This is a genomic window from Tildeniella sp., from assembly GCF_059505325.1.
In genome coordinates this window covers 1-112,584 of the sequence record NZ_JCACKI010000073.1, presented here as the reverse complement: position 1 = coordinate 112,584, position 112,584 = coordinate 1, and the positions used below count along the sequence as shown (strand labels likewise).

The following is a 112,584-nucleotide window of genomic DNA, read 5'->3' as shown; positions in this document are numbered from 1 at the left end:
AGTGCCAGCATTAAAGAGGTTTGCCATACAGTAAGGGGAGTGAAACTTAAACCTTGCAGATTGTCAGATGCTTTAAAGTAACGCATTCCGACGTAAGAACTGTAGTTTTCCTTCAGGTTGTCAGCTAAGCGCGAATAAGAGTAGTCTCTCGCGTTTCTTGACTCTTGCTTCTTTTATAGCTAGAGCTTAATGCAAGCACTTGCCAAAGACGGTGTAATGGAATTCTCTTTACCGAGACTTCAGGAATTACACGGTTATCGTGAGTCGTTTGATAAAGATAGGAATCACGCAAACCTTGGAGGTTTTAACCAGCAATTGAGCATTGCCGCCTATATTGTCGCTTAGACCTCCAAGGTTTCGGTCAAACCTGTAAGCCCGAAAGATTGCTTGGGGCGATATAAGCGATTTCACTGCTTGTAGGTGAAACTGCCGTAGGTTCACATTAAAATACGACCCAGAGACAATTTCTGCGTCTGCTCACAGCCTTTTTCCATGCCCTCAAAGCGTCTGCTAGGATTCCAAGCGGTAAACGCGTCCTTGTTGGTCGGTTCGACAGATCCAGCGTTGGCTGCCGCTAGACAAAACCACTCGCCATCCTTTGATCAGCGCTTGAGTACATATTTCACTCGATCGAGCTAAGCCGAAGCAGCCATCCGTCCAAGTCTTTGGAACTGCTTCTACAACCTTTAGTTTTGCCGCCGGAATGCGAGTTTGTTTGCTTAGCGCTTGGCGCAGACGGTTAACAACGCTGGGAGGCACTTGAACGGTGGCAGCAGCATTGCTGCTTGCGATCACGCTCTGATTGCTGCTCAATATAACTCTGGGTGGCAGGCTTCGAGCCGCAGCGCTGAGCGGCAGTAACACCGTTGCGCCAAGGATCATACTTACCATCGCGATCGCCAAAAAGCGATTGAACCGCGTTTGTCTCTGTACCAACCTCGATCGCGGAGCAGCCCACTGTGGGTGTCGGTGTTTCATAAGACGATTAACACTGAGCGTTTGAGTTGAATGTGACAAACGTGAGAGACAAATCTAGAGAGCCTGTCCTACAAACGGAATTTGCCGCCACAGTTGGTTGAAGCTTGTGGGGTGAACGACGCGCCATATCGCTAAAACGGCGATCGCGACGATTGCCAGCGTCAGCAAATTATAAAAGATCTGCTCTGGTCGAATCGATCGCCGTGCCGGATAGTGTCCCTTGTTTTGAGCAGCCTGACTTGGCTTTGGTCGTGCTGGAGTTGCGATCGACGTTCTGTTCACGACTGGTGTAACGGCTCCTACCATTAAGCGCATGGCATGAAGTTGGTTGGCGACAACGGGCGGTTTGCGTGCTGAGCGGCTCCATTGCACCAGCACTGTCAGCGGCAACCCACACAGGTTAGGTGTATTGAGCAGCCGCAAGCGTTGAACCAAACCCTGATCATTTGCTGCTACCACCACCAGTCCTTCTGGGCGATTACGTGCCAAGCCATATGCCGCTTGAGCGGTTGCCAGTGAGAGTCTGGTTTTCTTGCTCAATGCATGCCCTTCAGTTGGTTTAAGTGCCGCGTGCTGAGCGATCGAAGTCGTGGCTTTCCACCCGCTCTCTGGAAAAAAGCGGACGAACTCTCGTGCTGTGCGCTCTTGAGCAGGTGCGATCGCATGGCTACACAATAGCTGTATTTCTTCCAGCACAGCCTTTGGAATAAAGCATTCTCCAAGCCGTGAAAATTCTTGCCAGTGCCGTATGCTACTAGCCATTACAGCGCTGAGGTCAAGCAGTATGAGAAAGGGAGGTAAAGCAGCCATAGCAGCGTTCAGGGAGCTAAATCGAGCGTTTGAGAAAATCTTGCAAAGCAGACGTGATTGAAGTATGAAGCTGCGTAACGTTCGTTTCTGAAAGATTGAGAAATGATCCGAGCGGTGTGAAGAAGCTTTACCGTATAGGTTTAGATTGCCCTGAGAGGTGAATTATGAGCAACATTTCTAGATATCGTTTAGTCTGCACCCTTTCGTTTGGTGACATTTATGGGCAGATTATTGTTTGGCTGATTGTAATTTTTCTCAGTTTGGCATCGGCTTTAGCCTTGATGGGAGCCAGTAAGCCAATCTACGCACTTGCTGTTGTTGGCTTAATTCTAGTACTAACTCTACCGTTCTTACTCTTTGCCTTCGTAACAACAATGTTAAATCACATTGAGCTGACCTCTGTTGACCCAGCTACGAGTAGTCGAAATGTTACCCCTACGTCAACGAATGCTTCTAGCCAGCGTCCGGTGCAGGCGGCAGGGTAAGGAAGTGAGGGGAGAGGTGTGAGGAGAGAGGTGTAGAAGGCAGTAGTCAAAATTGACTCAAAACTCAAAACTTCATCCCCTGCTCTCCCTGTCGCCCCCGCTCCTCTTGCCTTCTCCCCCCTCACTCCTCGCCTTTCTAAAGAAGTTCCTTGTCTTTTGGCACGGGACTTTTTATTTTGGCAGGATAGATGGAGCTAGTTCTTCGGGCGATCGCATATGTTTGAGCATGACGTGATTATTGTCGGTGGTGGTTTGGCGGGCGCGCGGGCGGCTCTGGAAATTATTCGCACTGATCCCACGCTAAATGTGGCAGTGGTGGCAAAGACGCATCCGATTCGATCGCACTCGGTCGCGGCTCAGGGTGGTATTGCTGCGTCGCTCAAAAATGTAGATTCTGCCGACAGTTGGGAGGCACACGCGTTCGATACGGTTAAAGGTGCCGATTACCTCGCCGATCAGGATGCTGTTGAACTGTTGACGCGAGAAGCGCCTGATGTGGTCATCGATCTGGAACACATGGGCGTGCTGTTTTCGCGCTTGCCAGATGGACGGATGGCTCAACGTGCCTTTGGTGGACACACCCACAACCGCACCTGTTACGCTGCCGACAAAACGGGGCATGCGATTCTACATGAACTGGTTTGCAATCTGCTGAGTCGCGGTGTCACCATTTATGACGAATGGTATGTGCTGCGGCTGATTTTGGAAGAGGGGCAGGCGAAGGGTGTGGTGATGTATCACATTGAGGATGGTCAGTTGGCGATCGTCCGTGCCAAAGCGGTCATGTTTGCCACAGGCGGCTATGGGCGAGTCTACAACACTACGTCCAACGACTATGCCTCGACGGGTGACGGACTTTCGATGACAGCGCTAGTGGGTTTACCACTGGAAGATATAGAGTTTGTGCAGTTCCACCCTACGGGGCTATATCCTGTCGGTGTGCTGATCTCTGAGGCAGTGCGGGGAGAAGGAGCGTATCTGATCAATAGCGACGGGCGGCGGTTCATGGAGGACTACGCGCCTAGCCGGATGGAATTAGCTCCTCGTGATATTACCTCCAGGGCGATCACGCGGGAAGTTCGCGCTGGACGCGGTGTGTATCCCGATGGCAGGGCAGGTGGACCGTGCGTGTATCTGGATTTGCGCCACATGGGACGAGAAAAGATCATGAGCCGTGTGCCCTTTTGCTGGGAAGAAGCGCATCGACTGGTGAATGTGGATGCCGTGACACAGCCAATGCCCATTCGACCGACGGTGCATTACTCGATGGGCGGTATTCCAGTAAACACGGATGGTCAGGTGCGTAGCAGTGCAGACGATTTGGTGGAGGGATTCTTTGCAGCGGGTGAAGCGGCGTGTGTGTCGGTGCACGGAGCAAATCGGTTAGGTAGTAATTCCCTGCTGGAATGCGTGGTGTATGGCAAACGGACGGGTGCCGCGATCGCCCACTACATCCAGAACCGTAAACTCCCTGATGTTGATGAAGCCCGCTATCTCAATGAAGCGCAAAGCCAAATTCAGGCGTTACTTGATCAGCCAGGACAGTATCGCATTGCAGAACTGCGTCAGGCGTATCAGGATTGCATGACCGAACATTGTGGTGTGTTTCGCACGGATGCAGTGATGCGTGAAGGTCTGACGCAGCTAAAAGCACTCCAGCAGCGCTATAGCGAGGTGCGGTTAGATGATAAAGGCAAGCTGTGGAATACGGAGATCACTGAAGCGCTGGAGCTACGCAATCTCATGATCGTGGGCGAGATGATCCTCACTGCTGCGTTGAACCGTCAGGAAAGCCGAGGATCTCATTCGCGGGAAGACTACCCCGATCGCGATGATACAAACTTCCTCAAGCACACGCTGACGTACTATTCTCCCGCTGGCATTGACATCAGCTATAAGCCTGTCGTCATCACACTGTTTCAACCGCAGGAGCGGAAATATTAGTGCTGGCTCAGTTAACGCACTACCCTTACGCTTCTGGGCGGCGTGTGGTGATGGGCAAACGGGGTGCCGTCGCTACCAGTCAACCACTGGCAGCACTGGCAGGGATGGAAATACTCTGGCAGGGCGGAAATGCGGTGGATGCGGCTGTAGCAACGGCGATCGCCCTTACCGTCCTCGAACCAACCTCCAACGGCATTGGTTCTGATGCCTTTGCCTTAGTCTGGGATGGCAAACTGCACGGTCTAAATGCCTCTGGTCGCAGTCCTACAGCCCTGACCACCGATCATTTTGCGGGGATGTATCGCGTCCCTGAGCAGGATTGGCTGAGTGTGACAGTGCCAGGAGCGGTTTCGGCGTGGCGATCGCTCTGGGAACGTTGGGGACGACTGCCGTTTGAGCAGTTGTTTGCACCTGCGATTCGCTATGCCGAAGAGGGCTATCCTGTCTCACCCGAAACCGCGCTGGCGTGGAGACAGGCAGAAAAAACCTACTTGCCGCTTCAGGGGGCGGAATTTCAGGCGTTTAAGCAGGTTTTCTTTCCTGGCGATCGTGCTCCTGCCGCGGGCGAAATCTGGCGCAGTCCCGCTCATGCTGAAACGCTACGGGCGATCGCGCAGAGCGGAGGCGACAGTTTTTACAACGGAGCTTTGGCAGAAAAAATCACTGCCTTTGCGGCTGCCACTGGAGGGTTACTGACTCAAGCGGATTTTGCTGCCCATCAAGCGGATTGGGTCGAGCCGATCGCCACAAACTACCGAGACGTTACCGTGTGGGAAATGCCTCCCAACGGTCAGGGCATTGCGGCACTCATGGCGCTGAATTTGCTAGAAGGCTTTGACCTCAGCCGCTATCCGCGTGAATCGCCAGAGGTCTATCACTGGCAGATCGAGGCAATGAAGCTGGCGTTTGCCGACGCGCATCGCCATGTTGCCGATGCCGATTCGATGACCTTGAAGCACCCAGAACTGTTGAGTAAGGAGTATGCGCGCGATCGTCGCCCACTCATCAGCGACACCGCGATTCCTCTCGCTGAACCAGGACTACCCAAAGGTGGCACAGTTTACCTCGCAACTTCTGACGGTGAGTTGATGGTGTCATTCATCCAGTCGAACTATATGGGCTTTGGCAGCGGCATTCTCGTTCCGGGGACGGGTATTGCACTGCATAATCGGGCAGTCGGCTTCACCCTAGAACCGGGACACCCAAATCAAATCGCGCCTAGCAAGCGACCGTTTCATACCATCATTCCTGGCTTTCTCACCCGTAAGGGGCAACCGCTGGGACCCTTTGGCGTGATGGGTGCTCACATGCAGCCCCAGGGTCACCTTCAGGTCGTGGTGAATCTAGTGGACTATGGTATGAACCCACAAACTGCACTGGATGCACCCCGCTGGCAGTTTGTACGCGATAATCTGGTGCTGCTGGAGCTGACAGTTTCGCCTGCGATCGCCACAGCCCTCGCCGATCGTGGTCATATCATCCAACCCGGCGGCTTTTTCGGTAGGGGACAACTGATTTTGAGTGCAAATGGCGTTTTGGTTGCCGCCTCAGAACCCAGAGCCGATGGGCTGGCACTGGCATGGTAGTTCCTCCAGTTGGGTGAGCCAGCTAGAGGAGGCACGATCGCCGACTGCAAACTACGCTACGAGTGGAAGAAAAACGTGCGATCGTTGCCGCTAGAGGTGTGAGATGCTAAACAAACTACTCCGAGCCGCTACTATCACTGCCTTGCTAGGCGTTCTCATGCACGAAAGTTCTGCTATCAGACCCTCTTACCTGCTGTCAAACCAGCAGCCGTTACCGCCAGCAACGCTGAAGTTGAAGTTGCTGTAACTGATGCCGTAACTAATAACAATGTTGATTTTGCACATCACGCCGCGATCGCACTGGCAAAAAGCCCAACAAACGGGCATCTATCGCGCTGACTCGCTTGAAACCGAAGGGTTTATGCACTGTTCTACCCCTACGCAAGTGGTGGCTACAGCGAATGCGTTTTTTCGTGGTCAAGCAGGTCTGGTGCTGCTGTGTATTGAGAGCGATCGTGTTCAGTCAGAAATTCGCTACGAGGCAGCGCATGGAGAGCAGTTTCCTCATGTTTACGGTGCGCTTAATCTGGATGCGGTGACGCAGACGATCGACTTTGAGCCGAATGCCGACGGCAGCTTTACCTTACCGCCAGCACTTCAAACCTAAGAATCCGAGCTTCTTCAAGAAACCCGCCTTCTTGTTCTATCTAAATGGGGGCAGAGGGACTTGAACCCTCACGACCTTGCAGTCAACGGATTTTCATTCTCCTACAGCTTTCGCTGCTGCCAACAAGCTATGCCTGCTGGTTTTGAGAATTGGACTCTCCCTTTACCCTCGACTACACGTTAGGGTAGCTCCCGTCGAGTCTCTGCACCTTCCGAGGGAAGAAGTGTTGAGTAGCGCTCCGCGCCGCTGCGCTAGAGAGTTTTGAGGTTTGAGTTAATGTTTAACCCAAGCGGCAAAACCGATCGACTCACACCATCACCTCGGCTTGGCTCAGGATTGCCCTGTTGAAGAAAAGGGTGTGGGGTGTGGGGTGTCGGGTATTGGCGTTAGACAGTTCCGATTGAACTCAAATCTTGAGCCTTTATCCTTTAGCCTACTGCTTCGCAGAAGCAAGCTACATCCTTTAGCCTTTAGCCTTCATCCTTCATACCTCAATTTAGGTTTCCCTGAGTTTGAGAGCCGTCACTTGATCGATTTCTCCATCAAGGCTCAGTTGTCTAAGTCCGTTGCGTCTACCATTCCGCCATGCCCCCATAGTTGGATCATCAATCCATTTGTTTATTGCACCATCAATTGAGGTATTTGTGCAACTTCCTGATAATTTTCTGCACGTTGGTTGCTGGCGATCGTACCCGTGCAACCAATCCTTGCCCACAAAACACGGCGCGGAGGACAGGCAAGCGGTAGAATATTGGCAATTCCATCCTTTGCCATTTCTATGGATATTACGGTTGCCCTTCTCTATCTAGCTCTCGCTGGTGCCTTTCTGCTGGTTGTCCCGGCTGCCCTCTACTTTTACTTAAACAAGCGCTGGTATGTCGCCAGTTCCTTTGAACGGGCATTTATGTACTTCCTGGTGTTCATGTTTTTTCCAGGCTTGCTCTTGCTGGCACCGTTTCTCAACTTCCGTCCGCAGCGCCGTCAAGTGGCTGGTTAAGTGGGAGGTGGTTGTAACTCGTCCCGTTTCTTACCCCTCCTTTTGGGGTTGCCTTGCGTTCTTAGCCATACACATAGATGCGACGGATTGATGCTATCGGGATTAGCTTTGGAGTCTTTGCGGCTGGCGGACTCGGCTATCTGCTTTTGCAAGGCACAGGTTTAGACAGCACCACAGCAGGCATCTGGACACAGGTGGCACTGGTGGGCGGCTTAATCGGTTGGGTCGCTACCTATGCTTTTCGCGCTGTCACGCAGACGATGACCTACAATCAGCAGCTCAAAGATTACGAAGAAGCGGTGCTGCAAAAACGCTTTGAGGAATTGTCACCGGAAGAGCTGGCAACATTGCAGGCAGAGATTGAGGCGGAGAAGGGGAAAGAGGGAGTAGGGAATGGGGAGTAGGGAGTCGGGAATGGTTCCTTCCTAAACTTCTGGAGAGTTCTCTGCATTTTGAATGCTAACCCTTCTGGCTTCTGAACTCCTGGCTGCTTGTCTTCTAACCACTAAAAACTAATCACTAAAAACTTCTAGAATGACTTCGATCGCCCAACGCTTTGAAACTCTGCGTGACCATGCCCGCTGTGCGCTGATTCCCTTTATTACGGCAGGTGACCCAGATTTAGAAACCACAGCGGAGGCGCTGCGGGTGCTCGATCGCAATGGTGCCGATTTCATTGAACTGGGGGTGCCCTATTCTGACCCGCTGGCGGATGGTCCGGTAATTCAGGCGGCGGCAACACGGGCATTACAGCGAGGCACACGGTTGGATGATGTGCTGGAGGTGGTGCGATCGGTCAGTCCAACTATCCAAGCGCCCCTGATTTTGTTCACGTACTACAACCCGATTTTGAGTCGCGGCGTTGAAACCTATTTGCAGCAGATTGAGGTGGCTGGAGTGCGTGGGCTAGTAGTACCCGATTTGCCGCTGGAAGAGGCGGAAACGTTGCTGAAGCCAGCAGTAGAGTATGGCATTGAGGTAACGCTGTTGATTGCGCCGACCAGTCCAAAGGAGCGCATTTTGGCGATCGCCGAGCGGTCTCAGGGGTTTATTTACCTGGTCAGCACAACAGGCGTAACGGGCGTAAGAACGCAGGTGCAATCACGGGTAAAGGACTTGCTACTGGAGTTACGCACGGTAACAGACAAGCCGATTGGGGTTGGCTTTGGCATTTCGCAGCCGGAGCACGCGCGTCAGGTGATGGAGTGGGGAGCAGATGCGGCGATCGTCGGTAGTGCGTTTGTCAAGCGCTTAGCTGATGGTACGCCCGCTCAAGGACTTCAGGCGATCGAGACCTTTTGCCAGAGCTTGAAAGCCGCGATCGCGCCTATCTAAGAGTTTTACAGAAATAACAGCATGGTCTGTAGCCGTCAGCGAAAAGCTGATAGTTGATAGCTGATAGCTGATAGCTGATAGCTGATCCAAAAGTGTGGAGTTATTTTTTAGCAAGCTCTAAGGGGCTAATGCAAGACGTTGCGGTGCGGCACCCATGCTGGACAAGGTATATGTCCGTCCGGGCATGGCTCGTTAGTCCCCTGTAGCTGTCTCCTGCGGCAGTTAATAAGCATGTAGCGTTTCCAAAGCATGAATCAGATTTCAATACGACTTTGGTACGAAAAGCGGCGTTTAACGGCGATCGCTAAGATTTTGCAGGAAATATTAAGTTTTTTAAACTTTTTGCGGGATTTATGTTTTTCTAAAGGATTATGGCGGGGTTCGGTACTATCACTTACGTGGTATGTGTTGCTGTTGGTAACGTGTTGGTCTAAATTGCCTGTCTCAGTATCGCTAAAAGCGTTGCCAGTAGTGAATTTTAGGCTTTTTTGTTGCTTTTGGGCAATCCTGCTGTAGATTTATTCAAAGGTTTGCATCTGCTGTTGGTTGACTTTCAGTACCGCATAAATACTGACTTGGGTTTTGGATGAGTGTGAGGAGTGAGTTTTTTGAAGAAACTGCCAGGACGGGGCTTTCTCCACGTCTTAGCAGCCGGGGTTTTGCTTGGAGGAGTCTTCTCTTCTGCTTTGCCCGTCGTTGCTGATGACGTTGTGATCACGAATACTGCTTCAGCGAGGTTCAAAGACAGACCAGGAGGTCCCGATCGGGCTGCTAACTCTAATCCGACGACTTTTACCGCGACAGCAAATCGATCGAGCTTAGAAATTGTCAAAACAGCCGATCGAGCGGCGGCTGAACCGGGTGATACGGTTGTGTATCGTCTGCAAATCAAGAATACGGGCGCAGCAACAGTCGCCCCGCTGCAAGTCACCGATACCTTGCCTTTGGGCTTGCAGTTTGTTAATACGTCGGTGCGCGGCTCATTGGCGACAGGTAGTAGTGCTACCCAGGTTGCCATTGCCACTCCAACGGTGAGCGGACGCACAGTCACGTTTGCGTATCCCAGCCTCGCGCCGCAGCAAACGCTGACGCTAGTCTATGCCGCCTTGCTTACGCCCGATGCGATACGGGGTACAGGCAGGAACCTGGCTGTAGCACTGGGGCAAACGGCAACTATTCCAGTCCAAAGCAATACTGCCAGTTACAGGCTACAAATTCGTCCTGGTATTCTGGCTGACTGCGGCACGGTCATTGGGCGGGTGTTTGTAGACAAAAATTTTGATGGCGAACAGCAGCCTGGAGAGGCAGGGGTTCCTAATGCGGTCATTTTTATGGATGATGGCAACCGCATTACCACCGATGTCAACGGGTTGTTCTCGCTGTCCTACGTCATTTCGGGTACTCGTACTGGCACGCTGGATTTGACCAGCCTGCCCGGTTATACGATCGCTCCAAACTTATACCGCATTGAGGCAAACAGCCCCTCGCGCTTAGTCCGTTTGGCTCCGGGTAGCACCGTGCGGATGAATTTTGCCGTGACACCTAGCTTTAACGAACGGGGGCAACGGTAATGCGACATGTATCGATTAGTCTGGCATTGATGTCTTCCCTGTTGGGTGCGTTTGCCGCGATCGTGCCAGCTCACACCCGCGAGCTACCCTCTTTACCTGTATCGTTGCCCGTCAAGCAGGTGACAGACGTAAAAGCGAAGTCACCTGAAGCGGGTCAGCCAGCCTCTGCCGAAACATCCAAGCAGAGTCAGGTAATTGCCCAAACGCCCTCGCCTGTTGCACCCGCACCGACTCCAGTTGCGCCTGATGTCCGCATTCTGGCACCACAGGCAGCTACTACAGGTGAGCGATCGACCAGCTTGATTGTGCAGTATCCAGCGGCGACGAAAGTGCAGGTTACGGTAAACAAAAAACCGCTTGATCCTGCTGTTCAAACTCAGATTCAACCGTCTGCAACCGAGAATACGGTCACTCAGGTTTGGTACGACATTCCACTGCAATCGGGTGAGAATACGCTGACCGTGCAGCCAGAGAGCGGTACACCAGTGACTGTGACTGTGACGGTGAAGGAAACGGCTGCCCGTTTGGAGTTTTTGCCCACTACCGACCCGCGTGTTCCGGCTGATGGACGATCGTCCGTCACGATGGAAGGGCAGGTCATCGATGAGCAAGGACAGGCGATTGCGGAGGATGCGATCGTTACACTGACCGCCAGCGCAGGCAAGTTTGTGGGGGCTGACCAGGATGCCGAGCGTCCCGGTTTTCAAGTATTAGCCAGGGGCGGCAAATTTACTGCGCGGCTTCAGTCCAACCTGGCACCGCAAAAGGTTCGCATTCGTGCTGCTGTCGATTTGCGCGAGGCAAAGCCAGCCCAACCGAGTGACCCAAACCGACCGTTGCCGCCCATTCAAAAAGCGAACGATGGGCGATCGCGCTCTGAGCCTGTCCTCAGTCCTGCGCCCTTAGCACCGTTGGCAGGCATTTCGCCCCAACTTTCAGAGCTAGAAGCATATACGCAGGTCGAGTTCATTACCAATTTGCGCCCATTCATTGTGTCCGGGTCAGTCAACCTACGACTAGGGGCACCTGGAACTGATTATTACGGCAGTTTCCGAGATTTTCTCAGCCTCGATCGCATCAATGACGGCTCACCCCGCTTTGACTTTGGCGCTGCTGCCTTTGCCACAGGGCGCATTGGCGAATGGCTGTTTACAGGCGCGTTCAACAGCCAGCGTCCGCTGAACCAAACGTGCGACAACACCACCAACTTATTTCGGAATACGCAGGCATGCGATCAGGTCTATCCCGTCTACGGCGACAGCTCCACGACCGATTATCTGACCCCCTCCATTGACAGCGTTTATCTAAAGCTGGAGCGCACGTCTAAGGTGCCCGGTGCTGGCTCAGACTTCTTCATGTGGGGCGATTACAGCACACCAGAACTGGCAACCGCGTCGCAATATTACACGGCAACCAACCGCCAACTGCACGGCTTCAAGGCAAATTACAATCTGGGCAACTTCCAGGTAACGGGCTTCTACGCCAACAATCTGGAAGGCTTTCAGCGCGACACGATCGCCCCCAACGGCACCAGCGGCTACTACTTCCTGTCGCGGCGCTTGGTGAAGGCGGGCAGCGAACTGGTCTACCTGGAAACAGAGGAAATCGGTCGCCCCGGTACGCTGGTCGATCGCAAGCAGCTTTTCCAGGGGCAGGACTACGAATTTAATTATGACAGCGGGTCACTACTGTTCCGCCGCCCTGTACAGACGACTGAATTTGACCTGTTTGGGCGCACGCTGGTCCGTCGCATCGTTGTCACCTATCAGTATGAAGGCACTAGCAAAGACACTAGCCTTTATGCCGGACGAGTGCAGTACAACTTTGCCCGCACACCAGGGTTGGAAAGCTGGGCAGCCGCGAGCTACCTGAATGAAGGACAAGGTGGCAGAACGTTTGCCTTGTTTGGTCTGGATGCGCTGATTCCCTTGGGCAGAGATGCCAAGCTGCTTGCAGAATACGCCCGATCAACCAACGATTCCATTTTTCGTGGCACCATCCGAGGCAGTGCCTACCGCATCGAACTCAACGGCAAACTGACACCGGGCGTTCTGGCGCGGGCATACTACCGATCGGTAGACGAGAACTTCTCCAACGATGCCACGTTCAGTTTCGCACCAGGACAGACCAACTACGGTGCTGAAGTGTCCGCAAAGGTGACACCGTCTACCAGCCTGTTGTTCCAGGTCGATCGAGAAATCAACTTTGGCATTGCCTCAGCAGTGCGCGGTATTACCTCCGTTGCCTCAGCGGGTTTGACCGACCTGTTCAACCCAACGCGCGACCCCATTCCGGGAACGCGAGTGGACAACAGTCTCACCACCATTCGGTTGGGCGTGTTGCAAAAGCTGGGTACGGCAGAAATCGGGTTTGATTTTGTGAATCGCACCCGCGAGGATCGCATCGATCCAGGTTTGCTGGATCAGGGCAGCAGTCAGTTGATTTCCCGCTTGAACGTGCCGCTGGCAAGAACACTCGTGTTCCGCGCCCAGAACGAGACCAATATCGCCACGCCCGATCCGCTTTACCCCAATCGCACTACGCTGGCACTCGATTGGGCAGTTATGCAGGGCGTAACGCTGCGGCTGGCACAGCAGTTTCGAGATGAAACCAGCATCTATCGCACGAACTCCATTACCAGCCTGGACACGATCGTCGATCAGCGTCTGACAGAAAATACGTCCTTCACCGGACGCTACTCCATCCTGACTGGGGGGAATGGGCTGACGAATCAAGGCGCGATCGGTCTCAACCACCGGATCAAAATCGCGCCTGGTCTACGCGCGAACATCGGCTACGAGCGCATCTTCGGCGATATTTTTGCCTACACCGCCGCAGGGCAGCAGTTTGCACAGCCCGTTGCCGTAGGGCAAAGCGCTGCCTCGCTGGGCATCACGGGCGGCGACAGCTACAGCGTGGGGCTAGAGTACGTCGACAACCCCAACTTCAAAGCGACCGGACGCTACGAGTACCGTACCTCCAAGGCTGGCAACAACACTGTCATCTCAGCCGGAGCCGCTGGTAAGCTGTCACCTGCATTTACAGTACTGGCGCGCTACGACCAGGGCAACTTTGCTAACCAACTGTTGACGGGTTCTGGGTTGGGCGACACGATTAACTTCAAAGCAGGTCTGGCATACCGCGACCCTAACAGCGATAAGTTCAACGCCCTCCTGCGCTACGAATATCGTCAGAATCCTTCCTACATTCCCGATACGCTTCTGTTCAACAGCGGCACGGGTTCCACAGTGAACCTGTTCGCAGTGGAGGCAATCTATGCGCCTAATTACCGCTGGGAGTTTTACGGTAAGTTTGCCCTGCGAAATACCAAGTCCTACCTGGCAAGAGATTTGTTGGGCACTAATTCTATTACTTTGGCACAGGCTCGCACCAGCTATCGGCTGGGCTATCGCTGGGACATAGCGGGCGAAGTGCGCTGGATTGGTCAACCCGACAGCGGCTATCAGGAGGTTGGTTTTGTAGCCGAGGTCGGCTACTATGTCACGCCCAATTTACGCGTGGCAGCAGGCTATAGCTTTGGCGATGCTCAGGACCGAGACTTTGGCGATCGCGATCGGGGCGGTTTCTTCGTCGGTCTCAGCCTGAAGCTTGACCAACTCTCTGATGTCTTTGGCTTCAAACGCAACATTGCACCGCCACAGCAGCAGGAGTCGGTCATTAAACCTGTGGCAGACGCTTCTGTGACTCCACAAGTAACGCCTGATGGAGGACAAGGGAAATGAGCAAACAGCATCAGGATGGTATGAAGCAGAAGGCAGAGGGCAGAAGGCAGGAAGCAGAAGGCAGAGGGCAGAGGGCAGAGGGCAGAAGGCAGTATCAAATGTCGCTTTTGCTGGGGCTTCTGAGCGTTTTTGTCAGTGATATAGGGTTGACGCAAACGCCGGATGTGTCCGCTGCGTCGTCTTTGCGGGTGACGGTGAATAGTAATCAGGATGGAGCGATCCAGGCGGATGAGGTGCTGACGCTGCGGGAGGCGATCGCGATCGTCAACGGCACGTTACCACTGGACAAACTATCGCCTACCGAGCGATCGCAGGTGGAACCACAAGCGTTTGACGCATCAACTCAGATTGCGTTTAGCTTGCCGGAAGGACAAACCACGATTCGTCTGGTAGACGTGCTGCCTGCGTTACAGCGTCCTGGCTTGCTGATCGACGGTACTACGCAACCGGGCTATCAGGCGAACCAATCTGCCATTAATGAATTGCCGATGCCTGTGCCAGTAGTGGCGATCGCGCCTGCCGAGGGCAAAGAAGTGTTTCGTGGGTTCACCGTTGCGGCTAATGCCATCACCATTCGTGGGCTGAGTCTCTATGGCTTCACCTCCACTCACCGCGAAACTGCCAGCACACCTCCTGCGGATATTTTCATCACTCATCAACTGCCACCCCCCGATATCAGCAAACGTCCTACACCTGCCAACTTTGCGCCGTACTACAAAAACGACGTGCCAGTGCAGAATGTAGTGATTGAGAATAATTGGTTGGGGATAGCACCGTCGGATCAGCAGTCAGCAGTTAGCGGTCAGCAGTCAGCTTCAACTCAAAACTCATCTAGATCTCAAGATTCTCCCCGCTCTGCGTTTGGGGTGTCTGTGTTCGATGCCACTGGCACCGTCATTCGTCGCAACTGGATTGCTGATCACGATGGGAGTGCCATCATTACCTCAGTGAAAGCAGAGAATTTACAGGTCAGCGAGAACGTGATTACGGGCAACGGTGTGGCAGGGATGCCAGATGCTATTCGGCTGGAAGGTGCTGTCAACCAGTCGCAAATTACAGGTAATCTCATCTGCGGCAACGATGGCAGCGGTGTCTACCTGTTTAAGCCCAATGGTGCTGTGCAGATTAAAGACAACCAGATTATCTACAACGGCAGGCGGCTCCGACGAGCAGCGGTTTATCTGATGGGCAGTAACCATCAAGTAACGGGCAATCAAATTGGTTATCAAGCAGGACCGGGTGTCGTGGTGGCAGCCTATCCCACCAGCCAACAGAACCAGATTGAGGCGAACCGCTTCTCTAATCTGGAGGGATTGAGCATTGATCTGGTCACGCGGCAAGGAACAGGCGCGTTTGGGTATGCCGATCCGGTCGTGGAAGCAGGGACGGATGTGTATGACTATCAGCGGGGTGATGGTGTCAATCCGCAGCGTGACACGCCGAACCGTCGTAAGGAAACGGGTAACGATGCCATTAACGCACCTCGGTTTGCCAGCAAAGAGTTTTTTGCCCTCAAGTCTGAAACCGACAAACCATCGGTACAGATCTTGGGGAAAGCTGATCCAGGTTCCAAGATTGCGATTTATCAGGTCACGGGCAAGGATGATGGTTTCGGTCCGTTGAGTGAACCGATCGCCACTACAGAAACTGACGCAAAGGGCAACTTCAGTACGACGATCGCAGCCTCTCCGGGTGAGTCGATCAGCGCGATCGCCACTGACCCGCGCTACGGTACCTCCGAACCCGCTCGTATAGCAGTCGTTCGATCACTCGATCCATCTGCCCCCCCAGCCTCCTCTGCTTCCCCCGCTCCCCAGCCTCCCACTGCCCCGCCTCGTTGCACCACTCCGGTTGCTCAACAGCCACCAGCAACAGAACCGCCACCCAAAATCGTGCGTCTGACGGTGCCTAGAAACATCCACTTCGCGCTCGACAAATTCAACATCAGTCCAGCGACCGCTAGAGTGCTCGATCGCATCGCGCAGGTGCTCGTCGAGAATCCTTATATTCTCGTGACGCTTGAAGGACACACCGATCCTCGTGCCAGCGATGCGTACAACCTGAAACTGGGCGAAAATCGGGCGATCGCGGCGCGCAACTATCTACTACGACGAGGCATTACGCCAGAACGTATGACTATTCGATCGTTGGGTGAGCGCAAGCCCCTTTCTCCGGGTAGGACACGACTCGATTATGCGCGCGATCGACGCGTCGAACTAATCTATCGCGATGCCAGAGACATCGAAGTGATCATTCAGGAACAAGATTTGCAGATTGAACCATGAAGCCGATCGCCTCATGCTAACCCCCCTTTGAGTATTTTCCCTGTGTGAGGATTGATGAACCGTCCCCTTAAAAAAATTCTTACCCTCTCGTCTTTGAGCCTGCTCCTCGGCTCCCAGACGTTGCTACCACCCCTGCCTGCACAGGCACAAATTTTTGACGGCTTTACTGGGTGTCCTGCTGGTACACGAGAAGGCGCAATTAACCTTGTCACCAACGGCAGCTTTGCTACCTCTCCTGGAGTCGTGAATGCGCCGTTGCCAAATGGCAACCCTGCCGGGTTTTTAAGTGATTTGCCTTACAGGGCTGATGGTGCTTACCCAGATGATAATCCGGCTCCGCCAACTCCACTGGGCGGTCTTGCTATTCAGACCGGTTCAATTAACTTTCTAAATGGCATCGTGCTAGGGCAACCGTTCCCTGGAGATGCTGCCAATGGAGTTGCTCCTTCAAACACTTACCTCTATTCCAACCCGAACGCCAGCGCTAATACGCCACTGGTGGCAGGTTCAGCATTCCCCAATCCAATCATTTGGCGGCAGATCCTGCCTGGGTTACGTCCCAATGCGAGCTATAACTTTACGGCTTACTTCTTCAATCTCCTGAATCCCGCTGACCCCAACAACGCGAACGCGATCGATCCCATCATTCAGTTTCTTGCTGGACCTCCGGGTGGTGCCAATACTGCGTTTGTTCCAACGCTTCAGGGAACGACTGTAGGGCGAACGCAGACATGGACTCGGGTGCAGGGTTTGTTTCGCACCACAAATCAAACGTCCCTGGAATTACGGATTGTTGACCAGGCAAATTCAGTCAATGGAGATGATTTTGGACTGACAGCAGTAGGCTTCAGGGAATGCATTCCCATTTTGGGCGTTGCCAAGCAGGCGGGTACACCAGTGCAAAATGCTGATGGCACTTACACCATTCCTTACACCCTGCGTGTGCGTAACTTTGCCCCTGCAAATAGCACTCAATTTGACCTCTTAAACCTGCAGCTAACTGACAATCTGGCGCAGGCGTTTGCCTCTGCCACGCTCAATTCGGTTAGTGGCATTCAAAGCCCAACGTTGACTGTCAACGCGGGCTTCAACGGCGGCACAAACCAAAATCTGTTGCAGGGAACCGATACCTTGCCCTCTGGAACCACTGCCACCATTACGTTTAACGTCAATATTACGCCGGGAACGGGAGCCAATGGCTTCGGACCTTTCAACAACACAACGACTGCTACCGCAACGAGTCAGGGAGGATCGCCCGTCAGCGATCAATCGAACGATGGTGCGAATGCTGACTCTGACAACGATGGCAATCCTGCCAATAATAATGTACCGACGACTGTTTCTCTAAGCCCCTCAGGTGGCGGTGGTTCTGGAGCATTCCGTTTGGTCAAGCGCATTACCAACGTCATTCGTAATGGGACGCAGCTAAGTGGGGTCAATTTTGGTGCCTTTGTGGATGGCGCGGGCGATGATGATAATGCGCCTGGATTTACTCAACTTCAGCCCGGAAACGCACCGATCGGTCAAATCAACCTTGATCCCACGACGGTCAAACTTCAGAGTGGCGATGATGTGGAGTATTCGGTCTACTACCTCTCGGATGGCACGGGAACCGCGATCGATGTCAGCATCTGTGATCCCATCCCATCAGGCACTTCGCTTACAGCAAATACGACGCAGATCCGGCGTAATAATGGCGCGATCGCCACTAGCGGTACCGTGTTTGCTCCACTTGCGCCTCTGCCAGCAGGAAACACCTGCCCTGATGCCACCAATCAAAATGGTACGGTGATCTTTGATCTGGGTGATGTTCCAAACACTGCAGGCAGTAACTTTGGGTTAGTACGCTTCCGAGTCAGAGTCAATTAATAGTTTTTGGTTTTTGGCTGTTAGTAGTTAGTGTTTGATAATTAATCACTCCCTACCTAGACCAGTGCCTCAAAGTGAGCGTCTAAAAACTAATAACCAAAAACTAACAACGTCTGAGCGTGTACCGTTACTTGCTGTTTCACAAACCCTATGATGTGCTGTGTCAATTTACTGATGACGGCTCCAATGGGGTACGACGCACACTCAAAGATTACATTCCAATTTCAGGCGTTTATCCCGTTGGGCGGCTCGATCGCGATAGCGAAGGGCTGCTGCTACTGACGAATCACGGCTCTCTGCAACATCGTCTCAGCGATCCCAAGTTTCAGCATCCGCGCACGTATTGGGTACAGGTCGAACGGACACCTGATGCGGTCGCGCTTAAACAACTACGGCAAGGCGTGATGATTCAGGGCACTCAAACACGTCCCGCGATCGTGACATTATTGACAGAAGCACCGACTCTACCACCGCGTGATCCACCGATCCGCTTTCGCAAAACCGTACCAACTGCTTGGCTAGAACTAACGCTCACCGAGGGGCGCAATCGACAGGTGCGGCGTATGACGGCAGCCGTAAACTTTCCCACACTGCGACTGGTGCGCGTGGCGATCGCCCATCTTCAGCTCACCGGACTTGTTCCTGGGCAATGGCGCGATCTAACGCTCGCAGAACTCCACCCGTTGCAGGATCTTTGTCGGTAGAATAGAAACCTATGGAACGCGAAGTCATCACCCTCCTGTCCCCACGGGAAATCGACAAAATGCGTCAGGCGGGACACCTGGCAGCGAAATTGTTGCACCATCTTTCTGCCCTGGTGCAACCCGGTGTGAGCACCCTCGCACTCAACGACGAAGCCGAACGTTGGACTCAAGCACATGGGGCAAAAAGTGCGCCACTGGGCTACAAAGGCTTTCCAAAGTCCATTTGTACCAGCGTGAATGAAGTTGTTTGTCACGGCATCCCCAACGCTAAGCAAATCTTGAAAGACGGCGACATCATCAATATCGATGTGACAGTGATTTTGGATGGTTATCACGGCGATACCTCCAAAATGTTTTTTGTCGGAGAACCATCGCCGATCGCCCGCAAACTGATTGAAGTCACTGACGAATGCCGTCGTCGGGGCATTGCCGCTGTCAAACCCGGTGCCAAGATTGGCGATATTGGTGCTGCCATTCAGGCATATGCTGAAGGGCAAGGCTTTTCCGTTGTGCAAGATTTTGTGGGGCACGGCATTAGCAAAGTCTTTCATACTGCGCCTCAAATCCCTCACTATGGCAAAGCGGGTACAGGCAAAAAGCTGCGATCGGGCATGGTGTTTACCATCGAACCGATGATTAACGAAGGTACCTGGGAAGTCAAAGTCCTCGCTGACAAATGGACGGCTGTAACGCTCGATCGCAAGCTCTCTGCCCAGTGTGAACACACGATCGCCGTCACTGAAACTGGCGTAGAAATTCTCACACCTTACCCAGGGGAAGACATTTCCTAGGGCGCGTCATCAATTAGCTCCAAAAACTTGCGGTATCAGCATGATCGCGCCCGCCCCAACACACCAGGCTAGGGGCTGGACCCCTTGCTGCAAGTCATGTGTAGTTGTAATTGATGACAGCCCCTAGAACGGATGCTACCTAACCGTCCGACAAGGCGAGATCTCCAACTGCCTTCCTCCTATGCAATTGCCTAAGGAATAAGAATTCAATCACATTGAGTTTTGTAGGATGTGTATAGCCTACTCTTCGAGAAGCAAGCTACGGCATGGCTTCACTAAAGGCGCTAGCCGTAACGCATCAAAGCCCCGAAAGCGATGCGTTACGCTGCGCTGACGGCATCCTACGCAGAATTACGGGTCATTTAATCCACGATCCTAAGGTCTCAGATGACTCACATTTTGGCGAAGGGTCGCGCGATCGCCAACGATTTGTGGCAGATGTCCGTTCAGCGGAATCAGTCCCAGTCCCTTCAGGTCGGCTTCTACCATTAGAAAGACGAGCTGCTCGAAGGTAACGGATGGCTGCCAACCCAGTGTTTCACGGGCTTTGGTGGCATCCCCGATTAAAAGTTCGACTTCGGCAGGGCGCAGGTAGCGATCGTCAAACTCGACATAGTCCTGCCAGTTCAGATTGACATACCCAAAGGCGATGGCGAGAAACTCATGAATTGCGTGAGCTTCACCAGTCGCCACCACGTAATCATCGGGTTTATCCTGTTGCAACATCAGCCACATCGCTTTGACGTAATCTTTGGCATATCCCCAATCGCGCTTGGTATCAAGGTTGCCCAGGTAGAGCTTTTTCTGCTGTCCGGCAATAATGCGAGCGATCGCGCGGGTAATTTTGCGGGTCACAAACGTTTCGCCACGACGGGGTGACTCATGGTTAAACAAGATTCCATTTGCCGCAAATAAACCGTAAGACTCCCGGTAGTTGATTGACTGCCAGTGAGCATATACCTTCGCGCAGGCGTAAGGGCTACGAGGATAAAAGGGCGTTGTTTCCCGCTGCGGAATTTCCTGCACTTTGCCATACATTTCAGACGAACCCGCCTGGTAGAAGCGTACCTGGATGCCTGTGCGGTGCTGATAGTCCCGCATGGCTTCCAGCAGGCGCAGCGTACCCATACCGACTGTATCAACCGTGTATTCTGGCGAGTCGAAGCTAACGCGGACGTGAGATTGAGCACCAAGATTATAAATTTCGGTCGGCTTGACGGCTTCAAGAATGCGTCGCAGCGTGGTGCCGTCCGTCAGATCGCCATAGTGCAGAAACAGTCGTGCTGTTTGGTCATGCGGATCTTCATAGATATGATCGATGCGATCGGTGTTAAACGTAGACGTGCGCCGGATAATACCGTGGACTTCATAGTCTTTTTCTAATAAAAGTTCGCTTAAATAAGAGCCATCTTGACCCGTAATGCCAGTGATGAGTGCCCGTTTGCGTTGCGTCATAGTAAAAGCGCCTGGATGGAACGTGATCAAACAGCGGGGTCTGTAGGTTCAAGCTGCCCTACCAAGTCTCGGCGTTGCTGAATGCAAGTATGATTTCCCACCCTGCGGGAAGCGAGCTACATCCCCAGCCCTTCTCTTCAAGGAGAAGGGAGCTAGAATCCAGTCCCCTCGACCGTCGGGAGAGGGCTAGGGTGAGGGCAGCTTTGACCATTCATACCTCTGTTCAGCAACGCCCAAGTCTCTTCTTAACCTACGGTGCTTTGTCGCTGTCTTCCTCACGTTCTCGCAACTGACGCGCTGCTAACCTTACAATAAGTGAAATAGCAAGCGTCCAGAACAAAGGATCGTGGTCAACGATGGATATTGTGGAGTTTTTCCAACGCAGTAGTGGCAAATGGTTTTCGCAGCGCTCCAGCCACCATTCGGCTGTGCAGCAAGGCAAAGGGGGACAGTCAGAGCTTCAGATTGAGCTGTTACCCAAAACCGATTCAGCGGTGATCAAGCTGTGCGAACAAGCCAACCTTGATCCAACTCTGGCGCTTTGCGGTGCGCGGATTATGTGGGACGGTACGATCGAGGGGGACAACAAAAAGCAGAAAGGAAGCACTGTACTGGTACCGATCGCCGATCCCGATCGCCCTAATGAAGGTCAATTACTACGCGAGATGGGCGCTGGCGAGATGCCTATAGCGGGACGCTACAGCATGGGTAGTGATGAAGCTCTGACGCTCATTGCCGAAGCTGAAACGATGTACTCAGAAGAGCGTCTGTGGTTTGCCAATCCAAACTTACGGTTTCGCACCAGCATCGTAAAGCAGTCTGGTGGTTTTAGCACAGCATCGTTCTGCTCTGAGATTCGGAAGGGCGTGACTAGTCCACCAGCGGCGACTCAAGCCGTTGCTGAAAAAAAGGCATAGAACTGGGACTACGAAAAGCGGTCAGCGGTCAGCGGTCAGCGGTCAGCGGTCAGCGGTCAGCGGTCAGCGGTCAGCAGTCAGCGGTCAGCGGTCAGCAGTCAGCTCATGATTTAAAGCTGATAGCTGATGGCTGATAGCTAATAGCTGATAGCTGCTTTGAAAGTGTGCAGTTATTTTTTAACAAGCTCTTAGCTTTAAGCGGCGATCGCTTGGCTCAAACCAAGCGAGAAACTTGCCCTCTGATTCAGAAACGCTCTGTACTGTCTGCACGCTAACCGCTGAAGCAGCTAGGGAATGAGAATTAAATAACATTGGCTTTTGTAGGATGTGTTAAGCGTTAGCCGTAACGCATTACAAGTCTTGGAGTCGATGCGTTACGCTGCGTTAACGCATCCTACGCAAGTATGCGGTTTTATTCAATCCACGATCCTAGGTGCCTGGAGGAGACGTTTCTTCTTCTGAATCTTTTTCTGGTTGGACAACGGCTTTGAGCTTGCTGTGAAAATCTGATGGTTGCTCAGGGGTAAACTGGTGAATGGGCTGCTTACTGGCGGCTTCTGTAAGCCAAATTGGTTGGTAGCGCGCTGTCAGATGTAGCTGTAGTTTTGGCTTGAGCGTGTGAGCCATCAGCCCAAAGCCTGGAGGCGCTATTTTAGCATCCACTGCTTGATGATCAAGCTGCTGCAAAATTCTGGCGATCGACTCCGTTTGAGCAGTTGGCGCTTCCACCTCGCTAGCAGGTAAAGCTACAGGGGGAGCCTCATCGGTTAACGGCTCGATTTCCGTAAGTTGCTCTGGCTCAGACGGTTCTGCTGTAAGCGCGATCGGCTCCGGCATCGCTTCGTCGATCGCCTCAGGTGTGGCATCAGCGTCAGGCAGTATGGCTGGGTTGGCGTTGCTCTGAACAGACGCTTCGCTGTGCGGCTCGGTCAATGGCTTGGACGGCTCGTCCGATCGCAGCGTGTAGGAGTATTGCATAGAGGACTGCTGCTCTGTTTGAGCGTGTTTTTGGGCATCCGCCAAAGCAGCCAGTTCTTTGCTGTGAAGCGTTCGTAGCGCCAGCATTACGTCTGCTTCTGGTAAAACAGGCTCCTCAAAGCTAGGAAGCTGTAACGCCACCGTGTGGTAAGGAAGCTTAGTCTCTAACGTTGCCGCCTGCGATGCAATGCCGCTTCGAGGAGCAGGGGATAGTGGCAACAGGCTTGCGGGCAAATGGTCACAAACCAAACGCTCAAACTCATGATTGAAGTGATAGAGCGGCTGACTGCGTCGTTGCCACAGTGCTAAAATTTGCTCAACCGAAATCGCTTTGTAACGACCTTGATAGAGCGCTTCAATAATTGCCAGCCGTAGCCAAGCTGCTGGATATTGCTCCTGCCAGGCTAACAGTAATTGTGCGATCGCGTAGCCACCCAAATCAAACCCATAGTGATGCAGCAAACTAACTGCATCAGCAGCGCTGTCGTTCGATCGTTCGGTAGAATGGTTGACCAGCTCAGTCATGTACCCTCACTGTGGCAGCCAGGCGCTTGAGGGGTAAGACAAACGCCACTTATCCCAAGTGTATATTTTGACTCACATAAGCGGTAGCGATCGTGAAAGCCATACATAAATCCAGCTATCAGCTATCAGCTATCAGCTATCAGCTATCAGCTATCAGCTACAGCGATCCGGTTTGATCGGTGAAAGTTGCCATGAATTCGCTATCAGCTTCAGGTTTCAAAGCTGACCGCTGACCGCTGACGGCTGATCGCTGACCGCTGACCGCTGACCGTCAACCGCTATAATCCATCTACTCATCGCGCCGCAAAATCACACCACCTTCTACAGGCGTGATGTCAGAGTTTTCAAACGTATCGGTGCCACCTGTCCAGTTAAAGTCACTGATGCGTAGACCGATCGCACCAATCGAGAGTACGGGATTGTAGCGTAAGACGATCGCGTAGGTGCGACGGCTATATTCCAAAATGTAATCCGTGCTGAACTGATTGCTTGAATCTAAGTTGATTGAGGTCTGGAAGCCAATCCGAAAGGGACCATAGAGTTGTTGGGTGATGCCAAGGCTCAGCACGCGGGTATCAACGGTGCGATCGAAGAGAAAGGGTGATTGTCCACCGCCAATATACTGGGTATAGCTGATGTTAAAGGCAGTGTAGTCAAAGAACTTGCGGGAAAAATGCCCAAACTGCCCACCGAGACCAACGCTGGCAATCAGATTGTTCTGCGTATCGCCACTCGTATAAGCACTGGTCACCCCTCGCAGGGACACTCCCAGACTGACATACGGTACCAGCGGTATTGGACTATAGCGCAACCCTTCCTCTGGTGTTGGCGGCAGCGCTGTTCCTCGCCAGAGCGTGAAGCCTCGCGATAGCTGCACCGTCGCTTCAAATCGACCCAGACTGATCCGGTTGTTGGTGCGGTTGGCGCTCAAGAGGTCGAGGCGATCGGTATCAGCGTTAACGTATTGAAAGCCCGTTTGATACGTTAGTTCGATGCCAGATTTACCCAGCAAGATTCTGGGCGAAAGTAGCACGGCTCCTAAACTGCTTTGTACCGTTTGGAAGCCTAATGAGCCATTGAACAGGCGATCGCGGTAGCTGTATTCCAACGCCAGAGTATGGGTGCCCACCAGTTGTCGTGCCCTCAGGCTGGCTCGCACGTTGTTTTCAAGGTCGCTGAAATCCAGACTCGTAAACGACACCTTACCGCGAACGTCCGTCAGCGGACCTGGAGTAACATTCAACGCCGCTTGGAAGCCAAAATTCTCGGCTTTGAAAGGGTTGCCACCATTCGTAATGGCACGCTGCAAGAAAATTTGGGGTGTGAGCGTAAACCGCACCGTATTGGAAGACAACACATTAAACGTGCGTCCTACAAATAAGCCGCCCCGATCTTCATCGTCGTAGCCAAACTCGAAGAGTGCTGGCGATCGCTGCCGACGATCGAGCGCAAACACTGGCAGGAAAAACGGCAGCGTGAAGCGCTGGTCAAACACGAGGCGAGGACGCTTTGTTCGCACTTCGTCTCGTAGCGGCGAAACGCGAGTGAGAGTGGCTTCCTCAGATTTCAAGACCAGTTCGGGTGGCGAAAACGGGTCATTTGTAATTTGGATGTTTTTGGCAACCCAGCCATCAGGCGTAAAGTCAATCCGATCAGCCTCAAAGCGCAGCCGCCGGACTTGTCCACCCCGGGGCACGCCACCAGGAACTCGGCTAATATCCCTACCAAAGCCCAGCCCAACTCCGAGGCTGCCAGGACTATTGACATTCTGCGTTGGCTGAGCAGCCGTGATGCGATCGCTCACAGGACGGGCGATCGTCACACCTTCATTGCGGGTTCCCACCCCCAGATCGGTACTCGCATCGGCAAGAGAAATTTCGCCCCTGGCATTCAGCAGTGTGCCAACCCCCTGCACAAAGCTATATTCCAACCGCTGCCCGCGCAAGACCTGGGTGCCCCGCGTGAGCGCCACATTACCCTCAGCGACCGCCAGCCGATTGTCCAGATTGACCTGTACGCGATCGGCATCCAGCAACGCACCCTGAAACCGCATCAAAACTTTACCTTCTGCGGTAAAAATCTTGCGCTGCTCATCATATTCCTGACGGTCTGCGGTTAGCTCAATCACTGACCCAACGCCCGGAGTTGTCCCGTTGGTCGGTGCAGTCGGTTGTGGAGGCTGCGTGGGAACGGTCTGGGCTGGTGCTTGAGTCGGTGGTGCTTGAGTCGGTGGTGCTTCTGGTTGAACAGGTGCCTGGTTAGGCGGTGGTAGCGGAACCGGATTGCCTGCGGGTTGATCTAACGTTGGAATCGGCAAAAGCAAGGGTGTTTGGTCAGACGCTTGAGCGTGAATCGACAGACCTGGCTTGCCAGGAGCACCCGCTTCTTCCTGAGCCAGTGTTTCTTGGGCAAACTCGTCGAGCACGATCGCATCGCTCAACCCTGACATGAGAGCCGCCTCGCGCGTCATCGGGGCTGAGTAGGTGGTACCGGAAAACGAATACACCACTGACTGCGACGTGTCTAAAACTGCCGAGGCATCCAGCGATCGATGAACGGTAAAAGCAGGCTTCTTATGAGTCGTTTGAGTCGTTTGAGCGTGAGCCGATGGCATGGCGATCGACGGTATGGGCGTTGGCAACGCAACCGCACCTTCTGACTGCTGCCTGCCGACACGCCGTCGCTCCCATGCCGCTTTGATCGTATCAACCTTGTCGTTGAGCGTTTCTTTTGGCTCGACCGCTTTGGCTAGAGGGTTGAAAACATTTGCTCGTTGGGCATCCTTAGAAGATGGGGCATCCTTCAGCAAATAGCCTGTTGTGGTTGTGCCTAAGAGTGCCGCTTGCGAGACACCTGACTGCTCCATAAAAGCGGCTGCTGACGGCAAGCTCTCGGCTTCAGGCACCGCTGGAGTAGAGGCTACAGACTCAACTAAGCGGGGCTGCTTTTTGGGGCTTTCGGTCTGGATCGATTCCAATTCTGAAGCGACCAGGGGAGCCTGTGGTGAATGACTAGCGTCTCTAGACGGAGTAGCGATCAGAGCTGGAGGAGTGGGTGGCGAAGCCGGATAGGGCATATTGAGGCAGTCTCAAACGAATAAGCAACCCCTGAGGGTTGCTTTACTGGCAAATGGCGGGTAGCCCGCGCCACCCCCACCATCACGTTGCAATGCAGGCTCAGTCTACTCCAAATCGCGCTGCTTCGGGTTACGGGCAGGGTCATTAGACAAAAAGCCAAAGATAAACAGAGCAACAAAGAAACCAACAACAATATAGACGGCAATTTTGAGAGTGACCATACCACTAGCTCCAGAAGAATCAAAAGACACACGATCGATCAGTACGGCTCGATCGCTTTCTTATCATACAGAAATGCCGTTCCGTTTTCGCCTTGGCGATCGCGTCTGTCGTTCGCGTGACAAGATATCATGCCTATGCGGTGATGTAAAGATTCAGTAAACGTCATTACTCGTGGCGATAAGTCTCTAAGATAAACCTCAAACGTTTTTCAGATGCCACTCTTTCGACTAAGCAGCGCTCACTGTTGTCACAACCAATGCAGGTCGAATGCCCCCTGTGTGTCAGCGTCGTGTTCTCCCCTTCAAGCCGCTATCCATCACTAGCTGGAACGGTCTCTTGACCTGCGCCAGCTTTTCGTGCCCCATCCGCTAGCAACGCTTCTGCGCGATCGACTCCCTTGACTCAAGCAGCCGATCGCGCCTACAAGACTATTCACGGCATGAGTTTTAAGAGCAGCAAACGATGCATCGCCAGTTAAGCATTCCAACCGCTTCAAGTGTTGACCAAAAACAGTATCACTTCGGAGCGATTCTCAGCGTCGGCATGGGCAACATGACCCGCTACCTGAGCTTTCGCAAATACGCCGAGCGCGACGCTGCGGTCAACTTTGTCTGGGCACCTGTCAAGCATTTCATTGCCCCCGACGAGCCAAACCCCTTGCGGTACCTACCCGAACCGTTTTATACACGGGCAGTCATTCTCTACCAGTCGGCTCCCGTACTCCGGCAACTGCATCGGTTCGATGCTGTCCTGTTCCACATGTTCGAGGCATATACCGTTGCCTGTTGCCGCAACCTGTTTCGCAAACAGCCCCTCCTCATCTGGAACAATGATGACCCACCCGTTGTCAGCCCCGCAACCCATCCGCTGTATCCCAAAGACCGCAACAAAGCCTTGTGGCGACACCAGTTTCGGCTGAGCCTCGATCGCGTGTGCGCCAAACGGACAGAGGCATTCATTCCCTGGTCTCGGTGGGGCAACGACATTCTAGTCAGTGAGTGTGGCATTCCCCGCGAAACAGTGCAGCCGATTCACCCTGGCTTAGATTTAGAACTCTGGTCAGCCGTTGCGGCACCCAACGTGGACACGGCTGCCAAAGCGAAAATTCTGTTTGTTGGAGGCGATTTTGTTCGCAAAGGTGGCGATCTGCTGCTGCAAGTTTTCAGCCAGCAGTTTGCGGACAGCGCTGAACTCCATTTGGTCACAAAAGAGTCTCTCGCAGCGTTGCCAAATGTTTATGTCTACCCCGACCTCGCGCCGAATGATCGTCGGCTTGCCCAGCTTTATGCACAAGCCGACCTCTTCGTTTTGCCCACAACAGCCGATCTATCGTCCTGGGCATGTCTAGAAGCAATGGCATCTGGTTGCGCGGTCATCAGCACCAGTGTCGGTGGTGTCGGTGATATTGTGCGTCATAACGAAACGGGATTGGTTATACCTATTGGTGATGCGGCAGCCCTGGCGACAGCGATGCGATCGCTGCTAGAAAATCCAACGCTGCGTCATCAGATGGGTGTGCAGGGACGCAAGGTTGTAGAACGCGAGTTCAACGCTGCGGTCAATGTGCCGCGTGTGCTTGCGGTGATGAAAGCGGCGGTCGATCGCAAGCGTGCAACAAACCTGGATCATCATCCGGCTGCCAAAAAAACTTAGCCGACGCTAAACACCAACATTACGCATTGGTACTACCTGTGGTTGCAGTGGTTCAGCAGGACTGTCATCATACCGTCGTGCGCGCGGCGTAGCAAAGCAACTGAGAAAAATACCAATCTGACGCTGCAACAAACACGCTTTGACAATATCGATCTCTAACTGATTGCGGTAGCGCAGGTAGAACAGTGCCACTCTCAAAGCACCCACAAGGACTAATGCAGGCACCAGCAGCATCAGCAAGGGTTGCTGCCAGGGATGCAGTCTAGACAAGCGTAAAGCATGAGCCGATAACCCGCTTGTCCGAGCAATTTTAAGCAGATACTCAGGCTCTAAGCGTCTTGCAGGTAGGTGGTGCCATACCTTCATCTGACCGTTGTGCCATACTTCCCAGCGACTGTTGATGATGTAGTGCAAGACTTCAACATCTTCGGCACACGTTGCCATAAAGCGCCAGGATTCATCTCTGCCCCATAGGCGGCGGCGTTGAGGCACCGCCTCTTCCCATGCCTGCTTACGAAAAACACAGCCCGGATTGACTGGAGAACGGCGACTCATAAACGTTCTGGGATACTGGAAGTCTGTGTCTCCAGAGTCACTAACGGCTAGCAAAAACTTGATGCGATGAAACTCCTCAGGCGAAGGAATATCTAGCTGTGGGTAAATATTGCCCCCATAAGCACCCGCTTGAGGATGGTCTTGACCAAAACGATAGGCGGCATCTAGCCAGGTTTCTTCGGGCAGATTATCGTCGTCTAAAAAGCCAATGAGCGCCTCACTTGCCGCTTCACGCATGGCTAGTTCACGCGTATAGCCGCCACCTTGACGCGGTTCAGAGAGATACCGAATGTAGCTGTCTTGCCGCCACCGTTGAGTATACTCAGCCACAACAGCCGCTGTTCGATCGGTGCTGTTATTATCAACAATCAGCACTTCCCAACGCAGCCCTTCATGATTCGTTTGGGCAAGTAGCCGATCTAACACCTCTGGCAACCGTTTCTCAGCGTTATATGTGCGGATGGCAACGGTAAAATCAATTGGCATGGCAAGATAACGGTAGGTGACCTACATCATTATGAGTACCCAGAATAAGAGTGTTTCTATCTTGTAGTTTCTTCATTTCTGCACCACTTTACATAAAGCTTTGATAATTTTTGCAGAAAGCGTTTTGACATCGGCTGTGGCAGTTCATCTAGTTAGCTTTCAGCCTTCAGCGGTCAGCTATCAGCTTTGATCACCCTACTGCTGATTTCAATGAGACAACCCACTCTAAAAGCCCAATTGCTATGGTTAGAACGCCCATGAATGTCGATCGCCCCTTCTGGCAAACCTCGCGCTCAGTGCTGCCCATCTTTTTTGCGTCCACGCTGCTGCTGTGCTGGTTTATCACAGCAACGCCAGCCGTTGCGCTGTCGCTACCATCTACACCCGTCGTCGGTGCGCTGTTCTCCTTGGCGGGCGATCGTCCGGCAAACCTTGGCGTTGCAGCAGGTAAGTTTGCGCCCTGTCCAACTACGCCGAATTGTGTCAGTAGCCAGAGCCAAGATGCAGCCCATGCGATCGATCCTCTTCGCTACACTACCGCACCGGACGTGGCGTTTGACACGCTGAAGTCAACCCTCAAGGCACAACCGAGAGTCAACCTGCTGACGACAACCGCTGACTATATCCGTGCTGAATTCACGATTCCGATCGTCGGCTTTGTCGATGACGTTGAGTTTTACCTCGATCGTGAAGCTAACCTGATTCAAGTCCGCTCTGCCTCACGTATGGGCGAGTCTGACCTCGGTGTCAACCGCAAACGCATTGAGACCATTCGGACGAAACTGGGGGAGGAGTGAGGAGTGAGGAAGCAGGGGTAGCGGGGGGAGTAGGGGGAGCAGGGGGAGCAGGGGGAGTGTTGAGTTTTGAGTAGCGTCGCTGCGCTAGTAAAGTTTTGAGTTAGCTAAGCTTCCTGCCTCCGCCGCCTCCCTTACTTCCTCCGCCCCCCTGCCCATACTGACAAACTACGTAGCGCTTCTCCACTCAGTCTCCGGGAAATAACGGAGCTATAGCGAAACGTCTGTGGCTATAGTTGAGCGGTAACTTGCTATTGATCCCCAGCTATGAATGCGGAAGAATTCTTCAATCAGGGGTTAGCCAAGGCTCAGAAAGGCGATCACAAAGGAGCCGTTGCTGATCTGACTGAGGCGATCCAACTTTACCCTCAGTATGCTGGGGCGCTGTTACACCGAGGAAATTCACGCACAGCGTTGCATGATCACAAGGGCGCGATCGCGGACTTCAATGCAGTGCTGCAAATCAATCCCGCCATTGCGGAAGCGTTGATGGGTCGCGGTACAGCGCTGGCTCACGCGGGCGACAAGCAGGGGGCTGTAGCAGACTTTAATCAGGCGTTGCAGCTCAAGCCTAAATCGGCTGCTGTTTATATTCAACGTGGGATGGTGCGGGCTGATCTCAAAGATCCGGCAGGTGCGCTGGAGGATTTTAATCAAGCATTGCAGCTTGCGCCAAATGCGGTGTCTGCTTACATTCAGCGTGGCATTGTGCAGGCAGGGATGAAGCAGTTCTCTAAAGCGTTGGAGGATTTTAATCAGGCGCTACAGCTTGCGCCAAATGCGATCGCCGCCTACGTCCAGCGCGGCATTCTTTACTCAGAAACAGGGGAGAAAGAACGGGCGATCGCAGACTTTGAGCAGGCGCTTCAGCTCAGTCCTAACGCTGCCAGTATTTACGTTCAACGAGGCATGGTGCGGGCAAAGCAAAAAGACCAGATGGGCGCGATCGCGGACTTTAACCATGCCCTGAAGCTCAACCCTAACCTGGTTAATGCTTACGTGCAGCGCGGCTTATTGCGATCGACGCTCGGTGATGCTCAGGGTGCTCTGGATGACTTTAATCGGGGCTTGAAACTCAATCCGCACGCGATCGCACCGTACATTCAACGGGGCATTGCCTGTTCGGCACTGGGCAACCAACCAAAGGCGCTTGAGGATTTCAATCGAGCGCTGGCAGTCGATCCGCATTCGCTTGAAGCACTGCTGCATCGGGGTAAAGTTCATGCTGAATTGGGCGATCGTGAGACCGCCGTTGCCGATTTTACGCAAGCGCTGACGCTGGATGCTCGCGCTGCAACTGCCTACCTTTGCCGCAGTGCCATGCAGCTTGAATTGGACGATCGCCAGAAAGCCTCTGAAGACTTCAATCTTGCAGTGCAGATCCTGCCCAATGCGGCGGATGCCTACATTGAGCGGGGACTGTTTCGTGCCCAAATCGGCAATCAACGCGCTGCCCTGGAAGACTTTAACCGCTGCCTGCGGATGCACTCCGATTCTGCCGCTGGCTATTTGCAACGGGGCATTTTGAAGACAGCGCTGGGAGAAATTGACGGAGCGATCGCAGACTTTGATCAGGCAATTAAGCTTGACCCCAGTTCGGATACGACGTACCTACATCGTGGTTTGGTCAAAGCGCAACTGGCAGACTTTGAAGGCGCGTTAGCTGATTTAAATTACGCGATTCAAAACGATCCCAATCTGGTGAATGCCTACATTAACCGGGGTGCGATCCACCTCAAGCTAGGCAACACGGATGCGGCTGACGCTGACCTGCAAACGCTATTGAAAATTAGCCCCAATCCCGCGACAGCGGCGCTGAGTCGTGCGTTAGTGCTTGCCAAACTGGGTGATGAACAGGGCGCGATCGCGGATCTGAATCAAGCGCTACAGGCGAACCCAGCGACGATCGCGGCGCACCTTAATCGCGGTATTCTGTTAGCTGCCCTCGGCGATCAGCAAAACGCCCTGGCAGATTTCAACCACGAACTCAAACTCAATCCGTCGTCAGCGGAAACCTTCGTGCAGCGTGGCGTTCTGCTGGCAGTACTGGGCGAAACGGCTGCTGCCCTCCAGGATCTGGATCAGGCATTGGCGCTCAATCCCCGACTGCAAACTGCCCGGTTCCATCGGGGTCAGTTGCATACCGATCGGATTCCCCATGCTGCGATCGCCGATCTCAACCAACTGCTTAACAGCAAAGCGGCTTCCATACCTGCTTACGTCCAGCGAGGGCTGGCACTGATGGCATTGGGCAAGCGCAAACCCGCCATTGATGACTTTGGTGAGGCATTGCGCTTCCAGCCTGCGACTCCAGACGATTACCTATATCTGGGCATCGCGCATACTCAACTGGGCGAAAATCGTGCTACCGAAGCAGACTTTAATCAGGCGGTCGAACACAGTCACTATCCCGTGCAAACCTGCCTTCAGCGGGGAATTTGGCAAGCAACACTGGGCAACACGCTAGGCGCACTGACTGATTTTGATTACGTGGTACAGGTGAATCCTACGCTGGCAACGGCTTACCTCCATCGCGGCATGGTGCGAGCGCTGACTGCCGATACCGAAGGCGCGATCGTGGACTTCTCACAAGTTCTGCAACTCTATCCTGCGTCTACCGCTGCTTGTCTCCATCGCAGTGCAGTTCAGAGCATAATGGGTAATTTCACTGCCGCTGATGATGATTGGAACCAGGCACGACAAAACGGCGCAAAACCTGAAAATGCCTATTACGAAAGGGGTTTGGTGCGGTTAAAGCTGGCAGACAACAAAGGAGCTATCGCTGATTTTGATGCCGCGATCGCCGCCGAGCCTGATTTCACTGCCGCCTACATCAAGCGGAGCAAGCTTCGCGCCACATTGGGCGATCAGGATGGTGCCAACGCCGATTCGCAGAGGGTGACCGAACTGACAAGCCATTTCGACACGACAACAGAGACAACAGGACGCACCGAGCGGTAAACTCTGAGGGACATCAGTTTGACCACTGGCAACCCTTCACACAGGCGCTGTACCGTGAAGCCCTTCCTTTTTGTGACCGATTTAGACCATACGCTGGTAGGTGACGATCGCGCCCTGCACGTTCTCAACCAGCAGCTAGAGCAGCATCGCCAGCAGTATGGGACGAAGATTGTGTATTCGACCGGGCGATCGCCCACCAGCTATAGCCAGCTTATTGCCGAAAAGCCTCTCCTGCCGCCTGACATCCTGATCTGCGCGGTCGGCACCGAAATTTATCATGAGGGTAGCGACACACCCGACTCGATCTGGTCGCAAAAACTCTCTGTTGGGTGGCAGCGAGACGTAGTTGCGACCAGTGCGGCACGTTTTGTTGATCTCACGCCGCAGCCCGACTCTGAGCAGCGCCCCTTCAAAGTCAGCTACTTTCTCAGTGAACAGGCAGCCGTCGAGGTTATCCCCGATCTGGAAGCGCTGCTCGAAGAACAGGGACTGGACACACAAGTCATCTTCAGTGGTGGCAAAGATTTAGACATTCTGCCGCGTCAGGCAAATAAAGGGATGGCAATGTCTTTTGTGCGTCAATTCCTGGAGTTTGAACCCATGCGCACCGTTGCCTGCGGTGATTCTGGTAATGACGTGGCGCTGTTTCACGATCGACCCGAACGCGGCATCATCGTCGGCAATGCTCGCCCTGAACTGCTCCAATGGCACCAGGCAAACCCCAACCCCAATCGCTACCTTGCCCTCGCCAATTGCGCTGGAGGCATTTTAGAAGGGCTGCAACACTTTAGGTTTATTTAGTTTTTAGTTGTTAGTTTTTAGTTGCTAGCGTTGGAAAAAGTCGCAGCATTTTTAGTGGTTTTCGCTATTTTTATGAAACTCGAAGAATTTCAGAAGAATTTTCCAATCGGGACTGAAGTGCCTGAAACTTTTGTGCGACTGCTTGAGTTTCAGAACATTCGAGATTTGTATTTCGGTAATTTCAGCCTTATTGACTTCTCTCGTGATGAAGTTTTGCTGCTGTTGTTTGGCGAAAATAATCGAGACGCGGCTTCTCAGTTCATCGTCTTTGGTCACTCTCCTGCGGGTGCTTCGTATGGCTATTGGTTATACGACAAGCACACGATTGATACGGCTCCAATTGCTGTCATTGGCTTCGGAGGGGACGGTAATACAGTCATTGCTAACTCATTGCAAGAGTTTTTGCAAATCATTTCAATTGGAGAAGATCCCCTCTGCTATGTAATTACTGAATGGGGATGGACAGATCGCAATGAGATCGAAGTGAACGAAAACTTAGAAGACTACCGTAAATGGCTATTTAGAGAGTTGACTTTGACTGTACCAACAATTGAGGAAGCTGATGCAATTGTGACCTCAGCAAAAAATGCACATCCCGATTTTGATCAGTGGATACAAGCACTTGTATAAGAATGACTGAAACGAAATCGACCATAGAGATAGCGGCGGATAGCTGAGAGTTTGTAAGGTACCAGAACATTTCTGTTGATTTGGTTGATAGTCAACTACATTAAAAGCTAACAACCAACAACTAAAAACTAAAAACTGCATTACATGCTCGGTTATCTCAAGGGTACTGTTGCCTACATTCAAAAAGCCAACAACCGCGTGACGTTGACGTTAGAGGTGGGTCAGATTGGCTATGACATCCAGATTGTGCCGCGACTGTTGCAGCAGGTGTCTGGCGGGGAGACGGTGCAAATTTTTACCCATCTCCATGTGCGAGACGATCAGGTGGTGCTGTTTGGGTTTGACTCTGCCGCCGAGCGAGATCTGTTTCGGCAACTGGTGAGCGTGAGTGGCATTGGTCCACAATTGGCGCTGGCATTGCTTGATACGATGGGGCTACAAGATCTGGTGCAGGCGATCGTCGTTGGCAATACCCGCGCCCTCTCTCGCACTCCAGGCGTAGGCACCAAAACCGCTGAACGTCTCGCGCTAGAACTCAAAAGCAAGCTGGCAGAATGGCGACAGCAAGCAGGGATGATCACTGCTCCTTCTGCGGGTCCGACACTCTCGATTCAGGAGGATGTTGAGATGACGCTGCTGGCATTAGGCTACACCAACAGCGAGATTGCTCAGGCATTACAAACCGTTGGGCAAAGCAGCACACTCTCGAAAACTGCCGATGCGGAGGAGTGGATTCGCAGCGCGATCGCGTGGTTGAGTCGATAGGGGAAGTGGGAGAGGCTAGGGGCGCATGGGAGGCAGGGGAGGCTAGAGGAGAAACTCAAAATTCAAGCATCCCTTGCTTCCCCCGACTCCCTTGCTTCCCCCGCCTCTCTTGCTTCCTCCGCTCCTCTAGCCCTTCTTCACCTGGGTTGCAATCCGTAGTCATAACGAGTATGATTTAAGGATGAGATTGAGAGAGATGCTATGGTCAAAGTAGAAGCAATTCCCATTAACAAGATTCGTCGCCCGTTGTTTCGGCAAAACGATCAGGCAAAGGTGGCTGCCTTAATGGAGTCGATTCAAGAAATTGGGTTGCAAGAGCCGATCGATGTGCTGGAGGTGGACGGCGAATATTACGGGTTTTCAGGCTGTCACCGTTATGAGGCATGTAGCCGTTTGGGGCAGGACACTATTCTTTGTCGGGTGCGCCGCGCTCCACGTTCGGTTTTACAACGACACTTAGCTTAGGCTTCACTTAAGCGCAGGATGCATCAATGGGGTTAGCCTCTTTGCTAGAACGCAGAGAGGTTCTAGAATCCGTTGAGAGACCGAACCAACGTTTGTTGCACTATGCAGCGCGTTTTCACAATTTTCATTAGCCCAATCTAATCGAGTTTTCATCTCATCCGGAGGATCGTATGGCAGTTCCAATCGCTACAATTCCAATCAACATCGGTATTGACGAAAAATCGAGAGGTGCGATCGCAGAGGGATTATCCCATCTGCTGGCTGACACCTATTCCTTGTATCTCAAAACCCACAACTTTCACTGGAACGTCACTGGACCCATGTTTCAAACGCTGCACCTGATGTTTGAAGGGCAGTACACCGAACTGGCAGCCGCAGTAGATTTGATTGCTGAGCGTATTCGGGCACTTGGCTTTCCGGCACCTGGCACTTATTCCGAGTTTGCGCGGTTGAGTTCAATCTCTGAACCAATGGGCGTGCCCAAAGCAGAAGACATGATTCGTGAACTGGTCGAAGGGCAGGAAGCCGTTGTACGTACCGCGCGATCGATCTTTCCAACCCTTGAACAAGTGAACGACGAACCAACCGCCGACCTTCTGACCCAACGGATGCAAGTGCATGAAAAAACCGCCTGGATGCTAAGAAGCCTGCTAGAAGGTTGAGAGTCTGGGAACGTTAAGAGTTTTGAGTTTTGAGTTTTGAGTGAGGGGTAACAACTTAAAATTCAAGCCTCTCAACTCAAACTCTCTTTCCCTATGTCTCAAGATATTACCCACCGTTTGCGCGAGTTGATGCAGGCGGTGGGTTTTTTAAGTTTCAGGTCGCTCAGTCGGGCGACAGGTGTGTCAGAACAGCAAATCAGGCATTTGCGGCGAGGAGACACTACCAAGCTAAGGGTTAATGCTTTGCTGAAACTGAGTCAAACCTTGAAAGTGTCTGTGATAGAGCTTCTAGCTACAGTAGATGATTTTGAAATGCAGCGGTCAGCGGTCAGCGGTCAGCGGTCAGCGATCGTCCCTCAAACTACAGAACTTGACAAGCAACTAACGGACTTAAAGCAGGAGTACGATCGCCTTCAACAACAGCTATTACAACAGCGACAAACACTTTGGCTGGAGTTTCAGCAGACAAGCGTGCAAACGTTGGAATCCTTGTTGCTACAACTGCCGACCGCAGCCTATGCCGCGCAGCAAAATCCTCAGGCTCCTGCAATTAAGCTTCTGCCATTGTTCCGCCCATTAGATCGGCTGCTAGAGGATTGGGGCATAGAGACGATCGCTTCTGTCGGTGCCGAAATTCCTTACGATCCCCAGCACCACCAACTCATGACGGGGACTGCTCGGACTGGGGATCGCGTCAAAGTACGTTATACAGGCTATCGACAGGGCGATCGCCTGCTCTACCGGGCAAAGGTGAGCGCGATCGTGTCGTGACGAAGCGTGAGATCAAGAATCGTGCAGTTTGGGCGAGAGCGCATTATCGTAGGATGGAATCATCTTTGAGGCGCTGATTTCTGGATGCAACAAGTCTGGATGCAACGAGATTACTGCGATCGGGTTTCCTCACGGCTGTTGGTGCTGTTTGTTCAGTCTCTACGATCCCAGCGACTACCCTGGGCAGCGCTATCGGCAATCTGTCTAGTGATGTCAGCAGAATCAAGTCTCGCTGCTAGCCGCAAGGATATTGACTTGCAAGTGGGCGTGGAGCAGCGCTTTGGTAGCAAACCAACGGACGCGTTAACGTTGCAAGCACCGTCGGGCGATCGCCTCACCTTCCGCTTTGAGACAGAGGGTAAACCGCAAACCGTCACTGGCACCAGCGCGACGTTAGAGATTGTTCAGCAACCGCTACCCGAACCAGCGCTACAAGAACGTGTGGTACTCAGCACCCATCGCAGTTTTGAAAGTGCTGAAGATAGTGCCAATCGCTGGCTTGCTCAGGGCATTCCGGTAGAGCTTGCCCAACCACAACGCTGGCAAGTATGGGCAAAGCGAGACGTTTATTCTACGCCTCTGTTGCGCCGTCTGCTGCTGCAAAGCTTGCAAGAACATGGCATTCAAACAGCTTACATTGATACGCAAATTTTGCCCAAGCAGCCGCGTGCATCGCTGGTGGTCAATGGCTACCGCTACACCCGCGATCGCATCGAAATCTTGTCGGGACAAGGTGCCGTTCGTGTCATCGAAAAGAGTGGCGACAAAACCCGTCAACTTTATGCGGGTAGTTTGCGCGTCCAGCCTAATGCCTATGGCACGTATACCCTTGTCAATCAGGTGCCGCTTGAAGCGTATCTGCGTGGCGTGGTGCCCTATGAGATTGGCACGTGGGCAGTGCAGCCAGTGCTACAGGTACAGGCAATCCTGGCGCGTACCTATGCTCTCCGCAACCTGCGACGGTTTGCGATCGATGGCTACCAGCTTTGCGCCGATACACAATGTCAGGTTTACAACGGTCTCACAGGCGCTGATCCAGCGACCGATCGCGCGATCGCTGCCACGCGTGGCAAAGTGTTGACCTACAACAACGAACTGGTAGATGCCGTCTACTCTTCTTCTACAGGCGGGATCACCGCGCCCTTTAACGATGTCTGGTCGGGTGCCGAGCGTCCCTACCTGCGGGCAATCATCGATTCAGTCGCAAATCCCTGGGATCTAGCGCGTCAGAGTTTAGCCGATGAGAAGAACTTTCGCCGCTTTATCAGCCAAACCAAAGGGTTTAACGAAGCGAGCGAGGAGATGTTTCGGTGGCGGATCGAGAGCCGTATTGAAACGCTCAACCAGGACATACGGCGCTATCTGACGACGATTAAAAGCCCGCTAGCGACCTTTAAAACGATTCAACGCCTGACTGTGACGCAGCGATCGCCAGCAGGGCGAGTGATCAGACTAACCGTCACAACTGACGCTGGCAGCATAGAGCTGGAAAAGGACAATATTCTAGTAGCGCTTTATGCTCCCAACAGTACCCTCTTTTACCTGGAACCACTCTACGGAGCAAACCGAGTATTAAAAGGTTATACCTTTGTTGGCGGTGGTTTGGGTCATGGTGTCGGACTGAGCCAGACAGGTACTTATTACTTGGGCAAGTTAGGCTGGTCGAGCGATCGCATCCTCAGCTTCTATTTTCCTGGCACCCAGCTACAGCCTATTAGCAACGCCATCACCTTCTGGCGCGATGCTAATGGTAAGGAAAGCGGTAGTTAGAAAGGGCGATCAAGAGACCTAAGAAACACATGCTTCCCTGATACGAAAGCGCACCATAAAAGAGGCAAAGAGACAGTTGAGACTCTTTACCTCTTATCCCGATCGGTAGTACAGCTAAGGTGTACTGCTAGTACAGTTCTTCTTCTTGATGCGTGATAATGGTGCAATCAGAGGTGGGATAAGCCACACACGTAAGCACATAGCCAGCTTCAATCTGATCGTCATCCAGGAAGGATTGGTCAGATTGATCAACGGTGCCTTCCTTCAACTTGCCAGCACAAGTTGAGCAAGCTCCTGCTCTACAGGAGTAGGGCAGATCAAGCCCCTGCTCTTCAGCAGCATCGAGAATATACTCGTCTTCGGGAACCTCAATCGTTGTGTTCAGCCCTTCGGCCTCGTTGACTAACGTGACCTTAAAAGTTGCCATGCAGTGGTCCTCTCAATTAATGGAAACAGCACTCTAAGCTCATTGGAAGCTGGCTCTGTAGCTCTGTGTGGATAAAGTCTGCTTCCTGAATCAGCTTTACTCTTGATACTACGGGAAAACAACGGCTTTAGAAACGGCAATGTATCAGTGGGATGAATGGTATTCGTAATAAAAGTATCGGTTTTAATCTAGTTAGCTTATATAACGATCCGTCAGGTTCTACTTTGTACCGATGCAAACAGGCACCAGGAAAGGGCATTCGTCTGATCGAGCCTCAATTAGGCTCACTTGCTCCTACCAATGGGTCGCTCTCGACCTAACTCTTTCTACCGGAGTGCATCCAAGCTGTGCGAAGGATCGTACTGTAGCTAACGGGCTACTGTAATTTGACTCCAGATCGACACCCCGATCGCCAAACGACAGCTAAAAAGGGTGCTTTGGTAATTCAAGCCAGCCACTTAAACCAAAACTTAGAGTGGCTTTGGGGCACGCTAACGTTCATTCATCTTCACCGGAAACTATAATGCGTCAACGTAGTAAGAGTTTTGTCAACCTGATGCTCGGCATCATGACTTGCCTGATCCTGGTGAGTCTTTCAACGCCAGCGATGAGTCAGGGTACAGCGACGTTGTGGTCAGCCTCAACCAAGACGTTTAACCGCGCCGCGATCGCGCCCTCAAGTGAGGCGATCGCCACCCAACTGTCAATGCACCTGCAAGCAGCAGAAACCGTACTTCTGGCACAAGCCGAACCAGCACCAGCACCAACCACCGAGACCGCTCCGATGACTGGCACAACTACTGGCACAACCATTGTCAGATATGTTGCTGTGATGTCAGGGAAAGCGGTCGCGCCTTCTGCATCCACCTATGCCTTTGGTTCAGCAGGAGCAGCTCTGATTGGTAATCGCCTGGTTATTCGTGGTGATTATAGTGGTTTATCCAGCCCGCTCCGTGACTATGCGACTGATCCCGTCAATCCACCCAACCCCAACATTACATCGGGCATCCACGTCCACAGAGGCGAACCCTCAAAAAACGGACCGTTTCAATATGCGTTGACAGTAGAACCAGCGGCAAATCAACTCAGCGGCAGGTTTATGGGCGAATACACACTGACCGAGGAACAACTGCAAGCACTGACTAATGGCACGCTCTATATGGATCTTCACACCAAGCAAAACCGTGCAGGCGAACTGCGCGGTATCTTCAAAGCCTACTAAGCGCTACTTTAACTAGCGGCTGAGACAATCTTGCAAAACGCTCAACCAGTCAGCTTACTCAAAAAGTAAATGGTAGACGACGGGCATAGCAGTCATCTACCGTTTACGTTTAATAGCAGGAGTATTGAGTGCGCTGCTGATGACTGGAACGGCTAACTTTCTTTCGCGTCCGCTACAGGTTGGTTTAGTTGGTACAGGTTATGCGGCGAAGCTTCGATCGCAAGCCCTGCAAGCAGAACCACGAGCGGTATTAGCTGCTGTTGCCGGACATACGTTAGAAGTAGTCCAGGCGTTTAGTCAAACTTACGACGCAAAACCGATCGCCTCCTGGCAAGAACTCGTGCAGCGATCGTCCCTCGATCTCATCATCATCGCGACGGTGAATCGAGATCATGGCGCGATCGTTCGTGCCGCTCTAAAAGCAGGAAAGCACGTCATCGTGGAGTATCCTTTAGCGCTAGACGTTGCAGAAGCAGCAGATCTGATTGCGTTGTCAAACGCTCAAAACAAACTGCTGCACGTCGAACATATTGAGCTTTTAGGTGGTATGCATCAAGCGCTCAAAGCCTCGTTGCCTGCGATCGGCACACCCTTTTACGCCCGCTATGCCACCATCAAACCTGAACGTCCCGCACCCCAACGTTGGACATATCACCCAGAGCTATTCGGGTTTCCGCTGATGGGTGCCTTGTCGCGGCTGCATCGTTTCATCGATCTGTTTGGTGCCGTAGCAACTGTGAATTGTCAGATGCAGTTGAGCGATCGCCATGCATCCACTGATCCCCACCACACAACCTGTTACTGCACGGCTCAATTGCGTTTTCAGTCGGGTTTGCTGGCAGAAGTGGTTTACGCCAAAGGTGAAGCGATGTGGCGACCAGAGCGCAAAATGGAAGTACATGGCGAAAAAGGTGCCCTCATTTTTGATGGGGATCAGGGACTACTCGTGCAGGCAGAGGGCGAAGAACCGATCGCGCTGGCGACTCGTCAGGGTCTCTTTGCGAAAGATACCGCAATGGTGCTGGATTACTTAATTGACGGTACACCGCTTTATGTCACACCCGAAACGAGTTTGTATACGTTGAAAGTGGCAGAGGCAGCACGACGATCGACAGAAATCGAGCAGACGATCGTCGTTGAATAGATTCTGATTCCCATCAGCGCTTCAGTAATTTGAAGGCAACTTGTCCCAACTGTTGACCATAGGCAAGCTGTACCAGCAAAAACATAGCCGGTTCAACAAAACGCGAATTCTTGAGTGAGCCAGCATCTACGACTTCAACATCAATTTCACTCAGGAGAGCGGCTACAATCTGTTTTGCCTCTGGGTCGTCGCCTGTGTAAAAGATGGTGGCAATCTGGTCGTCAAAACGCTGCGATGGTGAATTTAAGACTTCAGCAAACAGCGGCAGCGCTTCGACTACACGGGCACCCGGCGCGAGTTTAGCAATTTCCTCCGCAGCAGAGGTGGTGGTGCCAACGGCTAACCCACTCATATCAGGCAACAGTGCATTCACACAACTGAAGAGAATCTTACCGTCGAGTGACCCTGCGGCTTTGAGCGCATCGTCGATCGCGCCGTAGGGCACTGACAGCAAGACCACATCGGCAAATTGCACCGCCTCAGCAGGTGTGCCCACCGTGGCGTTATCACCGATCGATTGGGCAATTTTTTCTAGCTTTGCGGGATCACGGGAGTAGCTGAACATCAGTTGGTGTCCGTTCTGCGCCCAGAATTTGCCTAAGCTACTACCCATGTTTCCCGCACCAATAATGCCGATCTTCATGGTTGTTTTTCTGGTAGTTTGATGGCTCTAATTACTGTGAAAACGTTCAGCCGCTACACCATCTACATTTGATTCAATTAAAAAATGGAGTGGATAGTTTTGGTAACGCGCTGTTAGAGTTTTCGGATAGTCGCACCTGATTCAACTATTCGATTTGGGAAAGTTGTAGATTTCGGATAGTCCGAACCGTAGATTTTTGTCCAAAACGTGCGCTTACTACGCTGAGCTTCGATGGCTTCGACCATGCTTCAGAACTAGCTATTGGCTGCGGCTTCTCTGATCACGTCCAAAACTTCCTTTGCGTGAGAAATCATTGCAACGTGGCTTGATTCCACAACTGTCGTCGTTGCGCCCATTCGTTTTGCTGAATCATGCTGTAACTCTGTTGGAACAGCTTGATCATTGCTGGCTACGATGTACCAACTCGGCTTATTTCTCCATGCCGGAGAATCTACTTTCGCTCCTAGCAACGATACTGATGGCGCAATTTGAGTCGTGTATATCAATGCTGATTGTTCTGCTACGAGGTCGTCTGCAAACGTTTTTTGTATGCCTTCTTTGGAAAGCCAAATAAAGCCGTCTTGTTCTTGAAAATACTGCGATGCAGGCGCTGGCTCGTACTTGCTCAGCAGATCTATAGTAGTTTCGCCAGCATCAGGAGCAAGCGCGGCAATATAAACTAAACCAGAAACTCGTTCATCATTTCCGGCTTCAGTAATGACAAAACCGCCCCACGAATGACCAACTAAAAGACATTGACCTTCGATGCGGGCTAAAGCGCGTTTCGTCGCGGTAACGTCATCAGCTAGTGAGGTAAGCGGGTTTTGAACAGCAATCACTTCGTACCCTTCCGCCAACAAGGTCGGAATTATTTCACTGTAACAAGACCCATCTGCCCAAAAACCGTGAACCAACACAACATTTTTAACTTTACTCATGATTGTTTCTCCTTCTTGTCAATCTATTCATACCGTTTGTTTGTACGATTCCACGTTCGTCTCATGCTTATTTAAGAATTAGTGGTGTTAGCACTGGAGCCAGCAGCATTTCAAACTCCAGGTTCGTTGCGCTGACGACATTCTCAACAATCTTGCCATCACGTAAACGCATGATGTGTGCCTCAATCAAGGTAATGATTCGTCCCGTTGCAGGCACACCAAAAAAATCTTTGGTATGTTTTTGTGGCGATCGAAAGCGAACCACCACGCGATCGTTTGCCGCAAAAATATCTTCTATCACCAGGTCAGAAACAGGTGGAAAGGCATCGTAAAAGGCACTAAATACTTGCTTGTACTCTTCACGCCCATCAATGGGACCTGTTGGCTTTAGCCCAGTAATCGCCTGCACATTTTCATCTAGCACTGCTTCAGCCATACTCATGTCACCTTTGCCAAGAAATTGCTCAATAAACGTACGGGCAACAGCCAGATTTTGCGTTTCAAGTTCGGTCGTCATAATTGCCTCATTGATTTTGCAGCGAAACTAAGCCTAAGAGGGTGTTTGAAAAGGTATGGTCTGTAGCGTTAAGCACTCAGCGATCCCCCCTAGCCCCCCTTAAAAAGGGGGGGAAAGGCTTTTGTCGTCCCCCTTTTGAAGGGGGATTGAGGGGGATCTAGCTTTTTGCTACTAACAGAAGGACTTTTTAAACATCCTCTAAAGTGCCGTCATACAGAACAGCCATGTCAAGTCTTACTCATACGGTTTGTATCTTGAGGTCAAACTCTAGCGCTTCCAACTCTGCTCTCGTCGGATTAGCTATGAAACCCATAGGCTTGCCAGTTTTGCAAGATGCGCTCCTGTAGGTCTTTGGGGTAGGCACCCGTGAACGAACTACGCTGTGGCAGTTTGTCACCCCACTCGTCAGGTGGCAAGCAGTTGTAGATCACTTTCGTTGTGTGCATGGACATCTTTTCGCTTTGTTCAAGAAACGCCACGAGTGGGTTGGTGGCTTCATCGTTAAAGATGACTTCGCCTTTACTGCCAGGATAATTGCGGGTAGCAAACGCCCAGACTACTTCTTGAGTGTTGGTAATGTCGATGTCGTCGTTTACCACGATGTATTTTGGTGTACCCATCCCTGCTTTGGTTTTGAACAAAACCTCACCCAGCTTGTAACAAAGTTCAGAGGCGCTGGTGTTGGGCATCTGTTGTCGCCAGTTTCGCTCCATCGCGATCGCGTACCAGTGGTTAGCGCTCTCAAACGGACTCCATGCCATCGCAACCGGATAGCCTGCTGTGCGGAGAGTATAAACAATTTCGGCAGCGTTGGGCACCCCCCAAGCCGTATGATTTTCCTCTACAGGTTCACCTGCGACCGAAATGGGCAGAATGGGCTGATTGCGATAGGTCATTGCCGTGACGTGATACACAGGCTTGGGGCTGCTTTGTCCAGTCCAGAGGTAGCCTGCGTATTCTCCCATTGGTCCTTCGGGCACGGTGTCAGCGATCGCGATCGTCCCCTCAAGTACAATTTCTGCGGTTGCAGGCACTTGCAAATCAACCGTTTCACACTGTACAACGTCGATCGGCTCACCAAAGTAGGCACCCGCATAATCCGCCTCGCTCACATAATCTGGTAAAGGCATCCCGCCCACAAAGGGCAAGAAGGGTTCGACCCCTAGCGCCAGTGCAAACGGCATAGGTTTGTTGATGTCGAGCCAGGTTTGCCGCACCATCCCGATATGCTGATTAGGCGCAATGATGCCTGCCATCCGATTGCGATCGACCAGCATGGTGCGGGCGATCGACCAATTTGTCCAGCGTTTATCCGGGGTTTGAGCAACGATGATGCCAAAAGTATTGAGATAGCGTCCGCCATCACCGTCATGCAGGAGTGGAGTGGGTAAGCGCAAGAGATCAACCTCATCGCCAATTAGGATGTTCTCTTTACAAGCGCCTGTTGCAACCAACTGAGGTGGAAGCAACGATCGCGATCGTGCCTGAACGAGTGCTGCAATGATCTCCCTACCCGTTGAGTCTGGAGGCAACCCCAGCGATAGCGCGATACGGGAAAGGTAGAGTCTGGGCTGGCGGCTGACTCCTCCAGGTGCGCCTAAAACCCGAAAGCCCTTCTCGATTCCCTTGATTGTGTTGAACAATGGCGCGGGCGCTCCGGTTTCGTAGCAGCGACGAGCAATTGCGCCGATCTCCAACTGCCAATTGACCGCTCGATCAATTTCCTGGACTTCACCGATTGCAGCCAGCGCCTCAATGTAGTCGCGTAAGCTCTTGAGATGATTCATGAATTAAAGGTTTCAGGGGTTTGGTCTTAGAGGTTGTTTGAAAAGTGTCTGGCGGTTAAAACCGCGACTACGTAAACAAAGTCCGCCTGCGCGGACGACCGCAGAGTAAGGGTTTTATCACCTGCAACGGCAGGTTTTGCCTCTGTAGCCGCGACTTCAGTCGCCAATGCTACAAGCATCTGGACTTTTAAAACGTCCTCTTAGCTCAATCGTCGCGATCGCTTCAGGACAGGTCTACCCACACAGTCTTCGTTTGCAGGTAGAACTCCAGCGCTTCCCAGCCTTGCTCTCGCCCATAGCCGCTCATCTTGTAGCCACCAAACGGCGCAGACGGATCAAAATGACCGTAGGTGTTCACCCAAACCGTGCCTGCTTTTAACCGTGCCGCTGCTTTGTGTGCCTTTTTGATGTCGCGGGTATGCACCCCAGATGCCAAGCCATACTGGTTGCTGTTGGCAATGCGAATGGCATCGTCAAACCCATCAAAGGGAATGATGGCAAGAATCGGACCAAAGGACTCTTCGCGGGCGATCGTCATTTCACTGTTGACATCTGCAAACACCGTCGGCTCGACAAAGTAACCTTTACCTGTGCCAATGTCTGCGGCTTTGCCCCCTGCAACGAGACGGGCACCATCTTGCTTACCCACTTCCATGTAGCTGAGGACTTTATCGTATTCACTCTTGTTGGCGATCGGACCCATCTGGCTGGTTGAATCCAGTGGATCGCCCGGTTTAGTGTCTAGGGCACGCTGCCGAACGCGATCAACTACTTCGTCATAGATCGATCGCTCCACCAACATGCGCGACCCGGCATAGCAGATTTCACCCTTGTTGTAGAACATCCCGTCATACGCGGTTTGGGTTGCGGCATCCAGATCGGCATCGGCAAAAATGATGTTGGCACTCTTGCCGCCCAACTCCATCGTCAAATGCTTCAAGGTATCTGCCGAGTCTTTGATCACCCGAATCCCGCTGGCAGTAGACCCTGTAATCGCTACCTTTTCAATGCCGGGATGAGTGGAGAGGGCATTGCCAACGGTGCCACCGGGACCGGGTACAACGTTAAACACACCGGGCGGCACACCCGCTTCTGCCATGATTTGAGCGACTTTCAGCGCTGAAAGGGGCGTTGCCGATGCAGGCTTGTGGATGAGCGTATTACCCGCCGCAAGGGCAGGGGCAAACTTGCTAATGGAAAGAATGAGTGGAAAATTGAACGGTGTGATGGCAGCGACAACCCCCAGCGGTTCGCGCAGGGTATAGGTGTGTAGACCTTTGGTGGTTTGCTTCACCGAACCTTCAATCTTGCTTGCCCAGCCTGCGTAGTAGTGAAACATCTTAGCAAGGTGGGGAATGTCTACACTCATCGAATCGGTAAACAGCCGCCCCATTTCTTTAGCTTGCAGAAAAGCAAGTTCCTCACCGTATTTGTGGAACAGGTCGCCAACTCTCCACAGAATTTCGCCGCGATCGTGTCCACTCAACTCACCCCAATCTGACTCAAACGCACTATTTGCCGCTTCGACCGCAGCTTCGACATCTTCAACCGTGCCCTCGGCAAGCTGAGCGATTTCTGCTTCAGTGGTGGGGTCAATGACCGGAAACGTCTTGCTGCTGGCGGAATCGCGCCACTCGCCATTGATATACAGCTTCTTAAGCGAAATGGGAAAGTCTGGGCGGACTGCGGTAGATGTGGTTGCCGCATTGCTATCGGTGGTCTTTGTTGGAGCATCTGATTGCTCGATACCAAGCTGACCATCGCAGATCTTCATAAGTGCTCTCTGTAACGCTTTTTGAAGAGTAGGAGACACAACCCTCAGTCGTCACGATTGATTCTTGCGTTTTTTATGGCAATCTTGCGGTGGCAGCAGTTCCTTACAGGCGCTCTCGATATGCCCTGGGCGTTATGCCTGTAAACTTGCGAAACTGAACGGTGAATTGACTTTGATCCGCGAAGCCAACACGATGCGCGATCGCACTCATCGACAAAGCGCTGCTCTTGAGCCATACCTTTGCCCGCTCGATTCGCTGTTGCAAGACGTACTGATACGGCGAAATGCCCATCGACTGCTTAAACAAGCGGGCAAAGTAGTACTGGCTCATGTCTAGCTCACGGGCGATCGCGGCTAAGCTAAGCTCTTGATCGAGATGGTCGTTAATGTAGTCGATCGCCTGCTGCAACTTGCGCTGAGATAAGCCCCGGTACTCTTGTAAAGGCTGCTGCCAGGTGGAATACGATCGCAGCAGATGGATGGAGAGTGCTGTCGTTAGTGAATCGACAAAGAGCCGACTGCCTACCCCGTTTGAGGTTATTTCAGACTTAAGCGCCTGCCCAATTTGGTAAATGAGTGGATCAGGGGTGGCAAACTGAGGGATGAGTTCAATGCGATCGACATTCACCGCTTCATAAGCCACCTGGGCGAGATGATCAGGCTCAAGAAACAGTAAGGTAAAACTCCCTTCACGATCCCAGACTGCCTGATGCTGCACGGTTGCTGGCACAAGCACCACCTGTGGGGAGCTAAGCACTTCACTCTGTCTGCGCCCATCCAACACCCGCTCCGACTGCACCTCACAGTCAGCTTCGTGAACCATCAGCATATGCCGGGTATGGGCGTACTCAGGTGTTTCCCAGGCAGGTTGGCGGTGCTGCTGGAGGTAAATACCATCCCACGCAAAGTCCTGGCTTGTCAGCAGCGGTGGTCGTGCTAAGACCTGCAAAACCTCACTTTCCTGAGTGAAGTCAACAGTGAGTCGATTCGGTTCCGGCATGACGGCTATTATTAGAAAGGCGCTTACATCGTTTTGGTTCTGATCATGGCATCAGTTTCAACACATTGATGTCATCAGCTTGACAACTTATCTACGTCCTGTCCGAAGCAAGTTTGCACATTTTAAAGGTAATAGAGGCAGCACGGCGATCGGTAGAAACCGGGCAGACTACTGCACTGGAGTAATATATCCCTGATGCTGAGCTAAATAACTCAGCGCAAACGAGAATGTTTCTCCGCAAGCTTCAAGAGAGGTAAATTTGGGTGTCCAATGCAATGGTGCGTTTACTTTGTAGTAACGCACCCTACAAGAGCGGCGATCGTACTGTTTGGCTTGAGGTAGTGGCTTGCACTCCTTTACCGATGCGCTGTGAGAGTGGCGGGCGTTGCCTGAGTCGCTTCTGTCACACTAAACCCAGAGAGAAACTGTAGCTTAGATTAAGGTCAGCGAACTGGTGCTAATCTGTCATCTTAGTTTCAACTACTCGTCTTTCAGCAACGGCTCCTAGCGTATGGTTACTTCTGCTAACAAAGGTCTCAGTTTAGCGGTAGATCGTCGTCATCGCCCGGCAGGATGCGAACGCGGGCATACTTTAGCCCCGATACACCTTGGAGTGGCTGCACAGTGCCGCGATCGATCTGACTATCCACCCAGCCTTCACGCATCAGGTAGCGGAGATATTGCTGATATTCTGCCCACTCTTCCTCGGTAGAAAAGACCAGGGTGAGCATTCCCGGTTGCGTGATGCGAGTATTGGTTTGTTCGTCGATCGCCTTATCAATTCGCTTTTTGACGATTTCGTAGCGGGTATCGCGGCTCCCGCGCACGTCAAACATGCGCTCTGTAGTTTCGTCGTGGAAAATGTCAACGGTTGCATCCTGCACGAGAACAAGATGCGTCACTTGCATATGGGTACTGTGCTTTTCGAGCAGGCGAAAAGCAGTTCTGGCACAGTCACAGACGGCACGAAGCTGCTCATAGCGTAGACTTCGGAGTTGAAAGCTGCCAAATTTAAGGTCGATCGATGCCCCAGCATAAAGCATGTGATCGATCCCATCGGTTGCCTCAATGTCGCAGTAGTGAGGCGTGATCCGCTGCATTGCTTCCTGCCAGCGCTCCCAGGTTTCCCGTAGTAGCACGTTGATGGTATTTACCATGTTGTCATAGTGGGTTCGCGCTCGATAGACGCATTCGTGATCGTTGGCGCAAGCCTCATGGTAGGCGTTGATCGCTGCGATCGCCGTTTCCCCGCATTGTGCAAAATAGTCAAAGTAAATTTCTAGATGGTCACGCAGATAGCGCAGACGACTTACTTCAGCATCGACCGTCACGCCTTCCTGCATCTGGCGAATGTGTTCCAGCAAATCCAACCGCAGTTGTTCGCCTAGCGCTGTTGCTTTGGCGTTGCAGGCAGAATCAACGACGGTCAGCGCGAGATGAAACTGCTCCAGCAAATCGGCTTGAATGGCAAGATTGCGTTCGTTAGACGAGCCTCGAATATCGGAAATACCGTACAGGGGATACACGTTGGTGAACGCGATCGGCTCTGGTGGTAAGCCCATGCCCCGACGCTCGGCTTCCTGCAAAAAGCGCCACTCGACAGCGGGGTGAATGTTGGTAATCAACCGCTGTTGTACCAGTTGCCGCTGGGCAGTCGTCAGCGATCGCGTGAAGGCAGGAATGAGCTGCTCGGCATGGCGACGGTCTAAGGCATCAAACGTATAGGGTCGATCGCTCAGTAGAGCCACAACGCCAACGGCACCGGGCGGCTTGAGGGCTGGGCTTGCAGCTTGAAGCGGAGCGCTAGGGTCTAATGCAGCGCCTTCCTGATCGCCTGTGCCAATACTGGGTGCCAGCAGCGGGATGAGCAACAAAGAGCGCACACCCATTTTGAGCAGTTGCCGTCCGCCATCGGTGCGGGGATCTTGAGCCAAATCAGCAACGGCATACACCTGATTGGTGCGGAGAGCGTGCATGAAATGGGACTCTTGCAACGACTCTAGAGGATATAGCGTTGTGTGTGGCTCGTCGCTTAACGATCCCATAAACAACCGCACCTGATCGGTTTCAATACTCAGTAACAGCGTATTCTGGGCGCGAAAGAGCGATCGCAGTTGCTGATTCAGTTCGCTAAATTTATGGGTACGCAGAATGGAATCGCGATCGATCAGCAGTTGCGTGATGCGGCGGATAATCTCTCGTTCGGTTACGTCCAGTCCTTCCAGCAGCAGCCAACCTTCGGTCTGGTAATACTCTAGCTGCTGTTCGAGTCGTTCGCACTGCATGGGATCAGCCAGGGCAGCTTCGATCGCAGGTAGCGCCATTGCTTGAAGACTCAGCGCCGCATCATCAACTTGTGTGTTTAGGCGCGTAAGTTGCAGTTGATCGGAGCGCAACCAGAACTCAACGTAGCGTGGTTCAGGGTGTAGCGGGCTTCGCAGCGAAATCATCACGGGTTCGTCTAGCAAGCGAGAACCTTGCAAATCGACGTGATAAAACTGTTGCAGCACTCGATGCAGTAGATGTCGGCGATACAGCCGCTGGATTGCCCCGTTGTCTGCTTCATTCAGCAAGTGCTGGAGTACCTGCCCCAATTCTCCCTGTGCGCCTGTGGTGGTCAGCCCCAGAAGCTGACAGAAGTAATCATTAGCGTAGTGCAACGTCATCGTCGTCGGGTCGATCGTGGCAATAAGGAGCCGACTGCACTGCTGAAAATAGCTTAACCAGGCGTAGGTATCTGCTGGAGCAGAGGCGATCTCTGGCTGAACGGTCAAAGTCGTTGACGGCGATTCTGGTTCAACGGTTGGGCGATCGGGCGATTGAATCAACGTGCTAACACTCTGAGTCACGGCTTCATGCTCGTTCAAGGGCATATTCGTCACTGACTCAGAAGAATGCATGGTAGTTTGCCTCAAATTGATGAACACTTGCAAGGTGAGTAACACTTCAGGTCGCTAGACGCTAGTGTGCCCCAATAACCATTTTCTTTTTGTCATACGGTTATTCATGGCGGTTATTCATGGCGATCGCTTAACACTGCCAGAACAATTCTTCTTCCAGGCTACTGCAAGGTTTTTCTAAGTACTTGCTTAACGGGTAACAACACGCTTCTCCTCCTTTATTTCAGCCTTTTTAGAGATTCACCGGATCAAGCGAACCGAAAGCGCTAATCTGGATAAAGAGCAGGCAGCATTTTGCTGTCGGGCACGCTCTCGTGCAACGATGCCACGATTGTGGACAATTAATTAGCTGGCAAAATCCATGTTTGAAGCACTTTCCGATCGCCTGGAGTCTACCTGGAAAAAGCTGCGCGGTCAGGACAAGATCTCTGAAACGAACATCAAAGACGCAGTGCGTGAAGTGCGACGGGCGCTGCTCGAAGCGGATGTGAACCTCCAGGTTGTCAAAGACTTTGTGGCAGCGGTCGAAACCAAGGCACAGGGTGCAGCGGTGATTGCCGGAGTGCGCCCCGACCAGCAGTTTATCGAAATCGTCCACAACGAACTCATAGCGGTGATGGGCGGCGATCATGCGCCTCTGGCAAGGGCGGATACTGCCCCGACGGTCATTTTGATGGCGGGTTTGCAGGGCACGGGTAAAACCACTGCGACCGCGAAACTGGCACTGCATTTACGCAAAGAAAACCGCTCTACGCTGCTTGTGGCAACGGATGTATACCGCCCAGCGGCGATCGACCAGCTCATCACCCTCGGTCGGCAAATTGATGTACCCGTCTTTGAATTGGGCAACGATGCGAACCCCGTTGAAATTGCTCGTCAGGGGGTCGAAAAGGCAAAAGCAGACGGCATCAATACCGTCATTATCGACACTGCCGGACGCTTGCAAATTGACGAAAGCATGATGGCAGAACTGGCGCAGATTAAGAACACTGTGCAGCCCCACGAAGTCTTGCTGGTCGTCGATGCCATGACGGGGCAAGAAGCCGCCAACCTTACCCAGACCTTTCACGACCAGATTGGCATTACGGGTGCCATTTTGACCAAGATGGACGGTGATACACGGGGTGGTGCAGCGCTTTCAGTCCGGCAAATCTCCGGTCAGCCCATCAAATTTATTGGTGTGGGCGAAAAAGTGGAGGCATTGCAGCCCTTTTATCCCGATCGCATGGCATCGCGCATTCTGGGTATGGGTGATGTCCTCACCCTCGTCGAGAAGGCGCAAGAAGAAGTAGACCTGGCAGATGCCGAAAAAATGCAGGAGAAAATTCTCTCTGCCAAGTTCGACTTCACCGATTTTCTCAAGCAAACCCGGATGCTCAAAAATATGGGTTCGCTGGGCGGGATCATGAAAATGCTCCCTGGAATGGGCAAGATCAGTGATGAACAGCTCCAGCAGGGCGAAAAGCAACTCAAACGTGCCGAAGCGATGATCGGCTCTATGACCGTTCAGGAACGCAAGAATCCTGAACTGCTGTCGGGTTCACCGAGCCGTCGTCGTCGTGTGGCGCGGGGTGCTGGCTATGGCGAAAGCGATGTGAGCAAGCTGGTGAGTGATTTCCAAAAAATGCGATCGCTCATGCAGCAAATGGGGCAAGGACGCTTCCCCGGTATGGGCGGGATGCCCGGTATGGGTGGAATGCCAGGAATGCCCGGTATGGGCGCTGCTCCCAGCGGTAACCGTTCACCTCAACCGGGCTGGCGCGGTTATGCGACAGGAAGTAACAAGAAGAAAAAGGACAAGAAGAAAAAAGGCTTTGGAAATCTGTAGCAACGCAAAGTGACACACTCATGCTCTGTTTTGCCCTCTCTACAGGCTGTACGGCAGTTGTAATCATCAGTCATGGTTGTATTCTAGTAGTGCCACCTGTAACCCCTAAGTACAAGCGATCGCGTGACTTCTATCCCGCAAGCACTGCGTTAAGCAACCCATTGACAACACGGGTGTAAGCCTCTGTCGTGAGGCACTAGCGGTTTACCAGATGAAAGACTGTCTCTTGCTAGATCTAGAATGAGTCGCTTTATGGCAAGTTGGGTTGTACACTTCTGCTAGAAAACCTTTGCGATAGGTTTTGCGATGCACCGTTCAGCCAAACTCCAGCGTTTATTCATTTTCGGTTTGAGCGGTCCGATCGTGGCGTTAAACGTCTGGCTGCTGACTCAGGTTTTTCGTTACTTTGAGCATCTGATTACGCTGTTAGCGATCGCGGCGATTCTGGCATTCTTGCTAAATTATTCGGTGCAGTTCTTTGAACGTGCCCGGATGACCAGACCACAGGCAGTCATCATTGTTCTACTGGTAACCTTCACGCTGCTGCTGCTGGCGGGGTTGACACTCGTACCGCTCCTCATCCAGCAAACGACTCAGTTACTCGAGCGTATTCCTGCATCATTAGAAGCCAGCCGTGATAATCTGCAAGCGTTCGATAGTTGGGCAAAGGCACGCAATCTGCCTCTCGATTTGCAGGGGATCACCGGGCGTATTAATGGTCAAATTGAAAGTCAGCTTCAAACCCTGGCGGCACAGGCGCTGAGTGTGGCGTTAGGCACGGTTAGCGGGTTAATTGACGGGATTTTGGTACTAGTGCTGGCGTTTTACATGCTGCTGTATGGCGATCGCCTCTGGAACGGACTGATTCATCTTTTACCACCACGCATCGGTCTTCCATTAAGCCTTTCATTGCGGTTAAATTTTCAAAACTTTTTTATCAGTCAACTGCTGTTAGCCATCTTCATGACAGCCGTGCTGATTCCAATCTTTTTGGTGCTCAAAGTACCGTTTGCGCTCTTATTTGCTCTCTTGATCGGCGTTGCCGAATTGATCCCGTTTATCGGGGCAACTCTGGGCATTGGACTAGTGACGCTGCTGATTGTGCTGCAAGATCCAGGCTTAGCCTTCTGGGTCGGCGTTTCTGCCACCGTCATGCAGCAAATTCGCGATAATGTCCTCGCACCGCGTATGATGGGCAGCTTTACCGGGCTTAATCCGATCGTCATCTTCATTGCGCTTTTGGTCGGGCTGCAAGTGGCTGGTTTTCTGGGTGTCATTGTTGCCGTGCCGATCGCAGGTACAATCAAAGGCACTTTAGATGCTATGTATAGCAAGCAAGCTCAGGTTGTAACGACCAATATTAGTGCAAAAACCCCGCCGCTTTAGGAACGAGAACAGAGGTAACGATCCAACTCGGAAGGCTAAAAACAATCGATCGACATCACCGATTTGCCGTCTTGTCTGCTACAAATTTGATCAGCCTGTCTGAGAGTGAACGGCTGAGAACAGCTATGGTTCAGCTAGAGTTTAGACCGAGGCTTTTCCCAAGCTCTGGGCAGAGGCAATCTATCGCAAGTGTAGGAATTTAAGTATGCGACAAATCAACTTTGTCATCATCTTCGTGATTTGTTTGGCTCTTGTGCTGTTTGGCATCGAAAACACCGACCCAGCCGTGATTCGGATTGCTCAAGGCATCGAACTACAAGCGCCGCTGGCAGTGGAACTCATCATGGCGATGGGTGTTGGGGCAGTTCTGGCATGGGTTTTTAGCGTTTGGGCACAGCTTCAGCGAGCGATCGACTCCCGAAAGGATCTGCGGGTCAGAGATGTTCGTATTCAGGAGCTAGAGGAAAATGTCGAGCGCTACAAAGCGGAAATTGAAGAACAGCAACGACTGCTTCCGGCTGCCAAACCTCATCAAGATACCACGCAAGAGGCTGAGACAGGCGCTTACGCTCAGTAAGAGGCTGTTAGCATCTAGTAGGGGTGAACAGCTTTTCGCCCCTGATTTCTCTCACCCTTTTCCCTCTGAGTTAGCATACAAGAAATGACGGCTGCTGACCTGATTACACCGCTTAACTACTGGAGTCTTTGGGTGCCGTTACTGCTGCTGGTTTTGATTGTGATTGCAGCAGTCTGGTTTGCCCGCATTTCTCTTCGGTAGGTTCATTCATGCCCCTTTCTCTTGCACAGGACGCGATCGCCTTTCTTATTGACCTGGCAGAACGGGGCGAGATTGATCCGTGGGATGTCAAAGTCATTGAGGTTATCGATCGCTTTTTGAGTACATTGGCACCGTTGAGTAGTGGCAGCGAACCGTATGAAGCCACGCTATCCCAATCAGGGCAAGCGTTTTTGTATGCATCGATGTTGGTGCTGCTGAAAGCCGATAGTTTATCTCAACCAGAACCAGCGGCTGCGATCGATGGCGATGAAGAAATAGCGCTCGATCCAGACGGGGGGAATGGCTCTTCGTTACCCGCTAACCTGGAGCGCCAGATTCGTCGTCGTGCGGTTGCCCAACCACCCCAACGGCGACGAGTCACCCTTAAAGAACTGATCGACCAGTTGCGAACGATCGCCACCGCTTTAGATGATCCGACTCCACGAGCACGGGCGCGTCGTCCCCGGCAGCAGTCTCGCAGTCAGGCAGTCCGCGCGATCGCTCAGCTTGCCCACCAGGAAAATTTGTCTGAGATGGCAGTGGCGCTTGAACAATTTTTCATCGACCACTGGCAAACCTTTGCAAAGCAAGAAAACTGGATTGATTTTGACTTGCTGTTAGAGCTGTGGTCACAGGCAAGCGATTATAAAATAGGCATTCCTCACGATCCGCATGATGGCAATGCGACCCACGATCGAGTCGGTGTTTTTTGGGCGCTACTGCTGCTATCGGCACAATCCAAGGTAGAACTGGCACAAGAGGAGTTTTACCAGGATCTCAAAGTGCAACTCCTTTCAGAGCAGGGGCTAGCCGAACTGACGGACTGGGCAGCACGTGCTTCACCCGATTAAGTTTGTTAACATTGCGGTTAACACAAGCTTGATGTTACGAAAAACGCGCGATCGCCCTTGAAGAACGGCATCCGTGCGTTTGCAACAAAACTTAACTGTAGATGTGATGAAGCATGAGCCTTGTTTCACTAGGGCTTTACGAAGAGTAACCTGGTTTACTTTGACTCAGCCTGAAAATCACCTAGCATCAGCATAGAGCCGCCATGGCGGGCAGTGCCTTTAGGCGTTAAACATAGTCAGCCAATATTCAGTGGCGAAGGTTTGGGGAGATGAACGATCTATGAAAGCCATGATCCTGGCAGCCGGTAAGGGCACACGTGTGCGTCCGATCACGTATACGATTCCAAAGCCCATGATCCCGATTCTGCAAAAACCCGTGATGGAGTTTTTGCTTGAGCTGCTGCGGCAGCACGGGTTCAACGAAATTATGGTCAACGTGAGCCATCTAGCGAGCGAAATTGAAAGCTATTTTCGTGATGGTCAGCATTTTGGCGTGCAAATTGCTTACTCGTTTGAAGGGCGCATTGTTGACGGCGAACTCGTCGGCGAGGCGATCGGCTCGGCGGGTGGAATGCGACGGATTCAAGACTTTTCCCCCTTTTTCGACGATACATTTGTTGTCCTTTGTGGTGACGCGCTGATTGACCTGGATCTGACGGCGGCTGTCAAGTGGCATCGCGCCAAGGGTTCGATCGCCACGATCGTCATGAAAACAGTGCCTCAAGAAGAAGTGCCTAGCTATGGTGTTGTGGTTACCGATGATGAGGGTCGCATTCAAGCCTTTCAGGAAAAGCCGACCGTTGAGGAAGCACTCAGTAACTGCATTAACACTGGAATCTATATTTTTGAGCCAGAAATTTTTGACTACATTCCCGCTGGCGAAGAGTACGACATTGGTAGTCAGCTTTTCCCGAAGCTAGTGGAAAAAGGAGCGCCATTCTACGGTGTGCCGATGGATTTTGAATGGGTCGATATCGGCAAAACTCCCGACTATTGGCGAGCCATCCGGAGTGTCTTAAACGGCGAAGTTAAAAATGTCGAGATTCCCGGTCGGCAAGTGGCACCGGGGATTTATACAGGGCTAAACGTGTCGGTCAATTGGGATAAAGTGGATATTCAGGGTCCTGTTTACATTGGTGGCATGACCCACATTGAAGATGGAGCAACCATTATTGGACCGACCATGATTGGTCCTAACTGCTGGATTTGCAGCGGAGCAACCGTAGACAATAGCGTCATTTTTGAGTACGCCCGTCTCGGTCCTGGTGTGCGACTGGTCGATAAGCTGGTCTTTGGTCGCTATTGCGTTGACAAGACGGGAGCCACGATCGACGTACAGGCAGCGTCCCTCGACTGGCTGATTACAGATGCCCGTCAGGCTTTACCATCGCATCCCCCGGCAGAACGGCAGGCGATCGCAGAACTTCTCAATGCCGACATTAGAAGCATCGGTGTTTAGTACCTGACATTAAGATCTGGCGCGGCTAAATTGCTGCATGAATGCCTACATTCACCCTCACCCTAGCCCTTTCCCCAAAGGAGAGGGAACAGGGCTTCTAGCGCCCTTCTTCTTGGGGAGAAGGGTCGGGAATGAGGGAAATTTATCCTTGCATTCAGCAACCCTATATGTAGAGTCCTACAAGGCGTGCAACTTACACGGCTTGCTTTGAAGCGAGACGATCTTTTAGCTCAGCAGGCACGATCGCGCCGTACTCCGTAATGATGGCGCTGATCAAGGCGGCTGGAGTGACATCAAACGCAGGGTTGTAGAACTCTGCACCAGTGGGACACAGAATCGTCTCGCCAATCGTGTGAACCTCGCTCGGATTGCGTTCTTCAATGGGAATTTGAGAGCCGTCTGCGAGCGCAAAGTCGATCGTCGATAGCGGAGCTGCGACAAAAAAGGGAATGTTGTGCGCTTTGGCGATCAGCGCCACGCTGTAGGTACCAATTTTGTTAGCGGCATCACCATTTGCTGCAATGCGATCGGCTCCAACCACAACGGCATCAATCATCCTTCGTTGCATACAGTGTGCTGCCATGTTATCTGTAATCACCGTCACGGGGATACCTTCCTGTACACACTCCCAGGCAGTCAACTTCGCACCCTGCAAGCGTGGACGCGTTTCATCGGCATAAACCCGTTCTAAGCGACCATCGCGCCACGCTGAACGAACCACACCTAAAGCGGTGCCATACCCCGCTGTTGCCAGTGCTCCGGCATTGCAGTGAGTGAGAAGACGCAATTTTTCAGGACTGGTGGGTAATGCCTGTAACCCGTAATCGCCAATTTGATGGCAAGTTTGCACATCATCCGCATTAATAGTCTTCGCGGTTTCTAGCAAGGTTTGCTTCAGGTGCTCAATCGGTCCTAGCGTTTGCTGAGCCGTTTTAACCATGCGATCGATCGCCCAAAACAAGTTCACAGCAGTAGGGCGAGTTTCCCGTAGCCGCTGAGCGATCGGTTCTAACTGCGCCAAAAACTCACTGCGATCGGTTGTTTGAATCTCCCGCGCACCGAGATACATACCATAAGCAGCAGCAACGCCAATCGCGGGAGCACCGCGCACAATCATCGTTTCGATCGCCCGCGCCATGTCTTCGTAGCGGTTAATTTCAACGACCGCGTATTCATTGGGTAAGCGGGTTTGGTCAATCAACAAAACATGTCCACGCAGCGTCTCTGCGGGAGCCTGATCATTCCAGATCACGGGATAAACCTGATTGTTAGAAAGCATAAGGCGTAAGACGATCACGAGTGCAACTAAAACCACTCTGCCACAAGGTGTTCAAACAGAGACATAGCAGTGCTAAATCATTTGCGTAATTTGGCGGTCAGCGGTCAGCGGTCAGTGGTCAGCGGTCAGCGGTCAGCGGTCAGTAGTCAGCAATCAGCAATCAGCTTTTCTAGCTTGATGACTGAATGACTGGCACTGATGACTATTACTCCTCATAGTTCATGGCTGACCGCTGATCGCTAATGGCTGACCGCTCAGCCCAGAATGCTTCTCGCTTTGCAGAGACCGATCGTGCACAGCAAGCAACAAAAATTGACAGTTAGACAACTGGCACTTACAAGAGGGGTGCAGAACCCTACAACTTCTAACCTGAGAGTAATGCGCGACCCAGAAGAGCCATTAATTTCTGGTGAAGAGCAGCAAAACCAATGCGTCTTTGGGTGAGGTTTGTGAATGGACTCTTATCTGCCTGTATCCTGGTCAACAGTTACGACAATGCTTACACAGGTGTCGGTGTCAGTAAAAGATCTGCCAAACTACGACCTGGTTCTACGCTGTCAGACGGGTCATCGTCCCGACAAAACAGCATTCGCTGAACTGTTGAGGCGCTACCAGTCTCACGTTGAAAAGGTGCTTTATCATCTCGCGCCCGATTGGCAAGATCGGGCAGATTTGGTTCAGGAAGTTTGGATTCGAGTGTATCGCAATATTCGACGGCTCAATGAACCAGCTAAGTTTCAGGGCTGGTTGAGCCGCATTGCCACTAATCTGTTCTATGACGAACTGCGGAAACGCAAACGCACAGCGCCACCGTTGTCATTGGATGCACCGCTTACCTTCAGTGATGGCGAGATGGATTGGGAAATTGCTGCCGATACGCCAGCACCCGATGAAGCGCTGAGTCGGCAAGAGTTTTATGATCAGCTCAAGCTAGCGATCGCCGATTTGCCCGAAGTCTTCCGCACGACGATCGTTCTCCGCGAAATCGAAGGCATGAGCTACGAAGAAATCGCGGCACTGACCAACGCATCTCTAGGAACAGTGAAGTCTCGGATTGCCCGCGCCCGCCAGCGCTTGCAGCTTCAGCTACAGCCCTACTTGGATGAGTAGCCACCCGCGAGTGAGAGGCGATCGCGATCGTCGCAGCGAATTACGATCTAGACTGAGACTGTTGTGTGCAAGCGTAAAAGATAGCCTATGCCGCCAGAAACCATCCAAGCTGTTGTCGCTGACTACTTTGCTAACCTTCAAGCAATGAACTTAGAGGGATGGGTAAAGAACTTTACCAAGGATGCAACGGTGCATGACCCAGTTGGTAAACCACCAAATAATGCCCTTGAGACTGCGCCAAAATTTTTTGGCTTACTCTCGATGGCGTTTGAAAAGCTCCAGCTATCCCAGGATCAAATCTTTGTGGCAGGGAGCGGAGCAGCGGTTAAATGGACAATGCGAGGCTGGGGGAGGAACGGCAAGCAAGGGATGACTGAGGGCATCAGCGTGTTTGAAATTCACGAATCTGGCAAAATTCAACAGGTTTCCTCCTACTGGGATGAAGCTGCAATGATGGCTCAGATCAGAAGGTCTTGATCGCTTTGTAAACGACTCCACTTCACCATTTCTCCCAACAGCCGCACCCTTCAGCAACCTGCTGGAGCTTTTTTTATGCACTGTTGAATTTATGCACTGTTGAACGATTAACTTGCTAGGGCGCGTCATCAATTAGCTCCAAAACCTTGCGGTATCAGCATAATCGCGCCCGCCCCAACACACCAGGCTAGGGGCTGGAACTCTTGCTGCGAGTCATGTGTAGTTGTCATTGATGACAGCCCCTAGCAATACCATTTCACTAAACTGTGGCTACACGGGCAAGCTTCGGCTGGCGGTCAGCGGTCAGCAGCAGAAACGAATCTGTAGGGCGATTTTATAGAATTGGTATAAGACAGCTTGCCTATAAGCAAGCATTGCGACGTAAAGCGCTACCTTGCTCCAAACGTTTAGCAACGCTAGAGAGCTAAAAGATCCTGAGCAACCCGATGAACTGCCGTAACAGAAGGTATAGCTTTCGTAGGATCACTGTGTATGTCTCTCCTAGCATCTTCAATCATGCAAGCATTTCCAGCACACGTCACGCAAGACGACCACACGCTTGAAGAGCGGGGCAGTGGTCGCTAAGAGGTCGGACAGTTCACTCAAGTCCTTTTTTGCAACTTTCGACACACAATCTCTCTCGTTCTGAGCGTTATCTTGATAGCCTTGACATCTTAACTAAGACGCTTAACACCTTACTTGCCCCTACTGTTTACCCGTGGGGGCTTTTTTGTAGTGCGATCTGCATAGATCACCTGTACTATAAAGTGAACACTTTAAGTGTACACCGATGGTAAAGTTGCTGTTGATTGAGAGTCCGGGCAAGTCCAAGAAGCTGAGCCAGATTTTGGGGTCTGGTTGGCAGGTCAAAGCCAGCATGGGTCATGTGCGCGAACTGGCGAACGATGGTGACGATGCGCTGGGCTTTGACTTGCTCGATAGCCGCGTAGAGTGTCGCTATGAACCCAGGGAAGCCAGAGGACAGAAGGTATTAGCGGAGTTGCGTCAGGCAGTGAAGCAAGCAGAGGCTGTCTATATTGCCACCGACCCCGATCGCGAAGGAGAGACCATTGGCTGGCACCTTCAGCAGGCACTGAAGCTAAAAAACCCGCACCGGGTCGTCTATAGCGAAATTACACCACAAGCTGTCAAAGCTGCGATCGCCCATCCCCGTGCTCTCGATCAGTCGCTGGTTGCCGCCGGACGAGCACGCGATTGTCTCGATAAGTTGGTGGGTTACAAGGGCAGTAAGCATGTGGTCTGGCGACTCAACATCGGCGCGAAATCAATGGGACGGGTACAAAGTGCCACTCTGCATCTGTTGTGTACGAGAGAAAAGGACATTCAGGCATTCAAACCCCAGGACTACTGGAGCGTTTGGGTGGAATATCAAGAAGGGTTTAAGGCGTTCTATCGCGCCAAATTGAAGGCGAAAGCGGCTTCCAGACCAGACGCAGAAGTCGCTGATGATGCGACAGACGGTAAGGAAAGCCAGGAGTCCGATAAAGTAAGCAGTCAAGCAGATGCCGATCGGCTGGTAGCGATCGCCCGTTCGACTCCGCATCAAGTGGTCACGATCGATGGCAAAATAACGCAGCAAGCCGCTCCGCCACCTTTTATTACTTCTTCCTTGCAGCAGGCAGCCGGTACTAAACTTCGCTTCAGCCCTGATAAAACCATGAAAGTGGCACAGTCGCTCTACGAAGCGGGACATATCACCTATATGCGAACGGATTCAGTGACCTTAGCTGCGCCGTTTTGTGCGGCTGTGCGACAGTACCTGGAGCAGCATGATCCAACGAATGTGCCCAAGCAAACGGCGCGACACCGAGCCGTTAAAGGCGCACAGGATGCCCATGAAGCGATTCGCCCGACGGATATCGATCGCGTGCCAGCGCAACTGCAAGCTCAGGTCAGCGGTGATGATGCCAAACTGTATGAGCTGATCTGGAATCGGGCGATCGCCTCTCAGTGCTGTCCTGCCCGGTTACGCAAAACGCAAATTGTCACGCGCTCTGGAACGATCGATTGGGAAGCGCGCGGGCAGGTCGTGGAATTTCCCGGCTACACTCGCTACTGGAACAACTTGAGTGCAGATACGCAACTGCCAGCGTTGCAGCAGGGACAGCCACTCATCCTGAAGCAGGCAGCAGCGGACAAAAAGCAAACTCAACCGCCGCCACGCTACACCGAACCGAAGCTCGTTCAGTTGATGGAACGCAAAGGCATTGGGCGACCGAGCACCTATGCGCCGACCATCAAAACGCTCAAGGAGCGGGAGTATGTGCAGGTAGAAAAAAGTAAACTTCAGCCAACTGCCCTCGGCATGGCGCTAGACAACGCACTAGAAACACTGCTGCCGGACTTGCTTCAGCCAGAATTTACAGCTCAAATGGAACTGGCATTAGACACCATTGCCCAGGGCAAGCAAGACTGGCAGAGATATTTAACCGATTGGCACCGCACCTATTTCGCGCCAGCGCTAGAGAAAGCCAGTCAACTTCTGCTGACTCAGGGGACGCGATCGGCACAGACATCGACAAGGACAAACAGCCATAAAGCTACAGGCACAGCGTCTCAGGTAGCAGTGACAAAAACACCCTGTCCGAAGTGTGGGGTAGCGATGAGCAAAGTGTCGTCCAAATCCAAGAAGCTGAAGGCGGATCATTTTCTCAAGTGTGGCGCGGCAAGCTGTGGCACGGTGATGTTCTGGAATGCGAAAGGGAAGCAGTACGAGTTACCCTATGCCCAGCGCATTCCCGATCCAGCGGCGTTTACAGATGTGCCCTGCCCAGTTTGTGGAGCGTTACTGGAGCGCTATACCTACACGAAAGACGGCAAGGCAAAGACCATGTTGCGCTGTTCGCTGATGGAGAATCGGCGGGGGAAATGTAAAGAGGTCGCGTTTTTTGAAGGACACGATGGCTTTTGGTCGCCAAAGTTTGGGACATTGACGCTGGAGAGTTTGGTGAAGTAAGCGAGTCTCTACAGCGATCGCCACAACGCCTCACACGATCGCTCCAACCGCCTTACGCCGTATAGGTTCTGCCCAAACCGAGGGCGGCTAAGCCTTTACGATAGGCGATCGAGGTGCGGTCAGCGCCAATGTGCGATTCAGCAGCCAGTTCCAACGGCAAGTCTTCGGGATACTGTGCTTCGACGACTTCCTTATCTTCGGCAAACACCTGGTAATTGAACTCATACACAGGCTCCAGCGGCGCGTCTTTGTCAAAATTGCGGCACAACGGCACAAACACGCGCGTCTTGCGAGCCGATACTGGAGAGGCAGCATTGAGAATGCACAGTCGCCCCTCGCCGGGAAAATGCACCGTCAATCGTGCCGTGAATGGAAAAAAGACTTCAAAAATGCGGAGCCACTGGAAATCAGCCGGGGCAAGATCCTGCATCGCTTTAGGAAAATTGCTGACCGTACTGAGGTACTCAGCACGAATCCCATTAGGCGTTTTTTCGACCTCGTAGCGCGGCACCACCGGGTTGTTGAAGTCGCCAAAGGTGTTGGTATGCACCCAGGCAAAGTGAGCCACGTCGAGAAAGCCTTCCATCTGTCTGCCTGCGGCGGCGTTGAGGTCAACCGCATCGGGAAGAATCTGCTGGTAGTCGGGGTCGTTCCATTCATGCAGATCAGGCAGGGGGTACTGTTCACCGCCCCCTAACGATGTCCAAACCAAACCATATGCCTCTTTTACAGGGTAAGTCTTGAGGCAAAGCTTGATGGGAATGCTGGTGCCGGGATTGGCAGGGACTTCAACACAGCGACCGTCTGCCGAGTAATGAAAGCCGTGATACTTACAAACAAGCTGATCACCGCTGACCCAACCCATACTCAGCGGAATACCCCGATGCAAACAGATGTCGTTTGCCACAGAAATACCCGCAGACGTGCGCCAAATGACCAGTCGCTGATCCAGAAGAGTGGCTGAGAGCGGTTGCTCTTTGACATCATGGCTAAAGGCGATCGGATACCAGAAGGGTGCCAACGCATCCCAGTCAAACTCGGTAAACGTGCATCCTCTAGGATAAACCGTTCGGCTAACTGTATTGACCATATGAACCACCACTCCTTTAGAATCACCCAGCAACGGGCGCGCCAGGGTATGCAGTACACATACTACTCATGGCAGTGAGATGCATTGCAGTCATTCTTGCTACTAAATGAACGATTGCGATCGAACTGTCATGCTGTCGTTCGTTTTAGAGAGCCATTCTATTTAAGCTGTGAACATTGTTTGGATGAGTGATCAGCTTTTAGCTTAAGTTAAGCTGACCACTGACCGCTGACCGAACCGCTAATGGCTGACCGCTAATCCTCTTAGCTGACCGCTAATGGCTGACCGCTGACCGCTAATGGCTGACCGCTAACCGCTAATGGCTAACCGCTGACCGTTGCCATCGACCACCAAAAATTCTCCGGCTGCTCTTGAACATTTTTCTACGTCATAGGGAACGCTAGAAAAAGCATGGAATTATGAAACCAGGGTGCCGCTTATGGTGATGACAGCAACATTAACGCGTAGGTCACTTGAAGATGTCGTTGGGCAAATCTTGCTATCTGGTGAAATTACGTCTCATAGTCGGTATCAATTGATGCAGACAATTTTGGCAGAGGGGTTGAGCGAAAGCGAATGTATTCTGCTCGATCGATTACTTTATGGTGTTCGCAAAGGGCTACTGCTACTGGTGGATTAGCACTACGGGCTGTCATCGATGACAATCAGAGTCCCTGATAATGGCAAGTCTACAGCCCCTAGCCTTTTTTGGGGCGGGCGCGGTCAGGCTGATGCCGCAAGCTTTTGAGCTTTAGTTGATGACGCGCCCTAAGCGCGGGCAACACCATCCTGGCGAGCCGCGCTTTGAACGGCAGCCGAAACAGCCGTTGCGACACGCTCATCAAAGACAGATGGAATGATAAACTCGTGGTTCAGATCGGATGGTTTGACCAACGAGGCGATCGCCTGTGCCGCTTCCAGATACATATTGATCGTGAAGGTGGACGCGCGACAGTCTAACGCACCCCGAAACACACCTGGAAACGCCAGGACATTGTTGATCTGGTTGGGATAGTCGCTACGTCCAGTTGCCATCACTGCCACATCTTGCATCACCAGTTCTGGCTGAATTTCGGGAATGGGGTTTGCCATCGCAAAAACGATCGGGTTGTTTGCCATCGATCGCACCATTGCTGGTGTGACAACGCCGGGAGCGCTGACCCCCAGAAAAATATCGCTGTCTTGCATAGCGTCTGCCAGTTTGCCGCCTTTTGCGATGGCAAATTGCTGCTTTTGCTCGTTTAGATCAGCGCGATCGAGCGACAGAATACCCCTGGAGTCACACATCACAATATGCTCTGCGCCTGCCTTGCGAAGGAGACGCGCGATCGCCACACCCGCCGCACCAGCACCGTTAATAACAATCCGTACGTCTGCCATCGACTTTTTGACTAGCTTCAAGGCATTGATGAGTGCTGCCAGCGTCACAATCGCCGTACCGTGCTGATCGTCGTGAAAGACGGGAATGTTCAGTTCGCGCTGAAGGCGGGCTTCGATCTCAAAGCAGCGAGGAGCCGCAATATCTTCTAAATTAATGCCGCCAAAGACAGGGGCAATGTTTTTTACCGTTTCAACGATCGCATCCGTGTCTTGTGTTGCCAAACAGATCGGAAACGCATCCAGTCCGCCAAACTCTTTAAACAGCATGGCTTTTCCTTCCATGACTGGGAGAGCCGCTTCAGGTCCCAAATTGCCCAAACCCAGCACAGCGCTGCCATCGGTGACGATCGCCACCGTATTTTGCTTGATCGTCAGTTGGTACGCCTGCTCTGGATCGTTGGCGATCGCAGTACAAATGCGCCCCACGCCTGGCGTGTATGCCATTGCCAGATCTGCCTGTCCCCGTAGTGGAATGCGGCTCTGTACAGTAATTTTGCCGCCTCGATGCAAGTCAAAGGTGCGATCGTAGACGTTCAGCACCTTAATATCTGGCAAGGCTTTGACTGCTGTCACGATCGTCTCGGCATGTTCTGTACTGGCAGCGTCGATCGTAATATCCCGCAGCGACAACTGGCGGGTTTGCTCAATCAAATCAATCTGACCCATGTTGCCGCCTAAACTGGACACCGCTTTTGTCACTGATGCCAACATGCCCGGTCGATTTGGCACCTGAAAGCGGATGGTGAGACTAAAACTGGAGTTGGGAGTAAGTTCAGTCATGGGCGTTTGGATGTGCAGTTGTAGATTGTCGCTTCGAGATTAACTTAAATTAGCGTTAAGTCGAAAATTAAGACCTGTAAACGCGCTTCTAGCTTAAAGGAATGTCTGACCCGCAATTGTACCAAGTCACACCAACTGCTTTGATGGAGTCATCATGCACTGTTCCTCTCTATGCCCAGTCTTTATGCCGAAATTGAAATCAACGCCTCACGTCGGCGGGTGTGGCAAGCACTATTGCATAAGGAGCAATGGTTGTATTGGAACACTTACCTTTACGATTGCGATCCGGAACAAGCCTTTGAGCAGGGGCAAGCAATCTCCCTCTCGCTACGGCGCAACCCGGGTGATGAAGAAACCGAATTTCAGCCGATCGTGACACTGCTGCAACCAGAGGTGTGCTTGAAGTGGGTATCGTCGATTCCTGGCTTTGTGAATGAGCATGTCTTCCAGCTTCAAGAAACCGGACGCGATCGCACCAAGTACATTCACCAGGAGAATTTTTCAGGACTACTCACGCGTGTCTTTTTTCCCTTTATTCGCCAGGATGAACAACAAGGCATCCGCCGCATGGCACGAGAGCTAAAACGTTACGCAGAATCGCCGTCTAGCGCGTTGTCCGATTCATTTAGCAAGTGGTGAAGGCAATTTTGAGTTGAATGTTTCCCACTCCCTACTCCCCACTCCTTACTCCCTACTCCCTACTCCCTACTCCCCCTCAGCCTCAACCCGATCGCCGCCCAATCGCCACCCGAATGCCCTGAGCAATGTTGAGAAAGGCTTCATCACGATCGTCCCATTTGGTGACCGGTTTCGCGTCTTTAGGTAGTGCCTGCAATTTGCCGAAGGGTGCACTTGTCCAGTCGCAGGGCTTGAGAATAATTGGAATCACCTGAGCTTGTCCGGCTGCGTGGCGCTTCATGGCTTGTCCTAGCTCAAGCTCGTAGCAGTAGTCAGAGGCGAGGAAGCTGGCACTGACCAGCAGCAAAATGATGCTGGCTGAGTTGAGGTGAGCATCGATCGTGCCTGCGAAATCACTCCCGGCGGTAATTTCGCGATCGTGCCACGCAGCAATAAGCCGTTGCCGCTTCAACATGCTCAGGTGAATTGCCAATTCATCCCGTAGCTCTTCATCCCGATGGGAGTAGGAGAAAAAGATTTCGATCGGTGCTGCTGCAATCGACGAGGACTGTATAGGGTTGGTAGCACTGAGCACTTGTCCTGAACCAGCCTGCACGGGTGTACCAACGAGAAACATCTGGATTGTTTGGAGTGCAGCGGCAAGTTCTTCATGGCTTCTAGATTTAACCGTAATTTTTCTGCCATCTGTCTCAATCGTGATTTCGAGTGTTGAATCGCCTACAACAGAATCCAAGGCACCTACTACAGCAGGTACATGGGCAGGTGCCATCTGTGCGGTCAGCAGCCCCGATAAAAAGGCACCAAAGCTTTTGGTTCCAGTTAGTATGTTCGTTTCTAACACACGATTGACTTGTTCGATTTCGTCAAATTCGCGCAGTTGACGCAGCAAAGTTTGGGTTTTAGCCTCCAATTCTTCGCTGTCCAGCTCTGGATCGACTAAGTTAAAGGTGATGTGTACAGTCAAAGCTGATTCCTGCAAAAGACTGAACGACTGATCGATTCGAGCTTTAGCATGGAGGCAGTGGCTACAAAAGCAGTGTCTACTATGGCTATGCAGCTCTACTATACATTAACCTCTGCCGAATAAATGGTTCAAGCGAAAGACGACGCAACGGCAAGAACCAGAAGCTCGAAAACAAAATTTACAAATTTGAGATAAAATTTACAAGCGGAGCATGGGGATGATTTCAACTGTCCGTCTTTCAATTAATCTCCTGATTTAGGATAAACCTTATATCACGGCGTTTGGCGGCTACTGATTTATTTCTCTTATAGTCAACGTGGCAAGATCTGACCTCACAACAATTGCCGAGTTCTTCACAATTTGTTACAACTTAGTGAGACAACCCTCGGGACGAAAGACCGCATGATTGGTGGCTTCACTGCACCCCCTACTGGTACCGACTTTGGTGAGCGTATGCTCAACAAGGTCATCAGCCAATCGCTCCGTCATCTGTTCTCCCAGAGTGAGTCAGTGGACGTTTCCATTCGCTGTTCTCCCTCTAGCAAGCTGTTACAGGGGAGCGTCGATAGTTTTAAGATGAGCGGTAGCCGTCTGGTCATCCGCAAAGACTTTTTTGTCGAAACGATGTCGTTTGAAACCGATGCCGTTTCGATCGACTTTGGCTCTGTTTTGAGTGGTAAGGTTCGCTTGAGGCAGCCAACGCAGGCGATCGCTCAGGTCGTCCTTACCGAAGAAGGCATCAATCAAGCGTTTACGGCTGAGCTAGTTGAAAAGCGCCTTCAGAATATCGATACCCCTGAACTCACCAACCTGTCAGGGGGAGAGCCTGTTTCGTTTACAGATATCAACCTTCAGCTATTGCCCAACAGCCAGATCAAAATCTTTGCGAAGGCAGAGCTTCCTAACGGTTCAATCCCGATTAGCCTGCTGGCGACCTTAGCAGTTGAGCGCCGTCGCCGGATTTCATTTCAGAATCCACAATTCAATGAGGATGTGGTGCAAGAAGAACTCAGGGGCGTTTCAAGAGTTTTGACGATGGCGTTTGCAGAAATCCTGGACAACATGGTTGATCTCGATCGCTTTGATCTGGACGGCGTAACGATGCGGATCAATCGCCTGGAGACTCAAGGGAAACAGCTTATTTTCAGTGGTTATGCTCAAGTCGAACATTTCCCTGGCAGCCAGTAGAGAGTCAAAGGGCAGAGTTTCAGCAGGGACGTTACACGTAAGGTCCCCACTTCTTTTTTAGTAAGCAAGTCTTTAGTAAGCAAGCTCAGCCAGCCAGGAAATTGAGATTCCCAAAATGGAGCCTGCGATGACTTGAACGGGCGTGTGTCCAAGCAATTCTTTGAGACGGTCTTCGTTGAAGTGTTGATCTTCCTGAAAAAATTCGTCAATGATTTGGTTCAAAATTCGAGCTTGTTTGCCAGCAGCTTGACGTACTCCAGCAGCGTCATACATCACAATCACGGCAAAAATAATTGCGATCGCAAACTGCGAACTTGCCCAACCTGCGGTTTGACCAACGCCTGTAGCAAGCGCGGCTACCAGCGCTGAATGAGCACTGGGCATACCGCCTGTTTCAACCAATACCCGTAGATTGACTTTATGGTGCCGACCAAACTCAATGACCAGTTTCATTGCCTGAGCCAGTAAACAAGCTACAAGCGCAACCAGCAGTACCTGGTTATGGATAATGTCGCCAACGTCCTGCATGTGTTTTGCGTTGAGAAGGAGAGTAAAGGATGAAGTCCAAGGTCTAAAGGCTAAAGACACGTTTTTATCCTTAAGCCTTTATCCTTAAGCCTTTCAATCTAGTGTGTGCGAGCGGTGATGAAGTCAGCGATCGCAATCAGCGGCTTAGCACGATCGCCAAAATCAGCCAGTTCGGCTTTAGCTTTTTGTATCAGTGACTGTGCTTGACGTTTAGATTCCTCTAAGCCCCAAACGCTAGGATAGGTTGCCTTCTGTGCACGCAAATCTTTTCCAGCCGTTTTGCCTAGCTCCTCCTGCGTAGCGGTGATATCCAAAACATCATCCACAATTTGAAACGCCAGCCCGATATGTTGGGCGTAGCGAGAGAGTCGCTGCAAATCGAGGTCAGGAACTCCCGCCAGAATGCTGCCCGATGTCACTGAAGCTTCTAGTAAGGCGGCTGTTTTGTGATTGTGGATGAAGTTGAGGGTTTCCAGACAAACGGCGGTGTTGCCTTCTGATTCTAGATCAACGACCTGCCCACCCACGAGACCCGCTGCACCGACTGCTCGACCCAAAATCGCAACAATCCTCAGGAGGCGATCGGTCGGTACATTTTTGGTCTCCATTGCCACGTGCTCAAACGCGTAAGCAAGCAAGCCATCGCCTGCCAAGATGGCGATATCCTCACCAAAAACCTTGTGGTTGGTCAGCTTACCACGGCGGTAATCATCGTTATCCATGGCAGGTAGATCGTCGTGGATCAGTGACATGGTATGGATCATTTCCAGCGCACAGGCAGTTGGCATTGCCATCTCGATCGTGCCACCAATGAGTTCACAGGTTGCTAAGCAGAGAATCGGACGCAGCCGCTTGCCGCCCGCCAGCAGTGAGTAGCGCATGGCATCATAAATTTTCTCTGGATAGATCACTGGGAGGGCACGATCGAGCGCCGTTTCTACGAGAGCCTGTCGTTCTTGTAGATAGGCTGCCAGATCAAAATGGAGTTCCTTCTGAGATGTATACATTCTGCCTGATAAAACCATTTCTCTATCTCCCTCCCCGTTCTCACTTCAGTTACATCACAACCGCACTGACCGATCGCTGTCTCTCAATCATTCTTTATCCCTCAATCATTCTACGGAGGTTTCTGCACTCATGAAACATTGAGATAGTGGACAACCAGGACTTTACACTTTAGGGAGTAGCGATCAGCGGTCAGCGGTCAGCGGTGCAGACGCTGCTAGAAGTGACAGATGCTGCTGGCTACTAACCGCTGGCTGCTATCGTTCGCGGTAGCTCAGCACCGTATTTTGCAACAGCATGGCAACGGTCATGGGACCGATACCGCCTGGAACAGGCGTAATGAGCTTTGCTACAGGTTGGACAGACACAAAATCGACATCCCCAACCAAACGAGACTTACCGCTGTCATCGGTCACCCGGTTCATGCCAACATCAATCACGATCGCCCCTGGTTTGACCATCGCAGCCGTAATCAGCTCTGGGCGACCAACTGCCACCACGAGAAGGTCAGCCGTGCGAGCGATCGCGCCGAGATCAGGGGTGCGTGAATGCGCGATCGTAACCGTTGCATCCGCTTCCAGCAGCATCAACGCCTGCGGTTTGCCAACTAGAATGCTACGCCCAATCACGACTGCTTGTTGCCCCTTTGGGTTTACCTCATATGCCTCTAGCAGCCGCATGACTCCCGCAGGCGTGCAGCTTCGCAGACCAGGTTCACCTCGTACCAAACGCCCCAAGTTAACGGGATGTAACCCATCAGCATCCTTGTCAGGATCAATTTGATTGAGTAGGGCGATCGCATCCAGATGGTCTGGCAAAGGCAACTGCACGAGAATACCATCCACGCGATCGTCCTGATTGAGTGCTGCGATCGCTTGCTCTAATTCAGCTTGCGTTGCCGTTGCCGGAAAGTGCTGCCCAAAGGACGCAATGCCCACGTTGGCACAGGCACGCTCTTTGTTGCGGACGTAGGCAGCACTGGCAGGATTATCCCCGACCATCAACACTGCCAGTCCAGGCGGTCGTCCCTTTAAAGTTTGCAAAACTTGAACCTGCTGCGTCAGCTCGGTTTGAATGGAGTTTGCCAGGGCTTTGCCATCAAGCAATTGAGCAGTAGAAGACATGCGTGGAAAAGAAGGCAGCGATCGCTGCGACACAAGTGGTCAAACACTAAAGTCTGTGTTAACACAGCGTTAGGCTGTTCACCAGTTTCGCAGATCCAGCGTCCCTTTTCGTTAATCTCCAAAGGGTAGAAGTGCGATGTGGTTACCAAAAGCTCACATTCAAGGGTTTGCAACTCTCTTAGCTCTTAGTCTTGCAGGCTGTGCTCCCTCCGTCTGGTCAAAGCCAGGTGGCGGCATTCAGCCCATTGATTTTGCGACCGACACGAGTACCATTGCCACATTCACACAGGCACCGAAGGTGAACGCGATCGTCCAAATCAAAGGTCGGGTTAGCCATCGCGCCCCGCTCCTCGGTAAAGTCGGCTATGAACTTCAAGATCCGACCGGAAGCATCTGGGTGATCACAACTGATCCAAGCCCAAACATCGGGGATGAGGTGGTGTTGAAAGGCAAACTGCTTTATCGCAGCATTCTGCTTAATGGTAAAGAACAGGGATCGCTCTACATCGAACAACAGCAGGAGCTTCAACGGACACCTGCACTCAAAAGCGAATACGGAGAAAGGCTGACGGCTGAAAGCTAAAAGCTCAAAGCTCAAGGCTCAAGAGATTGATGGCAAGAGTGTTCCACAGAGTTGAGGCGATGGAAATGAATCAGGATCAACGTCATCAGGTTGCGATCGCGATCCTTCACCAAAACAGCAAATTTTTGCTCCAGCTACGCGATGACATTCCTGGTATTCTCTACCCTGGGCACTGGGCGCTTTTTGGTGGGCATATTGAACCAGGCGAAAGCCCCGATGATGCCATTCAACGAGAGCTGTTAGAAGAAATTGGCTACGTGCCCGCAACGCTGACTCAGTTCGACTTCTATGAAGATACGCAAGTCGTTCGCTATGTCTATCAGGGAGGACTGGAGGTTGATCTGAGTCAACTGGTCTTAAACGAAGGGTGGGATATGGCATTGGCAACATCCGAAGAGATTAGTCGGGGCGATCGTTACTCACAGCAGGCAAACCAGGTGCGTCCGTTAGGCAAACCCCACCAACGCATCTTGCTAGACTTCATTAAGCGCAGCGACAAGCAGATTCATTCATAATGCAAGTGTCTTTGGCGCAGAGAAGGACTGAAGCCCCACTATAGATGTCGAAAGATGTCGAAAAAGTTAGCGATGTCGAAAAGGTTAGCAACGTAGAGGCGCTGAGTATAAATATGGGCACTCTCAAAAGATAGAGACGTAGCAAGCCTTGACCGTATTGGTTTTTAGCGTGCCATAGATAGTGACTAAAGTGATCGATCGGCTACTGGAGGGTTTGCGTATGCCAGAACATTAGTAGCACGATCGAAGGTAAACCTCTGACAGTAAGGCTTACGGAAATGCTCTATCCCCGTGTGAATCTTCTTTAAGGTATCGATCGACACTCGTAGTCTTCAAGCTCTGGCTCCCCTTGCCAGATGGTCTATGATAAATGCTCCCGGCAGTGAAAACCCCGGTACCTTGGTGAAGTGATGAACCTGATTCCTAAACTAGGCTGCTGAAACGCCAATGGACGCTTCGATTTTATTAGTCGGAGGTGATGACTTTCTAGCAACACTTCTGGTTCGTATCCGTAACTTAGTGAGTTGCACGGTAGAGATCGCACCGAATCCTAGCGAGGCTATGCCGCTGATCCAGGCGCAGCAGCCAGATCTTGTTATTCTTCAGAGCAATCAACCAGGCAGCTTAGAGCTTTGCCGTCAAATTAAAGAACAAACTCGACTTGCCTGGATTTATTGCATTTTGTTAGACAATCCAGCGCAAGCGTTGACAGAAGCGTGGCGCGATCGCTTTTGGGAACTGGAGTGTCGGGCAGAGGCGCTAGAAAGCGGGGCTGATGCCTATCTGTGGTTTCCTAAAAATGATGCGAAGGGCGAAGCGCTCGATCTGGATATACTCATCCAGCAAGACCGTCTGTTAAGCTCCCAAATTGCCTCTGGGCTGCGCATGGTGAAGAATCACCGCGAACTCATGCGAACGAATGATATCCTGTCTGCGATCGCTCTGTCCGACCCGCTTACTGAACTGAATAACCGTCGCGCTCTCGACTGGGAAATGCCTCGACAGGTTCAGAACTCACGCTCACGATCGGAGCCAATGAGCGTCCTCATGCTGGATGTCGATTACTTCAAAAATATCAACGACACCTACGGGCATCCGATTGGCGATCGTGCCCTGCAATTGATCTCCGGTCGCTTACGGCACAACCTCCGCTTTCGAGACACGCTGTTTCGCTATGGTGGCGAAGAGTTTGTCATCCTTTTGAGCAATACGGATGAACAAGAAGCGTTACTGGTGGGTCGCCGTCTCTGTCGCTTGATTAGTGATCAGACGTTTGCGATCGACGATGCCCTCAATCTGGACATCACTATTAGTGCAGGGGCAGCTTCCCTTGAAGAGAGCGACGACACAAAGGGTGCCAGCCTCTTGCAACGTGCCGACCAAAACCTCCTAAAAGCAAAAGCGGCTGGGCGCAACCGTGTCATCAGTGGCTGTGATGACGTAACTGAAAAAGGTTAGGCAGAGAAGCCATTCAGCCTGCCACCCACCAAGCAGGTTAGTCTCGCCTACACGCCTTCTTTGACTGGGAAGCGATCGATCAGACGAATCGCACGATTGGCGTTGGTCTTAAGCTCGTTAGGCGCATGAGGGACATGCGGAATCTGCGAGAGAAAATCCAAAGTGCGACGCAGAATACGGACGACATCGCCTTCGTCGAAACTGGTGTTGGAGCAGAGTTCTGCCCATTCCACGCCCAGAGACCATTGCTCTACGAGACTAACCATCTCATGCTCCAACCAGACAGGCGGCATTTCAAATTCTTGCTGAGGATGTTTTTCTCTCAGCTTGTGTTGTTGCTTTCGCTGCACCTGAAACAAGAGACGACGAATGCCTCGCAAGCCTCCCAGGGCGTCTTCCACTTCACTTGAAAGGTCGTAGCGTGTCCAGCTATCCGGGCGCGACACTTCGGTCACAAGAGCCGCACAGGCGGTTGCCAGATGGTGTGGATCGAGATGGTCGAGTTCGCCAGACATGAGCGCCAAACCGAGCCACAGTTCGTTATCGCCCCGAATTGCGGCAGTTGCCTCTCCTAATGGAGTGGGTAATAAACCTTCGAGACTGCCAAAATGTTGCAGGCTTTCGATGAGGCTGAGAAAAACGTCCCAGCGCCACTGCGACTGCCGATCGAGCTTTGCCCTGCGATCGGCAATCTCAGTTTGTACCGCACTGATGCGCTTTTGCCGCTTGAGAATGGTCACGCGGTTGCCCCAGCCGTTCACTGGATGAGCGTCGATTTGCTGCTGTACGGCTCCCATCCGCTGGAGCTGCTCATACACTTCGGGCGCTTCATCTACGGGCGACGGTACCGGAGGAATCTGACGGGCGATCGCGGCTGTCACATCACTGCCTGATTTCATCTGTCCTGGTTTGAGCGGCATCTCCGGCGGTGGAGCCAGGTGATCCACGCCACTGAGTCGGGGAATTTCGCCCCGTAGCCCGACGACATCGCTGACTGTCACGACGTACCAGCGGTTGTCTTTGCCCAAGCAGATTAAGTAGGGAAACTGTCCCGAACCAGGAACCTTCATGACCAGTGCCGCAGGCAGCGGTTGGGCAACGGGCACATTGACACCTTTAAGGCTTAGAACCGTACCCGCGATCGCAAACGACAGCGCAACAGGCAAATCGCCCGCCTGCATTTCTCTCGCCTGGTCTTGCAAAATCTTGAGCAAGCGCCGTTCTTCTTTCAAACGCTCTTGCAGCTTTTCGTACTGCGCCAGTAGATCCCAATCCACGCCGTCTAGCTGCGATCGCAGTTGGGCGTGTTCGGCTTCGAGGTGAGCGATCGCGTCTTGCTGGGGACGCAGATAGAGCGTAGATAGATACTGCCCAAAACTGCGCTCCACTAGCTCTTTTGCTTCCTCCAGCGTGTGAGTTTGCAGCAAATTCAGCACCATACCGTAGCTGGGCGTAAACTGGCTCACCAACGGATCAGCGCCTACCGTCGTCAAATACGCCGCTTCCCGTGCCCCTTCAAACGGCGTTTGTACCGTGACTACGTGCCCCTGACTATCCATCCCGCGTCTTCCCGCTCGTCCTGCCATTTGGAGGAACTCAGAAGCGTTCAACAGGCGATGACCCAGATCGGTGCGCTTGGACAGGCTGGAAATGACGGTCGTGCGCGCTGGCATGTTGATACCCGCCGCCAGTGTTTCGGTAGCAAACACGACTTTGATCAATCCCTGCTGGAAGAGTTCTTCGACCAATCCTTTCCAGGCAGGCAAAATCCCTGCGTGGTGCGCCGCAATGCCCTGATACAGCGGCTCGATTTGTCCTACCCGTCCCGCTTCAGGGTTTAGTGCCAGAAAGGCATCGATCTGGGTACGCAACTGAGCGGCTTCTGCCTCATTCACCATTGACAGCGGCGCATCGCTCACCGTTGCGACTGCCTGATCGCAGCCCCGCCGACTGAAGATGAAGTAGATGGCGGGCAGCATGTCCTTTTGGCGCAGTTGGCTCAGCACAAATGCCAAATTGGGGCTTTCCTGTCGGGGTCCTCGCTTGTTGCTACCGGGAGCGCCTTTGCCGCCCTTGAGTTTGAGACGGGGATTGATGCGCTTCTCGCTATCGTCGAGCAGAGGAAATAGCCCTTTAGGATTACAGAAGTGAAATTCCAGCGGCACTGGTCGAAAGTCAGAATAAATCAGGTCGGTGGGACCGTGGACTTCATGAATCCAGTCGGTGAGCTGGTCGCTGTTAGCAACGGTGGCAGAGAGCGCTACCAGTTGAATTTCGGGTGGGCAGTAGATGATCGATTCTTCCCAAACGGTGCCGCGCTGACGATCGTTCATATAGTGACATTCGTCCAGCACTACGGCTTCGACCCCAGTGAGGGAGGTGCCGACTTCCCCGATCGGCGTGCCATAGAGCATATTACGAAAGATTTCGGTAGTCATTACCAGGATGGGAGCATCGCGGTTAACCGAAACATCCCCAGTCAAAAGACCGACTGACTCAGCGCCAAAGAGTTCTCGAAAATCGCGCAGCTTCTGGTTTGACAGCGCTTTAAGTGGCGTTGTGTAAAAGACTCGTCGCCCCCGATTGAGCGCCCGGTGGATCGCGTACTCCCCAATGAGCGTTTTACCGGAACCCGTTGGGGCACACACGACAACCGATCGACCCGCTTCTAAGGCGGCGATCGCCTGCTTTTGAAATGCATCCAGCTCGAAGGGAAACAGAGTCTTCAGGTCTAGCCCTGACGCTAAAGGGGAAACAGTCACGCCCAAAAATCCTAACCGTAGTGGAGATCGACGAACCGACGTTTTGTGATCGTCCGTTCATCATATATCCTGATTTTAGACTGACCACCTCATAGTCTCTCTTAATGCTGAAGCATTCTTTTCGCCGAACGATCCGCTTCAGGTCTCTACTACCTTAAAGATTTGTGCTCAGTAGTACAGTAAATCTACCGTTAAGCTTCCCTCGGAGAGAGAATCATCCCTCTACAGTGAGCTATAGTAGCTGAGGATGATTAAGTCACTCACCAATAACGATGTACTGCTTATGCCATGGCGCTGGCGGTCTAGATGGCTCAATCGCCTGGACTAAAAGCGTTATGTATACTGTCGCTGTTCGGCATCAAGCATACAACGTGTCTAACAACGTGGGTTAAGCCTAATTTGAGTTGATCCGGCACGTAAGCTGTCGTGATCATTTAACTCAAGCGGAGGAACCAAATCAATTGGGGCTAATCTCGGTGCTGCTGAGAGAGACACCTTCCAGTCTTAGCCCGTCAGCTAACTCCGTCGGCAATGGGAGGAGCAACCCAAAACTATTGCTGATAAAGCTGTGGTTATTGGAGTCTCCCGATAGGTACTGCTTAAGCGCTCTTTAAATTTGTTATGCAAGAGCGTTATGTATCTGTTACCTGACCCACCTCTCGCACACCCTATTCTTGAGAGGTTCAACCATGAATATTTTGTCTATGCTCGCACGTCTGCAAGACGCGTTGGGTTGTCCTGATCTCACTAAGCAGATGGTGCTAGTGCCACATCGCTCAACTGAGCCACGATCGCCCAAAGAAATCAATCTTCTTGTAGGCTACAACGGCTCGCCTTGTAGCCAAACTGCACTAGACTTGACGCTGTGGATTGCCCATCGGACGCGATTAGCGACGGGTAAGCAAGTTACAGTTCAAGTTGTCTACGTGTTGGATAGAGAGAGCGAGTGTCAGCCTGTTTCCTCGTTGCCTTATCATCTCGCTGCCCAAACAGACGGTGATCCGGTGCTTTATGCCAGCGCGATTGGTAATGGCTATCGCTATATAGAAACTGGACATCGCTCAACTAGCGCGGTGGCAGAACCACCCGTTCGCCCCCCATCTTGCCAGTTAAACCAGTTTGATCAGGCAGACTTGATTCTTTGGCAAGCCCGCCATATGGCGGATGAATGGCGCGGGTCACTTAAAACCCATCTTCGGTTTGGGTCAGTTGCGGTAGAGTTGCGCCGTGTGGCTCAAGCTGAGTCGGCAGAGCTATTGCTGTTAGGCTGTGATTCGTCCTCACACCCGCTTGTACAGCAATTAGCAACCGATTTCCCCTGTGCGATTCTCGGCATTCCACCCGCAGCGTCTACCAGCTAGGCATCAGCGATCGCCCATAATGCTTTGCAAAAGAACGTCCAAACCACTGTCGGGGCGTTCTTTTGCTGTGAACATCAACTACTCCGATCGCCGTGCGCGATCGATCTCCCGCTGAAGTGCTTCGATCTGACGGCGTAATTCATCGACTTCTGCTCTAGAAGATTGTGGTGGCTTTACAGTTGGCTCTGAGGGCACTTCGACGGAACCTTCGGCACCCGCACGGGGGTAGGTACCCTGACGAATCTGTCGATAATCATCTGAAACTGACCACTCGCGCAAAAAATGCACCCGCTCGACCGTAAATGGGTGGGTGAGGAAGATGCCTGTAGAGAGATTGTTGTAAAGGAGGAATTTATAAACCTGATTCAAGCCATCTTGATCGAGCGCTTGATAACGCTCTGACTGTTGGATAAATTCATCCAAACTAATTTCGTGAGCATGTTTGGTGCTACCACCTGCCAGCTTCATCATGCTATGCAGCACTGGATTTAGATCATCTGTCACCAGCAATGAGGCGCGATCGGCAGAAAGTTCCGCTTTACGTTTCCACTCAGCAAATGCCAGCAGCAGCCCTGTGGTCACCAGATTGCTCAACCCAAATGTACGCTCTGCCAAACCAGAAATGATCTGATTCACCCAAAGTGCCATTCGTACCAGCGTCGTGTGACCGCACTTAATATGTCCCAGTTCATGAGCCATGACCGTTCGCAGTTCGTGATCATCCAGCAGATCTAGCAAGCCGCTGTTGATAACCATACTGGGAAACTCTTGCCCTAGCGCCAGCGCATTCACAAATGGATCTTGAGAAATAAACAGCACAGGCTCTGGGTAGACATCCAAATCGCGCACACATTCCCGAAAAATGTGGTAAATGTTGGCATATTGGCGCGGTCCTACCTGAATGCTGTTGCCCATCTGATAAACAAACTGTGGACGTTCAGACAGAAACTCAACAAACGTCCGTGCCACTAGATCGAAGCCAGGGACACTACGCAACGCCTGTTCGGCTTGACGATCGAGCGGATGGCGAAACGCTTCGCTCGAGATTCCGGTGTAGGTAGGCATGGAAAAGAAAGGATAAAGGATAAAGGCTGAAGGATAAAAGCTAAAGGCTGGAGGGAAGCTATGAAGATGGCATCTCTTTCCGACTTTTAATCCGTTCGTCTCGCTCTTCAACTTCGCCTTTACAATTTAGCCTTTATCCTTGATCCTTAGCCTTTCGCAAGACTTCTGTTCTTTTGTATCCTACTACCCTGTTTAATTGCATCGACTCGCCCATAATCATCGCAATCAACAAGTTCTAGAGTGTCTACTCAGACGAGGCTATGACTCGATTACGCCCCCCTCTATCGGTCATCATGTTTGTTTCGATCGTAACGATGCTTCTGTTGCCAGGGTCATCATTTACCGCCCAAGCCTGCCCGCCTGAAGAGAGTAGCCTGCCATTGGCAAACAACCTTTCTCAGCGGAACACCTTCACCGACTCAACTGATGGAACCTCAGGTGATTCAAAGCGGCAGTCGCTGCTCGATGCATGGGAGATTGCAGGTTTTGGTGCTGTTGCGGGGCTGTTCGCGATCGCCCTACTTTGTAAGGTGCGTTACGCTCGTGCGGTTGCGCCTGGTGAAGCTGACCTGCTGAGTCGGTATCCTCACCTTGAGCATCCAGAAATGGCACTGGCAATAGTGCCTAGAGAAGCACTATCGTCTACGTTCGATCCAGACATGCTTGTGGTGCGTTAGGGGTTGGGCAAGGCTCGATCTATTGATTGCAATTGAACGTTCCTCCTGGTTTCTCCTTGGTTGTGTGCGGAACAGACCCTCTGACAGTTATTGTCAGGGGTCTTTTTGTTTTGAGTGTAAAGAGTTAGGTGTAGGGTGTAAGAAAGGAAGCAGAAAGGATGAAGGATGAAACTGCCGCTTAACCGTGAACAACTGGCAGTGCCATTACTCTGCCTGACGATGGTGTTGCTTAGCAGTCAGAGTGGGTGGGCGTTTCCCTACCCCGATCGCGCGAAGCGAGGCATGGTCGTCTCAGCACATCCATTGGCGAGTGAAGCAGGCTTGAAGGTACTGCAACAGGGTGGCAACGCGATCGATGCTGCCGTGGCAACGACGTTGGCAATTTCAGTTGTAGAGCCAGCGTCGGCAGGCATCGGCGGTGGCGGCTTTTTGCTGCTGCGGCTAGGCAAAACAGGTGAAGTGAAGGCACTCGATTTTCGGGAACGGGCACCGCTGGCAGCAACTCGCACCCTGTATCTAGATGCTCAAGGAAAGGTACGCCCCAATGCCAGCACGGATGGGTATCTAGCGGTGGGTGTGCCGGGAACCGTTGCCGGACTGTATGAGGTGCAGCGTCGCTATGGCAAACTGCCCTGGAAAGCTGTAGTAGCTTCCGCTGTACAACTGGCAAGGAAGGGCTTTCCGGTGAGTTGGCGCTTGGCAGCCGCGATCGCTCAGCAAAAAACACTCCAGCAAAACCCCGCTGCCCGTCAAATTTTTACCCGTAATGGAGTGCCTTTACAGGCAGGCGATCGCTTAGTACAAACCGATTTAGCGCAAACACTGACAGCACTTGCGGCTGATCCTCAAAGTTTCTACACGGGCAAACTGGCAGGGATGATCGCTCGTGACATGGCAGCCAATAAGGGCTTGATTACGCTTGCAGACTTGAAACGCTACCGTCCCATCTGGCGCGACCCTGTGTGTGGCAATTTTCGTTCAGCGCGCATCTGTTCTATGCCGCCGCCATCGTCTGGAGGGGTGCATCTGCTGCAAATCCTCAACATTCTGGGCGATACGGATTTCAAAGCAATGGGATGGCACAGTCCCGATGCGCTACATCTAATTGTGGAAGCAATGCGAATTGCCTACGCCGATCGTGCCGTCTATCTGGGCGATCCCGATTTTGTAAAAGTGCCCGTTGCAGCGTTGGTCAGTCCTGCCTATGCCAAACAGCGCCGCCAGGAAATCGATCTGCAAAAAGCCCGATCGTCCAGCCAGGTAAGAGCGGCTAACCCAGAAACGCTGAAACGGCTGGGTAAAGAGTCCAACGATACCAGTCATCTGAGCGTTGTAGATCGTGAGGGCAATGCGGTGAGCCTTACGTTCACGGTAAACCTGGGCTTTGGTTCTGGCGTTGTGGTACCTGGTACAGGGGTGATTCTCAACAACGAAATGGATGATTTTGCGATCGCCCCCAACGTGCCCAATGCCTTTGGCTTGGTGGGTGGGGATGCCAACGCGATCGCTCCTGGCAAAACGCCACTGTCCAGCATGACTCCGACGATCGTGACCGAAAAGGGACAACTGCGCCTGGTAACTGGTTCTCCGGGTGGCAGCACTATCATTACCACTGTGCTGCAAGTTGTGCTGAATGTGTTGGTCTATGACATGGATGCCAGACGCGCGATCGCCTCTCCACGCCTGCATCATCAGTGGTTACCCGATCAACTCAGGGTTGAGCGTAACGGTTTTGACCGCTTAACCCTTGATGATTTGCGCCAGCGAGGACACACTATTGAAGAGCGTGACACGTGGGGCAATGCAGATGCGATCGTCCAGACCCCTGACCGTTGGCTAGAAGGAGCCGCCGACCCTCGTGGAGAAGGCGCAGCATACGGGTTCTGAGGTTACATTTTACTTTTGCAAAGTTACGGTGAGATGCAGCCGTTTTCGTAAGAATCTCGTAAAGGTATATTAATTGATACCGATGCTTGAACAATTGTCCGTAGTTATGGGTACATAGCCTAGGAGACAGTTTTCATGTTTGAAGCGTTCATCGTACTCTGGACTATCATCATCCTCCTGTTCTCAGGAGGATCTAATGGAGGGAAACTGCTGGGGAAAAGCACTCCGCCCAACCCACCAAATCCTCCTGGGGTAGTAGACCCTAATCGACCAATAAAAGAAATCCCAACACCCGCTTTACTACCCGGCATGATTATCTTCTTAAGCAGCGTTTTACGGAAAAAAGCTGAAAAAGATAGTTAAAGTTTTGGCAAAGGTACATCTACCTTATGGTAGCCAGTGAAGGTCGTCATAACTTTGGAACGATCGCATCTAACCGTTTCTATTGAGCAAACTTTTGACTACACATTCTTTTCGCTCTCTTTGCGTAGCCGAACTTCAAAGTTCGGCTGCGTTGCGCTTTGGTAGAGTCTAATCAAGCTTTACCAATGGGGAATCTGGTGAGAGCTTGATTGAATCTAAACAAGATCATTAGTCGAGAGTTCAGAAAGCATTGGTGACCTTAAAGCATCCTAGCTTTCATCAAAAATGTAAGTGGCTTTTGATCAGTAGCCATTAATCGACGACTCTTAGTAAACCTTTGCGCAGGCGATCGAACACTTCGTTGAGCAATGCTTGTTCGTCACGGCTAAGGTTAGCTAACGAGAGAAGCAACCGTTGATCCAAGCGAGTAATGCGGCGAGAAAGCAAAATGCGATCGACGATGTCTTTCAGCGAAGGCGACAATACTTGGGTTTCCATAGAATTTGGGGGCAACTCGATACTGAACAGTATGCGGCTGTCGTTAAAGCTGTCTGGTGATGGAATAGAGTCGATCACTGTGACAATCCGGTGAGTGCTGCGTGATCTTGATCAGCGGTCAGCTATCAGCTATCAGCAGTCAGCTATTCGCCGTTAGTGGTCAGTAGTCAGTGGTGGTCAGTGTGAAATTTAAAGCTGACCGCTGACCGCTGACCGCTAAAAGCTAGTTGCTTAATGTCGTTAATGCCTCTCGATTATCTAAAAGGTCACTGACCGCGTTTACTACTCGTTGGGTTGCTCCCGCAAAAAAGGCGCGATCGAGGGTTTCTGGTGTATCGCTTGGTTGATGGTAGTGCGGATTGCGGAAGTTTGCGGTATCGCCTACCATGACCGCACCAATATTTTTTGCCCAAAACGGCGCATGGTCGCTTCGCAGCACGTCTGGAGTCAGCAACCCTTTGAAGGGAATCGGCACCGTGATGATAGCTGGCAGATTGGGCTGCTCTGGAAGGATAGATGCAGGCACCTGAAACGCATTCAGCAGTGGCAAATGCTCCTGATCGCCGATGACTCCCAGAAAATCGCCCCGATCGCCCAACGGTTTCACAGGCAATCCCTCTGGATATTTCTGACATCCCGCTGTGTAACAGGCATAGCCCATCATCTCTAAATTGACTACGCCAGCGAGGTTCACTAAGTTTTCAGGACGCGAGGTGAAGGCAAGACTACCAACTAATCCAGCTTCTTCACGATCGAAAAAAGCAATCCATAAAGGTCGCTGAGTGGAACGAGAACCCAGCAGTCGGGCAATTTCGAGCGTCGCTGCGATCGCGCTGCCATTGTCATCCGCACCCGGCGACCCCTTCACCGTGTCGTAGTGAGCATCGACCAAAATCGCGCCTGCGTTGGCATTCGTACCAGGACGCTGAGCGAACACATTCACGCCACCTTCAAAAGCTTGTAGCTGCGGTTTCCAGCCAAACTCAGTCAGCGTTTTGACCAGATAACGACGGGCACGATCGCGATCGCCTGCTTGATACCGCTCAAAGTTCAATGCCTTGATGTGCTGGAAGAGGCGATCGGGGTCTACTTGAGGAAGTGCTTGTTGGGTGAGAATCGGCTGGGGAAGGGTTTGGGGTGTAGGGTTTGGGGTGTAGGGGGAAGCGGCTGGAAGCGGTTGAGAGGAGGATAGATTACAGCTAGTCATGACGATTAATGCGATCGCCATTAACAGTCCTAACCCTACTTGCTTTGCTGCTGCCTTTCTCATGCGGTTGCCTGGTGTCGTTTTAGTGAAACACCAACGTGCTTAAAACCATTAGATTGAGTAGAACCGTTACAAGTGCCCCTAGAACGATACCCTTAACAAGGTTCCATCTACGTGATCGCGTGGCGAAATACAGTAGCGGAGACAGGTAGAGGATTTGTGTGATGCCGATAAACATACCGATCGCACCGATTAGATCGATGCCGATGAGCTTCGGTCGCACAGGATTTCCAGGCGTGTAGTACGACGCATAAATAGAAATGCTAATACAGGCAATGACGAAATTGAATCCAATTGTTAGAAGCGCCACAATAATCCGTCTAACGCTACTCTCTTGCATAGATCTGCTTTTTCCAGGTTGATTTGCACAGCCTATCCTAAAGCCCTCCATGCTCTACGACAAACACATTCGAGTAGAGAGACGCTGTGATTTGTTGTCCCTGCTGCGTCACAGACAGGTAGCGTAGCGCATCTCGAATATAAGGATGAACACCTTTCCAGTAAAACTGGGAGTAGCTTTGACGCAGATCTCCAGGTGTGCGATAGCCCAGCGCTTTGTTGACACCCGTTTCTTCAAACTCGTAGAACAGCCGTGCAATTTTTTGAAGATACCGTGGATCGCTCAGTTGCCCGATCAGGTCAGCCGCCCGCACCAGTCCAGGATAGTGAATAGTGTCCTGATGGTCTTCGGCAGCAGGTACAGGAAAGCGAGTGAGTTCGATATTGCGCTTGATGAGGTCAGTATCGAGTAAGCGATGTCCGCCAAAGCGCTCATCAATGAAGAGTTTGCCACGATCGACGTGGTAGGGCGTGAGGCTGGCATCGGTGGCACCAAGTGGTAGCTCAATCATGGTATCTGCAATGCCTGTGGCACAAAGATTGTCGCGATCGTCCCGACAAACGCCCCGCACATAGCCAATATCATGGCAAACCAGCGAGATGAGGAAATGCAGCCAATCTTCGGGCGCAACGCCACCTTCGCGGATATGCTTGCCGCGCAGAATTTCCTGCCCCACCAGCGTTACCAGAATGGTGTGCTCAACGTCGTGATAGAGCGCATCACTATTGGCAATATTTTCCAATGCCATGCCGCCTGCCCAAGCGATGATGTCGGCATAATCGGCTTTGAGATTGCCGTAGGTGCGACAGTAACCTGCTTTGAGCTGCTGCACAAAGGCATCTGTCAAAATTTCAGTGGCATTAAACATTTTCAGTTCCTCCATCCCGCCCATAAGTAAGGGACTTGGGATCAGCGTTTCATATCTCTACTATGCCCCGATCGCTGGTTGATTGAGGTGATAGGGAGGAAGCATGAGCGTGATCATGCTAAGGCAAGGCAGTGATCATGATCGAGCAAAATCGTGATGAGACATCGACTTAAAATCCTGCTGCTACAGAATTTGGGGTTTGGTAGCTAGAACGCAACCATTTGAATTTTACCCTCAGGAACCTTCTGCTCAATGAGCTGCAACAAAAGGTGTAGGCGAGTGGGATGAATGCCGTTATCTAGCTCTTCAAAAAAGTAAAATTGAGCAGGCTCAGAACCCAAAAGTGCCGCAAGCATCGCCAAAAAACGGAGAATGCCATCAGAAGCGCTGTACGCCGAAACTCGCTGTCCATTGCCTTCTACAAAGGTCAGCAAAACTTTCCCAGTGAAATCGGACGGGAATTCAAAATCTTTAGCGTCCATTGGGATCAATTCTTGCGCCCACTCAAGCAATGCTTCCTTGCGCTGAGGATCTTGGCGAATCTCATATAAAACTGAGGAAAGATTTTCGCCGCGATCGCCCAACACATTCTGACCTAAGTAGCTGGGTGAAATTAGACGTAGGATGTGTTAGACATAGCCGTAACGCATCAAAACCTTTAGCAGCATGGGTTATGCTTCGCTTTTCTTGAATGCCGAAGGCTATACCCATCCGACGCAGATTTTATATTTAATTGAACCTTCCTACTTAGAAGGGATGGCAATCGCATAGCTTCAGGATCAAGATCTAAAAAGCGCATACTACCGAGAGCATCTGATGAAGCCTGAAATAGTCTCTGAAGTGTAGCGTTTGCAAATTAGGAAAGTCTCCAGCCAAAACCTGTGAGAGGTTGTTTGAAAAGTGTCTGGCGGTTAAAACCGCGACTACGTAAACAAAGTCCGCCTGCGCGGACTACCGCAGAGTAAGGGTTTTATCACCTGCAACGGCAGGTTTTGCCTCTGTAGCCGCGACTTCAGTCGCCAATGCTACAAGCATCTGGACTTTTAAAACGTCCTCTGAAAGGAAAGGTTTGTGCTCCGACACAATATCGATTTCTTCGGGGAAGTAAACATTTAGAATGCCAAGACTTCCATGCGCTATTTCAAGAAGAGGTCTGTCTAGACCGTCAGCTACTAAGCGTTCGGAAAATATGCGACGTGACAATTTTTTGTCCCAGGCTGACTTTTATCTGATAGGTTGTTTTCCTTACATCGCCTTTAACTTTGATAGGGAAAGAAACTTCTAAATAAAAAAGATCTGCACCTTGGAAGACCAATTCTCGCGTTCCGCCACGAATGCCACGCCACTGAAGAACGACACCTTTAGCATACTTCTCACCAATAATTTCGCCAGATTGTAGCCTCTTGAGATTCCATGCAGAAAGCGAAAAGCATCGCGGATATTGCTTTTGCTAGAGGCGTTTGTACCCACTAAAAAAGTAAGCGAACCCAGCGAAAGTTCTGCGTCTTGGAAGCCTTTGAAATTGGTGAGGCGGAGTTTCGTGAGCGTGGCACTCGATCGCCTAAAGCGGTAAGGAGTACCCTAATGCTACCTTTACTCGCTTTAAAGTTTCGTTAGCGATCGCCCCTGCCTTCTCGCGCCCATCGCGCAGCACCGAGTCCAGATAGCCTTTCTCGTCAACGATTTCTTGATACTTGTCCTGAATCGGTTTGAGGTGGGCGATCGTCGTTTCCATCAGCAATGGTTTGAACTGTCCCCAGCCCATATCCCGGCATTCGGCGGCAACCGTTTCCTTTGTTTGACCAGACAGCAGCATATAGAGCGTCAGGAGATTGTTGCACTCTGGGCGATCGGGGTCATCAAACACCAAACCGCGCACCGGATCAGTTTTGCAGCGCTTGATCTTGTTCTGAATCACATCCGGCGGATCGAGCAAGTTGATCCGGCTCAGTTCGGATGGATCAGACTTTGACATCTTCTTGGTGCCATCGGTTAGGCTCATCACTCGTGCGCCGTCTGCTCGAATCAGCGGGTCAGGTTTTTTGAGAACGGGGCGATCGGGCTTAGCGAACTTGTGGTTGAATGTGTCCACTAAATCGCGGGTTAGTTCCAAGTGCTGCTTCTGATCTTCGCCCACAGGTACTTTATCTGCGTCGTAGAGCAAAATATCTGCTGCCATCAGCACGGGATAATCCAGCAGACCCACGCCAACGTTTTCGCCCTGCTTGACGGCTTTTTCTTTGAACTGGATCATGTCGGTCAGCCAGTTCAGCGGCGTGATGCAATTGAGCAACCAGGCAAGTTCACTGTGCGCCGAAACATGGGACTGCACAAAGATCGTTGAATCGTTGAGATCAATGCCACAGGCAAGGTAGAGGGCGGCGATCGCATACGTATCCTGTGCCAATGTTGCAGGATTATGCGGCACCGTAATGGCGTGCAAATCGACTACGCAAAAAAAGTTGTCGTACTGATGCTGCCCTTCAACCCAGTTACGAATGGCACCAAGATAGTTTCCTAAATGAAGATTGCCCGTTGGCTGAACGCCCGAAAGAACCCGCTGCTTCGCCATAACCTACAAAAAGAGAATCCAACCAAAAGTAGACGTGCCAATGTGAGGCTGATTGTACCGTAGGTAGAGCTACAGTGAATAAATGTAACTGCCCGAGTTTACGTGAAGATTTTGAATAAAACGGTACTGCTTTGATTATGACCCACTCCTTGACGCAGAATCAGCTTGCTCAACTGAAAGACTGTCTCGCACTTGCACAGAACCCGACTCAGCAAGAAGCGGCTCGTCAAACAATGGCGCAACTGCTGAGTGAAGTTTCACCCAACACGATCGCAGCAGAAATCATCGACGCACTCTGGAACGAGCTTTTGACGGCACGGCGTTCTACAGCCTTTTGGGAGCAAATCAGTGATGCCGAGAAAGAAATCGGCGATCGCCTGACACAAGACAATATTCGACTGCAACAAAACTACTTGCGTTTGATGCAAGAGCAGTAACCCACAGCCAAAACACCACTGTCACAACGTAGAACAATTGGAGGTTGGAGGATTCGCCAGTCAACACTCCTGGATGCTTGCGGCTCCCGCCAACAGAATCCTCTTAGGCAATTGGCATTCAAATTTGCATCATCCTTCTGCCTTCTGCCTTCTGCCTTCTAGGGCAATCGACTTTGCAACTTAAATGCTCCTTAGCTTATGCGATCGATGAGCGGATTTGTCTCACCAGCAACGTGATGTTCTGCCGTCCGATCACCTGAACGACTTCACCAGCCGTAAGCGTGATCTCTTGCTCACACTGAGCGGGCCACCAGGAACCTCGAAAATGAACGCGTCCCCGTATGTGAGGCGCGATCGTATCCGATACGATCGCGCGTCCCCGATAGGTAGAGTCTAAATTTTCGAGGAAGTTCGTCACAGCGTTTTCTGTGTGCTTCTCAAACAGGAATGTGCTGAAAGCCTTGATTGGATTAAACGTCATCATCGTGGTTTCTCCTGGGGCTAAGGCTGACTGTGGTTGGGTTGCGGCTGTGTGTGCAGAAGCGTTCAGGCGTGAGCTTGCTCATCTCGATCAAGTACCATCCGTTGCTTCATGCGAATGTCTTTGAGGTGGCTCTTGACTGTATGAACCGTGATGTAAAGATCGATCGCAATCTGTTGATAGCTAAGACCAGCCCGACGCAACAACCACACCTCTGTTTGCCGTTGCGATAGGTTATAGAGCAGAGCTTCGGCAAGTGCCTGATTTTGTGACGACTGCCAGCGATCTTCTAGCAACACTGCTAAATAAGGACGCTGCGGCTCATCAAGCGTGAGCCATCGCACTCGAATGCGGTAAACGCTCGATTGTCCAGTGGCAATCTCCGACTCAATGACAACAGGCTGGTTGTTGTAGACTTCGCGGCTTTCAATGAGTGCTTTACAGGTCTGCCAGATTGCCTCAGGGACGGTAGAAACGCTAGAACTGCCCTCGTTTAACTGCTGACAGATGCGGTAGGCATAATAATTGTGATAAATCCATTCGCCGCGATCGGACAGGATCAAAATGCCATCAGTCAGACCTTCAAGGACACCCTGTAGCAAAAGATCGTTAGCTTGAGCGAATGGTTGCGGTTGTTCAAGTTGGTTCAGCATGGTTCTTAGGGGCTAGAGAATGGTAGACGCTTATTCAAATTGCTCACTAAGCGATATGGTCATGCCTCGTGAAGGGTACTGGCTGAAGCCTCATCCGAGCATCGCTCCTAACGTTCTTGGATAAGCAACCGTTTTTTCAAGATCAGGTGAGGCTGGGTTGAATTAACTCAGATTGTATGAAAATGCTTGCGGTGTTACATTAGCCCTCTCTGCAAAGTTCCTTGCCTACCTTGACTACTGCACTTTGCAGCTTTATGTAATCAGATTCATGGTTACCTCTTGCCTTTTCCTGTAGTTTTCGGCAAAGTTGGAGGTATATTTATGCAACTGCTCTGTCTGTTTTTACCGCTGGCTATGAGCCAAACCATCCCAGAATCAACAAAGCTCTGCATTTTAGTCGTTGATGATCATGAGATCGTTTTGGGTGGCACCATTGATTTGCTGAAGCAGCAATACCCTCAGGCAGAACTTTTGACCGCTCAGACCGTTGCCAGTGCCTTGAGCCAGGTAAAGCTACATACGCCTGATCTGATTGTGCTCGACCTCTCTTTGCCAGAAACGATCGGCAGTAGTGCCCAGGCTGAGTCAGGTGTGCAACTGCTGAAAACGTTAATGCAACACTATCCCACCCTCAACTTGACCGTTCAAAGTACGCACGTTAGGGCATTGGTACGCATTCGACCCGAAATCGATCGCCATAAAGCAGGGTTCACCGTTGCCGATAAAAGCCTTGCCAGTAAGGAAATGCTGACGCGAGTAGACTGGGCGCTGAAAGGCATCACGCACACAAAAGACATCCGACGCGGGCGTACCCTGGAGGTAAAACCAGATTGGATTACCGTGCTCAAGCTGGCGTTTCACGAAGGGCTGCAAGATCGGGCGATCGCTAAACGGATGCAAGTCTCTGAACGCACAGTCCGCCACTACTGGACAAAGATTCAAGACGTGTTGGAAGTCTACCCTGATGAAGACAAACAAGACGGCAAAAATATCCGCATTCAAACTGAAATTCGCGCCAGAGAAGAAGGATTGATTGACTAACTGGTTTTTAGTTTTTAGTTTTTAGTTGTTGGTTATGGCAAAGCGGTTATCTAACAACTAAAAACCAACAACTAATCACTTTTCAAGCCCCTGGAGTAGAAGACAGTGCAGCGCAATCTATGGAACAGCCTGAAAGAAACCGCTTCACTCTGGCGCTGGGCGTTGCCGGGGTTGGTTGTCATTGGGCTAGTGATAGCGGCTCGGCTGACAGGTTCCCTACAAAGTCTGGAGTTGCTGGCTCTGGACGCGTTTTTGCGTCATCGTCCGGTTGAATCGGCAGACGATCGCATCGTTCTGGTCGGCATTGATGAAGCTGATATGCAGAAAACGGGCTACCCCATTCCTGAACGCAATCTGGTCGATCTGCTAAACACGCTGCAAACGTATCAGCCTGCCGTCATTGGTCTGCATATTCTGCAAAACCAAATTGCCAAGTCAGAGTCTGCTACCCGCTTTACCAGGTTGAACGAGCGGCAGAATCTGATTGTGTCTGAAAAGGTCTTATCGGCTGCCGACCAAATTCCGCCGCCATTAGGCTTTCCTGCCAAACAGGTTGGTCTGATCGACCTGATTCCTGATGGCGATAACCATGTGAGGCGCACCATTCTGGGTACATTCGATCCGATCAGTCCTACAACGTATAAGCTTTCTCTGGCGATCGGTCTAGTAGAAACCTATTTAGAATCTCAGGACAAGAACCTCACGCTCAAAAATGGCATTAGCGATGCCAAAGCGATGCGCTTTGGCTCTACTGAACTTCCGCGTCTCAGACCGTCGGGTGCCTATGCAGGCGCAGACACGGGTAGTCCTCAAATTTTGCTCAACTTTCGGCACAGTCAGCAGCCGTTTCGCGTTCTTGCTTGGAACACGGTGATAACAGGCAAGGTTGACCCAACCTGGCTGCGCGATCGCATCGTGATTGTGGGTATCACCGACCCCAAAATTCGCCCCATTATCCCTACAGCGGCGATCGCCCCTACCAACTCGCTTGATCTTCAGGCACATACTGTCAGCCAAATTATCAGTGCAGTGCTGAACGGGCGATCGCTTCTAACAACCTGGACAGACGGCTGGGAATACCTCTGGATTTTGGGGTGGGGTTTGACTGCAACGATTTGGGGTCGGAGCAATTTACTCCCCAAAGCCAAACTCATTGGTATTGGCATAGCGCAAATCGGCTTGGTTGGCATCAGCTATGTGCTTCTGCTTGGAGGCTGGTGGATTCCGGTTATTCCTGCTTCGTTAGTTTGGCTGCTGAATGGCATCGGCTGTACTGCCTTCTACAAGTACGACTGGGTTTTGCGCTCCAGACTAAAAGAAAACCAGCGCGTCATTGAGGATCGTCAGCGGATGATCGAACAGACCTTTGACGTGATTCACAATGGACCGCTCCAAACACTAGCGAGTCTTTTGAGACAGATTCGAGATGGCAAGCTGTCGCCAGAGCAATTACTCTCGTCACTGGAGAATCTCAATCGTGAGATCCGGGGCATTGGTGAGCATCTCAAGCAAGAAACGCTGACTCAAGAAGACAGTCTTTACTTAAGAGATGGACTGAAGGTAGATCTCAAACTGCCTGTACATGAGCTGTTCTTTGAGGTTTATAGCAACACGCTGGAGCGATCGGACTTTCCCAGGTTTGAGACGCTCAAGATTGCCTGCTATTTTGAGCCGATCGAGCACCCATCTCTAAGCATTGAGCACAAGCGCAGTCTCTGCCGCTTTTTGGAAGAAGCACTTTGCAACGTCGGTAAACATGCTGAAGGTGCAACCCATCTGAATGTTACAGGTACTCAAACCCACGATCGGTATGCGTTAGAAGTGAAAGATAACGGCGTAGGCATTCGCTCTTCGGTTGACGGAGAAGGGACAAAACACGCTCTTAAGGTTGCTTCACGCTTAGGCGGTCAGTTCAAGCGTGAATCGTTGTCTCCCAAAGGCACACTGTGCAAACTCACCTTTCCGCTGGTTAGACCCCGGTTTCGGTAGTGAGTAAAGTCTATGAATTATGTAGTGAAGTTTGCACTTTTATGCAAGCTCCTGGAAAGTATCTGGCATAGACTCGGAATAGATGGGGACAAACGGAGTCGATCGTGTTCGCTCCCCTCTTTAGTTTGTTTTGGCTCCGTCTCCTCTGTGGAGCCATACCAGGGCTTCTGGGTTGTCATCTAACGTGGGGTGCTACCAAAATTCCAGTAGATGAATGTGAACCACCATTGAAACTATGACCACTCAACCATTGTTGTCTTTGATTAGAATCATCACGTCGAAGCGATCGATCGCTACTAAGAATCTACAAGCCTTAGGCAGTGGATTGGCTTTCACAGCCGTGATTTTGGCTCAATACAATCCCCCGCCTGATCCACCGCCACGCCGACAGACATCGTTTACAGCAGGGGCATCTCAAGTGGCTGGTAGAGCGGTTCCAGCAAGCTTCTTGTTTGAGCATTGAATCTTTGAGATGTTTCTCTTTGAGACTTCCCAAAGAAGCAGCGCATTGTGACTATCACGATGCGCTTTTTGTATGCGAGCGAATCTGTTCTTGAGTGTGCCGCAAGTCTGAAGATGCTAACGCAGACTTTGAAGCACTGTTTGCGATCGCCCAATCTGATCCTGACTAAAACCCGCTTCGTCTAAATAGTTTAGAAAACCAGCATCGCTGTAGCGAGGATCGACGCTGAGTGCCTCACGGTATACCTGCTGCGCCAAAGCTCTTTCACCATTACCCCAATGCGCGATCGCCAATGCGACAAAGGGATGTGGATTTGTGGGTTCTAACCTGGCGGCGGTTTTGGCAGTGGCGATCGCAAAGTTGTATTGCTTGACTCGCTCAAAGGCAAGACTGAGATTATAGGCAGGAATTTCATTCGTGGGCTGCAAGATGGCTGCCCAGGTGTGAGCGGCGATCGCAGCCGTCAAACGTCCTTCCACAAGATAAACAATCCCTAATGCGTTAAGGGTTTGCACATTGAAAGGATTGAGCTGCAAGGCTTGCAACAGCGTCTCCGCAGCAGCAGCGTTCTGTTTCGCTTTATGCTGCGTCCAGCCCAGCAAAACTTTCCCAGAAAGATTGGTTGGTTCAATGGCAACGGCTTGCTTCAGAGCGGCGATCGCCTCTGGGTAACGTTCCTGCTCTCGATAGCTCAAGCCCTGCTGCCGATAGGTTTCCGCCGAAGTTGCTAGTACTGGCGGAATAGACATTAGCCCAGCACCCAGCCAGATCCCTACCATCAATTTCTTCATCGCTCATCCCTCAGCTTTTAGCGGTCAGCGGTCAGCTATCAGCGGTCAGCCATCGAAATAAACTCAAAACTCAAAACTTTTAGCCTTCATCCTTTAAGCTTCATCCTTAGCTAGTGCAACGTAACGCACCAACTTTACCGCCCTCACCCCCAGCCCCTCACCCTAGCCCTCTCCCAGCGGGAGAGGGCTAGGGTGAGGGGCTGGGGGTGAGGCAAGTATATAAATGCCCTAACTAGGCGTTAAGCCTCTTTATGTAGCAGTAGCTCATGCCCATAAGAGTTGTCAATTGTGCAACGCCACTCACCACTGGGGTCTTTCTTGAAAACATACGTAGCGTTCCGCTCGATCGCAGGTGTATTAGACGCAGAAACGACTGTTTTAGCGACAACTAACGCTGTATCACCAGCTTCCAAGACTTTCATGCCAGCCTGACGGACGTTCAGGGTGTGATTGAAGTGTGCCGCGATCGCCTCCATTGCTTTTCTAATCTGAACCTTTCCTGAAGCATTCGTGCCAGGTTTAACGACAAGAACGGCATCATCCGCATAAATCTCCATTAACGTATCGAAATCTTCGTGGATGATCGCGGTATCGGCTTTTTCGATTAGTCGCTCTATTGGATGTTGTATCATTTTAAGCTGCAATCCTCTGACTCATAACGTTCCCATTCGCCCGCCGCTGGCATGGTTGAGTTCCCCCGATCGCCCCGCTTCGGTCGGGTGCAATGGGGTTGTTAGGCATCACTTTTCTCGCCCCGCTTATTTCGCCATCTATATTTTTTCTGATATTCACGACGTTGCTTCGTAATTTCGTACAAAACTATTCCTGATGTCGTGCCTAAATTCAGGCTTTCGATCATGCCAAACATAGGGATGCTTACACACATTTCACTTCGCTTTACTGCTTCGTCACTGATGCCTCTAGCTTCATTGCCGAACCATACCGCTAACTTTGTATAGATGGTGTAATCCGCCTCATCCAGGACTTCATTCTTCATTTCCTTTACATGTGGAGATGTAACGATGGACACAAAGCGGTTTTTTTCTAAGTGTGCCAAGCAAGCCTCAGTGCTATCGAAGCGCTTGACGAAACTCCACTTGATTGCCGACACGGAGGTCTTAGATAGTGATCTTCTTTCCCTCATGTCCTGCCAGTCATCCGGTAACGCACCTTTGGGGTCTACTACGTAAGCCTTTTCTACGCCCAATGCGTTTACGTTCCTTATGACTGTCCCAATGTTTCTTATGTCATGGGGATCTTCTAGGACTGCAATTAGGTTCTTGCATAGATACGGTTTGATTTCGTCTGCACGCTCCCGCACCTTGCTTCTGCGTTTCGGTTTGTCTAGTTCTTCTGTCATATTCCTCCCTGATGCCTAACAACTGTTTAAGCTCAAAAGTTAAAATGCAAAACTTTCATCCTTTCTTCAGTCGTTGACATATCGGGCAAAAATGCGCCGATCGCCCTGCCATTTTAAGGCGTTCGATCGTCGTTGCACAATTGCGGCAGACATCACCATCACGCCCGTAAACCCAGGCAGAACCGCCATAGTTTCCATTCACGCCCGCTACACTACGAAACGTCCGAAACGTCGTGCCCTTTGCTTCAATGCTTGCCTGGAGTACTTGCACAACATTCGATCGCAGTCGCTCAATTTGCGATTGCGTAAGATTGACACACAGCGTTTGAGGATGAATGCCACTGAGAAAGAGCGCTTCATCCGCGTAAATATTGCCGATGCCAGCGACGATCGCTTGATCCAGCAAGGCATTTTTGATTGGGCGACGACGCTGAAGTTGCTGAGTGAAGTAGGCAACCGAAAACTCTTCTGAAAATGGTTCGGGTCCTAGCTGCTGCAAGCCCGTGATGATTTCCTCTGGCGCGTTCTCTGGCGGCACCCACCACATTTGCCCAAAGGTGCGCTGATCCACAAAGCGCAATTCCTTGCCATCGCCAAAAAATAGCCGTACTCTGGTGTGCTTTTCCAGCGGTTCAGTCTGGTTGACCCATAGCAGTTGCCCGGTCATGCGGAGATGGACACCGAGCCAGGAGTAGGGAGGGAGTGGGGAGTGGGGAGTAGGGAGTGGGGAGTAGGTGGCGGAGGGTGATGCAGCGATCTGGCGATGTGGGAATGCAACAATGCTAGTCTCACCGCTCCTGACCGCTGACGGCTGATGGCTGACGGCTAATCGCTGACCGCTGACCGCTAATCGCTGACCGCTGACCGCTAACCGCTGACCGCTGACCGCTGCTTTCTCCAATTCTGCTAGCAAATACTTCCCGCGACGATGCCATTGCACGATCGTCGTTCCTTGCAAGCCTGCCAAAAAATCGGGCGCTGAAAAAGGGTGGGCGATGGTGCGATCGAGCAACACATCCCCACCCTCAATTGTTTGGTGCAGGGTTACGTCGTTTAAACCCCGCCGAACTGTTTCAACTTCAGGCAATTCAGGCACAGAGCGTTGTAACCCTTAGACATCGAAATCCAGTCTAGCGCTTACAGTGTCTTGTCTAAAGCCCAAAGCAGACTATCTTGCCTCTGTTCCCTGGTTAGCATCGCCTTCGATACCAGTGCTGCCGCCGGGTGCATCGGCTGTGGGTGCAGTCGTTGCGCCACCAGCAACCTCTTCAGCGCCACCCGTTTTGCGAAGGGCGGGATCGATCGGCGTTTGCTTACCACCCGATGCCGCTTTTCCAGACTTAGGCGGTGCGCCCGCTGCGCCTGCTTTCTTAACAGGAGGTGCCACTTCAACCACTTCGCTTGCGGCAAAGTTGTTGGTGTTTACGCCCGCATAGTTGACTTTATCAAACCGCACAATGACTGAGTATTTGATGCCGCTTTGATCGATCGACGCAACCGTTCCATAATCTTGGAACCAGTAAGACTCTTTACGAAGAATTTTGACTTTAGAACCGCGCTGAACCATGAGTGTTTTTCCTCTTGATTGTTAAGCTTCAACTCATACAGCTTTATTGCCATTAACTTTACTACGAACCGAAGACCATTCAGCGTTGGTGTCAGTGGTTGAAACAATCCGAAATATTTCGAGTAGCGGTCAGCCGTCAGCGGTTAGCGGTCAGCCGTCAGCCGTCAGAAGCGGTGAGACTAGCATTGTTGCATTCCCATGTCGCCCGATCGCTGCATCACCCTCCGCCACCTACTCCCTACTCCCTACTCCCTACTCCCCACTCCCTACTCCCCACTCCTCACCCCATCTCCATAACTCCGCCCTCTCCATTGGGTTGGCGTTTGGCTCGAAGAGAGGAAAATTCGTAGGACGGCGATCGGGTCTGCCAGGGGAGACAGCCAGAAAAGCCATGCAGGTCTTGCCTGAGACCGATCTCACGAAGGAGCAATCGCAAAGGTCAGTCCTACACGAATCATCACCAGCAGCAGGTTGAGACTGAATGCAGCTAGCGTTACGGGTACAGCCTTACCGCTAATGACTTCGCTTAGCAGCATTAGAACGATCGGGATGGGGAAACCCTGTACTGCCAGCAATAGCAGCCAGTCGCCCCAAACTTGACTGGGGGAAGCGGCATCTTTGAGGTCGAGCGATCGCCCCCATTCGCGCCAGGTTTCGGCAGCACCTTCATACATCCGCACTTTCAGCAGGTTGGCACCGTCCAGAAAGACAACCCTGGCACCCTGAGCGGCGATCGCCCGTGCCAACGTGACATCATCACAAAAGGAGCGGCGGGCAACGGTGTAACCATTTACCTGGGCTAGTTGCGATCGACGACAAAAAAAGCATTGCCCATTTGCCATCACACGCTCTGGTCGATTGCCCGTTTCGCCTGCTGCACCAAACCGATAGACCAGCGTCAGCAGCAGAGCAGGGTGGAGCAGTAATTCACCTGGATACTTGAGGAGAAACTGTGGTGCCAGCGAAATGAGGTCATAGCCTTCACGCAGGGCGGTGTCCAGCAAACTAGCGACTAATCCGGGCTGTGGCTGCGTATCGGCATCAATCCCCAGCACCCAATGACTCTCAGCGGCACTCGACAAAAAACCATGATGAAGCGCCCACGGACGACCGACCCAATCGATCGGCAGGGGATCGTCATTCAGGAGACGAACGCGCGGATCGTTTGCCTGCGCTGCTTTGACCAACTCTGGGGTGCTATCAGTCGAGTGGCTGTCTACAACGAGAATTTCACGCACTTCATAGCTTTGACGACTCAGCCCAGTGAGACACGGCGTAAGGCGCTCTGCCTCGTTTAACGTCGGCACCACAATACTGACCGTGCCAAGCTGCTCTGGTATGGAAGCTTTCGGCAGCAAAGGTGGATAGCGACCGGGAGCGCGCAGCAACCGGGAAAGTAAAATTGCTGTCGCAGGTAGCTGAGCGAGAAGCAGCCCTAGCAGCAATACGTCTCTGATCACGAGGATGACTTGGATACAGCCGCGACAGGCACAGTAGAAACGTCACTTTGCGGAGCAACTGCTTTGTCTGCTGGTTTACCTGGTTCACTTTCGCGTAGAGTTGACTCTGCTGCGATCGCCTCAAACTCATTTGCAACGGCAGGTTCGGCAAGCCACCACAGACCGATCGCAGGCAGGACACCGAGCAAGGCACCGATTGCAGTGGGAATCCAAAACCGCATATCCAACTGGTTTAGCGTAATGACGGCTCCAAACGCAAAATTGACCAAATAAATAATGAGCGGCACCGTGAGTTGCGCGCGCGTAAGGGCGATCGTCGTGTTTCGCCAGCAAAGCGCCGCTACTGACATAAACAGAGCGCCAGTGCCCAACCAACCCGTCAAATTGCGATACGGCATCCCAAAAAATTGACCTGGGTCACGAAATTCCCAGAAGGGGTAGGCAGTCTGACTCATGGCAGGGTCTAACACAAAGTCCCAGGCGGTCAGTAGCAGAGAACCGATCGCAATTGCACCCACTTGCTTGACCCAGCCTTTGAGCCCGATCGCCTCCAGCCCGACCCACGCCAAAAGGTAAGTCGATAACCCCACGTAGAACCAGGAAAGGGGAATCGTAAACGGCACTAATCCAGCAATCTTGTAGCCCAAGCCGTTCAAATAGCCGTAATGCCCAAAAGGAAAACCCGTACTGGTACCCAGCAGCTCGCTGCCTAGAGATAACCCGATCGCAGGCAGCATGAACAGTAACCAGGTGCGCCAGCCTAGCGTACGGTAGGCGTAAAGCGAAACTGTCACTGCCCCTAGAAGAATGTAGACTACCCCACCACCTGCCATGCTCCACCCAAAAAGGGCTTGACCAAATGCAGGCAACGCGGCGATAAATTCAGGATTTGGCAAGACTAGCAGCAACCCTGCCAGCCCAAAAATCAACGACACGACATGACCCGTCAAACAAAAACGCTCGATTGCAACCAGTTGTCTCATGGAGACTCCTAAAAACACAGGGCACCGAAAAACCGCTAGCTATAAGTTTACAAATGTTTATGAAAATAGTGCAGGTTGCGATCGATTTTTAGATGAAATCAGCAAAGAAAAAAGTGGAAAGGAGGCACATCGGCGAGCAACGAGACGCAAAACAGTCATCACCAACATGCCCACCCTTATAATCCAACAAATTTGCAAAAACCGTTGGTTAAGGGTCGGAGAAAACAGATAGTCGTTTTGCCGTCGGTCATCCACAAGGCACGTTGGTTAGATATGATATCCTAAACTGGAAGTACTTGAGCAAGAGCTAGTTGCTTTCGCGGGATGTGGCGCAGCTTGGTAGCGCACTTCGTTCGGGACGAAGGGGCCGTGGGTTCGAATCCCGCCATCCCGATTTAATCTTGTGCAAAGTGCTGCACTTTGTCGAGTAAGGGTGGTTCTGAGTTCCACCAAAGACTGTTGACCAATATCTACCGTGTCTAAGCCAGTGTCCTCATTTTAAGCTGAAGCAGGACGATCGCCCCTGCCTCACCGACCCACACGATCGCGCCCTCAAAGCGCAACGAGAAACCGGGTTTCTGAATGCAACCTAGCGGCTCACGACTACTTCTGTGGAGAAACCCGGTTTCTGGCTTTTAAAACCTCATCGCTCACCTCGCTCACCCCTTTCAAGCTGGGGTCAAAGGCGATCGCGTCGTTCAACCAATAACCTGAAACTTTGAAGCTACAATGAGAGCCTAGTAAGAAGAGCGGAAGTCTTTTCGATGCACGTCATCAGCTATAAACGCTTGCGTGAATTTGACAAAAAGCATGCTGATTGTCGTGAGGTTTTGGATGATTGGTTTAAGGTTGCGATTAAGGCAAATTGGTCTAATTTGATCGAGGTTCAGTCAGTGTTCCCGCAGGCTGAAGCGGTTGGAAACTTTACGGTCTTCAACATTAAAGGCAATCGGTATCGTTTAATTGTGAGCATTGATTATGAAGGGCAATTGATTTATATCAAGTACGTCCTAACTCATGCGGAGTATGACAAGGAGCAGTGGAAGCATGACCCTTACTTTTAACCCAAATAGATACGGTGAGCTTCTGTCTCAATATCAGCCTAAACTAATTCGCACTGAAGCAGAAAATGAAACGGCGCTGGCGATCGTAGAAGCGTTAGTGCATCGTCCAGACCGTAGCCCCGAAGAAAACGAGCTATTTGCGTTGCTCATCACGCTGATTGAAAAGTTTGAGCAGGAACATTATTTGCCGGGTGCAGACTCAACGCCTCGTTCACGACTGCTGTTTTTGATGGAGCAACGTCAGCTTGAGCAGGCAGATTTAAGCGGTTTACTGGGTTCTGAAGAGGCGATCGCAGCTATCTTAACTGGCGATCGTGAAATGAGTACCTTTCAAGCAAAAGCTCTCGGCGCATTCTTTCACGTTGACCCTGGGTTGTTTATTTAAGCACGATCGCCTCTCCCTCACTGACCCACCGATCGCGCACTCAACGCAGCACTACCGCTTGATGTGCTTGAGCACCTGATTACAAGCTGACAACTTCAACCTCAAGTCGTTCTTCACTGCGTGGTCTGTTTTGAGCAAGCGATCGATCGCATCCAGAGTTGTGGCGTGAAAGTAGCGTTCACCGCATTCTAAACAAACTTCGGCATCAACATTTTCAACAATGTAGAGTTTACCTTCAAGCCAATGCTGTCGCCTGACTTTTTTGGGAACGGTTTGTCCATCACAAAATTCACAAATCATTTGTCCTCCGTCAGGGCGTAGACCGTGATGATGATTAAGCTGCCTTCGTCACGAAAGCGACAAATCACGTGAATCAATCTGCCATCCATTGTAGATCCCTCGATTCGGTAGCGGGTGCAACGCTGATCGTGGGTCATGGTTTTCTCAATACGATCGCAAAGTATAGCGTGTTCAACGTCCTGGCGTTCCAGGTAGTCATCAACCATCTCGTCTTCAGCGTGGGAGGACAGGTAATAATCCCGATCGTGGATTTTTTGCCGGATCTGGTTAATGGTTGCCATGCAAGCAGGGTATGAGCGGTAAGGCTCTAGAGGCATCATGGTGAATTTTGCAATCATCTCACGATCGCCCCGCCTTCCCATTTCGCATCCCGCTATCGCTTGATCTGCTTGAACACCTCATCGCGTGCCTCGATCGCCCCTCCTCACCGACCCGCCCAATCGCGCGCTCAAAACACTTTATGTTTCCATAGCAATGATTTTCTCTAGCTCCGCAATTAGAGGTGGCAAATCATCAGTCACAACTTGCCAAACGATATCTAGATCAATCTCAAAGTAGGCATGAGTGAGGCGATTCCGCATACCAATCATTTGCAACCAGGGCACTTGAGGGGAACTGGCTTTGCAATCGGCAGAAACCCGACCAGCCGCTTCACCAATGATTTCGATGTCTTTAACCAGCGCTAACGCTAGCATCCGATCGCGGTCTAGATCCTTGCGAGTACGGTTTTCGATAAAACTCATCGCTTCGATCGCGGCATCTTGCATATGGCGTAAGCGAGTCAGATCGTCAATCCTGGACATATTGCACGAGGGCTTCGTTGAGGACGCGATCGCGGATGTAGCGGCTCAGTTCTTGCGGAGTACGTAAATCGACGGTGCGACCACCGAGGATGTGCGAGAGTTCTTGCTGCATGGTAAAGATCGCAAAACCAGGCGTTTTGCCAGGTGCAAATTCGACTAAGACATCAACATCGCTGCTGGGGCTAAAATCATCGCGTAAAACGGAGCCAAACAAAGAGAGTTTGCAGATATGGTGTCGCTGGCAAAATTCGGTGATTTTGGTTTGAGAGATCTCAATTGGCAGGGTTTGTGGCATCTTTCTTACCGTTTGCTGGTGATGACGCACAGTTGACGATCGCGCCTAAGCGTACTCTGATTTCAATTATCTCCGAATCAGTCGAACAACGGCACGATCGCCCCTCCCTCACTGACCCACCCGATCGCGCCCTCAAAGCGCAACGAGAAACCGGGTTTCTGAATGCAACCTAGCGGCTCACTACTACTTCTGTGGAGAAACCCGGTTTCTGGCTTTCAGAACCTCATCGCGTACCTCGATCGCCCATTTCAAGTTGGGGTTGAGGGCGATCGCTGGGAACTAGACTAGAAGCTTGCAAAAACAGATTTATGAACCGCCCTCTTTCTCACTGATGAGACGCTTAAACAGCTCAAATTGCTGTTGTTCCTCTTCCTGCGTCTTAGGAGGATGAAACCAAACGGCTTCTGCGTCGGGTGTCCGACGGTGATAGAGCGCATCTAATGCGTCCAGATCATCCCGATGGGCAAGGACGTAGGTTCTTAATTCTGGTTTGGACATTTTGTCAAAGTCAGGCTTCATTCAAACCTCCAGAGTCCATCACGAGAAACAACAATCTCTAATTCATCACCTGCCAGGATGAAAATGTAGCCTGCCTGGTCATTAAAACGAAACAGGTGGATGTCTCGGTAGCAGTTAGACAGCCACTGGCAAACGACAATACAGGCGATCGCTTGCTCGGTAGTGGGGTAAATGGCTGGTTCCTCAATTCTGACACAGATACTATAGGTGATGGTCGGTGTGCTTTAGAAAGCGATCGCCCCTCCCTCACTGCCCCACCCGATCGCGCCCTCAAAGCGCAACGAGAAACCGGGTTTCTGAATGCAACCTAGCGGCTCACTACTACTTCTGTGGAGAAACCCGGTTTCTGGCTTTCAGAACCTCATCGCGTGCCTCGATCGCCCCTTTCAAGTTGGGGTCAAGAGCGATCGCTGAGAAGTGAACCAGGGATTAGAGCAGCGAGGGGCTGAAGCTTAGATTGCAAGCACGATCGCTAAGGCTTTGGCGATCGTCATCATTAGTTGTCTCATCCAGTTTTCCCAACTGCTTCACCAGGCGAGTTTCGGAAACAGAGCGCACTTGAAAGGTATCTGCGCCAGATAATTTGCTCAAACCATTGCTAACATTCGGTTCTAAGCGAACCATCCAGGGTCTTGCGGCGAACGGTTCTTTCCAGTCGGTCACAGGCACAATCACTTTGAGGAGTAGGATGCCAATGGCGTTGTCGTTAACGATGATAGCTGGGCGGGTTTTGCTAATCTCAGTGCCAAGAGTAGGGTCAAGCTTGACCAGCCAGATTTCACCCCTAAGCATCGGCTTGTTCAGCAGTAGCAGGACTGTCGTAGAAGTCTTCACCATCTAAAAGGGTGAAGGTGGTTAATTCGCTGCCGGGGGCGTAATCGTCGATCGCGGACATGGCGGCGATCGCTAACTGCTCTCGGCGTTGGGTGTTGGTTAAGCTGTGCTGTTCCTGTTGTACGAGTTGAAAGGCAACTTCAGCGATTTTCAAGCGATCGCGGACGGTGAGGTGAGGCAGTGCTTGCAAGATGTCTGCGGTTTCCATAACGGTAATTGACAGGATTATGTTTATTATCTCTAACAGTGGCACGATCGCCCCTGCCTCACTGCCTAGCCCGATCGCGCTCTCAAAGCCACCCTACCGCTTGATCTGCTTGAGCACTTCATCGCGTGCCTCGATCGCCCCTTTCAAACTGGGGTCAAGGGCGATGTAATGAACTGCGCTGACGGCGATCGCATTCAAACAGCTGTGAAGGTTACTCAAAATTAATTGGCGTTATTTCTCCAGCACCATTGATTCGGATTACGGCTCCAACTGACAACGATGATAGGAGCGCGCTGACCGTTGTGATCAGGGGCGCAAGATAATCGGGTCTAGTACTGCTTGAGTCTAGAATGATAATTCTGATGGTGAAATTGTTGAGGTTTTGCTGATAAGGGAGGTTTTTGTCAGCCGTGATAAAGGCATCAAACGGATGATTTTCAGCGAGTGCAAGGATTTCCCGATCGCTCAAACCTCTCCAACCCATGTCGTTCACGTTGTTGACAGTGTGATCGGCTTCGATGAGGGGTTGCTTGAGTTTTCGGCTCAAAAGATTTTCGTCAAGGAGCACTAACACCGGAATTTCGTTCCTGAAAGAGCATCACTTTGGCGATCGCGTCTAAAACTTGAATGGCTTGGGTTTGCAGGTAGGGAAAGTCATTGATAAACTCAGCAAGCCCCTCTTCGCCCTCCAAGTAATCAAAAAAGGTTTGCAAGGGTATGCGAGTGCCGCAAAAGACAGGCACGCCACTCATGATGTTTGGATCGCGGTGAATGATCTTGCGATGCTGCAAAATTTCCTGAACATTCATAGGAAGACGAAATGGATGAGCCTTGCATACATTTATTCTGGCACGATCGCCCCTCCCCTCCGACTCACCCGATCGCACTCTCAAAGCCACCCTACCGCTTGATCTGCTTGAGCACCTCATCGCGTGCCTTGATCGCCCATTTTAAGTTGGGGTCAAGGTCGATCGCCGCTTCAATTTCTTTGGTATGGAGTAATGACGTTCGGCAACATAGGGAAGTGTTTCCGATTCATCGTGACAAAGGTTGCTTGTGTGTATTCCACTGTGGCAGCAATCAACGCATCCGCTAATCCTGTGCCATGACTTTTGCCATAATCGCGACGATAGAGACCACCTTGCAGCGCGATTTCTTTAGTGGTAGCAATGATTTCAAAGGCAGAGACGAACGCATCTTATTTCGCTCGTTCTTTACCATCGCGAACTCCAGCGTATAGCTCGGCAACGGTAACAGCCGCAATTTGGAGATGAGCCGTTTGGCTTTCCAAATACGCGATCGCCTTGGGGTTGCCACGCAGGTAGTCAATCAGAACATCGGTATCGAGGAGTAAGCGCTCAGACACAATGGCTAATCTGGTGAGTTGAAGCGGTCAAGCTCGTTGCGGTAAGCGGTCAGGGTTGATTGCGCCTGATCGTGCCACATGCCGCGTGCTTGTTGGAGGAGCGCTTGACGGTTTTCGATCGCAAACTGACGAATGAATTGGGCAACTGCCTCACTCAAAATCTCATGCTCAGTTTTACCCGTTTGCTGGGCAATGGTCTGAATGGCGCTGACTTGCTGATCGCTCAGTTCAATTTGGCTAGTTTGCATTTTGGCTGGTCTGCATCACTTGTCTCATCTCTATTTGCATGGTATCGCACACATCAGAGCAGACGATCGCCCCTTCCCCACTACTCCAACCGATCGCGCCCTCAAACCAGCCCTACCGTTTAATCTGCTTAAGCACCTCGTCACGTGCCTCGATCGCCCATTACGTTAATCAGGTTCGCTGTACTCGATGACAGCCGCGATCGCGATGATGATTTCGAGCATTTTTTCTTCGGAAAGGCTTCCTAGCTTGTGAATCAGACGTTGGGTGTCTACGCCGCGTATTTGCAACACGTCTACAGCAGAAACTTTGGTTAGATTATTGGCAGTATCGGGGACAAGCCGGATGTGCCAGAGGTTCTGGGCAAAGTAATCTTTCCAGTCGGTAATCGGAGCGACCAGCTTAATGGGCAACTTCCCAACGGCATTGGAACTCACGATCACGGCGGGACGAGTTTTTCTAATTTCGGTGCCGATGGTGGGATCGAAGTTGACTAGCCAGACTTCACCGCGCTGCGGGATGGGATCAGTACTCAATCAAGTCTCCTGCTTGTAACTCGCGCCATTCGGTGTCTTGCTGATAGTGCGGCGCGATCGCCTCTGCTTGTGCTTGCAGCATCCGATGACGCTCTTGAAGGGGCAATTTCATGAAGGCGCGACGTTGTTTAAGGGTGAGATCGGCGTTTTGGCGATCGCCGGGTTCGAGTTGATTTTGCAGGTAAAGCACAACGGCATCGGTAATGATGGCATCGGGCGATCGCCCCTGCTGTTGTGCCAGATGCCGCACTTTGTCAAGTAAGGGGGCTTCTGAGTTCCATTCAAAAACAGTTGCCATACTATTTGCCACATCTGAACCAGTATCTTCATTTTAAGCTGAAGCAGCACGATCGCCCCTGCCTCACCGACCCACACGATCGCGCCCTCAAAGCGCAACGAGAAACCGGGTTTCTGAATGCAACCTAGCGGCTCACGACTACTTTGGTGGAGAAACCCGGTTTCTGGCTTTCAAAACCTCATCGCGTGCCTCGATCGCCCATTTTAAGCTGGGGTCAAGGGCGATCGCCTGGTTCAAATCTGCCAGTGCCGCGTCGTAACGCCCTTGCGCCTGGTAGATGAATCCTCGTTTACCCAAGGCATAAGCATCTTTGGGATCTAATTTGAGCACTGTGCTGAAGTTTTTCAATGCCTCTTCATAGCGCTTTATCGAACGATAAGTCTCGCCAAGATTGTAGTAAGCGGCAGCAAATTTAGAGTCAAGGGTGATCGCTTTTTGAAAGTTGGCGATTGCAACGTCCAGTTTCTTCTGCTTAGCCAGCGCAGTGCCTAGATTGTTGTAAGTGACGGGATCGTTGGGGGCAAGGGTAATCGCTTTGTTGTAATTGGTAATTGCCTCCTCCAACTTGTTCTGGGCTTGCAACGCATTGCTTAGACCGTTGTAAGCCCTGGCATAGTTAAGGTTGAGAGCGATCGCTTTGTTGTAATTGGTAATTGCCTCCTCCAACTTGTTCTGATCTTGCAGCGCATTGCCTAGATTGTAGTAAGCAGCGGCAGAGGTCGGATCGAGGTCAATTGCTTGTTTATGGGTAGTGATTGCCTCCTCCAGCTTATTCTGGTCTTTCAGCGCATTGCCCAAATTGGTGTAAGCGATTGCAATACTTGGATCAAGCTTGATGACGGCTCTGAATTCTGTTTCAGCATCCTGATAGCGCTTCTGATCACTATAGATAAAGCCCCGACCGAGATGGGCAAAGCGATTGTTGGGGTTTACTGTCAGAATGAGGTTAAAAATCTCCAGGGCTTCCTCTGTCTTGCCCTGTCCCCGCTTTGATTCACCTTCTACAAACACCCAGATAGCCCTTAGTTCTTCCTCAATGGGTGCGAGTTTGGCTCGTGCTTGTTGCACGTTGCGCTCGGCTTTGCGCTGGTCGGCTTCGGCTTTTGCCAGTTTTTGCTCGGCAGCCTTCACCTTCTCAGCCTGTGCGGTAGCTTGCTGCCGGACGTTTAGCAGGTCTCTCTGTGCGATCGCCACTTTCTGGCTTGCCTGCTGCAAATCTCGGTTTTTGGCGTTCAGGTCGGCTTTGGCAGCTCGAAATCTCCGGTTTTCCGCTTGAAGATCTTCTCTGATATCCTTTACCTGATCTTTTGCCGTCTTCGTCTCGCTGATTGCTTTTTCCCTATCCTCTTGCACTTGCGTCAGATTTTTGGTTGCGTCTGCTTCCCGTTTCGTTGCTGCGTCTGCATTCCTGGTTGCGTTGCTTGCCATCATTCCCGCCACGATCGCAATCGGCACGGTCAACCCCAACAGTGTGCCTGCGATCGCCAAGCGTCGGGTGGCTCTGCGTTTAGCGTTATCGAGGGTTTGATTAGCTTCTGCGAGGGTTTGGTTAGCTTCTGCCAGAATGCGATTTGCCTCTTCCATGTCTTGACGTTCCAGGCGATCGCTGGCGCGAAGAAAGCGGTTGTCTGGCTCACTCAGGTTTTTGCCTTCTGCCCAGGCTTGCGCTTCTTTCAAGGCATTGCCGCGTAGCAGTCGAGAGTCGTCCTTACGTTCCGATGCTTCCCAGGCGGTAAAAGCGGCAGCGTAGGGACGTAGCTGCGCCAGAACGGTGTCTACCCAGGTCTGGTTAAAGACTGACTGATAGATCCGGTTGTAGGACACCAGCTTGCCCTGGTGCTCCACGACCAGTCCCGATAGGCGGAGGTCGATTTGCTCCGGGCTGGCATCGGCGGGGATGTCTCCAGCTTGGAGGATTTGCTGGTAGAGTCCGAGGAGTTGCCCTTTGCGTTGCTCGTTGCTAATGAGCCGATCGCGGATCGTCCGCAAATGCACCGGATCATCATGGGATTCCCAGCTTGTGATGATGCGGCTTTGGACAAGGGATTCGACTCGGGAGAAGTCAAAGGGGTGTGGGGTGTGGGGTGTGGGGTGTAAGGGTAAGGAAGCGTTTTGAGTTCCTCCCCCTGCCTCCCCTGCTTCCTCTGCCCCCAACTGCCTGTTGCTTCCTGCCTCCTGCCTTCTGCCTTCTGCCTCCTGACTAATCAACCGACACAGCTTCTGAGTCAAAAACGGCTGTCCCCCTGTCCAATTGAGCACCGATCGCAGGATAGCAGTGGGATCGCTGACGTAATCGCGCAAGCCTTCTTCCAGAGGTTTGGCTTCCTCAAGCTGAAAGCCGTTGAGGGCGATCGCACGTCCCACATTAAACGGCGTACTGCGCTCGTTGCGGATCAAGTCGGAAGGCGTTGCGACACCCAACAGCGCGAAGGTGAGACGCTTGTAGGAAGGTTTATCCGCGCGTTCGTTGTAGCAGTCGCGGATGAGGGCAAAAAAGTCGTCGATCGAGAACTTCAGGCTGAGGACGCTATCGATTTCGTCGATGAAGATGACGATCGAGGGGGCGATCGACTCCAGCAAGACCTGTTCAACCAACTCGCTGAGGCGCTGCACGGGAGAGAGATGATCCCGCTCTCGCCACCACGATCGAAAGCTGATGGTGGTCATCAGGTTGAACGCACTCACAAGACTGAGGGCAATGCCTGCATACCACTGGTCGGGCGTAATGTTGTCGCTGCCAATCCGCGTCAGGTCGATCACCGCACAGGCAACGCCTTCTGCCTGCAACCGCTGCATCACCCGCACCCGCAAACTCGACTTGCCCATCTGCCGCGAGTTCAGCACGTAGCAAAACTCTCCGGCTTTAAGCCCTTCGTACAGGTCGGTATCCGCCTGTCGGACAACGTAGGTCGGTGCATCGGCGGGGAGGCTGCCTCCGACCTGGTATGCGTAGCTCATGGTAGATGGGGTGTGGGGTGTGGGATGTGGGGTGTAGGCGAGTGGGAAAAGGGGAGAGGAAAAGTAGTAGGGTGGGCAATGCCCACTCTACTTAGGAGTATGTTTGGGCATTATCATTGAACCTCTGAGTATTGTCGTTGAACCTCCGAACATGGCGCGTGAATGTCTGAGTATCATCGTTGAACCTCTGAGCATGGCGCGTGAATGTCTGAGTATCATCGTTGAACCTCTGAGCATCGCGCGTGAACCTCTGAGCATCGGGCATGAACCTCCGAGCATCGCGCGTGAACCTCCTGATCATCGTCGTCGAACCTCTGAGTATCGTCGTCGAACCTCTGAGTATCGTCGTCGAACCTCTGAGTATCGTCGTTGAACCTCTGAGCATCGTCGTTGAATCTCCAAGCATCGTCGTTGAATCTCCAAGCATGGCGCGTGAATGTCTGAGCATGGCGCGTGAATGTCTGAGTATCGTCGTCGAACCTCTGAGCATCGTCGTTGAATCGTCGAGTGCAGTAGAAGTCGGGGTTCTTAACGAACACTGTCGCGTTAGCCTGATAACTGACGCAGAACCCCGACTTCTTGACCCACCCACCTTAATCTGCCTTCTGCCTCCACCTTTTATCCTTCATCCTTCATCCTTTCCCCCCAAGCCGATCGCCAAAATACCGCCGATACAGCTCACACCGAAACGTCACATCATTGTCCTGCAAGTTCACTAGCCCCATACTGTGAAGCTGAAACGCCTGCACCGACTGCAACCGGACGGGGTCTGACGTTTGTACGACTCGTTTCACCGCCAGTGCCATTTCTGGGCGTTGTTCCAGGTTCCACAGATGCCGTCGCAGGTGGTCGCCGTAGAGTCCCGCTTCGGTGGGAGCGGTTTGCAGCAGGCGGTTCAAGGTGGTCTCCTGACGTGCCACATGATACAGCGCGACTCTCACAAGATAGGGATGTCCACCCACCATTGCCATGAGTGGCTCGATCTCGATCGCCGTCCAGCGCAACCCGTGACGTTGGGCGAGGTTTTGCACTTGCTCAGCGGTGAATTCTGGGAGTTCGATCGGCAAGCCCACATTAAACGGCGACTGGTTAATGTTCATGGGAATGTACACCTCCGTGGAATGCACCACGACGAGGCGGAGTTTCTTCCACAGGTCGCTATTCTTCGCCGCCTCATGCCATGCCCGCAGCAAGCCAAAAAAGTCTGACGCAACGTTGGGATGGTTAAACACCATGTCTACTTCATCCAGGCAAAGGGTGAGTGGACTGGTGATGCTGGGCAGCAGGTAGTCTTCAAAGTACGCGGTGCAGTTGTCCTTGCTGCCAAAAATGTCATCCCAGTAGTCGGCAAGCTTGTTGGGCAATTGCAGTCGTCGCCCCACGCTGGCGCAGAACCACTTTAAGAACTTATCCAGGTCGTTGAAGATCGCGGCATCGGCAATCTGGAAGCTCAGCGGTACGGTGAGATGGTGGTGGTCTCCCGCACGGCGTAAAATGCGCGCCATTAAGGAAGTCTTACCCATCTGTCGGGGCGCTTTGATGCGGATCAGGGCACCCGGTTTGACGATCGCCTCATAGCATTGAGCTTCGATCGTGGTGCGCGCACTGCCCTCTCTAGGAACGCGATCGATGTAAAAGGCAGAGGCAAGATCCACCTGTCCTTCGGGGAGTTCGGGTTCGGCGATGGGGAGCGGGTGGGTGGGGGAGGCAGAGGGGGCGGAGGGGGCAAGGGAGGCAGGGGGGCGATCGTCCTCTGCTGCATCCTTTACCCAATCACGGGAATCCTGGCTGCTGCCCACCAGACTCAGAACTTCCTGCAAGATGATCGGCGTATCGGCATCGGTCATCCACTCTCGCTGCTGGATGCGTTGCAGATAGCCGCGCAGGTCATAGTTGAGCGGTGACGTGAACGGAAAATTGACCCGAATGGGTAGAATGCCAGGGCGATGGTCTTCACGGGTATCGCGCAACTGCTTTGCCCGTCGCACTTCCTCCGTCACCATCTCACTCACGGCAGACTGGGGCGACAGCAACAGCAAAAAGAAATCACACTGCTCTAGTGCATCATCGATCCGCTGCGACCAGTTCTCGCCCAGGCGAATACTCTCACCCGCCAGGAAAACGTGGTGTCCAGCCGCTTGCAACGACTCGTAAAACTGCTGAGCCAGACCACTATCCGGCTCTTTGCTGCGGTAGCTGATAAACACCCTGGCAGCGGTTGGGGAAGACTCACTGCCAGCGAAGCGCGTTTCATGACCAGGCATACGAAAATCTACGGAGGCGATCGTCTGCTCATCTTATCTGATTTTATTTTGCAAAGGCTGTAAATTGTTGAGCTATCAGCTATCAGCTATCAGCTATCAGCTATCAGCTATTAGCCATCAGCTATCAGCCATACCCTTCTTGTCCCCTTGGCTCCCGCTGACCACTAAACGCTGACCGCTCACTGCCAACGCCTACAGCGCCAAAGTCTTAGCCCTTTTAGTCAAGTCCTCATCGTCTGCATTCTGCTGCCTGAGTAATTAAACTCTTGCACTTTCAAAACCCTCAAGTATAATCACAGCAAACATTGCGAGGGCTTTTAGGATATGAATAAAGGTGAACTAATCGATAAAATTGCAGAAAATGCAAGCGTGACCAAAAAAGATGCTGATGCTCTGTTGACAGCGACGCTAGAAGTGATTCTCGAAACCGTAGCGGCTGGAGAGAAAGTGACGCTGGTTGGCTTTGGCACCTTTGAGGCGCGCGATCGTCAGGCACGCGAAGGACGCAATCCCTCTACAGGCAAGCCCATTCAAATTCCAGCCACCAGAGTACCTGCTTTCAGCGCTGGCAAAGTCTTTAAAGAGAAGGTGCTTGAGAAGGCTTAGAGCTTAGGCGTTACTAGGAATTAGCTATCAGCTATCAGCTATCAGCTATCAGCTATCAGCTATCAGCTATCAGC

116 protein-coding genes, 2 tRNA genes, 4 pseudogenes and 1 riboswitch (1 of these 123 only partly in view) are annotated in these 112,584 nt (G+C 51.9%); of the genes and pseudogenes, 61 read left to right on the top strand and 61 right to left on the bottom strand.

Annotated elements, in window-relative coordinates:
* The 3 genes from AC5JO6_RS26520 to AC5JO6_RS26510 all read right to left on the bottom strand — a co-directional run.
* Positions 1–27, bottom strand: the 5' end (the start) of a protein-coding gene (locus AC5JO6_RS26520; protein ID WP_496084043.1) for a gamma-glutamylcyclotransferase family protein. 585 nt of this gene lie to the left of the window's left edge; the window shows 27 of its 612 coding nt (coding positions 1–27); its start codon is at positions 25–27; its stop codon lies off the left edge, out of view.
* A 483-nt stretch (positions 28–510) separates the two neighbouring features.
* Positions 511–978, bottom strand: coding sequence for a DUF8738 domain-containing protein (locus tag AC5JO6_RS26515; RefSeq protein ID WP_496084042.1), 468 nt, complete (start codon positions 976–978; stop codon positions 511–513).
* Between the two features lie 54 nt (positions 979–1,032).
* On the bottom strand, positions 1,033–1,788 hold the full coding sequence (locus AC5JO6_RS26510) for a PIN domain-containing protein (protein WP_496084041.1): 756 nt from the start codon (positions 1,786–1,788) through the stop codon (positions 1,033–1,035).
* Positions 1,789–1,952: 164 nt separating this feature from the next.
* Here AC5JO6_RS26510 and AC5JO6_RS26505 point away from each other — a divergent pair, with 164 nt between their 5' ends.
* The 4 genes from AC5JO6_RS26505 to AC5JO6_RS26490 all read left to right on the top strand — a co-directional run bounded on the left by AC5JO6_RS26505 (position 1,953) and on the right by AC5JO6_RS26490 (position 6,410).
* On the top strand, positions 1,953–2,273 hold the full coding sequence (locus AC5JO6_RS26505) for a hypothetical protein (RefSeq protein WP_496084040.1): 321 nt from the start codon (positions 1,953–1,955) through the stop codon (positions 2,271–2,273).
* A 216-nt stretch (positions 2,274–2,489) separates the two neighbouring features.
* Positions 2,490–4,217 (top strand): succinate dehydrogenase/fumarate reductase flavoprotein subunit, encoded by a 1,728-nt coding sequence (locus AC5JO6_RS26500; protein WP_496084039.1) that lies wholly within the window; start codon positions 2,490–2,492, stop codon positions 4,215–4,217.
* Positions 4,218–4,267: 50 nt separating this feature from the next.
* Entirely contained in the window at positions 4,268–5,803 is a 1,536-nt protein-coding gene (locus AC5JO6_RS26495) for a gamma-glutamyltransferase family protein (RefSeq protein WP_496084135.1), read from the top strand.
* 268 nt (positions 5,804–6,071) lie between these two features.
* The gene (locus AC5JO6_RS26490) at positions 6,072–6,410 is read left to right on the top strand and encodes a DUF952 domain-containing protein (RefSeq protein ID WP_496084038.1); all 339 of its coding nucleotides are present in this window, start codon (positions 6,072–6,074) and stop codon (positions 6,408–6,410) included.
* 45 nt (positions 6,411–6,455) lie between these two features.
* Here AC5JO6_RS26490 and AC5JO6_RS26485 read toward each other — a convergent pair.
* Positions 6,456–6,544 (bottom strand) — tRNA-Phe (locus AC5JO6_RS26485).
* A gap of 644 nt (positions 6,545–7,188) precedes the next feature.
* On the opposite strand from AC5JO6_RS26485, the gene ndhL reads away from it, so the two are divergent.
* From ndhL to map, 9 genes are all read left to right on the top strand, one after another.
* Entirely contained in the window at positions 7,189–7,407 is a 219-nt protein-coding gene (gene ndhL, locus AC5JO6_RS26480; protein WP_496084134.1) for an NAD(P)H-quinone oxidoreductase subunit L, read from the top strand.
* Between the two features lie 77 nt (positions 7,408–7,484).
* Positions 7,485–7,811, top strand: a complete 327-nt coding sequence (locus AC5JO6_RS26475) for a DUF3007 family protein (protein WP_496084037.1) — start codon at positions 7,485–7,487, stop codon at positions 7,809–7,811.
* Positions 7,812–7,941: 130 nt separating this feature from the next.
* Complete coding sequence (trpA, locus tag AC5JO6_RS26470; RefSeq protein WP_496084036.1) at positions 7,942–8,742, top strand: tryptophan synthase subunit alpha; 801 nt, start codon at positions 7,942–7,944, stop codon at positions 8,740–8,742.
* A gap of 599 nt (positions 8,743–9,341) precedes the next feature.
* Positions 9,342–10,313: a DUF7507 domain-containing protein gene (locus AC5JO6_RS26465; RefSeq protein ID WP_496084035.1), complete on the top strand. Its 972-nt coding sequence runs from the start codon at positions 9,342–9,344 to the stop codon at positions 10,311–10,313.
* Positions 10,313–14,056 (top strand): hypothetical protein, encoded by a 3,744-nt coding sequence (locus tag AC5JO6_RS26460; protein WP_496084034.1) that lies wholly within the window; start codon positions 10,313–10,315, stop codon positions 14,054–14,056. The genes AC5JO6_RS26465 and AC5JO6_RS26460 overlap by 1 nt, the downstream gene beginning before the upstream one ends.
* Positions 14,053–16,341 (top strand): OmpA family protein, encoded by a 2,289-nt coding sequence (locus tag AC5JO6_RS26455; protein ID WP_496084033.1) that lies wholly within the window; start codon positions 14,053–14,055, stop codon positions 16,339–16,341. The genes AC5JO6_RS26460 and AC5JO6_RS26455 overlap by 4 nt, the downstream gene beginning before the upstream one ends.
* Positions 16,342–16,395: 54 nt before the next feature.
* Positions 16,396–18,210, top strand: coding sequence for a hypothetical protein (locus AC5JO6_RS26450; protein WP_496084032.1), 1,815 nt, complete (start codon positions 16,396–16,398; stop codon positions 18,208–18,210).
* A gap of 119 nt (positions 18,211–18,329) precedes the next feature.
* On the top strand, positions 18,330–18,914 hold the full coding sequence (locus AC5JO6_RS26445; RefSeq protein WP_496084031.1) for a pseudouridine synthase: 585 nt from the start codon (positions 18,330–18,332) through the stop codon (positions 18,912–18,914).
* Positions 18,915–18,925: 11 nt separating this feature from the next.
* Complete coding sequence (gene map / locus AC5JO6_RS26440; RefSeq protein WP_496084030.1) at positions 18,926–19,705, top strand: type I methionyl aminopeptidase; 780 nt, start codon at positions 18,926–18,928, stop codon at positions 19,703–19,705.
* Between the two features lie 375 nt (positions 19,706–20,080).
* Here the strand turns inward: map and gmd are convergent, their stop codons facing one another.
* Positions 20,081–21,160, bottom strand: coding sequence for a GDP-mannose 4,6-dehydratase (gene gmd, locus AC5JO6_RS26435; RefSeq protein ID WP_496084029.1), 1,080 nt, complete (start codon positions 21,158–21,160; stop codon positions 20,081–20,083).
* 356 nt (positions 21,161–21,516) lie between these two features.
* Here gmd and AC5JO6_RS26430 point away from each other — a divergent pair, with 356 nt between their 5' ends.
* Together AC5JO6_RS26430 and AC5JO6_RS26425 are read left to right on the top strand one after the other, a co-directional pair.
* A complete protein-coding gene (locus tag AC5JO6_RS26430) occupies positions 21,517–22,077 on the top strand; it encodes a phycobiliprotein lyase (protein ID WP_496084028.1) in 561 nt (186 codons plus the stop codon).
* Positions 22,058–22,186, top strand: coding sequence for a hypothetical protein (locus tag AC5JO6_RS26425; RefSeq protein ID WP_496084027.1), 129 nt, complete (start codon positions 22,058–22,060; stop codon positions 22,184–22,186). Before AC5JO6_RS26430 ends, AC5JO6_RS26425 begins: the two co-directional genes overlap by 20 nt.
* 320 nt (positions 22,187–22,506) lie before the next feature.
* Here AC5JO6_RS26425 and AC5JO6_RS26420 read toward each other — a convergent pair whose 3' ends face one another.
* The 3 genes from AC5JO6_RS26420 to AC5JO6_RS26410 all read right to left on the bottom strand — a co-directional run bounded on the left by AC5JO6_RS26420 (position 22,507) and on the right by AC5JO6_RS26410 (position 26,878).
* A complete protein-coding gene (locus AC5JO6_RS26420) occupies positions 22,507–23,580 on the bottom strand; it encodes a hypothetical protein (RefSeq protein WP_496084026.1) in 1,074 nt (357 codons plus the stop codon).
* Positions 23,581–23,869: 289 nt separating this feature from the next.
* A complete protein-coding gene (locus tag AC5JO6_RS26415; RefSeq protein WP_496084025.1) occupies positions 23,870–26,656 on the bottom strand; it encodes a DUF3769 domain-containing protein in 2,787 nt (928 codons plus the stop codon).
* 105 nt (positions 26,657–26,761) lie between these two features.
* Positions 26,762–26,878 carry a photosystem II reaction center protein I gene (locus AC5JO6_RS26410; protein WP_496084024.1) on the bottom strand — a complete coding sequence of 39 codons (117 nt, stop codon included), beginning with the start codon at positions 26,876–26,878 and terminating at the stop codon, positions 26,762–26,764.
* A 463-nt stretch (positions 26,879–27,341) separates the two neighbouring features.
* Between AC5JO6_RS26410 and AC5JO6_RS26405 the strand changes: the two genes are divergently transcribed.
* Positions 27,342–28,532, top strand: coding sequence for a glycosyltransferase family 4 protein (locus tag AC5JO6_RS26405; protein WP_496084023.1), 1,191 nt, complete (start codon positions 27,342–27,344; stop codon positions 28,530–28,532).
* Between the two features lie 6 nt (positions 28,533–28,538).
* Here AC5JO6_RS26405 and hpsE read toward each other — a convergent pair whose 3' ends face one another.
* A complete protein-coding gene (gene hpsE, locus AC5JO6_RS26400; protein ID WP_496084022.1) occupies positions 28,539–29,573 on the bottom strand; it encodes a hormogonium polysaccharide biosynthesis glycosyltransferase HpsE in 1,035 nt (344 codons plus the stop codon).
* Positions 29,574–29,830: 257 nt separating this feature from the next.
* Between hpsE and AC5JO6_RS26395 the strand changes: the two genes are divergently transcribed.
* The 9 genes from AC5JO6_RS26395 to AC5JO6_RS26355 all read left to right on the top strand — a co-directional run bounded on the left by AC5JO6_RS26395 (position 29,831) and on the right by AC5JO6_RS26355 (position 39,192).
* The gene (locus AC5JO6_RS26395) at positions 29,831–30,370 is read left to right on the top strand and encodes a DUF1499 domain-containing protein (RefSeq protein WP_496084133.1); all 540 of its coding nucleotides are present in this window, start codon (positions 29,831–29,833) and stop codon (positions 30,368–30,370) included.
* A 264-nt stretch (positions 30,371–30,634) separates the two neighbouring features.
* Positions 30,635–33,328 (top strand): tetratricopeptide repeat protein, encoded by a 2,694-nt coding sequence (locus tag AC5JO6_RS26390; protein WP_496084021.1) that lies wholly within the window; start codon positions 30,635–30,637, stop codon positions 33,326–33,328.
* Positions 33,329–33,382: 54 nt separating this feature from the next.
* Complete coding sequence (locus tag AC5JO6_RS26385; protein ID WP_496084020.1) at positions 33,383–34,129, top strand: sucrose-phosphate phosphatase; 747 nt, start codon at positions 33,383–33,385, stop codon at positions 34,127–34,129.
* A gap of 30 nt (positions 34,130–34,159) precedes the next feature.
* Positions 34,160–34,759 carry a hypothetical protein gene (locus AC5JO6_RS26380; protein ID WP_496084019.1) on the top strand — a complete coding sequence of 200 codons (600 nt, stop codon included), beginning with the start codon at positions 34,160–34,162 and terminating at the stop codon, positions 34,757–34,759.
* Between the two features lie 144 nt (positions 34,760–34,903).
* Complete coding sequence (ruvA, locus tag AC5JO6_RS26375) at positions 34,904–35,524, top strand: Holliday junction branch migration protein RuvA (protein WP_496084018.1); 621 nt, start codon at positions 34,904–34,906, stop codon at positions 35,522–35,524.
* Between the two features lie 201 nt (positions 35,525–35,725).
* Positions 35,726–35,989, top strand: coding sequence for a ParB N-terminal domain-containing protein (locus AC5JO6_RS26370; protein ID WP_496084017.1), 264 nt, complete (start codon positions 35,726–35,728; stop codon positions 35,987–35,989).
* A 170-nt stretch (positions 35,990–36,159) separates the two neighbouring features.
* Positions 36,160–36,651, top strand: a complete 492-nt coding sequence (locus AC5JO6_RS26365) for a Dps family protein (RefSeq protein WP_496084016.1) — start codon at positions 36,160–36,162, stop codon at positions 36,649–36,651.
* A gap of 93 nt (positions 36,652–36,744) precedes the next feature.
* Positions 36,745–37,422 carry a helix-turn-helix domain-containing protein gene (locus AC5JO6_RS26360; RefSeq protein ID WP_496084015.1) on the top strand — a complete coding sequence of 226 codons (678 nt, stop codon included), beginning with the start codon at positions 36,745–36,747 and terminating at the stop codon, positions 37,420–37,422.
* Positions 37,423–37,506: 84 nt separating this feature from the next.
* A complete protein-coding gene (locus AC5JO6_RS26355) occupies positions 37,507–39,192 on the top strand; it encodes a SpoIID/LytB domain-containing protein (RefSeq protein ID WP_496084014.1) in 1,686 nt (561 codons plus the stop codon).
* A 127-nt stretch (positions 39,193–39,319) separates the two neighbouring features.
* Here the strand turns inward: AC5JO6_RS26355 and AC5JO6_RS26350 are convergent, their stop codons facing one another.
* The gene (locus AC5JO6_RS26350; RefSeq protein ID WP_496084013.1) at positions 39,320–39,619 is read right to left on the bottom strand and encodes a ferredoxin; all 300 of its coding nucleotides are present in this window, start codon (positions 39,617–39,619) and stop codon (positions 39,320–39,322) included.
* Positions 39,620–40,142: 523 nt separating this feature from the next.
* Between AC5JO6_RS26350 and AC5JO6_RS26345 the strand changes: the two genes are divergently transcribed.
* Together AC5JO6_RS26345 and AC5JO6_RS26340 are read left to right on the top strand one after the other, a co-directional pair.
* Complete coding sequence (locus AC5JO6_RS26345) at positions 40,143–40,841, top strand: CHRD domain-containing protein (RefSeq protein WP_496084012.1); 699 nt, start codon at positions 40,143–40,145, stop codon at positions 40,839–40,841.
* A 139-nt stretch (positions 40,842–40,980) separates the two neighbouring features.
* Positions 40,981–41,985, top strand: a complete 1,005-nt coding sequence (locus AC5JO6_RS26340) for a Gfo/Idh/MocA family protein (protein WP_496084011.1) — start codon at positions 40,981–40,983, stop codon at positions 41,983–41,985.
* Positions 41,986–41,998: 13 nt separating this feature from the next.
* Here the strand turns inward: AC5JO6_RS26340 and AC5JO6_RS26335 are convergent.
* The 7 genes and pseudogenes from AC5JO6_RS26335 to AC5JO6_RS26305 form a co-directional block, all read right to left on the bottom strand.
* Positions 41,999–42,631 (bottom strand): annotated as a pseudogene (locus tag AC5JO6_RS26335) (NADPH-dependent F420 reductase); the annotation flags it as partial.
* A gap of 251 nt (positions 42,632–42,882) precedes the next feature.
* Positions 42,883–43,566: an alpha/beta fold hydrolase gene (locus tag AC5JO6_RS26330; protein WP_496084010.1), complete on the bottom strand. Its 684-nt coding sequence runs from the start codon at positions 43,564–43,566 to the stop codon at positions 42,883–42,885.
* Between the two features lie 67 nt (positions 43,567–43,633).
* Entirely contained in the window at positions 43,634–44,083 is a 450-nt protein-coding gene (locus AC5JO6_RS26325; RefSeq protein WP_496084009.1) for an ester cyclase, read from the bottom strand.
* 296 nt (positions 44,084–44,379) lie between these two features.
* A complete protein-coding gene (locus tag AC5JO6_RS26320; RefSeq protein WP_496084008.1) occupies positions 44,380–45,870 on the bottom strand; it encodes a UbiD family decarboxylase in 1,491 nt (496 codons plus the stop codon).
* Positions 45,871–46,093: 223 nt separating this feature from the next.
* The gene (locus AC5JO6_RS26315) at positions 46,094–47,644 is read right to left on the bottom strand and encodes an aldehyde dehydrogenase family protein (RefSeq protein ID WP_496084007.1); all 1,551 of its coding nucleotides are present in this window, start codon (positions 47,642–47,644) and stop codon (positions 46,094–46,096) included.
* A 103-nt stretch (positions 47,645–47,747) separates the two neighbouring features.
* Positions 47,748–48,644, bottom strand: coding sequence for a helix-turn-helix domain-containing protein (locus AC5JO6_RS26310; RefSeq protein WP_496084006.1), 897 nt, complete (start codon positions 48,642–48,644; stop codon positions 47,748–47,750).
* A 536-nt stretch (positions 48,645–49,180) separates the two neighbouring features.
* The gene (locus AC5JO6_RS26305; protein WP_496084005.1) at positions 49,181–51,544 is read right to left on the bottom strand and encodes a GAF domain-containing protein; all 2,364 of its coding nucleotides are present in this window, start codon (positions 51,542–51,544) and stop codon (positions 49,181–49,183) included.
* Between the two features lie 361 nt (positions 51,545–51,905).
* On the opposite strand from AC5JO6_RS26305, the gene ffh reads away from it, so the two are divergent.
* The 5 genes from ffh (at position 51,906) to AC5JO6_RS26280 (ending at position 57,846) form a co-directional block, all read left to right on the top strand.
* A complete protein-coding gene (ffh, locus tag AC5JO6_RS26300; RefSeq protein ID WP_496084004.1) occupies positions 51,906–53,372 on the top strand; it encodes a signal recognition particle protein in 1,467 nt (488 codons plus the stop codon).
* A gap of 306 nt (positions 53,373–53,678) precedes the next feature.
* A complete protein-coding gene (locus AC5JO6_RS26295) occupies positions 53,679–54,758 on the top strand; it encodes an AI-2E family transporter (protein WP_496084003.1) in 1,080 nt (359 codons plus the stop codon).
* A 205-nt stretch (positions 54,759–54,963) separates the two neighbouring features.
* A complete protein-coding gene (locus AC5JO6_RS26290; RefSeq protein ID WP_496084002.1) occupies positions 54,964–55,335 on the top strand; it encodes a lipopolysaccharide assembly protein LapA domain-containing protein in 372 nt (123 codons plus the stop codon).
* A gap of 209 nt (positions 55,336–55,544) precedes the next feature.
* Positions 55,545–56,387: a segregation/condensation protein A gene (locus AC5JO6_RS26285; RefSeq protein WP_496084001.1), complete on the top strand. Its 843-nt coding sequence runs from the start codon at positions 55,545–55,547 to the stop codon at positions 56,385–56,387.
* A 280-nt stretch (positions 56,388–56,667) separates the two neighbouring features.
* On the top strand, positions 56,668–57,846 hold the full coding sequence (locus AC5JO6_RS26280) for a nucleotidyltransferase family protein (RefSeq protein ID WP_496084000.1): 1,179 nt from the start codon (positions 56,668–56,670) through the stop codon (positions 57,844–57,846).
* 193 nt (positions 57,847–58,039) lie between these two features.
* On the opposite strand, the gene mtnA is transcribed toward AC5JO6_RS26280, so the two are convergent.
* The gene (gene mtnA / locus AC5JO6_RS26275; protein WP_496083999.1) at positions 58,040–59,125 is read right to left on the bottom strand and encodes an S-methyl-5-thioribose-1-phosphate isomerase; all 1,086 of its coding nucleotides are present in this window, start codon (positions 59,123–59,125) and stop codon (positions 58,040–58,042) included.
* A gap of 453 nt (positions 59,126–59,578) precedes the next feature.
* Here mtnA and AC5JO6_RS26270 point away from each other — a divergent pair, with 453 nt between their 5' ends.
* The 3 genes from AC5JO6_RS26270 (at position 59,579) to topA (ending at position 63,689) form a co-directional block, all read left to right on the top strand.
* The gene (locus AC5JO6_RS26270; RefSeq protein WP_496083998.1) at positions 59,579–60,235 is read left to right on the top strand and encodes a sigma-70 family RNA polymerase sigma factor; all 657 of its coding nucleotides are present in this window, start codon (positions 59,579–59,581) and stop codon (positions 60,233–60,235) included.
* 87 nt (positions 60,236–60,322) lie between these two features.
* Positions 60,323–60,712: a nuclear transport factor 2 family protein gene (locus AC5JO6_RS26265; RefSeq protein ID WP_496083997.1), complete on the top strand. Its 390-nt coding sequence runs from the start codon at positions 60,323–60,325 to the stop codon at positions 60,710–60,712.
* Positions 60,713–61,502: 790 nt separating this feature from the next.
* The gene (gene topA, locus AC5JO6_RS26260; protein WP_496083996.1) at positions 61,503–63,689 is read left to right on the top strand and encodes a type I DNA topoisomerase; all 2,187 of its coding nucleotides are present in this window, start codon (positions 61,503–61,505) and stop codon (positions 63,687–63,689) included.
* Between the two features lie 52 nt (positions 63,690–63,741).
* On the opposite strand, the gene AC5JO6_RS26255 is transcribed toward topA, so the two are convergent.
* Entirely contained in the window at positions 63,742–64,779 is a 1,038-nt protein-coding gene (locus AC5JO6_RS26255) for an aromatic ring-hydroxylating dioxygenase subunit alpha (protein WP_496083995.1), read from the bottom strand.
* Between the two features lie 445 nt (positions 64,780–65,224).
* Between AC5JO6_RS26255 and AC5JO6_RS26250 the strand changes: the two genes are divergently transcribed.
* Positions 65,225–65,419: a hypothetical protein gene (locus AC5JO6_RS26250; protein WP_496083994.1), complete on the top strand. Its 195-nt coding sequence runs from the start codon at positions 65,225–65,227 to the stop codon at positions 65,417–65,419.
* Between the two features lie 128 nt (positions 65,420–65,547).
* On the opposite strand, the gene AC5JO6_RS26245 is transcribed toward AC5JO6_RS26250, so the two are convergent.
* Positions 65,548–66,939, bottom strand: coding sequence for a malic enzyme-like NAD(P)-binding protein (locus AC5JO6_RS26245; RefSeq protein ID WP_496083993.1), 1,392 nt, complete (start codon positions 66,937–66,939; stop codon positions 65,548–65,550).
* 171 nt (positions 66,940–67,110) lie between these two features.
* Here AC5JO6_RS26245 and AC5JO6_RS26240 point away from each other — a divergent pair, with 171 nt between their 5' ends.
* Entirely contained in the window at positions 67,111–67,578 is a 468-nt protein-coding gene (locus AC5JO6_RS26240; protein ID WP_496083992.1) for an SRPBCC domain-containing protein, read from the top strand.
* Positions 67,579–67,660: 82 nt separating this feature from the next.
* On the opposite strand, the gene AC5JO6_RS26235 is transcribed toward AC5JO6_RS26240, so the two are convergent.
* Positions 67,661–68,542, bottom strand: coding sequence for a toll/interleukin-1 receptor domain-containing protein (locus AC5JO6_RS26235; protein ID WP_496083991.1), 882 nt, complete (start codon positions 68,540–68,542; stop codon positions 67,661–67,663).
* Positions 68,543–68,944: 402 nt separating this feature from the next.
* Here AC5JO6_RS26235 and AC5JO6_RS26230 point away from each other — a divergent pair, with 402 nt between their 5' ends.
* Positions 68,945–69,730: an LmeA family phospholipid-binding protein gene (locus tag AC5JO6_RS26230; RefSeq protein WP_496083990.1), complete on the top strand. Its 786-nt coding sequence runs from the start codon at positions 68,945–68,947 to the stop codon at positions 69,728–69,730.
* 72 nt (positions 69,731–69,802) lie between these two features.
* Here the strand turns inward: AC5JO6_RS26230 and AC5JO6_RS26225 are convergent, their stop codons facing one another.
* From AC5JO6_RS26225 to folD, 3 genes are all read right to left on the bottom strand, one after another.
* Entirely contained in the window at positions 69,803–70,258 is a 456-nt protein-coding gene (locus AC5JO6_RS26225; protein ID WP_496083989.1) for a divergent PAP2 family protein, read from the bottom strand.
* A gap of 98 nt (positions 70,259–70,356) precedes the next feature.
* Positions 70,357–71,265: a geranylgeranyl diphosphate synthase CrtE gene (crtE, locus tag AC5JO6_RS26220; RefSeq protein WP_496083988.1), complete on the bottom strand. Its 909-nt coding sequence runs from the start codon at positions 71,263–71,265 to the stop codon at positions 70,357–70,359.
* A 255-nt stretch (positions 71,266–71,520) separates the two neighbouring features.
* The gene (folD, locus tag AC5JO6_RS26215) at positions 71,521–72,387 is read right to left on the bottom strand and encodes a bifunctional methylenetetrahydrofolate dehydrogenase/methenyltetrahydrofolate cyclohydrolase FolD (RefSeq protein WP_496083987.1); all 867 of its coding nucleotides are present in this window, start codon (positions 72,385–72,387) and stop codon (positions 71,521–71,523) included.
* A 136-nt stretch (positions 72,388–72,523) separates the two neighbouring features.
* On the opposite strand from folD, the gene AC5JO6_RS26210 reads away from it, so the two are divergent.
* From AC5JO6_RS26210 to AC5JO6_RS26200, 3 genes are all read left to right on the top strand, one after another.
* Positions 72,524–72,970 carry a hypothetical protein gene (locus AC5JO6_RS26210; RefSeq protein WP_496083986.1) on the top strand — a complete coding sequence of 149 codons (447 nt, stop codon included), beginning with the start codon at positions 72,524–72,526 and terminating at the stop codon, positions 72,968–72,970.
* A 65-nt stretch (positions 72,971–73,035) separates the two neighbouring features.
* Positions 73,036–73,485, top strand: a complete 450-nt coding sequence (locus AC5JO6_RS26205; RefSeq protein ID WP_496083985.1) for an NUDIX hydrolase — start codon at positions 73,036–73,038, stop codon at positions 73,483–73,485.
* 447 nt (positions 73,486–73,932) lie between these two features.
* The gene (locus AC5JO6_RS26200; protein ID WP_496083984.1) at positions 73,933–74,943 is read left to right on the top strand and encodes a diguanylate cyclase; all 1,011 of its coding nucleotides are present in this window, start codon (positions 73,933–73,935) and stop codon (positions 74,941–74,943) included.
* Between the two features lie 47 nt (positions 74,944–74,990).
* Here AC5JO6_RS26200 and AC5JO6_RS26195 read toward each other — a convergent pair whose 3' ends face one another.
* A complete protein-coding gene (locus AC5JO6_RS26195) occupies positions 74,991–77,705 on the bottom strand; it encodes a DEAD/DEAH box helicase (RefSeq protein ID WP_496083983.1) in 2,715 nt (904 codons plus the stop codon).
* A gap of 409 nt (positions 77,706–78,114) precedes the next feature.
* Positions 78,115–78,251: riboswitch (cyclic di-AMP (ydaO/yuaA leader) on the top strand.
* A 143-nt stretch (positions 78,252–78,394) separates the two neighbouring features.
* Between AC5JO6_RS26195 and AC5JO6_RS26190 the strand changes: the two genes are divergently transcribed.
* The gene (locus AC5JO6_RS26190; protein ID WP_496083982.1) at positions 78,395–79,066 is read left to right on the top strand and encodes an adenine nucleotide alpha hydrolase family protein; all 672 of its coding nucleotides are present in this window, start codon (positions 78,395–78,397) and stop codon (positions 79,064–79,066) included.
* Positions 79,067–79,144: 78 nt separating this feature from the next.
* Here AC5JO6_RS26190 and AC5JO6_RS26185 read toward each other — a convergent pair whose 3' ends face one another.
* Positions 79,145–80,131 (bottom strand): M48 family metallopeptidase, encoded by a 987-nt coding sequence (locus AC5JO6_RS26185; RefSeq protein ID WP_496083981.1) that lies wholly within the window; start codon positions 80,129–80,131, stop codon positions 79,145–79,147.
* Positions 80,132–80,391: 260 nt separating this feature from the next.
* Between AC5JO6_RS26185 and AC5JO6_RS26180 the strand changes: the two genes are divergently transcribed.
* The 3 genes from AC5JO6_RS26180 (at position 80,392) to AC5JO6_RS26170 (ending at position 83,058) form a co-directional block, all read left to right on the top strand.
* A complete protein-coding gene (locus tag AC5JO6_RS26180) occupies positions 80,392–80,808 on the top strand; it encodes a hypothetical protein (RefSeq protein WP_496083980.1) in 417 nt (138 codons plus the stop codon).
* 165 nt (positions 80,809–80,973) lie between these two features.
* On the top strand, positions 80,974–82,695 hold the full coding sequence (gene ggt, locus AC5JO6_RS26175; RefSeq protein WP_496083979.1) for a gamma-glutamyltransferase: 1,722 nt from the start codon (positions 80,974–80,976) through the stop codon (positions 82,693–82,695).
* A 135-nt stretch (positions 82,696–82,830) separates the two neighbouring features.
* Positions 82,831–83,058, top strand: a complete 228-nt coding sequence (locus AC5JO6_RS26170; RefSeq protein WP_496083978.1) for a hypothetical protein — start codon at positions 82,831–82,833, stop codon at positions 83,056–83,058.
* A gap of 312 nt (positions 83,059–83,370) precedes the next feature.
* Here AC5JO6_RS26170 and AC5JO6_RS26165 read toward each other — a convergent pair whose 3' ends face one another.
* The 8 genes and pseudogenes from AC5JO6_RS26165 to trpS all read right to left on the bottom strand — a co-directional run bounded on the left by AC5JO6_RS26165 (position 83,371) and on the right by trpS (position 88,603).
* Entirely contained in the window at positions 83,371–83,556 is a 186-nt protein-coding gene (locus AC5JO6_RS26165) for a hypothetical protein (RefSeq protein ID WP_496083977.1), read from the bottom strand.
* Positions 83,557–83,779: 223 nt separating this feature from the next.
* Positions 83,780–84,826, bottom strand: a complete 1,047-nt coding sequence (locus AC5JO6_RS26160) for a M28 family peptidase (RefSeq protein WP_496083976.1) — start codon at positions 84,824–84,826, stop codon at positions 83,780–83,782.
* Positions 84,827–84,845: 19 nt separating this feature from the next.
* On the bottom strand, positions 84,846–85,163 hold the full coding sequence (locus tag AC5JO6_RS26155; protein WP_496083975.1) for a hypothetical protein: 318 nt from the start codon (positions 85,161–85,163) through the stop codon (positions 84,846–84,848).
* Positions 85,164–85,200: 37 nt separating this feature from the next.
* A complete protein-coding gene (locus AC5JO6_RS26150) occupies positions 85,201–86,031 on the bottom strand; it encodes an Npun_R2479 family HD domain-containing metalloprotein (RefSeq protein WP_496083974.1) in 831 nt (276 codons plus the stop codon).
* Positions 86,032–86,237: 206 nt separating this feature from the next.
* Positions 86,238–86,615 carry an AAA family ATPase gene (locus AC5JO6_RS26145; protein ID WP_496083973.1) on the bottom strand — a complete coding sequence of 126 codons (378 nt, stop codon included), beginning with the start codon at positions 86,613–86,615 and terminating at the stop codon, positions 86,238–86,240.
* 367 nt (positions 86,616–86,982) lie between these two features.
* Positions 86,983–87,234: a hypothetical protein gene (locus AC5JO6_RS26140; protein WP_496083972.1), complete on the bottom strand. Its 252-nt coding sequence runs from the start codon at positions 87,232–87,234 to the stop codon at positions 86,983–86,985.
* Positions 87,235–87,312: 78 nt separating this feature from the next.
* Positions 87,313–87,564 (bottom strand): annotated as a pseudogene (locus AC5JO6_RS26135) (hypothetical protein); the annotation flags it as partial.
* Positions 87,565–87,592: 28 nt separating this feature from the next.
* Positions 87,593–88,603: a tryptophan--tRNA ligase gene (trpS, locus tag AC5JO6_RS26130; RefSeq protein WP_496083971.1), complete on the bottom strand. Its 1,011-nt coding sequence runs from the start codon at positions 88,601–88,603 to the stop codon at positions 87,593–87,595.
* Positions 88,604–88,740: 137 nt separating this feature from the next.
* Here trpS and AC5JO6_RS26125 point away from each other — a divergent pair, with 137 nt between their 5' ends.
* On the top strand, positions 88,741–89,040 hold the full coding sequence (locus AC5JO6_RS26125; RefSeq protein WP_496083970.1) for a hypothetical protein: 300 nt from the start codon (positions 88,741–88,743) through the stop codon (positions 89,038–89,040).
* 196 nt (positions 89,041–89,236) lie between these two features.
* Here AC5JO6_RS26125 and AC5JO6_RS26120 read toward each other — a convergent pair whose 3' ends face one another.
* Positions 89,237–89,524 carry an NfeD family protein gene (locus tag AC5JO6_RS26120; RefSeq protein ID WP_496083969.1) on the bottom strand — a complete coding sequence of 96 codons (288 nt, stop codon included), beginning with the start codon at positions 89,522–89,524 and terminating at the stop codon, positions 89,237–89,239.
* Between the two features lie 62 nt (positions 89,525–89,586).
* Positions 89,587–90,174, bottom strand: a complete 588-nt coding sequence (locus AC5JO6_RS26115; RefSeq protein ID WP_496083968.1) for a helix-turn-helix transcriptional regulator — start codon at positions 90,172–90,174, stop codon at positions 89,587–89,589.
* Positions 90,175–90,528: 354 nt separating this feature from the next.
* Here AC5JO6_RS26115 and AC5JO6_RS26110 point away from each other — a divergent pair, with 354 nt between their 5' ends.
* The 3 genes from AC5JO6_RS26110 to AC5JO6_RS26100 all read left to right on the top strand — a co-directional run bounded on the left by AC5JO6_RS26110 (position 90,529) and on the right by AC5JO6_RS26100 (position 93,667).
* A complete protein-coding gene (locus AC5JO6_RS26110) occupies positions 90,529–91,215 on the top strand; it encodes a response regulator (protein WP_496084132.1) in 687 nt (228 codons plus the stop codon).
* A 105-nt stretch (positions 91,216–91,320) separates the two neighbouring features.
* Positions 91,321–93,204 carry a sensor histidine kinase gene (locus tag AC5JO6_RS26105; protein ID WP_496083967.1) on the top strand — a complete coding sequence of 628 codons (1,884 nt, stop codon included), beginning with the start codon at positions 91,321–91,323 and terminating at the stop codon, positions 93,202–93,204.
* A 235-nt stretch (positions 93,205–93,439) separates the two neighbouring features.
* Positions 93,440–93,667 (top strand): hypothetical protein, encoded by a 228-nt coding sequence (locus AC5JO6_RS26100; protein WP_496083966.1) that lies wholly within the window; start codon positions 93,440–93,442, stop codon positions 93,665–93,667.
* A gap of 116 nt (positions 93,668–93,783) precedes the next feature.
* Here the strand turns inward: AC5JO6_RS26100 and AC5JO6_RS26095 are convergent, their stop codons facing one another.
* From AC5JO6_RS26095 to AC5JO6_RS26075, 5 genes are all read right to left on the bottom strand, one after another.
* Positions 93,784–94,458, bottom strand: a complete 675-nt coding sequence (locus AC5JO6_RS26095) for a tetratricopeptide repeat protein (protein ID WP_496083965.1) — start codon at positions 94,456–94,458, stop codon at positions 93,784–93,786.
* Positions 94,459–94,697: 239 nt separating this feature from the next.
* Complete coding sequence (locus AC5JO6_RS26090; protein WP_496083964.1) at positions 94,698–95,090, bottom strand: YybH family protein; 393 nt, start codon at positions 95,088–95,090, stop codon at positions 94,698–94,700.
* 101 nt (positions 95,091–95,191) lie between these two features.
* On the bottom strand, positions 95,192–95,818 hold the full coding sequence (locus AC5JO6_RS26085) for a TrmH family RNA methyltransferase (RefSeq protein ID WP_496083963.1): 627 nt from the start codon (positions 95,816–95,818) through the stop codon (positions 95,192–95,194).
* A gap of 55 nt (positions 95,819–95,873) precedes the next feature.
* The gene (locus AC5JO6_RS26080; RefSeq protein WP_496083962.1) at positions 95,874–96,914 is read right to left on the bottom strand and encodes a DNA-formamidopyrimidine glycosylase; all 1,041 of its coding nucleotides are present in this window, start codon (positions 96,912–96,914) and stop codon (positions 95,874–95,876) included.
* Between the two features lie 72 nt (positions 96,915–96,986).
* Positions 96,987–97,385 carry a photosystem I reaction center subunit IV gene (locus tag AC5JO6_RS26075; RefSeq protein WP_496083961.1) on the bottom strand — a complete coding sequence of 133 codons (399 nt, stop codon included), beginning with the start codon at positions 97,383–97,385 and terminating at the stop codon, positions 96,987–96,989.
* Between the two features lie 98 nt (positions 97,386–97,483).
* On the opposite strand from AC5JO6_RS26075, the gene AC5JO6_RS26070 reads away from it, so the two are divergent.
* Entirely contained in the window at positions 97,484–97,735 is a 252-nt protein-coding gene (locus AC5JO6_RS26070) for a hypothetical protein (RefSeq protein WP_496084142.1), read from the top strand.
* On the opposite strand, the pseudogene cruG reads toward AC5JO6_RS26070, so the two are convergent.
* Positions 97,652–98,842, bottom strand: a pseudogene (cruG, locus tag AC5JO6_RS26065) (2'-O-glycosyltransferase CruG). The gene AC5JO6_RS26070 and the pseudogene cruG sit on opposite strands and share 84 nt — an antisense overlap.
* A complete protein-coding gene (cruF, locus tag AC5JO6_RS26060; RefSeq protein ID WP_496083960.1) occupies positions 98,842–99,828 on the bottom strand; it encodes a gamma-carotene 1'-hydroxylase CruF in 987 nt (328 codons plus the stop codon). Before cruF ends, cruG begins: the two are co-directional and overlap by 1 nt.
* A gap of 320 nt (positions 99,829–100,148) precedes the next feature.
* Here cruF and AC5JO6_RS26055 point away from each other — a divergent pair.
* From AC5JO6_RS26055 to AC5JO6_RS26045, 3 genes are all read left to right on the top strand, one after another.
* A tRNA-Pro gene (locus tag AC5JO6_RS26055) sits at positions 100,149–100,222 on the top strand.
* Between the two features lie 370 nt (positions 100,223–100,592).
* Positions 100,593–100,892, top strand: coding sequence for a type II toxin-antitoxin system HigB family toxin (locus tag AC5JO6_RS26050; protein WP_496083959.1), 300 nt, complete (start codon positions 100,593–100,595; stop codon positions 100,890–100,892).
* Entirely contained in the window at positions 100,876–101,277 is a 402-nt protein-coding gene (locus AC5JO6_RS26045; RefSeq protein WP_496083958.1) for a helix-turn-helix domain-containing protein, read from the top strand. Before AC5JO6_RS26050 ends, AC5JO6_RS26045 begins: the two co-directional genes overlap by 17 nt.
* A gap of 51 nt (positions 101,278–101,328) precedes the next feature.
* On the opposite strand, the gene AC5JO6_RS26040 is transcribed toward AC5JO6_RS26045, so the two are convergent.
* From AC5JO6_RS26040 to AC5JO6_RS26025, 4 genes are all read right to left on the bottom strand, one after another.
* On the bottom strand, positions 101,329–101,577 hold the full coding sequence (locus AC5JO6_RS26040) for a YgiT-type zinc finger protein (protein ID WP_496083957.1): 249 nt from the start codon (positions 101,575–101,577) through the stop codon (positions 101,329–101,331).
* Entirely contained in the window at positions 101,574–101,939 is a 366-nt protein-coding gene (locus AC5JO6_RS26035; RefSeq protein ID WP_496083956.1) for a DUF4258 domain-containing protein, read from the bottom strand. Before AC5JO6_RS26035 ends, AC5JO6_RS26040 begins: the two co-directional genes overlap by 4 nt.
* A 96-nt stretch (positions 101,940–102,035) precedes the next feature.
* The gene (locus tag AC5JO6_RS26030) at positions 102,036–102,380 is read right to left on the bottom strand and encodes a HepT-like ribonuclease domain-containing protein (RefSeq protein ID WP_496083955.1); all 345 of its coding nucleotides are present in this window, start codon (positions 102,378–102,380) and stop codon (positions 102,036–102,038) included.
* The gene (locus AC5JO6_RS26025; protein WP_496083954.1) at positions 102,367–102,675 is read right to left on the bottom strand and encodes a nucleotidyltransferase family protein; all 309 of its coding nucleotides are present in this window, start codon (positions 102,673–102,675) and stop codon (positions 102,367–102,369) included. Before AC5JO6_RS26025 ends, AC5JO6_RS26030 begins: the two co-directional genes overlap by 14 nt.
* Between AC5JO6_RS26025 and AC5JO6_RS26020 the strand changes: the two genes are divergently transcribed.
* The gene (locus tag AC5JO6_RS26020) at positions 102,669–102,848 is read left to right on the top strand and encodes a hypothetical protein (RefSeq protein WP_496083953.1); all 180 of its coding nucleotides are present in this window, start codon (positions 102,669–102,671) and stop codon (positions 102,846–102,848) included. The genes AC5JO6_RS26025 and AC5JO6_RS26020 overlap by 7 nt on opposite strands.
* Complete coding sequence (locus AC5JO6_RS26015) at positions 102,838–102,963, top strand: hypothetical protein (protein ID WP_496083952.1); 126 nt, start codon at positions 102,838–102,840, stop codon at positions 102,961–102,963. The genes AC5JO6_RS26020 and AC5JO6_RS26015 overlap by 11 nt, the downstream gene beginning before the upstream one ends.
* Before the next feature lie 18 nt (positions 102,964–102,981).
* Here AC5JO6_RS26015 and AC5JO6_RS26010 read toward each other — a convergent pair whose 3' ends face one another.
* Both AC5JO6_RS26010 and AC5JO6_RS26005 read right to left on the bottom strand, forming a co-directional pair.
* Entirely contained in the window at positions 102,982–103,194 is a 213-nt protein-coding gene (locus AC5JO6_RS26010; protein ID WP_496083951.1) for a DUF6887 family protein, read from the bottom strand.
* Entirely contained in the window at positions 103,191–103,316 is a 126-nt protein-coding gene (locus tag AC5JO6_RS26005) for a DUF6888 family protein (RefSeq protein WP_496084131.1), read from the bottom strand. Before AC5JO6_RS26005 ends, AC5JO6_RS26010 begins: the two co-directional genes overlap by 4 nt.
* Between AC5JO6_RS26005 and AC5JO6_RS26000 the strand changes: the two genes are divergently transcribed.
* Positions 103,290–103,505: a hypothetical protein gene (locus tag AC5JO6_RS26000; RefSeq protein ID WP_496083950.1), complete on the top strand. Its 216-nt coding sequence runs from the start codon at positions 103,290–103,292 to the stop codon at positions 103,503–103,505. The genes AC5JO6_RS26005 and AC5JO6_RS26000 overlap by 27 nt on opposite strands.
* 118 nt (positions 103,506–103,623) lie before the next feature.
* Here AC5JO6_RS26000 and AC5JO6_RS25995 read toward each other — a convergent pair whose 3' ends face one another.
* The 5 genes from AC5JO6_RS25995 to AC5JO6_RS25975 form a co-directional block, all read right to left on the bottom strand.
* On the bottom strand, positions 103,624–103,986 hold the full coding sequence (locus AC5JO6_RS25995) for a type II toxin-antitoxin system PemK/MazF family toxin (RefSeq protein ID WP_496083949.1): 363 nt from the start codon (positions 103,984–103,986) through the stop codon (positions 103,624–103,626).
* Positions 103,979–104,236, bottom strand: a complete 258-nt coding sequence (locus tag AC5JO6_RS25990) for a hypothetical protein (protein ID WP_496083948.1) — start codon at positions 104,234–104,236, stop codon at positions 103,979–103,981. The genes AC5JO6_RS25995 and AC5JO6_RS25990 overlap by 8 nt, the downstream gene beginning before the upstream one ends.
* Positions 104,237–104,329: 93 nt before the next feature.
* Complete coding sequence (locus AC5JO6_RS25985; protein WP_496083947.1) at positions 104,330–104,455, bottom strand: hypothetical protein; 126 nt, start codon at positions 104,453–104,455, stop codon at positions 104,330–104,332.
* Positions 104,448–104,810: a DUF5615 family PIN-like protein gene (locus AC5JO6_RS25980; RefSeq protein WP_496083946.1), complete on the bottom strand. Its 363-nt coding sequence runs from the start codon at positions 104,808–104,810 to the stop codon at positions 104,448–104,450. Before AC5JO6_RS25980 ends, AC5JO6_RS25985 begins: the two co-directional genes overlap by 8 nt.
* Entirely contained in the window at positions 104,794–105,045 is a 252-nt protein-coding gene (locus AC5JO6_RS25975; protein ID WP_496083945.1) for a DUF433 domain-containing protein, read from the bottom strand. Before AC5JO6_RS25975 ends, AC5JO6_RS25980 begins: the two co-directional genes overlap by 17 nt.
* 22 nt (positions 105,046–105,067) lie before the next feature.
* On the opposite strand from AC5JO6_RS25975, the gene AC5JO6_RS25970 reads away from it, so the two are divergent.
* Positions 105,068–105,190 (top strand): hypothetical protein, encoded by a 123-nt coding sequence (locus tag AC5JO6_RS25970; RefSeq protein ID WP_496083944.1) that lies wholly within the window; start codon positions 105,068–105,070, stop codon positions 105,188–105,190.
* A gap of 25 nt (positions 105,191–105,215) precedes the next feature.
* Here AC5JO6_RS25970 and AC5JO6_RS25965 read toward each other — a convergent pair.
* From AC5JO6_RS25965 to AC5JO6_RS25955, 3 genes and pseudogenes are all read right to left on the bottom strand, one after another.
* A pseudogene (locus tag AC5JO6_RS25965) lies at positions 105,216–105,413 on the bottom strand (PIN domain-containing protein); the annotation flags it as partial.
* A gap of 21 nt (positions 105,414–105,434) precedes the next feature.
* Positions 105,435–105,602 (bottom strand): PIN domain-containing protein, encoded by a 168-nt coding sequence (locus tag AC5JO6_RS25960; RefSeq protein WP_496083943.1) that lies wholly within the window; start codon positions 105,600–105,602, stop codon positions 105,435–105,437.
* Positions 105,603–105,607: 5 nt separating this feature from the next.
* Positions 105,608–105,850: a hypothetical protein gene (locus AC5JO6_RS25955; RefSeq protein ID WP_496083942.1), complete on the bottom strand. Its 243-nt coding sequence runs from the start codon at positions 105,848–105,850 to the stop codon at positions 105,608–105,610.
* 19 nt (positions 105,851–105,869) lie between these two features.
* Here AC5JO6_RS25955 and AC5JO6_RS25950 point away from each other — a divergent pair, with 19 nt between their 5' ends.
* Positions 105,870–106,019: a hypothetical protein gene (locus tag AC5JO6_RS25950; RefSeq protein ID WP_496083941.1), complete on the top strand. Its 150-nt coding sequence runs from the start codon at positions 105,870–105,872 to the stop codon at positions 106,017–106,019.
* On the opposite strand, the gene AC5JO6_RS25945 is transcribed toward AC5JO6_RS25950, so the two are convergent.
* Together AC5JO6_RS25945 and AC5JO6_RS25940 are read right to left on the bottom strand one after the other, a co-directional pair.
* Positions 106,016–106,384 carry a type II toxin-antitoxin system PemK/MazF family toxin gene (locus tag AC5JO6_RS25945; protein ID WP_496083940.1) on the bottom strand — a complete coding sequence of 123 codons (369 nt, stop codon included), beginning with the start codon at positions 106,382–106,384 and terminating at the stop codon, positions 106,016–106,018. The genes AC5JO6_RS25950 and AC5JO6_RS25945 overlap by 4 nt on opposite strands.
* Complete coding sequence (locus AC5JO6_RS25940; protein ID WP_496083939.1) at positions 106,374–106,682, bottom strand: hypothetical protein; 309 nt, start codon at positions 106,680–106,682, stop codon at positions 106,374–106,376. The genes AC5JO6_RS25945 and AC5JO6_RS25940 overlap by 11 nt, the downstream gene beginning before the upstream one ends.
* Between AC5JO6_RS25940 and AC5JO6_RS25935 the strand changes: the two genes are divergently transcribed.
* Positions 106,676–106,810: a hypothetical protein gene (locus AC5JO6_RS25935; RefSeq protein WP_496083938.1), complete on the top strand. Its 135-nt coding sequence runs from the start codon at positions 106,676–106,678 to the stop codon at positions 106,808–106,810. The genes AC5JO6_RS25940 and AC5JO6_RS25935 overlap by 7 nt on opposite strands.
* 10 nt (positions 106,811–106,820) lie before the next feature.
* Here the strand turns inward: AC5JO6_RS25935 and AC5JO6_RS25930 are convergent, their stop codons facing one another.
* Positions 106,821–109,640, bottom strand: coding sequence for a tetratricopeptide repeat protein (locus AC5JO6_RS25930; RefSeq protein ID WP_496083937.1), 2,820 nt, complete (start codon positions 109,638–109,640; stop codon positions 106,821–106,823).
* A gap of 103 nt (positions 109,641–109,743) precedes the next feature.
* Between AC5JO6_RS25930 and AC5JO6_RS25925 the strand changes: the two genes are divergently transcribed.
* Entirely contained in the window at positions 109,744–110,013 is a 270-nt protein-coding gene (locus AC5JO6_RS25925; RefSeq protein WP_496083936.1) for a hypothetical protein, read from the top strand.
* A gap of 259 nt (positions 110,014–110,272) precedes the next feature.
* Here the strand turns inward: AC5JO6_RS25925 and AC5JO6_RS25920 are convergent, their stop codons facing one another.
* Entirely contained in the window at positions 110,273–111,904 is a 1,632-nt protein-coding gene (locus AC5JO6_RS25920) for an AAA-like domain-containing protein (RefSeq protein ID WP_496083935.1), read from the bottom strand.
* Positions 111,905–112,228: 324 nt separating this feature from the next.
* Here AC5JO6_RS25920 and AC5JO6_RS25915 point away from each other — a divergent pair, with 324 nt between their 5' ends.
* Positions 112,229–112,510 (top strand): HU family DNA-binding protein, encoded by a 282-nt coding sequence (locus AC5JO6_RS25915; protein ID WP_496083934.1) that lies wholly within the window; start codon positions 112,229–112,231, stop codon positions 112,508–112,510.
* The last annotated feature ends 74 nt before the right edge of the window (positions 112,511–112,584 follow it).

Bases quoted from the DNA above. Each gene is read 5' to 3' on its own strand.
- crtE (WP_496083988.1), bottom strand. From the start codon at position 71,265: ATGTATACATCTCAGAAGGAACTCCATTTTGATCTGGCAGCCTATCTA.
- AC5JO6_RS26255 (WP_496083995.1), bottom strand. From the start codon at position 64,779: ATGGTCAATACAGTTAGCCGAACGGTTTATCCTAGAGGATGCACGTTT.
- AC5JO6_RS26075 (WP_496083961.1), bottom strand. From the start codon at position 97,385: ATGGTTCAGCGCGGTTCTAAAGTCAAAATTCTTCGTAAAGAGTCTTAC.
- AC5JO6_RS26090 (WP_496083964.1), bottom strand. From the start codon at position 95,090: ATGATACAACATCCAATAGAGCGACTAATCGAAAAAGCCGATACCGCG.
- AC5JO6_RS26165 (WP_496083977.1), bottom strand. From the start codon at position 83,556: ATGGAAACCCAAGTATTGTCGCCTTCGCTGAAAGACATCGTCGATCGC.
- AC5JO6_RS26150 (WP_496083974.1), bottom strand. From the start codon at position 86,031: ATGTTTAATGCCACTGAAATTTTGACAGATGCCTTTGTGCAGCAGCTC.
- AC5JO6_RS26110 (WP_496084132.1), top strand. From the start codon at position 90,529: ATGAGCCAAACCATCCCAGAATCAACAAAGCTCTGCATTTTAGTCGTT.
- AC5JO6_RS25915 (WP_496083934.1), top strand. From the start codon at position 112,229: ATGAATAAAGGTGAACTAATCGATAAAATTGCAGAAAATGCAAGCGTG.
- AC5JO6_RS26025 (WP_496083954.1), bottom strand. From the start codon at position 102,675: ATGCCACAAACCCTGCCAATTGAGATCTCTCAAACCAAAATCACCGAA.
- AC5JO6_RS26290 (WP_496084002.1), top strand. From the start codon at position 54,964: ATGCGACAAATCAACTTTGTCATCATCTTCGTGATTTGTTTGGCTCTT.
- AC5JO6_RS26370 (WP_496084017.1), top strand. From the start codon at position 35,726: ATGGTCAAAGTAGAAGCAATTCCCATTAACAAGATTCGTCGCCCGTTG.
- AC5JO6_RS26225 (WP_496083989.1), bottom strand. From the start codon at position 70,258: ATGCAGGACGTTGGCGACATTATCCATAACCAGGTACTGCTGGTTGCG.
- ffh (WP_496084004.1), top strand. From the start codon at position 51,906: ATGTTTGAAGCACTTTCCGATCGCCTGGAGTCTACCTGGAAAAAGCTG.
- AC5JO6_RS26505 (WP_496084040.1), top strand. From the start codon at position 1,953: ATGAGCAACATTTCTAGATATCGTTTAGTCTGCACCCTTTCGTTTGGT.
- AC5JO6_RS26310 (WP_496084006.1), bottom strand. From the start codon at position 48,644: ATGCCGGAACCGAATCGACTCACTGTTGACTTCACTCAGGAAAGTGAG.
- AC5JO6_RS26040 (WP_496083957.1), bottom strand. From the start codon at position 101,577: ATGATTTGTGAATTTTGTGATGGACAAACCGTTCCCAAAAAAGTCAGG.
- AC5JO6_RS26160 (WP_496083976.1), bottom strand. From the start codon at position 84,826: ATGAGAAAGGCAGCAGCAAAGCAAGTAGGGTTAGGACTGTTAATGGCG.
- AC5JO6_RS26455 (WP_496084033.1), top strand. From the start codon at position 14,053: ATGAGCAAACAGCATCAGGATGGTATGAAGCAGAAGGCAGAGGGCAGA.
- AC5JO6_RS25975 (WP_496083945.1), bottom strand. From the start codon at position 105,045: ATGAATGTTCAGGAAATTTTGCAGCATCGCAAGATCATTCACCGCGAT.
- AC5JO6_RS26405 (WP_496084023.1), top strand. From the start codon at position 27,342: ATGCATCGCCAGTTAAGCATTCCAACCGCTTCAAGTGTTGACCAAAAA.
- AC5JO6_RS26180 (WP_496083980.1), top strand. From the start codon at position 80,392: ATGACTCGATTACGCCCCCCTCTATCGGTCATCATGTTTGTTTCGATC.
- AC5JO6_RS25995 (WP_496083949.1), bottom strand. From the start codon at position 103,986: ATGCTTAGGGGTGAAATCTGGCTGGTCAAGCTTGACCCTACTCTTGGC.
- AC5JO6_RS26250 (WP_496083994.1), top strand. From the start codon at position 65,225: ATGACAGCAACATTAACGCGTAGGTCACTTGAAGATGTCGTTGGGCAA.
- AC5JO6_RS26190 (WP_496083982.1), top strand. From the start codon at position 78,395: ATGAATATTTTGTCTATGCTCGCACGTCTGCAAGACGCGTTGGGTTGT.
- AC5JO6_RS26015 (WP_496083952.1), top strand. From the start codon at position 102,838: ATGCAACCTAGCGGCTCACTACTACTTCTGTGGAGAAACCCGGTTTCT.
- AC5JO6_RS26245 (WP_496083993.1), bottom strand. From the start codon at position 66,939: ATGACTGAACTTACTCCCAACTCCAGTTTTAGTCTCACCATCCGCTTT.
- gmd (WP_496084029.1), bottom strand. From the start codon at position 21,160: ATGACGCAACGCAAACGGGCACTCATCACTGGCATTACGGGTCAAGAT.
- AC5JO6_RS26265 (WP_496083997.1), top strand. From the start codon at position 60,323: ATGCCGCCAGAAACCATCCAAGCTGTTGTCGCTGACTACTTTGCTAAC.
- AC5JO6_RS26120 (WP_496083969.1), bottom strand. From the start codon at position 89,524: ATGATGACGTTTAATCCAATCAAGGCTTTCAGCACATTCCTGTTTGAG.
- AC5JO6_RS26010 (WP_496083951.1), bottom strand. From the start codon at position 103,194: ATGAAGCCTGACTTTGACAAAATGTCCAAACCAGAATTAAGAACCTAC.
- mtnA (WP_496083999.1), bottom strand. From the start codon at position 59,125: ATGCTTTCTAACAATCAGGTTTATCCCGTGATCTGGAATGATCAGGCT.
- AC5JO6_RS26270 (WP_496083998.1), top strand. From the start codon at position 59,579: ATGGACTCTTATCTGCCTGTATCCTGGTCAACAGTTACGACAATGCTT.
- map (WP_496084030.1), top strand. From the start codon at position 18,926: ATGGAACGCGAAGTCATCACCCTCCTGTCCCCACGGGAAATCGACAAA.
- AC5JO6_RS25955 (WP_496083942.1), bottom strand. From the start codon at position 105,850: ATGCAAACTAGCCAAATTGAACTGAGCGATCAGCAAGTCAGCGCCATT.
- AC5JO6_RS26395 (WP_496084133.1), top strand. From the start codon at position 29,831: ATGAATGTCGATCGCCCCTTCTGGCAAACCTCGCGCTCAGTGCTGCCC.
- AC5JO6_RS26390 (WP_496084021.1), top strand. From the start codon at position 30,635: ATGAATGCGGAAGAATTCTTCAATCAGGGGTTAGCCAAGGCTCAGAAA.
- AC5JO6_RS26495 (WP_496084135.1), top strand. From the start codon at position 4,268: ATGGGCAAACGGGGTGCCGTCGCTACCAGTCAACCACTGGCAGCACTG.
- AC5JO6_RS26410 (WP_496084024.1), bottom strand. From the start codon at position 26,878: ATGGTCACTCTCAAAATTGCCGTCTATATTGTTGTTGGTTTCTTTGTT.
- AC5JO6_RS26050 (WP_496083959.1), top strand. From the start codon at position 100,593: ATGCACGTCATCAGCTATAAACGCTTGCGTGAATTTGACAAAAAGCAT.
- AC5JO6_RS26510 (WP_496084041.1), bottom strand. From the start codon at position 1,788: ATGGCTGCTTTACCTCCCTTTCTCATACTGCTTGACCTCAGCGCTGTA.
- AC5JO6_RS26430 (WP_496084028.1), top strand. From the start codon at position 21,517: ATGGATATTGTGGAGTTTTTCCAACGCAGTAGTGGCAAATGGTTTTCG.
- AC5JO6_RS25930 (WP_496083937.1), bottom strand. From the start codon at position 109,640: ATGAGCTACGCATACCAGGTCGGAGGCAGCCTCCCCGCCGATGCACCG.
- AC5JO6_RS26355 (WP_496084014.1), top strand. From the start codon at position 37,507: ATGCAACAAGTCTGGATGCAACGAGATTACTGCGATCGGGTTTCCTCA.
- AC5JO6_RS26365 (WP_496084016.1), top strand. From the start codon at position 36,160: ATGGCAGTTCCAATCGCTACAATTCCAATCAACATCGGTATTGACGAA.
- AC5JO6_RS25920 (WP_496083935.1), bottom strand. From the start codon at position 111,904: ATGCCTGGTCATGAAACGCGCTTCGCTGGCAGTGAGTCTTCCCCAACC.
- AC5JO6_RS26415 (WP_496084025.1), bottom strand. From the start codon at position 26,656: ATGCCCTATCCGGCTTCGCCACCCACTCCTCCAGCTCTGATCGCTACT.
- AC5JO6_RS26345 (WP_496084012.1), top strand. From the start codon at position 40,143: ATGCGTCAACGTAGTAAGAGTTTTGTCAACCTGATGCTCGGCATCATG.
- AC5JO6_RS26095 (WP_496083965.1), bottom strand. From the start codon at position 94,458: ATGAAGAAATTGATGGTAGGGATCTGGCTGGGTGCTGGGCTAATGTCT.
- AC5JO6_RS26185 (WP_496083981.1), bottom strand. From the start codon at position 80,131: ATGCCTACCTACACCGGAATCTCGAGCGAAGCGTTTCGCCATCCGCTC.
- AC5JO6_RS26325 (WP_496084009.1), bottom strand. From the start codon at position 44,083: ATGACGACCGAACTTGAAACGCAAAATCTGGCTGTTGCCCGTACGTTT.
- folD (WP_496083987.1), bottom strand. From the start codon at position 72,387: ATGTCTTCTACTGCTCAATTGCTTGATGGCAAAGCCCTGGCAAACTCC.
- ruvA (WP_496084018.1), top strand. From the start codon at position 34,904: ATGCTCGGTTATCTCAAGGGTACTGTTGCCTACATTCAAAAAGCCAAC.
- cruF (WP_496083960.1), bottom strand. From the start codon at position 99,828: ATGAGACAACTGGTTGCAATCGAGCGTTTTTGTTTGACGGGTCATGTC.
- AC5JO6_RS26280 (WP_496084000.1), top strand. From the start codon at position 56,668: ATGAAAGCCATGATCCTGGCAGCCGGTAAGGGCACACGTGTGCGTCCG.
- AC5JO6_RS26205 (WP_496083985.1), top strand. From the start codon at position 73,036: ATGAATCAGGATCAACGTCATCAGGTTGCGATCGCGATCCTTCACCAA.
- AC5JO6_RS26460 (WP_496084034.1), top strand. From the start codon at position 10,313: ATGCGACATGTATCGATTAGTCTGGCATTGATGTCTTCCCTGTTGGGT.
- AC5JO6_RS26200 (WP_496083984.1), top strand. From the start codon at position 73,933: ATGGACGCTTCGATTTTATTAGTCGGAGGTGATGACTTTCTAGCAACA.
- AC5JO6_RS26490 (WP_496084038.1), top strand. From the start codon at position 6,072: ATGTTGATTTTGCACATCACGCCGCGATCGCACTGGCAAAAAGCCCAA.
- AC5JO6_RS26515 (WP_496084042.1), bottom strand. From the start codon at position 978: ATGAAACACCGACACCCACAGTGGGCTGCTCCGCGATCGAGGTTGGTA.
- AC5JO6_RS26170 (WP_496083978.1), top strand. From the start codon at position 82,831: ATGTTTGAAGCGTTCATCGTACTCTGGACTATCATCATCCTCCTGTTC.
- AC5JO6_RS26125 (WP_496083970.1), top strand. From the start codon at position 88,741: ATGACCCACTCCTTGACGCAGAATCAGCTTGCTCAACTGAAAGACTGT.
- AC5JO6_RS26315 (WP_496084007.1), bottom strand. From the start codon at position 47,644: ATGAAGATCTGCGATGGTCAGCTTGGTATCGAGCAATCAGATGCTCCA.
- AC5JO6_RS25940 (WP_496083939.1), bottom strand. From the start codon at position 106,682: ATGGCAACTGTTTTTGAATGGAACTCAGAAGCCCCCTTACTTGACAAA.
- AC5JO6_RS26115 (WP_496083968.1), bottom strand. From the start codon at position 90,174: ATGCTGAACCAACTTGAACAACCGCAACCATTCGCTCAAGCTAACGAT.
- AC5JO6_RS26450 (WP_496084032.1), top strand. From the start codon at position 16,396: ATGAACCGTCCCCTTAAAAAAATTCTTACCCTCTCGTCTTTGAGCCTG.
- AC5JO6_RS26035 (WP_496083956.1), bottom strand. From the start codon at position 101,939: ATGGGAAGGCGGGGCGATCGTGAGATGATTGCAAAATTCACCATGATG.
- AC5JO6_RS26330 (WP_496084010.1), bottom strand. From the start codon at position 43,566: ATGAGTAAAGTTAAAAATGTTGTGTTGGTTCACGGTTTTTGGGCAGAT.
- hpsE (WP_496084022.1), bottom strand. From the start codon at position 29,573: ATGCCAATTGATTTTACCGTTGCCATCCGCACATATAACGCTGAGAAA.
- AC5JO6_RS26295 (WP_496084003.1), top strand. From the start codon at position 53,679: ATGCACCGTTCAGCCAAACTCCAGCGTTTATTCATTTTCGGTTTGAGC.
- trpS (WP_496083971.1), bottom strand. From the start codon at position 88,603: ATGGCGAAGCAGCGGGTTCTTTCGGGCGTTCAGCCAACGGGCAATCTT.
- trpA (WP_496084036.1), top strand. From the start codon at position 7,942: ATGACTTCGATCGCCCAACGCTTTGAAACTCTGCGTGACCATGCCCGC.
- ndhL (WP_496084134.1), top strand. From the start codon at position 7,189: ATGGATATTACGGTTGCCCTTCTCTATCTAGCTCTCGCTGGTGCCTTT.
- AC5JO6_RS26420 (WP_496084026.1), bottom strand. From the start codon at position 23,580: ATGACTGAGCTGGTCAACCATTCTACCGAACGATCGAACGACAGCGCT.
- AC5JO6_RS26085 (WP_496083963.1), bottom strand. From the start codon at position 95,818: ATGACAGAAGAACTAGACAAACCGAAACGCAGAAGCAAGGTGCGGGAG.
- topA (WP_496083996.1), top strand. From the start codon at position 61,503: ATGGTAAAGTTGCTGTTGATTGAGAGTCCGGGCAAGTCCAAGAAGCTG.
- AC5JO6_RS26360 (WP_496084015.1), top strand. From the start codon at position 36,745: ATGTCTCAAGATATTACCCACCGTTTGCGCGAGTTGATGCAGGCGGTG.
- AC5JO6_RS26340 (WP_496084011.1), top strand. From the start codon at position 40,981: ATGACTGGAACGGCTAACTTTCTTTCGCGTCCGCTACAGGTTGGTTTA.
- AC5JO6_RS26045 (WP_496083958.1), top strand. From the start codon at position 100,876: ATGACCCTTACTTTTAACCCAAATAGATACGGTGAGCTTCTGTCTCAA.
- AC5JO6_RS26155 (WP_496083975.1), bottom strand. From the start codon at position 85,163: ATGCAAGAGAGTAGCGTTAGACGGATTATTGTGGCGCTTCTAACAATT.
- AC5JO6_RS26285 (WP_496084001.1), top strand. From the start codon at position 55,545: ATGCCCCTTTCTCTTGCACAGGACGCGATCGCCTTTCTTATTGACCTG.
- AC5JO6_RS25990 (WP_496083948.1), bottom strand. From the start codon at position 104,236: ATGGAAACCGCAGACATCTTGCAAGCACTGCCTCACCTCACCGTCCGC.
- AC5JO6_RS26320 (WP_496084008.1), bottom strand. From the start codon at position 45,870: ATGAATCATCTCAAGAGCTTACGCGACTACATTGAGGCGCTGGCTGCA.
- ggt (WP_496083979.1), top strand. From the start codon at position 80,974: ATGAAACTGCCGCTTAACCGTGAACAACTGGCAGTGCCATTACTCTGC.
- AC5JO6_RS26230 (WP_496083990.1), top strand. From the start codon at position 68,945: ATGATTGGTGGCTTCACTGCACCCCCTACTGGTACCGACTTTGGTGAG.
- AC5JO6_RS26210 (WP_496083986.1), top strand. From the start codon at position 72,524: ATGTGGTTACCAAAAGCTCACATTCAAGGGTTTGCAACTCTCTTAGCT.
- AC5JO6_RS26100 (WP_496083966.1), top strand. From the start codon at position 93,440: ATGACCACTCAACCATTGTTGTCTTTGATTAGAATCATCACGTCGAAG.
- AC5JO6_RS26500 (WP_496084039.1), top strand. From the start codon at position 2,490: ATGTTTGAGCATGACGTGATTATTGTCGGTGGTGGTTTGGCGGGCGCG.
- AC5JO6_RS26350 (WP_496084013.1), bottom strand. From the start codon at position 39,619: ATGGCAACTTTTAAGGTCACGTTAGTCAACGAGGCCGAAGGGCTGAAC.
- AC5JO6_RS26030 (WP_496083955.1), bottom strand. From the start codon at position 102,380: ATGTCCAGGATTGACGATCTGACTCGCTTACGCCATATGCAAGATGCC.
- AC5JO6_RS26475 (WP_496084037.1), top strand. From the start codon at position 7,485: ATGCGACGGATTGATGCTATCGGGATTAGCTTTGGAGTCTTTGCGGCT.
- AC5JO6_RS26240 (WP_496083992.1), top strand. From the start codon at position 67,111: ATGCCCAGTCTTTATGCCGAAATTGAAATCAACGCCTCACGTCGGCGG.
- AC5JO6_RS26305 (WP_496084005.1), bottom strand. From the start codon at position 51,544: ATGCATTCTTCTGAGTCAGTGACGAATATGCCCTTGAACGAGCATGAA.